General features: G+C 63.9%; 88 protein-coding genes and 3 pseudogenes. 56 read left to right on the top strand and 35 right to left on the bottom strand.

The annotated features are described in order from the left end of the window. Positions 1-72 precede the first annotated feature (72 nt). From ubiB to SMA01S_RS24935, 3 genes and pseudogenes are all read left to right on the top strand, one after another. On the top strand, positions 73-1,611 hold the full coding sequence (gene ubiB, locus SMA01S_RS15110; RefSeq protein WP_066824015.1) for a 2-polyprenylphenol 6-hydroxylase: 1,539 nt from the start codon (positions 73-75) through the stop codon (positions 1,609-1,611). After that, entirely contained in the window at positions 1,608-2,714 is a 1,107-nt protein-coding gene (locus SMA01S_RS15105) for a hypothetical protein (protein WP_066824013.1), read from the top strand. Before ubiB ends, SMA01S_RS15105 begins: the two co-directional genes overlap by 4 nt. After that, positions 2,711-4,048 (top strand): annotated as a pseudogene (locus SMA01S_RS24935) (bifunctional phosphopantothenoylcysteine decarboxylase/phosphopantothenate synthase). The gene SMA01S_RS15105 and the pseudogene SMA01S_RS24935 overlap by 4 nt, the downstream one beginning before the upstream one ends. Here the strand turns inward: SMA01S_RS24935 and SMA01S_RS15095 are convergent. Then, on the bottom strand, positions 4,045-4,521 hold the full coding sequence (locus SMA01S_RS15095; RefSeq protein ID WP_066824011.1) for a GNAT family N-acetyltransferase: 477 nt from the start codon (positions 4,519-4,521) through the stop codon (positions 4,045-4,047). The pseudogene SMA01S_RS24935 and the gene SMA01S_RS15095 overlap by 4 nt on opposite strands. Before the next feature lie 137 nt (positions 4,522-4,658). Here SMA01S_RS15095 and dut point away from each other — a divergent pair, with 137 nt between their 5' ends. The 3 genes from dut to SMA01S_RS15080 are packed head-to-tail and all read left to right on the top strand — an operon-like array spanning position 4,659 to position 6,278. After that, complete coding sequence (gene dut / locus SMA01S_RS15090; protein ID WP_066824009.1) at positions 4,659-5,105, top strand: dUTP diphosphatase; 447 nt, start codon at positions 4,659-4,661, stop codon at positions 5,103-5,105. 7 nt (positions 5,106-5,112) lie between these two features. After that, a complete protein-coding gene (locus tag SMA01S_RS15085; protein ID WP_066824005.1) occupies positions 5,113-5,514 on the top strand; it encodes a hypothetical protein in 402 nt (133 codons plus the stop codon). Next, a complete protein-coding gene (locus SMA01S_RS15080; protein ID WP_245649292.1) occupies positions 5,511-6,278 on the top strand; it encodes a HesA/MoeB/ThiF family protein in 768 nt (255 codons plus the stop codon). The genes SMA01S_RS15085 and SMA01S_RS15080 overlap by 4 nt, the downstream gene beginning before the upstream one ends. On the opposite strand, the gene galU is transcribed toward SMA01S_RS15080, so the two are convergent. From galU to SMA01S_RS15065, 3 genes are read right to left on the bottom strand one after another with little or no spacing between them, the layout of a single operon-like run. Next, entirely contained in the window at positions 6,275-7,138 is an 864-nt protein-coding gene (gene galU / locus SMA01S_RS15075) for a UTP--glucose-1-phosphate uridylyltransferase GalU (protein ID WP_066824000.1), read from the bottom strand. The two genes, SMA01S_RS15080 and galU, sit on opposite strands and share 4 nt — an antisense overlap. Beyond that, entirely contained in the window at positions 7,139-8,344 is a 1,206-nt protein-coding gene (locus SMA01S_RS15070; RefSeq protein WP_066823999.1) for a nucleotidyltransferase domain-containing protein, read from the bottom strand. Further along, positions 8,341-9,108, bottom strand: a complete 768-nt coding sequence (locus SMA01S_RS15065; RefSeq protein ID WP_245649291.1) for a metallophosphoesterase — start codon at positions 9,106-9,108, stop codon at positions 8,341-8,343. The genes SMA01S_RS15070 and SMA01S_RS15065 overlap by 4 nt, the downstream gene beginning before the upstream one ends. 256 nt (positions 9,109-9,364) lie before the next feature. Between SMA01S_RS15065 and SMA01S_RS15060 the strand changes: the two genes are divergently transcribed. The 18 genes and pseudogenes from SMA01S_RS15060 (at position 9,365) to SMA01S_RS14975 (ending at position 30,736) form a co-directional block, all read left to right on the top strand. Next, a complete protein-coding gene (locus SMA01S_RS15060) occupies positions 9,365-10,495 on the top strand; it encodes a CgeB family protein (protein ID WP_084250337.1) in 1,131 nt (376 codons plus the stop codon). A 57-nt stretch (positions 10,496-10,552) separates the two neighbouring features. Next, positions 10,553-11,093, top strand: a pseudogene (locus tag SMA01S_RS15055) (transposase family protein); the annotation flags it as partial. Positions 11,094-11,299: 206 nt separating this feature from the next. After that, a complete protein-coding gene (locus tag SMA01S_RS15050) occupies positions 11,300-11,686 on the top strand; it encodes a hypothetical protein (protein ID WP_157093967.1) in 387 nt (128 codons plus the stop codon). Further along, complete coding sequence (locus SMA01S_RS24610; protein ID WP_157093966.1) at positions 11,674-13,215, top strand: hypothetical protein; 1,542 nt, start codon at positions 11,674-11,676, stop codon at positions 13,213-13,215. Before SMA01S_RS15050 ends, SMA01S_RS24610 begins: the two co-directional genes overlap by 13 nt. A gap of 9 nt (positions 13,216-13,224) precedes the next feature. Then, positions 13,225-15,042 carry an asparagine synthase (glutamine-hydrolyzing) gene (gene asnB, locus SMA01S_RS15040; RefSeq protein ID WP_084250336.1) on the top strand — a complete coding sequence of 606 codons (1,818 nt, stop codon included), beginning with the start codon at positions 13,225-13,227 and terminating at the stop codon, positions 15,040-15,042. Positions 15,043-15,083: 41 nt separating this feature from the next. Beyond that, on the top strand, positions 15,084-16,301 hold the full coding sequence (locus SMA01S_RS15035) for a glycosyltransferase family 4 protein (protein ID WP_066823988.1): 1,218 nt from the start codon (positions 15,084-15,086) through the stop codon (positions 16,299-16,301). Then, the gene (locus SMA01S_RS15030; protein ID WP_066823985.1) at positions 16,298-17,953 is read left to right on the top strand and encodes a heparinase II/III family protein; all 1,656 of its coding nucleotides are present in this window, start codon (positions 16,298-16,300) and stop codon (positions 17,951-17,953) included. The genes SMA01S_RS15035 and SMA01S_RS15030 overlap by 4 nt, the downstream gene beginning before the upstream one ends. Next, entirely contained in the window at positions 17,950-20,049 is a 2,100-nt protein-coding gene (locus SMA01S_RS15025; protein ID WP_066823982.1) for a bi-domain-containing oxidoreductase, read from the top strand. Before SMA01S_RS15030 ends, SMA01S_RS15025 begins: the two co-directional genes overlap by 4 nt. Before the next feature lie 125 nt (positions 20,050-20,174). Next, the gene (locus tag SMA01S_RS15020; protein WP_169804246.1) at positions 20,175-20,810 is read left to right on the top strand and encodes an FkbM family methyltransferase; all 636 of its coding nucleotides are present in this window, start codon (positions 20,175-20,177) and stop codon (positions 20,808-20,810) included. Between the two features lie 21 nt (positions 20,811-20,831). After that, positions 20,832-21,755 carry a glycosyltransferase family 2 protein gene (locus tag SMA01S_RS15015; RefSeq protein WP_218016908.1) on the top strand — a complete coding sequence of 308 codons (924 nt, stop codon included), beginning with the start codon at positions 20,832-20,834 and terminating at the stop codon, positions 21,753-21,755. Further along, entirely contained in the window at positions 21,752-22,915 is a 1,164-nt protein-coding gene (locus tag SMA01S_RS15010; RefSeq protein ID WP_218016907.1) for a glycosyltransferase, read from the top strand. Before SMA01S_RS15015 ends, SMA01S_RS15010 begins: the two co-directional genes overlap by 4 nt. Continuing rightward, on the top strand, positions 22,912-24,396 hold the full coding sequence (locus SMA01S_RS15005; RefSeq protein ID WP_066823970.1) for an FkbM family methyltransferase: 1,485 nt from the start codon (positions 22,912-22,914) through the stop codon (positions 24,394-24,396). The genes SMA01S_RS15010 and SMA01S_RS15005 overlap by 4 nt, the downstream gene beginning before the upstream one ends. Then, on the top strand, positions 24,381-24,884 hold the full coding sequence (locus SMA01S_RS15000; RefSeq protein ID WP_066823967.1) for a glycosyltransferase: 504 nt from the start codon (positions 24,381-24,383) through the stop codon (positions 24,882-24,884). The genes SMA01S_RS15005 and SMA01S_RS15000 overlap by 16 nt, the downstream gene beginning before the upstream one ends. Continuing rightward, positions 24,881-26,221 (top strand): oligosaccharide flippase family protein, encoded by a 1,341-nt coding sequence (locus SMA01S_RS14995; RefSeq protein ID WP_066823964.1) that lies wholly within the window; start codon positions 24,881-24,883, stop codon positions 26,219-26,221. Before SMA01S_RS15000 ends, SMA01S_RS14995 begins: the two co-directional genes overlap by 4 nt. 2 nt (positions 26,222-26,223) lie before the next feature. Beyond that, positions 26,224-27,195, top strand: a complete 972-nt coding sequence (locus SMA01S_RS14990) for an FkbM family methyltransferase (protein WP_066823961.1) — start codon at positions 26,224-26,226, stop codon at positions 27,193-27,195. A 10-nt stretch (positions 27,196-27,205) separates the two neighbouring features. Further along, the gene (gene asnB / locus SMA01S_RS14985) at positions 27,206-29,122 is read left to right on the top strand and encodes an asparagine synthase (glutamine-hydrolyzing) (RefSeq protein WP_066823958.1); all 1,917 of its coding nucleotides are present in this window, start codon (positions 27,206-27,208) and stop codon (positions 29,120-29,122) included. Positions 29,123-29,135: 13 nt separating this feature from the next. Continuing rightward, positions 29,136-30,266, top strand: coding sequence for a glycosyltransferase (locus tag SMA01S_RS14980; protein WP_066823955.1), 1,131 nt, complete (start codon positions 29,136-29,138; stop codon positions 30,264-30,266). A gap of 32 nt (positions 30,267-30,298) precedes the next feature. Then, a complete protein-coding gene (locus tag SMA01S_RS14975; RefSeq protein ID WP_066823952.1) occupies positions 30,299-30,736 on the top strand; it encodes a class I SAM-dependent methyltransferase in 438 nt (145 codons plus the stop codon). Positions 30,737-30,981: 245 nt separating this feature from the next. On the opposite strand, the gene SMA01S_RS14970 is transcribed toward SMA01S_RS14975, so the two are convergent. From SMA01S_RS14970 to gmd, 3 genes are read right to left on the bottom strand one after another with little or no spacing between them, the layout of a single operon-like run. Beyond that, on the bottom strand, positions 30,982-31,944 hold the full coding sequence (locus SMA01S_RS14970; RefSeq protein ID WP_218016906.1) for a GDP-mannose 4,6-dehydratase: 963 nt from the start codon (positions 31,942-31,944) through the stop codon (positions 30,982-30,984). After that, positions 31,941-33,053, bottom strand: a complete 1,113-nt coding sequence (locus tag SMA01S_RS14965; protein ID WP_066823940.1) for a glycosyltransferase family 4 protein — start codon at positions 33,051-33,053, stop codon at positions 31,941-31,943. The genes SMA01S_RS14970 and SMA01S_RS14965 overlap by 4 nt, the downstream gene beginning before the upstream one ends. After that, complete coding sequence (gmd, locus tag SMA01S_RS14960; protein WP_066823937.1) at positions 33,053-34,117, bottom strand: GDP-mannose 4,6-dehydratase; 1,065 nt, start codon at positions 34,115-34,117, stop codon at positions 33,053-33,055. Before gmd ends, SMA01S_RS14965 begins: the two co-directional genes overlap by 1 nt. A 182-nt stretch (positions 34,118-34,299) precedes the next feature. Here gmd and SMA01S_RS14955 point away from each other — a divergent pair, with 182 nt between their 5' ends. The 4 genes from SMA01S_RS14955 to SMA01S_RS14940 are packed head-to-tail and all read left to right on the top strand — an operon-like array spanning position 34,300 to position 39,971. After that, positions 34,300-35,772: an O-antigen ligase family protein gene (locus tag SMA01S_RS14955; protein ID WP_066823934.1), complete on the top strand. Its 1,473-nt coding sequence runs from the start codon at positions 34,300-34,302 to the stop codon at positions 35,770-35,772. Positions 35,773-35,782: 10 nt separating this feature from the next. Continuing rightward, positions 35,783-36,466 (top strand): polysaccharide biosynthesis/export family protein, encoded by a 684-nt coding sequence (locus tag SMA01S_RS14950; RefSeq protein ID WP_066823931.1) that lies wholly within the window; start codon positions 35,783-35,785, stop codon positions 36,464-36,466. A gap of 9 nt (positions 36,467-36,475) precedes the next feature. After that, entirely contained in the window at positions 36,476-38,704 is a 2,229-nt protein-coding gene (locus SMA01S_RS14945; protein WP_066823922.1) for a GumC family protein, read from the top strand. A 19-nt stretch (positions 38,705-38,723) separates the two neighbouring features. Then, complete coding sequence (locus SMA01S_RS14940) at positions 38,724-39,971, top strand: hypothetical protein (RefSeq protein WP_157093964.1); 1,248 nt, start codon at positions 38,724-38,726, stop codon at positions 39,969-39,971. Between the two features lie 32 nt (positions 39,972-40,003). Here the strand turns inward: SMA01S_RS14940 and SMA01S_RS14935 are convergent, their stop codons facing one another. Next, positions 40,004-40,702 carry a class I SAM-dependent methyltransferase gene (locus SMA01S_RS14935; RefSeq protein ID WP_066823916.1) on the bottom strand — a complete coding sequence of 233 codons (699 nt, stop codon included), beginning with the start codon at positions 40,700-40,702 and terminating at the stop codon, positions 40,004-40,006. 204 nt (positions 40,703-40,906) lie between these two features. Next, entirely contained in the window at positions 40,907-41,158 is a 252-nt protein-coding gene (locus SMA01S_RS14930; RefSeq protein ID WP_066823913.1) for a hypothetical protein, read from the bottom strand. A 367-nt stretch (positions 41,159-41,525) separates the two neighbouring features. On the opposite strand from SMA01S_RS14930, the gene wecB reads away from it, so the two are divergent. Then, the gene (gene wecB, locus SMA01S_RS14925) at positions 41,526-42,659 is read left to right on the top strand and encodes a non-hydrolyzing UDP-N-acetylglucosamine 2-epimerase (RefSeq protein WP_066823910.1); all 1,134 of its coding nucleotides are present in this window, start codon (positions 41,526-41,528) and stop codon (positions 42,657-42,659) included. 1 nt (position 42,660) lies between these two features. Further along, complete coding sequence (gene wecC, locus SMA01S_RS14920; RefSeq protein WP_066823908.1) at positions 42,661-43,911, top strand: UDP-N-acetyl-D-mannosamine dehydrogenase; 1,251 nt, start codon at positions 42,661-42,663, stop codon at positions 43,909-43,911. Positions 43,912-43,920: 9 nt separating this feature from the next. On the opposite strand, the gene SMA01S_RS14915 is transcribed toward wecC, so the two are convergent. Beyond that, positions 43,921-45,219 (bottom strand): sugar transferase, encoded by a 1,299-nt coding sequence (locus SMA01S_RS14915; RefSeq protein WP_169804245.1) that lies wholly within the window; start codon positions 45,217-45,219, stop codon positions 43,921-43,923. Between the two features lie 91 nt (positions 45,220-45,310). Continuing rightward, positions 45,311-46,249 (bottom strand): M48 family metallopeptidase, encoded by a 939-nt coding sequence (locus tag SMA01S_RS14910; RefSeq protein ID WP_066823906.1) that lies wholly within the window; start codon positions 46,247-46,249, stop codon positions 45,311-45,313. A gap of 131 nt (positions 46,250-46,380) precedes the next feature. On the opposite strand from SMA01S_RS14910, the gene SMA01S_RS14905 reads away from it, so the two are divergent. Beyond that, entirely contained in the window at positions 46,381-47,628 is a 1,248-nt protein-coding gene (locus SMA01S_RS14905) for a nucleotide sugar dehydrogenase (protein WP_066823903.1), read from the top strand. 10 nt (positions 47,629-47,638) lie between these two features. Then, positions 47,639-48,637 (top strand): NAD-dependent epimerase/dehydratase family protein, encoded by a 999-nt coding sequence (locus SMA01S_RS14900; RefSeq protein WP_066823899.1) that lies wholly within the window; start codon positions 47,639-47,641, stop codon positions 48,635-48,637. Positions 48,638-48,643: 6 nt separating this feature from the next. On the opposite strand, the gene SMA01S_RS14895 is transcribed toward SMA01S_RS14900, so the two are convergent. Together SMA01S_RS14895 and SMA01S_RS14890 are read right to left on the bottom strand one after the other, a co-directional pair. Next, positions 48,644-49,441, bottom strand: a complete 798-nt coding sequence (locus SMA01S_RS14895; RefSeq protein WP_066823896.1) for an FkbM family methyltransferase — start codon at positions 49,439-49,441, stop codon at positions 48,644-48,646. After that, entirely contained in the window at positions 49,438-50,004 is a 567-nt protein-coding gene (locus tag SMA01S_RS14890) for an aspartyl/asparaginyl beta-hydroxylase domain-containing protein (RefSeq protein ID WP_066823893.1), read from the bottom strand. The genes SMA01S_RS14895 and SMA01S_RS14890 overlap by 4 nt, the downstream gene beginning before the upstream one ends. A gap of 347 nt (positions 50,005-50,351) precedes the next feature. Between SMA01S_RS14890 and SMA01S_RS24865 the strand changes: the two genes are divergently transcribed. From SMA01S_RS24865 to SMA01S_RS14870, 4 genes are read left to right on the top strand one after another with little or no spacing between them, the layout of a single operon-like run. Continuing rightward, complete coding sequence (locus SMA01S_RS24865; protein ID WP_066823890.1) at positions 50,352-51,275, top strand: hypothetical protein; 924 nt, start codon at positions 50,352-50,354, stop codon at positions 51,273-51,275. Beyond that, a complete protein-coding gene (locus SMA01S_RS14880; protein ID WP_066823879.1) occupies positions 51,272-52,168 on the top strand; it encodes a sulfotransferase domain-containing protein in 897 nt (298 codons plus the stop codon). Before SMA01S_RS24865 ends, SMA01S_RS14880 begins: the two co-directional genes overlap by 4 nt. Beyond that, positions 52,168-52,434: a PqqD family peptide modification chaperone gene (locus tag SMA01S_RS14875; RefSeq protein WP_218016905.1), complete on the top strand. Its 267-nt coding sequence runs from the start codon at positions 52,168-52,170 to the stop codon at positions 52,432-52,434. Before SMA01S_RS14880 ends, SMA01S_RS14875 begins: the two co-directional genes overlap by 1 nt. Positions 52,435-52,482: 48 nt before the next feature. Continuing rightward, the gene (locus SMA01S_RS14870; protein WP_066823872.1) at positions 52,483-54,390 is read left to right on the top strand and encodes an asparagine synthase-related protein; all 1,908 of its coding nucleotides are present in this window, start codon (positions 52,483-52,485) and stop codon (positions 54,388-54,390) included. Between the two features lie 15 nt (positions 54,391-54,405). Here SMA01S_RS14870 and SMA01S_RS24605 read toward each other — a convergent pair whose 3' ends face one another. Further along, the gene (locus SMA01S_RS24605) at positions 54,406-54,624 is read right to left on the bottom strand and encodes a hypothetical protein (protein WP_157093962.1); all 219 of its coding nucleotides are present in this window, start codon (positions 54,622-54,624) and stop codon (positions 54,406-54,408) included. Positions 54,625-54,852: 228 nt separating this feature from the next. Here SMA01S_RS24605 and SMA01S_RS14865 point away from each other — a divergent pair, with 228 nt between their 5' ends. From SMA01S_RS14865 to SMA01S_RS14850, 4 genes are read left to right on the top strand one after another with little or no spacing between them, the layout of a single operon-like run. Continuing rightward, entirely contained in the window at positions 54,853-55,392 is a 540-nt protein-coding gene (locus SMA01S_RS14865; RefSeq protein ID WP_066823864.1) for a phage tail protein, read from the top strand. Positions 55,393-55,428: 36 nt separating this feature from the next. Continuing rightward, entirely contained in the window at positions 55,429-55,986 is a 558-nt protein-coding gene (locus SMA01S_RS14860) for a phage tail protein (RefSeq protein ID WP_066823862.1), read from the top strand. A 16-nt stretch (positions 55,987-56,002) separates the two neighbouring features. After that, positions 56,003-56,536 (top strand): phage tail protein, encoded by a 534-nt coding sequence (locus SMA01S_RS14855; RefSeq protein ID WP_066823860.1) that lies wholly within the window; start codon positions 56,003-56,005, stop codon positions 56,534-56,536. A gap of 10 nt (positions 56,537-56,546) precedes the next feature. Continuing rightward, positions 56,547-57,077 carry a GNAT family N-acetyltransferase gene (locus SMA01S_RS14850; RefSeq protein WP_084250329.1) on the top strand — a complete coding sequence of 177 codons (531 nt, stop codon included), beginning with the start codon at positions 56,547-56,549 and terminating at the stop codon, positions 57,075-57,077. Here the strand turns inward: SMA01S_RS14850 and SMA01S_RS14845 are convergent. The 5 genes from SMA01S_RS14845 to SMA01S_RS14830 all read right to left on the bottom strand — a co-directional run bounded on the left by SMA01S_RS14845 (position 57,070) and on the right by SMA01S_RS14830 (position 61,252). Then, positions 57,070-57,390, bottom strand: coding sequence for a DUF6916 family protein (locus tag SMA01S_RS14845; protein WP_157093961.1), 321 nt, complete (start codon positions 57,388-57,390; stop codon positions 57,070-57,072). The two genes, SMA01S_RS14850 and SMA01S_RS14845, sit on opposite strands and share 8 nt — an antisense overlap. Positions 57,391-57,425: 35 nt before the next feature. Then, positions 57,426-57,545, bottom strand: coding sequence for a DUF2474 family protein (locus SMA01S_RS24230; protein ID WP_084250328.1), 120 nt, complete (start codon positions 57,543-57,545; stop codon positions 57,426-57,428). Further along, entirely contained in the window at positions 57,545-58,558 is a 1,014-nt protein-coding gene (cydB, locus tag SMA01S_RS14840; RefSeq protein ID WP_066823844.1) for a cytochrome d ubiquinol oxidase subunit II, read from the bottom strand. The genes SMA01S_RS24230 and cydB overlap by 1 nt, the downstream gene beginning before the upstream one ends. After that, on the bottom strand, positions 58,555-59,994 hold the full coding sequence (locus SMA01S_RS14835; RefSeq protein WP_066823841.1) for a cytochrome ubiquinol oxidase subunit I: 1,440 nt from the start codon (positions 59,992-59,994) through the stop codon (positions 58,555-58,557). Before SMA01S_RS14835 ends, cydB begins: the two co-directional genes overlap by 4 nt. Before the next feature lie 127 nt (positions 59,995-60,121). Then, complete coding sequence (locus SMA01S_RS14830) at positions 60,122-61,252, bottom strand: FAD-dependent oxidoreductase (protein ID WP_066823839.1); 1,131 nt, start codon at positions 61,250-61,252, stop codon at positions 60,122-60,124. A 79-nt stretch (positions 61,253-61,331) separates the two neighbouring features. On the opposite strand from SMA01S_RS14830, the gene SMA01S_RS14825 reads away from it, so the two are divergent. Next, complete coding sequence (locus SMA01S_RS14825; protein ID WP_218016904.1) at positions 61,332-61,754, top strand: MarR family winged helix-turn-helix transcriptional regulator; 423 nt, start codon at positions 61,332-61,334, stop codon at positions 61,752-61,754. Positions 61,755-61,838: 84 nt separating this feature from the next. On the opposite strand, the gene SMA01S_RS14820 is transcribed toward SMA01S_RS14825, so the two are convergent. The 8 genes from SMA01S_RS14820 to SMA01S_RS14785 all read right to left on the bottom strand — a co-directional run bounded on the left by SMA01S_RS14820 (position 61,839) and on the right by SMA01S_RS14785 (position 70,314). Next, positions 61,839-62,381, bottom strand: coding sequence for an FKBP-type peptidyl-prolyl cis-trans isomerase (locus tag SMA01S_RS14820; RefSeq protein ID WP_066823834.1), 543 nt, complete (start codon positions 62,379-62,381; stop codon positions 61,839-61,841). An 11-nt stretch (positions 62,382-62,392) separates the two neighbouring features. Beyond that, positions 62,393-63,076 carry an FKBP-type peptidyl-prolyl cis-trans isomerase gene (locus tag SMA01S_RS14815; protein ID WP_066823832.1) on the bottom strand — a complete coding sequence of 228 codons (684 nt, stop codon included), beginning with the start codon at positions 63,074-63,076 and terminating at the stop codon, positions 62,393-62,395. Positions 63,077-63,087: 11 nt separating this feature from the next. Continuing rightward, positions 63,088-63,732 carry an FKBP-type peptidyl-prolyl cis-trans isomerase gene (locus tag SMA01S_RS14810; RefSeq protein WP_066823829.1) on the bottom strand — a complete coding sequence of 215 codons (645 nt, stop codon included), beginning with the start codon at positions 63,730-63,732 and terminating at the stop codon, positions 63,088-63,090. Between the two features lie 110 nt (positions 63,733-63,842). Then, positions 63,843-64,049, bottom strand: a complete 207-nt coding sequence (gene rpsU / locus SMA01S_RS14805; protein ID WP_056428702.1) for a 30S ribosomal protein S21 — start codon at positions 64,047-64,049, stop codon at positions 63,843-63,845. A gap of 154 nt (positions 64,050-64,203) precedes the next feature. Next, positions 64,204-64,470, bottom strand: coding sequence for a hypothetical protein (locus tag SMA01S_RS14800; RefSeq protein WP_066807197.1), 267 nt, complete (start codon positions 64,468-64,470; stop codon positions 64,204-64,206). A 72-nt stretch (positions 64,471-64,542) separates the two neighbouring features. Further along, a complete protein-coding gene (locus SMA01S_RS14795) occupies positions 64,543-65,928 on the bottom strand; it encodes an efflux transporter outer membrane subunit (RefSeq protein WP_066823826.1) in 1,386 nt (461 codons plus the stop codon). A 45-nt stretch (positions 65,929-65,973) separates the two neighbouring features. Then, positions 65,974-69,138, bottom strand: a complete 3,165-nt coding sequence (locus tag SMA01S_RS14790) for an efflux RND transporter permease subunit (protein WP_066823823.1) — start codon at positions 69,136-69,138, stop codon at positions 65,974-65,976. Between the two features lie 6 nt (positions 69,139-69,144). Continuing rightward, entirely contained in the window at positions 69,145-70,314 is a 1,170-nt protein-coding gene (locus SMA01S_RS14785; RefSeq protein WP_066823819.1) for an efflux RND transporter periplasmic adaptor subunit, read from the bottom strand. A gap of 96 nt (positions 70,315-70,410) precedes the next feature. Here SMA01S_RS14785 and SMA01S_RS14780 point away from each other — a divergent pair, with 96 nt between their 5' ends. Together SMA01S_RS14780 and SMA01S_RS14775 are read left to right on the top strand one after the other, a co-directional pair. After that, positions 70,411-71,055: a TetR/AcrR family transcriptional regulator gene (locus SMA01S_RS14780; protein WP_066823816.1), complete on the top strand. Its 645-nt coding sequence runs from the start codon at positions 70,411-70,413 to the stop codon at positions 71,053-71,055. 158 nt (positions 71,056-71,213) lie between these two features. Continuing rightward, positions 71,214-72,032 (top strand): hypothetical protein, encoded by an 819-nt coding sequence (locus tag SMA01S_RS14775; RefSeq protein ID WP_066823813.1) that lies wholly within the window; start codon positions 71,214-71,216, stop codon positions 72,030-72,032. A 223-nt stretch (positions 72,033-72,255) separates the two neighbouring features. Here SMA01S_RS14775 and SMA01S_RS14770 read toward each other — a convergent pair whose 3' ends face one another. Next, a complete protein-coding gene (locus tag SMA01S_RS14770; RefSeq protein ID WP_066823811.1) occupies positions 72,256-72,714 on the bottom strand; it encodes a MarR family winged helix-turn-helix transcriptional regulator in 459 nt (152 codons plus the stop codon). A 90-nt stretch (positions 72,715-72,804) separates the two neighbouring features. On the opposite strand from SMA01S_RS14770, the gene SMA01S_RS14765 reads away from it, so the two are divergent. The 4 genes from SMA01S_RS14765 to SMA01S_RS14750 all read left to right on the top strand — a co-directional run bounded on the left by SMA01S_RS14765 (position 72,805) and on the right by SMA01S_RS14750 (position 77,218). Next, complete coding sequence (locus SMA01S_RS14765; protein WP_169804243.1) at positions 72,805-74,112, top strand: FAD-dependent monooxygenase; 1,308 nt, start codon at positions 72,805-72,807, stop codon at positions 74,110-74,112. A 210-nt stretch (positions 74,113-74,322) separates the two neighbouring features. Beyond that, positions 74,323-75,771 (top strand): cysteine--tRNA ligase, encoded by a 1,449-nt coding sequence (cysS, locus tag SMA01S_RS14760; protein WP_066823805.1) that lies wholly within the window; start codon positions 74,323-74,325, stop codon positions 75,769-75,771. 57 nt (positions 75,772-75,828) lie between these two features. Continuing rightward, a complete protein-coding gene (locus SMA01S_RS14755) occupies positions 75,829-76,278 on the top strand; it encodes a TM2 domain-containing protein (RefSeq protein WP_066823802.1) in 450 nt (149 codons plus the stop codon). A gap of 4 nt (positions 76,279-76,282) precedes the next feature. Next, positions 76,283-77,218 carry a D-2-hydroxyacid dehydrogenase gene (locus SMA01S_RS14750; protein ID WP_066823799.1) on the top strand — a complete coding sequence of 312 codons (936 nt, stop codon included), beginning with the start codon at positions 76,283-76,285 and terminating at the stop codon, positions 77,216-77,218. 50 nt (positions 77,219-77,268) lie between these two features. On the opposite strand, the gene SMA01S_RS25010 is transcribed toward SMA01S_RS14750, so the two are convergent. Together SMA01S_RS25010 and SMA01S_RS14740 are read right to left on the bottom strand one after the other, a co-directional pair. Continuing rightward, entirely contained in the window at positions 77,269-78,201 is a 933-nt protein-coding gene (locus SMA01S_RS25010; protein ID WP_218016903.1) for a hypothetical protein, read from the bottom strand. 617 nt (positions 78,202-78,818) lie between these two features. Beyond that, positions 78,819-79,778: a class I SAM-dependent methyltransferase gene (locus tag SMA01S_RS14740; RefSeq protein WP_066823794.1), complete on the bottom strand. Its 960-nt coding sequence runs from the start codon at positions 79,776-79,778 to the stop codon at positions 78,819-78,821. Between the two features lie 254 nt (positions 79,779-80,032). On the opposite strand from SMA01S_RS14740, the gene SMA01S_RS14735 reads away from it, so the two are divergent. From SMA01S_RS14735 to SMA01S_RS25190, 6 genes are all read left to right on the top strand, one after another. Then, entirely contained in the window at positions 80,033-80,275 is a 243-nt protein-coding gene (locus tag SMA01S_RS14735) for an acyl carrier protein (protein WP_218016902.1), read from the top strand. A gap of 36 nt (positions 80,276-80,311) precedes the next feature. Continuing rightward, positions 80,312-82,210 carry an HAD-IIIC family phosphatase gene (locus SMA01S_RS14730; protein WP_066823792.1) on the top strand — a complete coding sequence of 633 codons (1,899 nt, stop codon included), beginning with the start codon at positions 80,312-80,314 and terminating at the stop codon, positions 82,208-82,210. Then, positions 82,207-83,775: an MBOAT family O-acyltransferase gene (locus SMA01S_RS14725; RefSeq protein WP_066823790.1), complete on the top strand. Its 1,569-nt coding sequence runs from the start codon at positions 82,207-82,209 to the stop codon at positions 83,773-83,775. The genes SMA01S_RS14730 and SMA01S_RS14725 overlap by 4 nt, the downstream gene beginning before the upstream one ends. After that, positions 83,775-84,983 (top strand): hypothetical protein, encoded by a 1,209-nt coding sequence (locus tag SMA01S_RS14720; protein ID WP_066823788.1) that lies wholly within the window; start codon positions 83,775-83,777, stop codon positions 84,981-84,983. Before SMA01S_RS14725 ends, SMA01S_RS14720 begins: the two co-directional genes overlap by 1 nt. Before the next feature lie 167 nt (positions 84,984-85,150). Beyond that, the gene (locus tag SMA01S_RS14715) at positions 85,151-86,200 is read left to right on the top strand and encodes a hypothetical protein (RefSeq protein WP_157093960.1); all 1,050 of its coding nucleotides are present in this window, start codon (positions 85,151-85,153) and stop codon (positions 86,198-86,200) included. Positions 86,201-86,336: 136 nt separating this feature from the next. Beyond that, positions 86,337-86,672: a hypothetical protein gene (locus tag SMA01S_RS25190; protein ID WP_245649294.1), complete on the top strand. Its 336-nt coding sequence runs from the start codon at positions 86,337-86,339 to the stop codon at positions 86,670-86,672. Here SMA01S_RS25190 and SMA01S_RS25185 read toward each other — a convergent pair. Then, a pseudogene (locus SMA01S_RS25185) lies at positions 86,631-86,942 on the bottom strand (alpha/beta fold hydrolase); the annotation flags it as partial. The gene SMA01S_RS25190 and the pseudogene SMA01S_RS25185 sit on opposite strands and share 42 nt — an antisense overlap. A 74-nt stretch (positions 86,943-87,016) precedes the next feature. Then, on the bottom strand, positions 87,017-87,601 hold the full coding sequence (locus SMA01S_RS14710; RefSeq protein WP_066823783.1) for a TetR/AcrR family transcriptional regulator: 585 nt from the start codon (positions 87,599-87,601) through the stop codon (positions 87,017-87,019). Positions 87,602-87,693: 92 nt separating this feature from the next. Between SMA01S_RS14710 and SMA01S_RS14705 the strand changes: the two genes are divergently transcribed. Continuing rightward, positions 87,694-89,121, top strand: a complete 1,428-nt coding sequence (locus tag SMA01S_RS14705) for an 8'-apo-carotenoid 13,14-cleaving dioxygenase (RefSeq protein WP_066823780.1) — start codon at positions 87,694-87,696, stop codon at positions 89,119-89,121. 93 nt (positions 89,122-89,214) lie between these two features. Here SMA01S_RS14705 and SMA01S_RS14700 read toward each other — a convergent pair whose 3' ends face one another. Then, positions 89,215-89,727: a MarR family winged helix-turn-helix transcriptional regulator gene (locus tag SMA01S_RS14700; RefSeq protein ID WP_066823777.1), complete on the bottom strand. Its 513-nt coding sequence runs from the start codon at positions 89,725-89,727 to the stop codon at positions 89,215-89,217. Positions 89,728-89,827: 100 nt separating this feature from the next. Here SMA01S_RS14700 and SMA01S_RS14695 point away from each other — a divergent pair, with 100 nt between their 5' ends. Continuing rightward, on the top strand, positions 89,828-91,309 hold the full coding sequence (locus tag SMA01S_RS14695; RefSeq protein ID WP_084250327.1) for an alpha/beta hydrolase: 1,482 nt from the start codon (positions 89,828-89,830) through the stop codon (positions 91,307-91,309). Between the two features lie 40 nt (positions 91,310-91,349). On the opposite strand, the gene SMA01S_RS14690 is transcribed toward SMA01S_RS14695, so the two are convergent. Beyond that, positions 91,350-91,961 carry a DUF2490 domain-containing protein gene (locus tag SMA01S_RS14690; protein WP_245649293.1) on the bottom strand — a complete coding sequence of 204 codons (612 nt, stop codon included), beginning with the start codon at positions 91,959-91,961 and terminating at the stop codon, positions 91,350-91,352. A 99-nt stretch (positions 91,962-92,060) separates the two neighbouring features. Next, complete coding sequence (locus tag SMA01S_RS14685; RefSeq protein ID WP_245649290.1) at positions 92,061-92,645, bottom strand: alpha-ketoglutarate-dependent dioxygenase AlkB; 585 nt, start codon at positions 92,643-92,645, stop codon at positions 92,061-92,063. Positions 92,646-93,055: 410 nt separating this feature from the next. Here SMA01S_RS14685 and SMA01S_RS14680 point away from each other — a divergent pair. Further along, on the top strand, positions 93,056-93,307 hold a 252-nt coding region (locus SMA01S_RS14680; RefSeq protein WP_439654312.1), incomplete at its 3' end, for a 3-deoxy-7-phosphoheptulonate synthase.

Raw genomic sequence — 93,307 nt, 5'->3', positions numbered from 1 at the left:
TTACCCACAAGCAAATCGCCCGGGGCACCGCCCCACCCCAAACCCCTCCCCTGAAGGAGAGGGGCCTAAATAATGACCGCTCCAGCCATCCATCTCTGGCGCCTGCTCAAATGGGGCCGCATCCTCGCGCGCCACGGGGCGCTCAAGGGGATCGAGCGCGACCCCAACACGCCCGCCAGCGTCCGCCGGCTGGTCCGTGTCGCGCGGTTCGGCGCGCGGGTGCCTGCGGTGCCGCGCTATGCCGACGCGTTCCAGGCGATCGGCCCCGCCGCGATCAAGCTCGGCCAGACGCTGGCGACTCGTCCCGATCTGGTCGGCGAGGAAGCCGCGCACGACCTGATGCGCCTGCAGGACGCGCTGCCGCCGCTTCCCTATGCCACGATCAAGGCCGCGATCGAACGTGGGCTGGGCCGTCCGGTCGATGAGGTGTTCGCCTCGATCGACGAGACTCCGGTCGGCGCCGCCTCGATCGCGCAGGTCCATCGCGCGGTCACGCCAGATGGGCGCCACGTCGCGGTCAAGGTGCTTCGTCCCGGCGTCGAAGAAGAGTTCGCACGCGCGATCGACACCTATCAATGGGCCGCCGCGCAGGCCGAGGGCCTTGGCGGCGAACTCGCCCGGTTGCGCCCGCGCCTCGTCATCGAGACGTTCAAGCGCTGGACCTTGCGCGAACTCGACTTGCGGCGTGAGGCGGCGTCGGCGTCCGAACTCGCCGAGTCGATGCGCGCCGAGCCCGATTATCAGGTCCCGGCGATCGACTGGCAGCGCACCACGGGCACCGTGCTGACGCTCGAATGGATCGACGGGATCAAGCTGACCAACCGCGAGGCGCTGATCGCCGCCGGGCACGATCCGAGCAAGCTCGCCGGCATTCTGGTCAACGCCTTTCTGCGCCAGGCGATCTCGGAGGGGTTTTTCCACGCCGACATGCATCAGGGGAATCTGTTCGCGACTCCCCAAGGGCATATCGCCGCGATCGATTTCGGCATCATGGGACGGATCGATCGGCGGGCGCGGGTCTGGCTGGCGGAAATCCTCTACGGGCTGATCACCGGCAATTATCAGCGCGTCGCGGAAATCCATTTCGAAGCGGGATACGTGCCCCCGCATCACAACGTCGCCGAGTTCGCCACCGCCTTGCGCGCGGTCGGCGAGCCGATGCGCGGACTGCCGGTCAAGGACATGTCGGTCGGCATGATGCTCGATGGACTGTTCCGCATCACGCGTGATTTCGACATGCAGACCCAGCCGCATCTGCTGCTGCTGCAGAAGACGATGGTGATGGTCGAGGGCGTTGCCACCAGCCTCGATCCCGAGATCAATATGTGGGACACCGCCGCGCCGTTCATCCGCGAGTGGATCCGGACCGAATTGGGCCCCGAGGCAGCGATCGGCGACCGGCTGATCACCGATCTGCGCACGCTGATGCGGCTGCCCGAGCTGATCCGAAATATCGAGGCGCGCTTCCCCTCGCCCGGCGGCGCCCCTCCCGCCCCGCCGTTGCGCGAGATCGAGGTCGTGCGGCTCGGCGGCGGCTGGCGCTATGTTGCGGTCGCGGTGCTGAGCGCCGCAATCTCGGTCGCGGCGACGTGGTGGTTCCTCCACGGATGACGCTCTGGCTGGCCGAACCTTCGCGCTTCGCCGGCCTGTCGAAGGGCAAGGCACGGCTCGCGCTTGCCGGGCTCGTCCTGCTGCTGCTCGCGACGCTGACCGCGCTTACCGTGCCCAGCCCGGCGCCGGTTAGCGGCGATTCGGCCAAGCGCGGCGACGACCAGGCCGACATCGTCCTCTACGAAGCGATTGTCGACGGCGTGCGCCATGGCGGCAATTATTACGATGTCGCAGCGCAAGAGTTACGGCGCGGCGATTATCCGTTGCGCCCGTTCATCACCTTCCGCCTGCCGACGCTCGCGATGGTCCAGGCGCTGATGCCGCATTGGGCGGTGATCGGCCTGCTCTGGGCGCTCGCCGCGGGCGTCATGGTCGCCTGGTTCAACCGCCTGCGCCCCGCCTTCGCGCGCCCGCCGCCATTGTTCATCGCGATGGTGCTGCTGGCGGGCGGGATGGGCGCGTTCATCCAGGCCGACCTCGCCGCATTCCACGAAGTCTGGGCCGGGCTGCTGATCGCGCTCAGCCTGGCGGTGCGCCGTCCTGGCCATTGGGTCGCCGCCGCCGGCATCGGCGCGATCGCGCTGCTGATCCGCGAAACCAGCGCGCTCTATGTCGGAATCATGGTCGTCCTCGCCTGGCTCGAAGGCGATCGGCGTGAAGCGCTGGGATGGGCCGGCGGGCTGGGGCTGCTCGCTGTCGCGGTCGCCGCGCATGCTTATGCTGTCGCGCAAGTCGTGACGCCGGTCGATCCCGCCTCGCCCGGCTGGGCCGGCATGCTCGGTTTCGGTTTCTTCGTCGAGGCGCTGACCTTGTCGACCGCGCTACGCCTCGCACCGATGTGGCTGGCGGCATTACTGATGGGGTTCGCCTTGTTCGGCTGGGCGGCATGGCGCGACCTTACCGGGATCCGCGCTTTGGCGACCTTCACCGCTTATGCCGCGCTGATCGGCCTGTTCGGGCGCGTCGACACCTTCTATTGGGGACTGATGGTGGCGCCCGCGATCCTGATCGGCCTGGCCTTCGCGCCTGACGGGTTGAAGGACCTGATCGTCGCCGCCTTCCCCAAGCGCCGCAAGATCACCGTCACGAGGCTCACCCCATGAAGCGCATCCTGTTGATCGTCGGTGGTGGCATCGCTGCGTATAAAGCGTCCGAATTGATCCGGCTGGCGAAAAAGGCGGGGATCGGCGTCAAATGCGTCCTGACCGCGGGCGGCCAGCATTTCGTCACCCCGATGACGCTCGCCGCTCTGTCCGAGGAACAGGTCTATACCACCCTGTGGGACCTCAAGGACGAGACCGAGATGGGCCATATTCAGCTCAGCCGCGAGGCCGATCTGATCGTCGTCGCCCCCGCGACGGCGGACCTGATGGCCAAGATGGCGGCCGGCATCGCCGACGACCTCGCCACCACCTTGCTGCTCGCGACCGACAAGCCCGTGCTCGCGGCACCAGCGATGAATGTGCGGATGTGGCAGCATCCGGCGACCGTGCGCAACGTGGCCACCTTGCGTAGCGACGGCGTCACCGTGATGGAGCCCGACGAAGGCCCGATGGCCTGCGGCGAATTCGGTCCCGGCCGTCTGCCCGAACCGCCGGCGATATTGGCCGCGATTCAGCAGAAACTGGGCGCGTGAACAGACCCTCACCCTTCCCACCGCCTTCGGCGGCGGGCCCCTTCCCTCTCCCGCATGCGGGCGCATCAGGTCGGTCATGCCCCCGGCATGACCTAAACAGCGCGGGGCGCTGTTTACCTGATGCGGGAAGGAGGCGCGAAGCGCCGGAAGGGTGAGGGCATGTCGACGCTGACCGGCCGCCACATCGTCGTCACCGCCGGCCCGACGCACGAGCCGATCGACCCGGTGCGCTACATCGCCAATCGATCGTCAGGGAAGCAGGGGTTCGCGATCGCCGGCGCGCTGGCGGCGCTCGGCGCGCGGGTAACCCTGGTCGCCGGCCCGGTAACCTTGCCTACGCCGCCGGATGTCGACCGCGTCGATGTCGAAACCGCGCTCGAGATGAATGCCGCGGTCAACGCCGCCCTCCCGGCCGATGCCGCGGTGATGGTTGCCGCGGTGGCGGATTGGCGGGTCGACCCGTCGACGCAGAAGATCAAGAAAGGCGCGAACGGTCCGCCTACCCTCCACCTCGTCGAAAATCCCGACATCCTCGCGACGCTTGCCCGCAACCCGCGCCGCCCTCGCCTGGTCATCGGCTTCGCCGCGGAAACCGAGCATGTGATCGAGCACGCCCGCGCCAAGCTGGCCAGGAAAGGCGCCGACTGGATCGTCGCTAACGACGTGTCGGGTGACGTGATGGGCGGCGATGCCAACACCGTCCACATCGTCTCGGCCGACGGTGTCGAAAGCTGGGAAAGACTGCCCAAAGGCGACGTCGCCACGCGGCTCGCGGATCGGATCGCGGCGGCGCTGGGTTAGAGCTTCAGCGCCATGAACACCGTCCCATCTGGGGTCGGCGCGTAATAGGAATCGATACGCTCGAAGCCGAGGCCTTCATACAGCGCGATTGCGCTCGTCATCGACGGCAAGGTGTCGAGCCTGAGCTCGCGATACCCGCGATCGCGCGCCGCCACGATGATCGCCTCGGCCAGCGCACGGCCCAGCCCCAAGCCGCGCGCCTCCGGTTTCAGGAATAGCCGCTTCATCTCGCAAACATCCTCATCGAGCGGACGCAGCGCGATGCAGCCGAGCGGCGTGCCGGTATTGTCGCGCGCGAGCAGCAACGCGCCCTTCGGCTCGGCATATTTGCCCGGCAAACCCGCCAGCTCGGTAGCGAAATCCTGATAGCCGAGGTCAACCGGCAGCGAGGCGGCATAGCCTCGAAACAAGTCCGAAACGGCCCGCAATTCCTCCGCGGTGACGGCAATGTCTATCTCGAAGCGGTCGGTCATGGGCTCTTTGTGGCGTGACCCGGGCGGTGCTTGCAACTCCCCTTCCCCCATCGCGGTCGAGGCTCCTACAACGCGACCATGATCTTGATTCGGCCGTGCCGGATCGAGGCCGCTGTCGCAAAGGTGCCCAAGACCAGATGACCGCTCCCATTCGTATCGCCGTCAAGCGCTTGCCCCATGGCGGCGATCTGCCCCTTCCCGCTTATGCCACCGCCGGCGCCGCCGGGATGGACGTGGTCGCGGCCGAATCATTGACGCTCGCGCCCGGCGCCCGCCACGCGGTCGCGACCGGCTTCGCGATCGCCATTCCCGAAGGCTACGAGGTTCAAGTCCGCCCGCGGTCGGGCCTCGCGCTCAAGCACGGGGTCACCTGCCTCAACACCCCCGGCACGATCGACCATGACTATCGCGGCGAAGTGAAAGTGATCCTTGCCAATCTGGGCGATCAGCCATTCGATATCGCGCACGGCGACCGGATTGCCCAACTCGTTCCGGCCCCGGTTCAACGCGCGACGCTGGACGAAGTGGCCGATCTCGACGAGACTGATCGAGGTAGTGGCGGTTTCGGCTCCACTGGTCGATAATCGGCGAATGATGTTCGGACTCTTCCTGCTCTTCCAGGCGGCTGTTGCTACGGCCGTCCCGACGGCTGTCCCCAGCGACTGGTCGAAACTGCCCGACCTCCGGCTGACGACGACTCCCGATTATGCGGCGATCATGACCAAGTTCGTCCACGACGAGATTGCAGCGGGCCGGTGTGCCGCGCCGGCTCCGGTCGACGGCAAGACCAGCGTCAAGGTCGACATGGTGGTGCTCGTCTCGTCGGCCAATGGCGAGGCGGTGAAGATCGTGCCCAAGGCGATCAACTGCCCGACCGTCGAGCAATTCGCCGCGGGCGTCGTCCAGAAGGCAACGCGCGGCAACATCGCCGGCCCGCCGCCTGCGACCGACAGCTGGTACCATGTCGGCGTGACCCTTACATGGGGGCCGTGAGCCCCTCGACGACGACCCTTTCCGATACCGACCTTTCGCGATTCGCCCGGCATATCGTGTTGAAGGAAATCGGCGGGAGCGGGCAGCTGGCCTTGCGCCGCGCCCATGTCGTGGTGGTCGGCGCCGGCGGAATCGGATCGCCGGCGCTACAATATCTTGTCGGGGCCGGGATCGGGCGGATCACGATCGTCGATGACGATGCGGTCGATCTCTCCAATCTCCAGCGCCAGACATTGTTCGGCACGTCCGATATCGGCGCTGCCAAGACTGATGCTTCGGCCGCCGCGCTCGCCCGGCTCGATTCCGATGTAACGATCGATCGCCGCCGCGTGCGGATCGACCCGGGCAATGTCCGCGAAATCCTGGCCGATGCCGATGTCGTGCTCGACGGCACCGACAATTTCGCGACACGCCTGGCGGTCGCCGATGCCGCATTGGCGCTGCAGATCCCGCTCGTCTCGGCCGCGGTCAGCCAGTTCGAGGGCCAGCTCGGCGTCTATCGCGGCTGGGAAAGCGACAAGCCCTGTTATCGCTGCTTCGTCGGGCACGACCCCGACCGCGAGGGCGTCAGCTGCGCCGATGTCGGGGTGCTTGGTGCGATGGCCGGCGTGATGGGCAGCCTAGCCGCGCTCGAGGTCATCCGCGCGATCGTGCCATTCGGCGAGGACACCGCCGGCACCTTGCTGCTTGCCGACGGCTTGTCGCTGCGCTTCCGCACGATCCGCTTGCCAAAAGACCCGGGTTGCCGGGGCTGCGTAGCCTAAAGCGTATCGATGAACTTCCGTACCGCCGGACCAATTTCCGGACGATCGAGCGCCAGCGCGATGTTGGCCTGGATATAGCCGGCCTTGTCGCCGCAATCGAAGCGGCGCCCGCCGAACTTATAGGCATGGAAAGGCTGGCCGCCGATCATCTGCGCCATCGCATCGGTCAGCTGGATTTCGCCGCCCGCGCCCTTTCCTTGCGTCTCCAGCACCCGCATCACTTCGGGCTGCAGAATGTAGCGCCCCGGGATCATCAGGTTCGACGGCGCGGTGCCGAGCTTGGGCTTTTCCACCAATGCGGTCACTTCGACCAGATCGCCGTCTTGCCGCCCCGGTGAGATGATGCCGTAGCGATCGGTCTCTTCCGGTGGGACCTCGTATCCGCAAACCAGATTGCCGCCGACGCGATTATAAGCGTCGACCATCTGCTTCATGCAGCCAGGCCGGCCGACCATCAACTCGTCGGCCAGGAAGATCGCGAACGGTTCGTCGCCGACGATGTCGCGCGCGCACCACACCGCGTGCCCCAGCCCCATCGGCTCCTGCTGGCGCACATAGGCGACCGCGCCCGGTTTCAGGCGCGTCTGGTAGAGCAACTCCATCGACTTGCCGCGTTGAGCCATCGTCGATTCGAGCTCGTAAGCGATATCGAAATGATCCTCGATCGCCGACTTGCCGCGGCCGGTGACGAAGATCATCTGTTCGATCCCCGCCTCGAGCGCTTCGTCGACCGCATATTGGATCAACGGGCGATCGACGATCGGCAGCATCTCCTTGGGGAGCGCCTTGGTCGCGGGCAGGAATCGAGTACCGAGCCCCCCGACGGGGAACACGGCCTTGCGCAGCGGCTTGATCGACATTCAATTCTCCTGGCGGGCGCGCATAGGGCTCCGCGCCGTTCGCGAAAAGCCCCGATCGACGATCCGGCGCGTGGCGCGGGCAATCCGGGCGGCCGGACTGGTCAATAGATAGAGTGATCGCGCGGCAGGCGGCAGCGGTAGCGCCAAGGCGTCCGCTGTCGACACCCAGCTGCTCCAGGCAGCGTTCACGAGATAAGCGGGGCTCGATTTGAGCAATAACGCCGATACATGCCCTGCCGCCATGTAGCGCCGCGGCACCATGTGCTGTTCGGCTAGTTCGTCGGGGCCACGCATCAGCGCGTCGGATAAAGCGGCGAGCCAGCGGACGCGACGCGATCGGCCGACATCGTCGGGCACGGACGTCCCGAACAAGCGGTTCGCCTGCAATAGGGCAAGGTCCATTGCCCGCATCACGCCGTCGCGCTTCGCCCGGGCGCGCAATGCTGCCACCGCCGCTTCATCCCTTGCCGCCAGCAATGCGTTGAAATCGGCCAGCCATTTGAGCCGCGACCAGCCGTGCCGCGCGCCGTGGACCGCGAGATAGACCATCATCGCCTCGTCGCCGAGCGTTGGCAACCGATGGTTGCCGACCGTCACGATCCGCAGGTCACGCGTCAGATCGGGCTCAGCAAGCAGTCCTTTGACCGAGGCCGTGCGCCAATGGAGGTCGAGCATCGCCTTGTTGCCTGGCCGCACCAAGGTGCATTCCTTGACCATGTCGATCAGCACCGACAGCCGCTTGCGATCGAGCGGCACGGCCGGATCGGTAATGCGATAGCCGGAAGATTCGAGCAGTTCGATCGTCGCCGCGACGTGGCCGGGGTCGACCAGCAAATCGTTGTCGAGCGTCTGCTTCACCGCTTGATCGCCATAGGCCAGTTCGGCGAGCGTCGCGCCTTTGAGGAACGCTGTGGGAATATCGGCATCCGCCAGCATCGTGGCGATCCGCGCGGCCTCGTCGAGCAGCAACAGGTTGCGCGCGATCTGGCGGCGGTGCGCCGCGACAAGCCCGGGCGGAACGGCGATCGCCGCCGCCTCCAGTCCGATCCGCGCGAACCCCTGCACACGGTGGCGCCGCGCCAGCTTCACGAAACGGCGCCAGTCGATCGCGGTCTGGTCAGCCGCGCGGATAGCGGTCGCGTCTGTCGGCCAGCGGCAGCACGCCGCGAGCAGCAGGAATTCGACGGAGGCACCGCCGCCGCTCACGTCGCGAGGAACCAGCGATGCCCCGCCTCGATCCCGATCGCGGTCAGCGTCCCACTGGCATAGGCGCCGGTATCGATGCCGATGCGGTTATGCCTTTCCTCGACCGCCGGGCTGATCGAATGGCCATGGACGACGATCGTCCCATGGCTACCCTCGAAGTCGAGAAAGCGGTCGCGGATCCAGCGCAGATCCTCGGACTTCTGGCGATCGAGCGGCACACCCGGACGGAGGCCGGCATGGACGAAGCAATAGCCGCCGACCACCAGAGTATCTGTCATGCGGTTGAGGAACATAGCGTGCGCATCAGGCACGCGCCTGGCGAAGTCCTCGCACAGTGACAGCGTGTCGCCCGATTCGATGAGCGCCTGGTCAACGCCGTAGCTCGCCATCGTCTCGGCACCGCCGATCCGCGTCCAGAACCGCGCCGCCTCCAGATTGCCCCCGAGCGTCAGCAGGAACACTTCCTCGTGATTGCCCTTCAGAAACACCGGCCGCCGCGGTCCCCAATCGCGCGTCAACAATTGGTCGATCACTTGCTTCGATTGCGGTCCGCGGTCGACCAGGTCGCCGAGCAGGATGATCCGCGTCTCCGCGGGAGCGCGGGCCGCATCGTCGCGCTCGATCGCATCGAGCAAGTGCGTCAACAAATCGAGCCGGCCGTGAACGTCGCCGATCGCATAGAGCCGCTCGCCCGGTGGAACATGCGCGCCGTTGGACGGAGCCGCCTCGCCTCCAGCGCCGCCGCCGCCGAACAGATTCTTCAACCGCCGGGCGATCATGACGCGTAGCGCCCGGCAAAACAGATAACCCGGATGTCCATCCCTGCAGATAGGCACCGCGCTCGTCTGCGATCAAGCAAGCATTGCCCAGCGAGCGTCGCCGAGCAGCCATGTCGGCTGTTTACCGCGCGCTTATCCCCCTATAGCGGTGCGACCGAGTTAACCGTCGAATTCGCAAAGGAGCGGCAGTGCGGCAAGGCGATTCAAAGATGTGTGATTGCGAGCCGCGGCAGGCTCCCGAATGACCCCACTCCATCCGGCCCGTCCGATAAGGATGGTCATCGCCAGCGAGTTCCTTTACGGCTCGACAGCACGCGGGCTGGTCGGCGGGTTCCGCGCGCTTGGTTGGGACGTCGCCGAGGTCGACTTGCTCAATTTCGTCGTGCGCGGTCGTAGTATCCTGACGCGCGCAGCGGCACGCCTGCTGTGGCACAACTCGATCGCCGAATATAATGCTGAGATCTTGCGCGTCGCGGAGCTCAACAAGGTCGAGCTCATGCTGACTATCAAAGGCACCAACATTGCACACTCGACGGTAGCTCGCCTGCGCGCGAATGGTACGCGCGTGATCGTCTTCTATCCCGATGTGATGTTCGAGCATGTCGGCGTGGACGAGGCCGTGCTTGCCGCGACCGATCTCATCGTCACTACCAAGAGCTATCACGCACCTTATCTCGACAAACTGGTCGGGCCGGCACGGCATGCCTTCGTCCATCACGGCTATTGTCCCAGCGCACATTCGCGCCGCCACGCGCCGGGCGCCATTCCCTATCGCTGGGATATCGGCTTCATCGGCAACGCCTCGCCGCACAAGGCAGCGCATCTGGCCCCGGTTGCGCGCGCCTTTCCCGATCGGCGTTTCGTCGTAGTCGGCAATGGCTGGACCAAGCTAGCCCGAGGAACGCCCCTCGCGCCGTTCGTCCTCGGCGCACCGCTGGCCGGCGATTATTTCGCGCGCGCGATCGAGGAAACTCGGATCAATCTAGCGGTCCATCATGGCGAAGTCGGACGAGATAGATGGCAAGATCTGACTTCCACGAGAACTTTCGAGATTCCCGCAGCCGGCGGATTCATGCTCCACGTCGACAATGACGAAGTACGCGCGCTGTACGAACCCGGTCAAGAGATCGATGTCTTCACGGGCGAAGAGCAGTTAATCGAACGAATTGGCTATTACCTCGCGAACGAGGTTGAACGCGCGTGCATAGCGGAAGCGGGTCACGCACGATGTGTGCCAGCTTATTCACTGGAAACCAGAGCTGGGGAAATCGCGGCGGTACTACTCGACCGAGGATTGATTGGCTCCGCTGGTAGAGTGCGGCGGGAGACGCCGAGTGGTGAAGAACGCCGCGTCTGCGCACCTCGACACTAAGTGTTTAGTCCCAGCATTTGATGGTGCATTATTCAGTCGGCAGTGGAAGGATGCGCTATGGAACAGGTTCTTCACGGGAGCGCCACAGCGACAGAGGCGGTCCGTCGAGCGATACAACATAGTCAAGAGAGCCTGAGGGCGCTGGCCAAGCGCTACAGCATCAACCCCGAGACGGTCGCCAAGTGGAAGTCCGTACCGCAGTCGGCGATCTTCCGACCGGCCCAAAGGACGCGAAGTCGACCATCGTGACGATCGAGGAAGAAGCGATCATCGTCGCCGTCCGTCGGCATACGTTGCTGCCGCTCGACGATTGCCTCTCCGCGCTGCAGGCCACGATCCCGAACCTGACGCGATCATCGCTGAACGCTGCCTGCAACGCCATGGCATCAGCCGCCTGCCCGAGGTCACTGGCGACAGGGAACCGAAGCGGAAGTTCAAGATCTATCCGATCGGCTATTTCCAAATCGACATCGCCGAGGTTCAGACCGCTGAAGGCAAGCTCTCTTCGTGGCCATCGATCGGACAAGCAAATTCACCTATGTCGAGCTGCACGAGCGGGCCACGAAAATGATCGCAGCCGAGTTCCTGCGGCCGGCAGAGACAGCGTTGGCACGCCTTCAGTGGACGACGCGAGCTCATGGTCTACAGCTTAGCCGGAGGCTTTCTGTGCGCGCCCTTTTTGGCGCCTTCGTCCATCTTCATGCGAATACCGGCAATTCTTTCGCCAGGGCGCTTCCGGCAACCCCACCTTGCGATTGACCACCACGCCATCGCGCGGCATGACTATCACCTATTTCGGTGACCATGAGACCAACCGACGTCAGAATCGCGCAGTTGTGTCAATTTTTTTCCGAACTCTCCCGGGTGAAAAACGTCGTGATTTCGAAGGCGAACGCACATATGCCAATCGCGCCGATGATCGACGACGTTGAGTTTCAATTAGGCCACGTCGGTCGCGTCCATTTGCTCGGCAATATCGAAGGAACTGGATTCTGCATGATGGACGCTGCGAGCCGCCCGCTAAATCTAAACGAGCACGCGCCGCTCGAGTTTCACAATTTCGGCGGCGATCCGCAGCGCTTCCTAGATACGCTCGAAGCAGCGGGGCTGGTCGCTGCCCCGATCGACTGCTCTGCCCGCGAACCCATAGCGAGCATGGCGCGATCACCAGCGCCGCGATGGGCGGCGTGAACATGAGTGCGCTGCCTAGCCCGTATTGGGCAACCGACGCGCAGGCGTCGCGACCACTGCCGTCGGTGATAGCCGATTTGGAACCGACATATCGCGAAGTCCTCCTCTCTGGACTCCTCGCTTTATGGTTTGCGGCGGGCATGTACGGGCTTCCGTTTTCCGAAGATTGGATCAACACGATCGGCCTGACCGTTCTTTCGGTCGTCTTGGCTTGGGCTGCTTTACGGCAAATTAGACGTAACATCTCTTCATTATGGACGCCGTTAACTTGGTATCGCGTCACCATGCTGAGTTATTTCGGCATTGGGTCAATGGTGCCAATTTGGACGAATGGCGAGACCCTGGATCTCATTAAGAGCTTTTACAGCTTCTATGGCTACGAAACTATCAAGCTGAATTTCTTGATTACGTTATTCAATCTATGTTTTCTAACCACGGTTAAGATAATATTTTTTATTATCGAAAGAAAGGCAACGTGGATACGATTTGATGGCGGAATTTCAAAATCAAACTTCAGTTTGATTGCATTCGGATCAATTTGTCTCTTGGTTGGAGCGGCAGTTAACTACCTAATTATACTTCCTCAAACCATTGGCATCATAAACCTGACATACTTCAGTACCATATCAACACTTGCCATGTTATCGTGGTTCGGATATTTTATGGTTGTCTATTGGGGGCTTGAAAACAGAAAATGGGCTGCTCTCATTGTGCCAATATTATTATCCTTTGGTGAAAGCGGAATTGGGTTTCTCGCCACGAGTAAGGCGAGCATGCTCATGCCACTTGTTATGATTTCCATAGGATTCATCTATCACAAGCCAAAATTGTCACGAATCATAATGTTTGGAGGCGTCATAGTAGTAATCTTCATGCTACTCTCGCCAGCAGTTGCATATGTGAGAGATTTAGGTGGAAAGTATTATAGTGGTTCCCCACCAGCTAAAGACATACCTGGTCTGTACGCCTCCTATTTCAGAGGGGAAAAGGAAGACGATTCCTATACTGGAGTAGAAATGGGCTGGGCGCGACTTAGTTTTGTCAATGCCGGAACATTTGTCATGAATCAGTATGACCATGGTCTGCCAGGGAACTCTTATAGATATTGGTCGATTGTATGGATCCCACGAATCATTTATCCAGAAAAACCGATCATCACTGATGTTGCGCGGGAATTGACATATGCAGCTAACGGTAACTACAATTCTTCAGCCAGCGCAGGCCTCGCAGCGGAAGCTTATTGGAATGGCGGCTGGTTCGCGGCAGTTAGTGTGGCAGTATTTATTGCTTTTGTCTTTGGTTTTTGGTCAATTTATTCATATGAGGTCATCCGGCGCAGGGCCTGGCATCTGTTCTTCGTCGTTTTGCTTGGGATGAGAATGGCAGTGCGGGTCGATGGTGCCTTCGTGTCCGATATCCTGGGGCCCCTCCCGCTTGCCATCCTGGCGCACATCGCCTTGGAATTGATGAATCGATTCCTTCCGCAGGCGCTGGCCAGCGTGATGCGTCGAACGTCCGCGCAGCGTTAAGCCAGAACCATGTGCGGCTTGGCCGGCTTCTTTGCCCATGCCGCACACGGCGCGCCTATCGGCCGTGCCACGCTCATCGCGATGCGCGACCGGATGGCGCCCCGCGGGCCCGACGGCGTCGGCCTTTGGATCGCGCCCGATGGCCGCATCGGCTTCGGCCATCGTCGTCTGTCGATCATCGATCTCAGCGAAACCGGCTCGCAACCGATGCCGACGCCCGACGGCCGATACATGATCGCCTATAATGGCGAGATCTATAATTACCGCGCTCTCCGCGCCGAGTTGATCGAGCAGGGCACAGCCTTTGCCGGTGACTCCGACACCGAGGTCGTGCTGCATCTTTACGCCCGGTACGGTGCGGGCATGCTGAGGAAGCTGCGCGGGATGTTCGCGCTGGCGATCTGGGATGCCCATGCCCGGACGATGTTCCTGGCCCGTGACCCACTCGGCATTAAGCCGCTTTATTACGCCGATAGCGGTGGAACGTTGCGGTTCGCGTCGCAAGTCAAGGCGCTGCTGGTCGATCCCGCTATCTCTCGCGACCCTTCCCCGGCGGGCCTGGCGGGTTTCCACCTGACCGGGTCGGTGCCCGAACCGTTCAGCGCCTATCACGCGATCCGCGCACTGCCTGCCGGACATTGGCTGATCTGCACGGAGGACGGACCGGGTACGCCTGCGCGCTACACCAATGTTGCGGCGACGCTGGCCGACGCGCGCGGGCGGGTCGTCAGCGATAGCGATATCCGCGCGGCGCTGCGCGACAGCGTGCGCCATCATCTCGTCGCCGATGTGGAAGTCGGCGCCTTTCTGTCCGGTGGGGTCGATTCAGGCGCGCTGATCGGGCTGATGCGCGATTGCGGCCAGCAACGCATTCGCGCCTGCACACTTACCTATCGCGAGTTCGCCGGCACTGCCGACGACGAAATGCCCGGCGCGATCGATATGGCGCGACGTTACGGCGTCGACCACCACGTCCGATCCGTCGCCGCCGCCGAGTTCGCCGAGGACCTGGGTGCGATCTTCGATGCGATGGACCAGCCGAGCGTCGACGGCATCAACACCTGGTTCGTTAGCAAGGCCTGCCGCGAAATGGGACTGAAAGTAGCCTTGTCGGGCCTGGGTGGCGACGAGTTGCTGGCGGGTTATTCGACGTTCCGATCGGTCCCTCGAATGTTTCACCGCGCAGGCCCACTGACAAAGGTGCCCGGAGCGGCAAAGGCCGCCAGGATGCTGATCCGCGCCTTCGCGCCGCGGCTCGCTCGTCGCAACCCAAAGGCGCTGGGCGTGCTCGACCATGCGGGGACCTGGGCCGGTGCCTATCTGTTGCGCCGCGCGGTACTGCTTCCCTTCGAACTCGACGGCGTGATGGATCCGCCCATGGCGCGCGAGGGCCTGGCCGAACTCGACCTGCTCGGGCTGTTGGCCGACAGCCTGCGGCCCGATCCGGGCTCGGACAATGGCCGGGTCAGCGCGCTCGAAACGTGCAATTACATGCGCAACCAATTGCTGCGCGACACCGATTGGGCGAGCATGGCGCATTCGATCGAAATCCGCGTGCCGCTGGTCGATTTTGCACTGCTCGAGGCAATCGCCCCGCGCATTGCGTCGCTCAAGCCGGGCGAAGGCAAGGTTCTGCTCGCCAACGCGCCCGCCATTCCGGTCCCGGCCGAGGTCGTCGCCCGCCCCAAGACCGGCTTCGGCATCCCGGTGGGCGACTGGCTGCGCGGCGATGTCGAACATCACGAGGACCGCCGCACCTCGCGCCGCTGGGCCCATGTGGTCGAAACGCGCTACGCGCAGTCGGTCGACTCGCTGCCGCCCGCCTGAACGGTGGCGCTCGTGGCCGCGAACAGCTAGGCAATTGGCCTGTGAGGATCCTCGCGCTCTCCCATTATTACCCACCCGAGGTGAACGCGCCAGCGTCGCGCCTGTCGGAACATGCGCGTATCTGGCGTGAGGCGGGGCACGAGGTGACTGTCGTCACCTGCGCGCCCAACCATCCCGCCGGGCAACTTTATCCGGGCTACCGCAACCGGTTGTGGCAGGAAGAGACCATCGACGGCATCCGTGTGATCCGGCTGTGGACTTACCTCGCGGCGAACGAAGGCTTCCTGTCGCGTATCGCCAATTACCTCACCTATCTGTTCTCACTGCTGTTCTGGATGTGGCGCCTGCCCCGCGCCGACATGGTCATGTCGACCAGCCCGCAATTCTTCTGCGGGCTCGCCGGCTGGTTTCTCAAGCGCCGTAAGAGACCCTGGGTGCTGGAGATTCGCGACCTCTGGCCCGAAAGCATCGTCACCGTCGGCGCAATGAAGCGCGGCGCCGCGATCCGCGCGATCGAGAAGGTGGAGGCGTTCGCCTATCGCAAGGCCGATCTCGTCGTGTCGGTGACCGATGGCTTCGTCCGGCATATCCGCGCACGCCGGCCCCAGGGGCCGATCGCGGTGATCAAGAACGGCGTCGACCTGTCGCGCTTCGCTAGCGATCCCGCCGCTGCCGACGCGTTTCGCGCCGAGCACGGCCTGACCAGCAAGTTCGTCGCTTCCTATGTCGGCACCCACGGCATGGCGCATGGGCTGCAAGCGGTGATCGCCGCGGCCGAACATTTGCGTCATCGCGACGACATCGCCTTCCTGATGGTCGGCGGCGGCGCCGAACGCGAGGCAATCAAGGCGCTGCGCGACGCCAAGGGCCTGACCAACATCGTCATGCTCGACCAATTGCCCAAGGCGGCGATGCCAGCGGTGTGGGGTGCGAGCGACGCCGCGCTCGTGCTGCTGAAGCGCGTCGACACGTTCAAGACGGTCATCCCGTCCAAGATGTTCGAGGCAATGGCGCTCGGCGTGCCGATGATCCTGGGCGTCGAGGGCGAGGCCCAGGCGCTGATGGACGAAGCCGGCGCGGGCATCGCGATCACCCCCGAGGACGATGCCGAACTCGCCGCCGCGATCGAGCAGTTGGCGGGCGATCGTGCGCTCGGTCGCCGGATTGCTGCGTCAGCCCAGGCCTTCGTCCGCGCGCAGTTCGACCGCGAGAATCTCGCGCACGCCTATCTCGCCGAATTCGAAGCGCTTCTCCGATGAAGGTCGCCCGCAGCCTCGCCTTCGCGCGCCACATCCCGCCGCGCCAGATCGCCGCGCGCTTCTGGCTCGAGGCGAAGCGTCGCTGGTCGTTGCGGGCGCCCCCGCGGCTCGAAACACTCGCTTATCCCGCCGCCATGGCGCCACAGCCGATCTTCCCGCCACGCACCGGTATGATCGAGCGCCTCCCCACCGGCTGGCGCTTCACCTTTGTCGGCCGTTCGATCGACACGGGCGACGGGATCGACTGGCAGGCCGATCCCGATCAATTATGGTGCATGAACCTCCATTACATGGAGTATCTGGAGGAGCTCGACCGCGATGCGGGCATCGCGCTGATCCGCCAGTGGATCGCGGCCAACCCGCCCTGGCGACCCGGCTATTGGCGCGACAGCTGGAACAGTTACGCGCTGTCGTTGCGCGTCGTGGTGTGGATGCAGCGGCTGACCGCCTGGGAGGTCGATCTCGCCGATCCCGATATCCGTCGCATCGTCTCCAGCCTGGCCGCACAACTCGATTTCCTGCTGAAGAATCTTGAGCTCGATCTCGGCGGCAACCATCTGATGAAGAACATCAAGGCGCTCGCCTGGGGCGGCGCGTTCTTCACCGGTCCGTTCGGCCAGAAGCTGCGCGACAAGGCTATCCGGTTGCTGGCTCGCGAAATCCCGCGCCAGATCCTGCCGGACGGGATGCATTATGAGCGGTCGTCCTCCTATCATGCCCAAGTCTTCGCCGACCTGATCGAGACGCGCGCGGCGCTCGGCGATCAGGCGCTCGACCCGGTGCTGGTCCGCATGGCGCCGGTCGTCGCAATGCTGACCCATCCCGATAGCGGCCCGGCGCTGTTCAACGATGCCGGGCTGACCATGGCCTATCCTCCCGATGATTGTCTCGCCGCGTTCGCACTGGTCACCGGCCACGCCATTCCGCAGCGCGACGGCGCGTTCGGCTTTCGCGATGCCGGCTATTTCGGGCTCCACGCCCCCGGCTTCGCGTTGATCGCCGACATGGGACGGATCGGTCCCGACAGCCTGCCTGCGCACGCGCATGGCGATATCGGATCGATCGAGCTGTCGATCGGTGGCGAGCGCTTGGTGGTCGATCAAGGTGTCTACGAATATGTCGCCGGCGATCGCCGCCAGGCCTCGCGCAGCGCGCATCATCACAATTGCATGGCGATCCATGGCGCCGAGCCCGCAGACTTCTTCGGCGCATTTCGTTGCGGCCGCCGCCCGCGCGTCGGCGTCGCGCAGTTCGTCGGCGGCGATGGCGGCATGCTGCTTCGCGGACATCATGACGGCTATCGTCGGCTGAAGGGCAAGCCGATCGTCGCCCGCGGCATCGAGGCGAGCGCCGACGGCATCACCATCCATGACCGTATCGACGGCAAGACCTGGCACGCGGCAACGTCACGCCTGCTGCTTCATCCCGAGTGCCGCGCCGAACTGCATGGCGATCTCGCCATCCTGCATCGTGGTGAAGTGTCGATCACGATCCGTGGCTCGGCGCCGCTATATGTCGAGCCGGCGGTCTGGTGGCCCGATATGGGCGTCGAGGTAGCGACGCGGCGGCTCTGCTTGACACTCGCGCCCGGTTGCTTTGAAGCCACGCTGGAATTCGGTGCCGCGATGCCGGCTGAATCGGAGTTTGCGTGAAACAAGTCGAACAGAATTACCGCAGCGGCGTGCTCCGCCTGATCGACGCGCCCGTGCCGCGCGCGGGCGGCGGTCGCAACCTGGTCGCGACGCGCGTGTCGCTAATCAGCGCGGGCACCGAGAAGCAGATTATCGACCTCGCCCGATCCAGCCTGGCGGGCAAGGCCATGGCGCGTCCCGACCTCGTGCGGAAAACGCTGCAGAAGGTCCGCAACGAAGGCCTGCTGCCGACCGTGCAGAAAGTATTCGCCAAGCTCGATACGCCGATCCCGCTCGGCTATTCGCTCGCCGGTATTGTCGTCGAGGCGGGTAGCGATGCCGGCGGCTATACCGTCGGCGACCGTATCGCCTGTGCGGGCGCAGCGGTCGCCAACCACGCCGAATATAACGCCGTGCCCAAAAACCTGTCGGTGCGGATCCCGGCAGGCGTCGACGACGAGGCGGCGAGCTTCGTCACGATCGGCGCGATCGCGCTGCAGGGCGTGCGCGTCGCGAATCCGACGTTGGGCGAGCGTGTCGTCGTCATGGGCCTCGGCCTGATCGGCCAGCTCACCGTGCAATTGCTCAAGGCCAATGGCTGCCGAGTGCTGGGGTTCGATCCCAATCCGGCGCGTGCCAAGCTCGCGCTCGAGATGGGCGCCGATGTCGCGGTCAGCGACGCGCTCGACGATGCGGTGCGTGGCTTCACCGACGGCTATGGCGCCGATGCGGTGATCGTTACCGCGTCGAGCAAATCGTCCGCCCCGCCCAACCAGGCCGCCGAGATCAGCCGGATGAAGGGCCGCGTCGTAATGGTCGGGCTGACCGGCATGGAGATCGACCGCGAGCCTTATTACAAGCGCGAGCTCGATCTCAGGCTGTCGATGTCCTACGGCCCCGGCCGCCACGACCCGGCTTATGAGCTCGAGGGGCATGATTACCCGTTCGCTTATGTCCGCTGGACCGAGCAACGCAACATGCGGGCTTTCCTCGAACTGGTCGCCGAGGGCCGCGTCACGCCGCTCAAGCTGGTCACGCACCGCTTTCCGATCGAGCAAGCCGAGGCTGCCTACAAATTGATGGACGGCGACGAGCCATATCTCGCCATCCTGCTGACCTATGCCGACACCCCCACCCCGATCGAACGCTCGATCCCGGTCGCAGGCAAGAAGGTTTCGGCCGCCACCGGCCGCGGCACCGGCTTCATCGGCTTCGGCAATTACGCCAAATCGGTGCTGCTTCCCGCGCTCAAGAAAGCGCGCAACGAGCGGCTGACAACAGTCGTCACCTCGACCGGCCTGTCCGCGCACGACGCCGCCGAGCGCCAGGGTTTCGCCCACGCCGCTACCGACCCGCGGGCAGTGCTGGGCGACGCCGACACCGACTGCGTATTCGTCGCGACACGGCACGACAGCCATGCGCGACTGACGGTCGAGGCGCTCAAGGCGGGCAAGCACGTCTTCGTCGAAAAACCGCTGGCGCTGACGATCGAGCAGCTCGCCGAGGTGCAGGCGGCCGCTATCGCTGCTCCCTGCGTCCTGACGGTCGGCTTCAACCGTCGCTTCGCGCCGATGATGGTCGAGGCCAAGGCCGCGCTCGCCAATCGCGGCGGGCCGATCGCGATGCATTACCGGATCAATGCCGGGCATGTGCCGGGCGACAGCTGGCTGCACGGCAGCGAAGGCGGCGGCCGCATCGCGGGCGAGGCTTGCCATTTCGTCGACGCGCTCACTTTCCTTGCTGGCGGCCCGCCGGTTGCAATCGAGTCGTTCAGCCCTGACGGCGTCGGCGACACCGTCTCCGCGGCACTGCGCTTCGCCGATGGCTCGACCGGCACGATCCTCTATTCCTCGCTCGGCGACGCTGCGCTGCCCAAGGAGTATCTCGAGATATTCGCCAGCGGGCTGGTCATCCGCCTCGACGATTTCCGCAAGCTCCACATCACACGCGGCGGCAAGACCGTCACCAAGTCGGCATCGGCTCAGGACAAAGGCCAAACCGGGCTGGTCAAGGCATTCTACGCCGCGGCACGTGACGGCGCCCCGCCGCCGATCCCGCTCGAGGAATTGATCGCGGTCAGCGCCGCGACCCTGGACATGGCTGGAATTGTAATATGACCCTGCGCCGACTGATCGAATTGGCATCACGGAACCGTACTCTCACGCGGCATATGTCGGCGCGCTACGGCAACCGTCCTCTGGTCGTCTCACCCGATGCCGCATTGCGATGGCTCAAGCCGGGGATGGCGGCGTTCGAGCCGGGGCTGCTCGCGATCATCGAACACTTCATCACACCAGGCATGGTCGCTTGGGACATCGGCGCCAATGTCGGTGTGTTCGCCTATCCGACCGCCCATCTCTCGCGCACCAAGGTCGTCGGGGTCGAACCGGATCCCTTCCTCGCTCGTCTGCTTCGCCGCACTAATGCGCTGCCGGCCAATGCAGATCTCGATGTCGAAATCGTCGGCGCGGCAATCGGCGACCGGGACGGGATTGCCCGCCTCCGTATCGCAGGGCGCGGGCGATCGACCAGCGGGATTGAGGGTGCCATCGTCAGTTCGCAACATGGTAAGACGCGGGAGGTAATGACGGTGCCGATGCTAGCGCTCGACACCCTGCTGGTCGATTTTCCGCCCCCTGGATTCCTGAAAGTGGACATCGAGGGCGCGGAGCTGTTGCTCCTAGCCGGAGCTCGCCGCGTGCTGGCGGAAGCGAAGCCGATCATTCTCATCGAAGTGAACCGCACGACCTGGCCCGAGGCCAGCGCCACACTGCTGGCGGCGGGATACGAGCTGTTCAACGGCGACTGTCCTCCAGAGCATCGCGTGCCCGCTTCTGCGTGGACGTGCAACCTGCTCGCAATCCCGGCTGCTCGATGATGCTCGGCGCGGATTCGTGATTTGACCTGCGCCACCATCACCGCCTTGATCCTGTCGTTCAACGAAGAGGTCCATATCGGCCGCTGCCTCGGCCGCATCGCGCCGCTGGTCGAGCGGATGATCGTGATCGACAGCTTCTCGACCGATCGTACGGTGGAGATCGCGCGTGAAAAGGGCGGCGAAGTCTACCAGCATGCCTTCACCAACCAGGCGGCGCAGCTGCAATGGGCGCTCGACACGATCCCGATCGATAGCGCCTGGATCATTCGGGTCGATTGCGACGAATATCTCGAGCCCGCGCTGATCGACGAGATCAGGGCCAAGCTCCCCGCCTTGTCCGCCGACGTCACCGCGCTCGACGTCAAATTGAAGGTTCTGTTCAAGGGCAAGTTCATCCGCTGGGGCGGCTATTACCGCACCTGGCTTACCCGGCTGTGGCGTCCCGATGCCGGACGGATGGAACAGCGCTGGATGGACGAGCGGCTGCTGATCACGCGCGGTCATGCGGAGCGGCTGACCGGCGGCGACTTGGTCGATGCAAGCCTCAAGGACATCGGCTGGTGGACCGACAAGCATAACGGTTATGCTACGCGCCAGATGATAGACTTCATCGCGCGCGAGTACGGGCTTATCGCCGAGGAAGACGGCCGGCTCTCCTCCTCAGCTAGAAAGCGCCGTCGCTTGCGCAAACTCTATGGTGGTGCGCCGCTCTATCTCCGCGCGGTACTCTACTTCATCCGGCGCTATTTTCTGCTGCTCGGCTTTCTCGACGGGCGGCTCGGCTTCGTGTGGCATTTCCTCCACGGTTTCTGGTTCTTCGTGCTGATGGACGCCAAGATCGACGAGGCGAGGTCGTGGATCGCGGCCAACTCAATCGAGGAATTCCCGCACTATCTCGCCGAGCGCTACCGCATCACCGAAACGGGAATCGCATGGCGACGGTGAAACCCAAAGTCATCATCCTGATCGGCGCATTCTGGCCCGGACACGAATCCGCCGGCCCGAACCTCAGCGTCAAGGCAATGTGCGAAAGCCTGTCGAACCAGGTCGACTTCTTCCTCATCGCGCGCGACCGCCCGTTCGGCGCGACCGAGCCGATGGTAGCCAACAATGAATGGCGCGACCTTGGCTGGGCGAAGATCCAGTATCTGACCGTCGGACCGACGGGCGCGGAGGGCCTCGCCGATCTGCTCCACAACACGCCGCACGACCTGCTATACGTCAACGGCTTTTTCGACCGCGAATTCACCATCCCGGCGATGCTCGCCCGGCGCTTCGGCAGGGCACCGCACACGCCCGTCGTGATCTCCCCACGCGGCGAATTCTCGTCGGGCGCGCTTGGCCTCAAGAACGCGCGCAAGGGCCTTTATATGGCGCTGGTCCGGCTGCTAGGCTTTGCCAAACAGGTCACTTTTCACGTCACCAGCGAGGAGGAGGAGGCCGACACACGCAAACTCTTCCCGAGCAACCGCGTCGAGCGGATCACGAATGTCCGTCCGCTCTTCCCGCTGCCACCCTACAAGCCGGGCAATCTCTTCCGGCTCGCCTTTCTCGGCCGCATCTCGCCGGTAAAGGGGCTGGACGTCGCACTCGAAGCGCTCGCGCTGGTGACGGAGCGGGTCGACTTCTCCATCTACGGTCCGGTCAGCGATCCCGCGTATTGGGCACGCTGCGAGCAATTGATCGCCGCTCTCCCCGCCAACGTCACCGCGCATCGCGACGGCGAACTGACCAACGACGCCGTGCCCACAGCGATGGCTAGGAAGGAGCTGATGTTCATGCCGTCGCGCTCGGAGAATTTCGGGCACGCGATCTTCGAGGCATTATGCGCCGGCACGCCGGTGCTGATCGGCGACCGCACACCGTGGCAGGATTTGGAAGCGGCCAAGGCTGGGTTCGACATCCCGCTTCCCAATCCGGCCGCGCTCGCCGCGGCGATTGACCGCCTTGCCGCGATGAGCCGGGCCGATTATGCCCAATGGCGCGCTGGCGCGCGAGCGATGGCCGACCGTTTCGTCACCGGTTCGACCGCACGTGCCGACATAGCGCGGCTGTTCCTCGCCTTGACCGCTATGCACACTTCACCCAAGGGCGAGCGCGCGTGAGCGGCCTCGCCACTCACGCCAAGCGCTTCGTCGGGCCGCTCCTAGCCAATCGCTGGACCGGGGTCATCGCTGCGCGTGTGCTGGGCGACCGCATTCCGGATCGCAGGTTGACGGTCGACAAGCCGAGCCGGGTCGTCACTCCCAAGATCAAGGCAGCGTTGCTGCTCCAAGGCTATGAATCGGGCGAATATCCCATCGTCCGCCGCTATGTGCCAACCGATTGCGACATTATCGAACTCGGCAGCGGCCTGGGTGTGATTAGCTGCACGATCCGCCGCCGCGTCGATCCCGCCCGCCGCCAGTTCATCGTCGAAGCCGGCCCGCGCCTCGCTCAGGCGCTACGCCGCAACGTCGCGATCAATTATTGTCAGGCCAATGTCGAGGTGATCGAGATGGCGATTCGCTGCGATTCGGACAAGACGATGTCGTTCGCGATGGGCGAACGCTCTGTTAGCGGCCGCGTCACCCCAGATGCCGGATCGCCGCCGACGATCGGGGTGCCAGCCCGCACTTTGAGCCAGTTGATCGAGCGCCACAACCTCAGTAATTTCGCGTCGGTCAGTGACATCGAGAGAGTCGAGTGGCGCATCCTCAAGAACGGTCTAGAGGCGCTCGCAAGCGCGCGAATGATCGCGTTGGAGAAGTACGATAGCCCAGGCAACTGCAGCCACGAGGATCTGATCGCCGCACTCCAGGCGACCGGCCGCTTCGATTTGATCGACCGCCACGGCCTCGTCGTGATACTCAAGCGCAAAAATGGCCTGAGCCCGCATGCCCACGCGCCCCGCGCCCGAACGACTTGCAATCGTTGTCACGCACCCGACCCAGCATCTCGTCCCCCCTATCACGCATTAGCGACCGATCCGGGGATCGACCTCCAAGTCCTTTACGACATGCCGCTCGGGGCGAAGTCGTATTTCGAGAAGGAGATGCAATCCGAAATCAGCTGGAACATGGACATGCTCGGGGACTATCGCCACGAATTCCTGGGTGAGGTGCCGGTTAACGGGCAGTCGAGTGTCTGGGAGTCAAGCTCGCCCCAAATCGCCGCGCGACTGAAGGCGTTCGGTTTCGATGTCGTTCTCGTCTATGGTCATGCCCAGGCCAATGTCCATCGCGCGATCTGCTGGTGTCGGCGTAACAAGGTGCCGCTGATGTCGATCGGGGACAGTGAGTTGCCGCGCGAGCGCGCCGCCGCCACGAGGATGACCAAGGAGATCGTCGTCTGCCAGATTTTCCGCTGCTATTCGGCCTTTCTGTCGGCCGGCGGCTGCAACACCGATTTCTATGTCTATTACGGCGCACCGCGCGACCATATCTTCCGTTGGCCGTCCACCGTCGATGAGACCACTTATCGCGCGGCCAAGGCCAACCGCGCCGCGTTGTGGGCCGAGGCGCGCCGCACTTTCGACATCTCCGACGATGCAATCGTCGCCTTGTTCGTCGGCAAGCTCTCGACTCGCAAATGCCGGTCGATCTGATCAAGGTGCTGGCGCAAACCATGGGCCGCAAGGTCATCGCGCTGCTCGCAGGTAATGGCGAGCAGATGGAGCCGACCAAGCCGTGCGCTGCCCAAACCGGGATCAACACGTGCTTCGCCGGGTTCGTCAATGCCGACAAGCTCCCCGTGCTCTACGCCGCCGCCGATATGCTGGTGCACCCGTCGCAAGCCGACCCGCATCCGTTGATCTGCTCGGAGAGCGCGTGCATCGGGTTGCCGATGCTGCTCAGCGATCGCGTCGGCGCTGCCGGCCCGACCGACATCGCGCGGCCGGGCGAGAATGCGCTGATTTTTCCCTGTGCGGACACCTCCGCCTTGGCCGGCCTGATCGACGAGTTGGCCGGCGACGACGCTCGCCGTTCAGCGATGGGCGCGCGCGCGCTCGAGATTCTCGACGAACTCGACATCAAGGCGAGCGTGGCCGGCGTCCATCGCGGGATCGATACCGTGCTGGCACGACCGCGATGAACGCCGTCCGCAAACTCCTCAGTACGACGTACTGGCTGAGCGACAGCCCGATCGCGGCATGGCTGCGCGGCGCCGGCTGGCTATTTGCCTCGTCGTTGATCGAGCGCGCCGCCGCGCTGGTCCAAACGGTGATGATCGCGCGCGCGATCGGGATCGAGAATTATGGGCGATATGCGTTGCTGTTCTCGACGATCAGTTTGCTGACCCCGCTGGTCGGCCTGCAATTGCCCTATGCGATCATCTATTTCGTCTCCCGCTACCAGGCTCGCGAGCCCGAACGAGCGGGCGCCGTTGTCTTGTTGGGCCGCCGTCTGACCGCGGCGACAACCGGTCTGATGCTGGCGATCGCCTTGCTGTTTGCCAACCCGCTTTCTGCCTGGCTGTTTGCCGCCCCCGGCTACGCTTGGCCGCTGATCCTTGGCGCGATCCTGTTGATGGCCTCGATCCAGGCCGGGCTCAACGACACCTTGCTCCAGGCGAACGAGCGCTTCCGTACCTTGGCGATCGCGCGGCTCTCGACCGCCATCATCAGTGTCGTGGTGCTGATCGTCGTCGCACGGCTGAGCCCTGGGCTGACGCCGGTGATGATCGTGCTCGCTGGAAGCGCCGCGCTGCGCTGGCTGGCCGTCGCGATTCCTGCGCGATCCGTTAGCGACCGGCTCGTCGCGCATAGCAATTTCCGCGAAGCGATTCGCCAAGGGTCAGTCATCCTGCAATTCTCGTTGCCAAGCGGGACGCTCGCTTTCGCGCAGGGCATCGCCATGTGGATCGGCAATTACTATCTCACCCGCAGCCCCTATGGCCTGCGCGATTTGGCGGTGATCAACACCGGGCTGCAATGGCGCTCGCCGATCCTGGTGGTGATGGCGTCGCTGGCCAGCGCGCTGCTGCCGATGCTAGGCCGTTATATCGGCCAGGACGACCATAGCCAGACTCAGCGGCTGCAACGCTACAACATGATTCTCAATGTCGGTATCGCTTTGGTCTTCTCGGTCCTGGTGATCCTGTTTTCGAGCTTCATCCTCAAACTCTACGGCCGCGACTTTCACGGCCAGGCGTTCCTCTTCGGGCTGTTCCTGATCGTCCTGGTGCCAACCGTCTATTGCAATGTCCACCAGCAATATCTGGTCGCCACCGGACGGATGTGGACACAGTGCCTGCTGTTCGTGCCTTACACGTTGATCATCGTCGGAGGGACGATGTGGTTTGCTCCCGGGCTGCGAGGGATTGCTCTGGGCTATATCCAGCTACTCGCTTGGGTGATAACGGCCGTCCTCATTACCGTGGCCGTCTCGATCCAAGCGGCGGCCGATCGCAAGAACCAGGAATCGACCTAGTCATGAGTGCCCAAGACCAGTTCCGATCGTTGAGCGCGGCGCGTTTCTGTGAGAGCACGGGGTTCGCTGCGGTCGATATCGGAGCGCGCGGCGGGCTCGATGCGGCGATGCTGCCGCTTGCCTGGGCGACCGAGATGATCGGGTTCGAGCCGGAGCCGGCCGAGGCCGCGGCGCTACAAGGCGGCGATCCCAAGCCGTGGAAAGTCCGGCGCGTGATCGCTGCCGCAGTGGGCGGAATCGATGGCACCGCGACCCTCCACATCCCGCCGTCGCCGGCGAGTGCCTCGTTGCTCCCGCACAATGAAGAGATGATCGAGTGGTTCGGTGTGTCCGAACAGCACAGCATCGACCGCTCGATCGCGGTCGATACGCGCACGCTCGACGGCCTGCTCGCCGAGGGCACGCTGCCGACCGCCGATTATGTCAAGATCGACGTCGAGGGCGCCGAAGGCGCGATCCTCGAACACGCGACGCGCTATCTCGAAACCACCTTGGCGCTGCGGGTCGAGGTATCGTTCCTCGAACAGCGCACCGGCCAGCCGCTCGGCTGGGACGTCGCCAAGCTGTTGACCGATAGCGGCTTCCTGATCCTCGACCTGATCGCGGTGCAACGCTGGCGCGCCAAGCGCCTCGCGGGCCACCCCTATCGGACCAAGGCCGGCCTGCCTTATTCCAAGCCGGTGCTGGCGCAGGGCGACCTCATCGCGATCCGCGACTTCCGCCAGGTGACCGACGCGACCCAGGCGGCCAAGCTGGTCATCCTCACCGCCGCTCTCGGCTATGTCGATTTCGCCGCGACGATCCTGCGCCGTCACCAAGCGGCGATCGCCGGCCTGGGGTTGGATCTCGCCTCCGACCTCAAGTCATTATCCGGATCGCTGGGCGGCGCCGCGCCGGCCGAGGCGATCCGCGCCAATCTGCGCGACCTGGTGCCGCTCGGCCGCTCGCTACTCGGCGGGCTACCGGCGCGATAGGAGACGAAGCATGTGCGGTATCCTGGGGCTGGTGTCGAAGGATCCGATCGACCGCGGGCGCGCGCACGCCGCGCTCGACCTAATCGCGCATCGCGGTCCCGACGGCGACAATAGCTGGCACGATTCGGACGCCAATATCTGGTTCGGCCATCGCCGCTTGTCGATCATCGACCTCAGCCATGCCGGCGACCAGCCGATGCACTCGGCCGATGGCCGGTTCGTGCTGATCTTCAACGGCGAAATCTACAATTATGTCGAACTCAGGAACGAGTTGATCGCCGCCGGCGTGACCTTCCAGTCGGCAAGCGACAGCGAAGTCATCATCGAGGGTTATCGCGCCTGGGGCGTGGGCGTGCTGACGAAGCTCAACGGCATGTTCGCGCTGGCACTGTACGATCGCGGCCAGCGGATGATGCTATGCGCGCGCGATCGCCATGCCGAAAAACCGTTCCTCTACACGATGGGCGACCGCTTCTTCGCCTTCGGGTCGGAATATAAAGCGCTGCTCGCCTTGCCGGGCGTCCCGCACGACCACGACGAATTGCGCGTCGTCACCGAAACCTGCCAGCCCGGATCGAGCGCCGACCGCCAGCGCCAGACCGTCTTCACCGCGATCGAGCAATTGCTTCCCGGTGAGGCGATGGTGGTCAATTGTGCCACGCTCGAGCGCAAGACTTGGCGCTATTTCGACATCGACCTGACGCGTCAGCGCAGCTTCGCCGATCCGAAGGACGCGATGGCGGAATTCCGTGACCTGTTCGTCGATTCGGTGCGCATCCGCATGCGCTCGGACGTCGAGGTCGGGTCGTGCCTGTCGGGCGGACTCGATTCCTCGGCGATCGTCGGTGCAGTCCGGCATCTGCTCGGTCCCGACGCGGTCTATCACACCTTCACCGGCCGGTTTCCGGGCACGCCAGCCGACGAATGGCATTTCGCCGAGATGGTGGTGAACGCCTCGGGCGTCGTCAGCCATATCGTCGAGCCGACGGTCGACCGCTTCATCGCCGATCTGCCCAGCTTCATGTGGCACAACGAATTGCCGGTCGGATCGTCGAGCCAGTTCGCGCAATGGTGCGTGTTCCGCCTCGCCAAGGAGCACAACGTCACCGTGCTGCTCGACGGCCAGGGCGCCGACGAACTGATGGGCGGCTACGAGCAATATTTCGCCTTCTACATTCGCTCGCTCAAGGCGCGCGGCGAGACCGCGCGGCTGGCGCGCGAGCTGCCCGAGATCGAGCGGCGCTACCCGGCCGCGCAAATGGACCGCGCGATGCGAATGAAGTCCGCGGTGCCGCAGCGGCTGCGCCACGCGCTCGCGCACATGCTCAACCGCGGCTCCGACATTCGCTTCGGGCTCAAGCCCGGCTATAGCGAGGCGGTGTCCGAACATACCGCGCGCCAGGATCTGGGCAGCGGCGATCCGCTGCGCGACGCGCTCTACGAGGACAGTTTCGAGCGTTTTCTGACCACTCTGCTGCGCTATGGCGACCGCAATTCGATGGCGCATTCGCGCGAGGTGCGCCTGCCCTTCTGCGATCATCGCCTGTCCGAATTCGTCCTGTCGCTGCCGCCCGAGCTGATCATGGGCAACGTCCAGACCAAGCGCCCGATCCGGGAGGGCCTGCGCGAATTCCTGCCCGAGGCGATCGCGACACGCTGGAACAAGCAGGGTTTCCGCCCGCCGCAAGATCTGTGGTTCACCTCGCCCGGCTTCCTCGAGCTGATGCAGGATACGCTGACCTCGAGCTCGTTCCGCCAGTCCGAGATCTGGGACCAGAAATGGTGGCTCAAGGTGCTCGACCGCATCCGCGCCGGCGATCTCGGGCTCGGCTGGAATTTGTGGCAGCCGTTCATCCACGAAATGTGGAAACAGCATTTCCTCAAGCCTGCAACGCAGGGCATCGAGCCCAAGCGCCTCGCCGCCTGACGACGCGGCCGAGATGGACATTCTGCTGATCAACGGGACGCATCCCGCGGCGCCGCACATTTCGGGCGTTCGGGCGGGGCGCTTCGCTGCCGAACTCGCCCGGATGGGGCATCGGTGTGTTCTGATCTGCCCGCCGGTACCCGGCGCGAACGCTGCCTTGCTCCCGTCCGTCCCCGCACACGACTGGTCCGAGCCATTGATTATCGAGGCCGACCACCCCGGCATGACCAGAGGCGGTAACAAAATCGCAACCTTCGTCAATCTGTTGCGCTACGGCGGCCGCTGCACAGCCTTCCAGCGCAGCGTCGTGGCGCGCGGTCGCGCGTTAGCCGCTGACTTTAGGCCCAACGTCGGATGGGCCACGTTCGGATCGCTTGAGGCAGTAACCGCACTCCGTACACTCGCCAGAGAGCAGCGCTTTCAATGGATTTTCGATAATAAAGACAATCCCGAGATCTTTATTCCACGCGCAGCACGGCTACCGCTCGCTTGGCGGCTACGCGGCTATGCTGCATTACAAGCTAATTCGGTGCTCCACGCCGACGCCGCTCAGCGCTGGCTCGGCGATACCGCCGAAGTGATCTATAGCGGCGTCGATGCCTGTTTCTTCGAACCACACGCTGCACCGAAGCACCCGCAACGCTATGTAACCTTGGTTGGCAGCCTATATCGGGGCGACATGGTAGACGCGATATTGCGTGCGATTGCCGAATTCAATGCGACCAGCGCCCTATCACCGGTCAGCGTCGTGCATGTCGGTAAACAAGGCGACTGGATCAGAAGTAATCACGGCGTGGATGTGGAGCTTCCTGGCTATGTCTCGACAGACGAGATGGCGCGACTTTGCCAGCACGCGTTGGCCAATGTATATGTGTTCACGGGTCTTACTTTCCACCATAAGTTGTTTGAACTCCTCGCCTGCCGCCGACCGGTGATCGCGTATGGCGGCGAGTTGCCGGAAAGCATTGCGGAAGCCAAACGGCTTCACGCCCCGCTTACTGCGCCGACCGACCGTCGCGCACTAGTCAGGGCGCTGGCAGCGACCGAACACTTCGACCCCGACCCGCGAATGCCCAAACGCTTCTTCACCTGGTCCGAACAGGCTGCCCTGGTGGAGGCCGCGATGAGGAGAATAATTGGATAACCGACGGCGCCGGGCCGGCCACGCAGGAATGCGTGATCGACCAATATTCCGAGACGACCTCATCGTGCACCGCCTTGATCGAGAAAATGAAGGCCAATGCGACCGCGACGCTCAGCCGCCTGCTCGGCGATTGGCGCGCGCAGCCAGGCGAGGTAATGGTCGATCTCTGCTCCGGCACGGATGAAGGCTGTCTGTTCGCGCTGTCGCGCGGGGCGGTGAGTGCTATCGGCATCAATCTGTCGGGCGGCGAGAATGGGTTGGCGCGCGCACACCTGCCGGGCGCGGCCTTCCTCGGCACCGATCTCGCGACAGATCTCCAGGGCGTGGCCGACAATAGCGTCGATCGCATCATGGCGCTCAATATCCTCGAACATATCGACAAGCAGCTGCTGGCGCCCATGCTCGAACGAGCGGCGCGGGTGCTCAAGCCGAGCGACTACCTCGTCGCAATGACGCCCAATGCCGGGTGACCATTCGGATCGAAGACGCGCTATTGGGACATCACTCACGAGATCGCCTGCACCCACTCAGCCTTTCGCCAGATCGCCTTATACGAGTTCGAGTGCTTCGATTTCCGCGAACGCAGACCCCCGCCCACACGGCGTCGTCAGCACGGTCCGCTACGTCCGGTGGCAGATGATCCGGCTGAGCATCAAATTCCGGCTGATGGTCGAGATGGCCTCGACCAAGGGCGGCATCTACACCGCCGACATGCTCACGTGGATGGCGAAGCAATGGCCTCGGCGACCAGCCGCTTCACCAGATCCTCCCCCGCAACGCTCGCGCGCCAGCCGATCAACTCGGCGGCGCGCGACGGATCGGCGTGCTGCTCGGCAATGTCGGCGGGCCGGCGCAGGCCGGGCACGCTCGTCACGTGATTGCGCCAGTCGAGACCGATGGCCGCAAAAGCGGCGGCGACGAAATCCTCCAATCGCATGCTGGTGCCGGTGGCCAGGATCAGATCCTCGGGCGTCTCGCGCTGGAGCATTGCCCACATCGCGGCAACATAGTCGGGTGCCCAGCCCCAGTCGCGCACCACGCTGAGATCGCCGAGCTCGAGCGGCGTGCGGTCGCCCGCGGCGAAGCGGCGGATCGCCGCCATCAACTTGCCGATGACGAAGCTGTCGGGCCTGAGCGGCGATTCGTGCGAAAACAGGAATGCCGAACATCCACGCTGCCGGTACGCGACGCGATTGGCCTCGATCAGCAAATGCGCGCTGCACTTGGCGACGGCATAGGGGCTGCGCGGACGAAACGGCGACCGCTCGGTCGCGGGCACGACAGTTTCGCCGAAGCAATCGCCCGACGCGGCATTCAGCAGCACGGCATCGGGTACCGCCCGCCGCGCTGCTTCCAGCACATTGAGCAAGCCCAGCGCCGCGCCCGCGAAGGTCGCTGCGGGCTCGGCGAACGACCGCCCGACCGAGCTTTGTCCGGCGAGAAAATAGATCTCGTCCGGCGCCGCAGCGGCAACGACCTCGATCACTCGGGTGCTATCGGACGGATCGGCCGTGTGTAGCTCGATCCTGTCCGCAATATCCAGCCGACGAAGATTGTCGGGAATCGTACCGCCGCGGCTGGTCCCGTGCACGCGATACTTCTTGTCGAGCAGCAGTTGCGCCAGATAGGCGCCATCCTGGCCCCCAACGCCCCAGATCAGCGCCGACCGCACGGTCATGCCGACGCCATCAGCGCGCCCGTCATCGACGCGAGCCGCTGGGCGAAGGCCGGGAAAGCGAAATAATCGAGGCCGTCGGGAATGGCGCGCGGCCTGTCCAGGCTGGCGATCACCGCATCGACTATTGCCTGCCGATCGAGCGGATCGACGATCAGCCCGAGCAGTCCCTCGCGCATCGCCTCGCGCGTGCCGTCGCGCGTGCTGCCGATCGACGGGATGCCGCAGGCCATCGCCTCGAGCAGGACGAAGCCGAACCCTTCGCCGCGACTTGGCATGACATAGACGTCGGCAAGCCGGTAATGATCGGCTTTCTCTTCCTCGCGGACCATTCCGGTGAAGACGACGTGATCCGCCATCCCCAGGTCACGCGCCTTATCCTCCAGCCGCGCGCGGTCGCTGCCGTCGCCGGCGATGACGTAGCTGACGTCCGGGCGCTGTTCGACGATCGCGGGAAGCGCGTCGAGCACCGCGTCGAATCCCTTGTAGCGCTCACTTCCTGCCAACCGGCCGAAGGTCATCAACACCTTGCGTCCCTGGAGCCCGTAGCGGGCCTCGAGATCGGGATTCTTCGGTCCCAGCGCGAACTCGTCGAGATGAATCGCGTTGGGCATCAACGTCGTCGCCGTATCGGAGTACGGTGCCCAGGAGCGGAAGCGATCGAGCGTCACCTGGCTGATCGACATGACGTGATCGGCCGAGCGTGCCAGTCGCCGCGACAAGGCCCGCGTGCTCGGCTCCCAAGCGTCGATGCCAAAGATCGCGAGAACGAGCGGCTTTCCGAGCAACGTCGCGACCACACGCGCCAGCGGCAACAGATTGAGGTGTGCGCAATAGACCAGATCATAGCGCCCGCGCCGCATCGCCCGCATCACCGCGCGGACATAGGCGCCGAACCCGCCCAGCGCGGACAGGTCGAAATCGAGCTTGGCTGGCAAATCGCCGGTCAGCGGCAATTTCGCGACGCGCGGCAGCGCCACCACCTGATCGATCGTCGGATCGAGGCACATCGCCTCGATCACGTCGCGATTGTAGAGCGCAATGCCGCCATGCCCGCCCCACGCGTCGGTCAACAGCATCAGCATCCGCCGACCGCGCGGCGCGGCCGTCATCAGCCGCTGCCTCGATTGCTCTGCCCCGCGGCCTGACGCAGGTCCGCCTCGACCATTTCGGTGATCAGCGCATCAAGCGAGGTGGTCGGGCCCCAACCGAGCACGCGCTTGGCCTTCGATGCGTCGCCAATCAACAGGTCCACCTCCGTCGGGCGGAAATAGCGCGGGTCGATCCGCACCAATATACGGCCACTGTCGGTACAACGGCCGATCTCGTCGATCCCTTCGCCTTCCCAGGCGATGGTGATGCCCGCCACCGCGAAGGAGCGTTCGACGAAGCTGCGCACGCTGTGGGTTTCGCCGGTGGCGAGCACGTAATCATCGCCTTCCGGCTGCTGCAGGATCCGCCACATGCCCTCGACATAGTCGCGGGCGTGACCCCAGTCGCGTTGCGCGTCGAGATTGCCCAGATAGAGCGTGTCCTGGTGCCCGTGACGGATCGCCGCCACCGCGCGCGTGATCTTGCGCGTGACGAAGGTCTCGCCGCGCAACGGACTCTCATGGTTGAACAGAATACCGTTCGAGGCGTGCATGCCGTACGCCTCGCGGTAATTGACCGTGATCCAATAGCCGTAGAGCTTGGCCACCGCATACGGGCTGCGCGGGTAGAAAGGCGTGCTCTCGGTCTGCGGCACCTCGCGCACTTTGCCGAATAGTTCCGAGGTCGATGCCTGGTAGAAGCGCGTCTTGTCGGTCAGCCCGGCCACTCTGATCGCTTCGAGCACGCGCGCGACGCCGACGCCATCGGCATTGGCGGTATATTCGGGTGTCTCGAAGCTCACCGCGACATGGCTCTGCGCAGCAAGGTTGTAGACTTCGTCGGGCTGAATTTCGGCGATGACGCGGCCGATATTGGTCGCGTCGGTCATGTCCGAATAGTGCAGGAACAGCCGCACGCCCTCGACATGCGGGTCGTCGTAGAGATGATCGATCCGCGACGTGTTGAACGACGAAGCGCGGCGACGCAGGCCGTGCACCTCATATCCCTTGGCGAGCAGGAGCTCCGCCAGATACGCGCCATCCTGACCGGTGATCCCGGTGATGATCGCTTTCTTGCCGCTCAACTCGTGGCCCCTCTTCTACGCCGCCGACGGACGGGTCGCAGCCCGGGTAACCCGCGCACGGTCAAAAGCAACCCCTTCGCGGATGCCGCGCGCCAAGCTTGGCAGCGAGCGCGGCAGTCGCTAGGGCCTCGACTTCGCGGGCACGACCGCGGCAACGACAGACCGACTGTACCGGAGGAAGTTTGCCCAACCCGTTCAGCACCAACCGGCCGCAGACGCTTTATGCGGCGCTCGCGCTGATGGGCGTCGCTGTTCTGTTCGGTGGAGCGACGCGCTACGAGGTCGGGACGACGATGCTGCCTCGGCTCGCGGCGCTGGTGGCGATCGTCTATCTGTTCTGGCCGCGCAACCGGTCGCCGCTCCGCGTGGAGCGCGGCGCGCTGTTCTTCTGGGCGGTGCTGTTCGCGCTGCCGCTGATCCAGCTCATTCCGCTCCCCTGGTCGGTCTGGACCGCGCTGCCCGGTCGCGGGCTCGCGCAACAGGTCTATACCGCCTTGGGCGATAGACCGTGGCTGCCGATCAGCCTGTCGCCCAGCCGGACACTCGACTTCCTGCTCGCGCTGGTCGTGCCGCTTGCCGCCTGGCTGCTCGGCAAGCATCTCGATTATGCGGGTCGCGTCGTGGTGTTGCGGGCGATGCTGTTGCTGGCGCTCGCCAGCGCGACCCTCGGGCTCCTCCAGCTGACAATGGGGGCCGGCAGCCCGTTCTATTTCTATCAAGTGACCAACGACGATTCGAGCGTCGGCTTCTTTTCCAACGCCAACCATCTGGCGCTGTTTCTGGCGGGCGCGATCGTCATCGCGCTTGCCTGGCTGGCCGACGCGATGACGGTCAGCGGTCGCATCCCCGCGCCAGCAGCGGTCGCGTGCGGACTGGCGATCTGCGTGCTGTTGTTCGGCATCGCCGGAACGAGTTCACGCGCCGGCGCAATTTTTTCCGTAGTCGGGCTGCTCAGCGGGCTGGCGATGCTTCCGCTAGAGCGGATTGGTTTGAAGCGCAGCTATGTGCTGGGCGGCTCCGCCGTCGTGACGCTGGCGCTCGCCGGCGGCTTGGGACTGGTGCTCAGCGGCCGCGTCTTGTCGGATCGCTTTCAGATCGACGCCGGCACGCAGGAACGGATCGGTATATTGCCGCAGTTTGCCCATGTCGCGCGCGACTTCTTTCCATTCGGTTCGGGCCTCGGCAGCTTCGAGCCGGTGTACAAGAGCTACGAACGGGCCAGCGAACTGAGCTTCGGTTATTGGAATCAGGCGCACCAGGATTATTTGCAGGTCGCAATCGAAGGCGGCCTGGTCGGCATGTTGCTGATCCTGGCGTTCCTCGCCTGGTTCGTTTTCCGTGTCGTCCGCATCTGGTATCGCGGCGACGATTCCTCGCGCCAGCGGCGGCAACAAGCCACGGCGGCGCTGTTCATGACGATGATCATGGCGCACGGCATGGGCGATTATCCGATGCGGACGGGAACGATTGCCTGCATATTCGGTTTTCTCGCCGCGTTCCTGACCGTCCCGGAGGAAGCCGAGGCGAGCCGTTCGAGATCGCGCCGCGATTTGGGCGAGGACGCTTTTGGGGTATATGGGCAAAATCAGGATGTGGTACCCGTCAGGGCAATCGACCGCGGACTCGCGGCGCAGGGAGGCGAACATTACTCGTAAGCTTATCGTGGTGTGCGCGCTCGCGGTTGGCCTGAGCGCATGCGCAGGTCCCAATTACAAGCCGGAGAGCGCGGCCGCGGCAAAACCGGAAACCTCGCTTCCGGTCCCGTCGGTCGAGGACATGACACGCGACCAGGCGGATTATCGCATCGGGCCGCTCGACAAGCTGAACATCACCGTGTTCGGTGTACCCGACCTGACGACCGCCACGCAGGTCGATGGCGCAGGCAATTTGACCATGCCGCTGATCGGCCAGGTCAAGGCGATCGGTGAGACGCCCAATTCGCTCGCAAGCAAGATCGCAGCCGCGCTCAATCAGCGCTACGTCCGCAACCCCCAGGTGGCGGTTTCCGTCACCGAAGCGGTGAGCGCGTTGGTCACCGTCGAAGGCAGCGTAATCCGGCCCGGACAATATCCTGTCGTCGGCCGCACCACCCTGCTCCGCATGGTCGCCGCCTCGGGCGGCCCATCGGATTATGCGCGGCTGAGCGAGGCGGTGGTGTTCCGCACGGTCAACGGTCAAAAGATGGTTGCGCGGTTCAACATCAAGGACATCCGCGGCGCGCGCGCGACCGATCCGCAAATCTACGGCAACGACATCATCGTGATCGGCAACAACTCCGGCCGACAACTTTTCAAGGATCTCATCTCCGTCGCGCCGGCCCTCGGCATCTTCTATCAGATCACAAGATAAGGCTCTCCCTTGGTAACCAATACCCTTCCGCTCGATCTCGGCGGCCCCGCGGCGGATCGCGGCCCCGACGCGCGGCTCGCGCTCGAGCATTTCCTGCAGCAGCAGGACGCGGAAAGCCCGCTGACTCAGTATCTCCAGATACTGGTTCGGCAGCGCTGGATTGTGTTGGCGATCATTGTCGCGGGCGTGCTGGCGGCGGTGTTCGTCAATGCGACGACGGTAAAACTGTATCGCTCGACCGGATCGATGGAGATTGCGCGCGAGGCGGCACGGGTGGTCAACACCGACGATGCCCAACCCCGCCAGGCGGCGGTCGCCCAAGAATTCTACCAAACGCAATATGGGCTGCTGCGTAGCCGCGCGCTGGCCGAACAAACTGTCGCGTCGCTGCGTCTCGCCGACAATCCGACCTTTCTTTACGGTTATACCGGCAAGAAGCCGCCGGCCGGCGCGCTCGGCGGCGATCGCAAGCGTCGCGAACTGACCGCCGCGCGGCTGTTGATGGGACATTTGACGGTCGAACCACTCCGCGGGTCGAGCCTGGTCCAGCTCAGCGTCGACAGTCCGGATCCGGCACTGTCGGCGACGATCGTCAATTCGATCGCCAAGAACTTCATCGCCTCCAATCTCAATCGCCGATTCCAGGCGACCGCTTATGCGCGCCAGTTCCTGCAGCAGCAGATCGAAAACACGCGCCAGAAGCTCGAGGCGTCCGAACGCGCGCTGGTCGCCTATGCCGGCCAGCAGCGAATCATCAATTACGAGAACGGTACGTCGAGCAAGGACCAGGATGCATCCAACGGTGCGTCGGTCGAATCGACCGACCTGCGCGCGCTCAACGACGCCCTCAACGCCGCCAAGATCGATCGCGCACAAGCCGAATCGCACTACCAGCAGGCAGCGCGCAGCCAGGGCTTGAACGCGCCCGAGAGTTTGCAGGACAGCACTGTCGTCTCGCTGCGCAGCCAGCGTTCGCAGTTACAGGCCGAATACCAACGTCTGTCGGCGCAATTCCGGTCGGACTATCCGCAGATGGTCGCGCTTCGCCAGCAGATCACCGAACTCGACCGGCAGCTCGGCAAGCAGGGTGGCGTGGTGCTCGATTCGCTTCGCGCCGCCTATCAGGCGGCGGCGCAGCGCCAGTCCGAACTTCAAGGACAAGTCGACAAGCTCAAGAACAATGTGATCGATCTGCGCGGTCGCACCGTCCAATACAACACGCTGCAGCGCGACGCCGACACCAACCGCGCGCTCTATGACGCGCTGCTCCAGCGCTACAAGGAAATCGGCATCGCCGGTGGCGTCGGGACCAATAATGTCTCGGTAGTGGATACGGCGCTCCCGTCGGGCAGCCCGGTAACGCCGCGCACCTCGATGAACCTTCTGCTTGGGCTCTTGCTCGGCACACTGGTCGGTGGCGCGGTCGCGTTCATCCTCGAACAGCTCGACGAGTCGATCATCGCGCCGCACGACCTCGAGCGGAAGCTGGGCGTTCCTCTGTTGGGCAGCGTACCGCGCGTGCCCGATTCGGACGTCTCGATCGATCTGCTCGAGGACAGCAAGACGCCACTGGCCGAAGCCTATCTATCACTCCAGACCGCGCTCCGGCTCACCACCAGCAAGGGTGCGCCGCGCGTCCTGTTCGTGACGAGCTCGCGGCCGTCCGAAGGCAAGTCGACCACGGCAATGGCGGTGGCGCGCAATTTCGCGTCACTTGGCAAGAAGACGATCCTGATCGACGCCGATTTGCGCAACCCGTCGGTGCACAAGATGATGGGTTTCGCCAATACCGGTGGGCTCACCAACATCCTTGCCGGCGCGACCGACATCGACACCTATATCCGCAAGGGCCCGGTCGATCGTCTGTGGATCATAAGTTCGGGGCCGATCCCGCCCAACCCTGCCGAGTTGCTGGCCGGCTCCAACCTGTCGCAGACTTTCGAGCGGCTGCTCAAAGAGGGCTATGACCATGTCGTCGTCGACGGCCCGCCGGTGCTCGGCCTTGCCGACGCGCCGTTGATAGCGAGCTATGCGGAAGCGACGATGTTCGTGATCGCCGCGCGCAACACCCATACGCGTACCGCGCGCGTGTCGCTGCGCCGCCTTGCCGACGTCCATGCCAATATCCTCGGCGCGGTGCTGACCAAGTTCGACGCCAAGAAGATCGGCTACGATTATGGCTATAATTACGATTATGGCGACAAGCGGATCGGCTTCATGAAACGCGTGACGGGCTGAGCCCCGAGGCGGGCGCATAATGGCAATGATATCCCTGCGCCGCGGCACAATGACCGTTCGCGTCGTCGCGCTGACGCTTGCGCTCGTCGCCGGAGCCTTCACGCTGCGATCGGGGCTGGCGTTCCTGCTCGCCACGCCGGAAACCGCCAATCTCGCGATTCGCATCGATCCTACCAACACCAATGCGCTCAGCGTGGATGCCAATGAACGGCTGAAAACGGTCGAGCTCGGTGCGCCGGCGGCGAAGCTCGCCGCCGACAGCAAGCGGATCCTCGAACATTCGCCCTATGAGGTTGTGGCGCTCCGCAACATTGGCATCATCGCCGCGTCGAACGACGACGAGAAAGGCGCGGCCAAGCTGCTCGATATCGCCGCGCGGCTGTCGCTGCGCGATTACCTGACCCATGCCTGGCTGCTCGATTATCAGTTCCGCACCAACGAAGTCGCGCCGGCCGTGACCGAAGCGGACATCCTGCTCCGCCAGGACGACCAGAATTGGCCGGTCATTCTTCCCGCGCTGATCGCGCTGACCCGCGACCCCAGGATCATCGATCCGTTGGCGCGTGTGCTCGCCACGCGGCCATATTGGCGCAGCACGTTTCTCACGCGGCTCGGCAGCGACAGTCCCCATCCAGATGCAACCCTGGCGCTGTTGACTCGGCTGAAGGCGATCGGCTCGCCGGCAAGCAAGGAAGAGCTCGACCCCTATTTCATCAAGGTAGCCGATCGGCTGTCGCCGACCCAGCTTTTCGCGCAATGGGTCGCGCTGCTGCCGCCCGGCGCACGATCGGCGGGTAAAGGTCCGCTGCGCGAAGGAGATTTTGCCGGGCTCGATGTGTCGCCGCCGTTCGGGTGGCGCCTCTACCCTGCCGACGGCGTCTACGCCGATCGAACCACGGGTCCGGAGGGCATGGGTAGCGCGCTCTATGTCTCCTATTCAGGCGAGCGCGACACCGTCTTCGCCAACCAGGAACTGGTTCTGCCCGCCGGCCATTATCGATTCGCGGGACGGGTCTTTGCGGAGGATGCGATCGACGCGGGCGTCTTCCGCTGGTCGATCCTCTGCATGACCAAGGGCGCCACCGGCGTGCTTGGTACCGCGCCGCTCAACCCGCTGCCCGGCCAACTCGGTCATTACGCAATCGAATTCGACGTGCCAGCCAAATGCGATCAGCAACAGCTGGCGCTGATGGGAGCCGCACGCGACGCGACGTTCGACACCCTAGCGCTTTATGTCGACGGCCTTGCCATCGCACGGTTGCGCTGACTGCCCGTTCGCTCTTGACGCGAATCAGACCGTCAATCGCGCGCCGCAACCATCGCGAACATGGTCTTGCGGTAACGCGGACCGCCGACTAGATGGTTGACGAACCGCGGCAACGGCGGGTCGGCATAATAGACCGTCTCCAGCACATTAAGGCCGAGCCTCCGCAGGATCTCGCGCACCTCGGTCGAGGCCGGCACATGGCGGACATGGCGATAGTAGCGCGGCCGCCGGGTCAGTCGCCAGGCAAGCGCTTCGAATCGGCGATAGTGCGACCGTCCGTTGGGCAGCGATAAGATCAGCCGGCCACCCGGGCGGAGCAAGGCCGCCAGTCGAGTGATCTCGGTCGCGAGATCGGGGAGATATTCGAGCACGCTTGAACACAGCGCTAGATCGTATCGCCCCGCGCGATCCGACAATGTTTCGAACAACGCCACCTCGAACGAGACATTCGTTATCCCCCGCTCGTCGGCGTCGGCGCGCGCCAGGTCGATCATCCGTTCAGCGCCGTCGATGCCGTCGACATGCGCCGCGATCCTCGCCGCCTCAAACGACAAGGTGCCCGCCCCGCACCCCGCATCGATCACCTGGTCGCCCGGTCGGGCATACCGCTCGATCAGCGTACCCCAGGCGCGCAAGCGATCGCGGAATCCGCGTGACCGGACATATCCGTCGCGAAACGCCGGCGCGATCGAATCGTGCCAGCTGATGGCGGTTTTGGATCCGTCGGCCACTGTCGCTCCCTTGGCAATCGCCCTCGCTCCGGGCGTGTGTCAGTATCGGCCTACCGTGGCCGGGCCCCGGATGCACCAAGCGATGCGTCCGCCTGGCGCAATAAAAAACCCGGCTCGGCGCACCGCCGTCCGGGAGTTCAGCACAAATAAGAAGGGCGCGAAGTCCTGAAACCCCGCGCCCCGCAATATCCGGTTAGAAACCGATCACGGGCTCTTCGGCTTCGAGCTACCCGAGGTGGCGGCAACGATGCCGCCGATGATGGCAATGACCGCGAGAACCGCAACGATGGTCCCGCTGCCATTCAGATGATTGCCATCCTTGGCATCGGCGCCAGCGCGCACGGTGCTGACCTTGGCCATGACCGTGCCCTTGGCGGGCGCAGCCTGAGCCAACGCCGGGGTCGCCGCGAGCGCCACCGACGCGAGCGCCGCAACAGCGGACTTAAACAGCACCATTAGCAAACTCCCTTGGTTATCTGTTCCAATTTCTCACCGCGCTTGCCACACAAACGCGCCAACTGTCAACCATAGTGCCGATCGTTCCGGGATCGTTCCCCGCCCCAATTTCGGCATCAACGCCAACAGTCCGCAAACGCCGATCAGCTGGATTTGTTGCGTTGCCAGAGCGTTTTTATCCGACTGTGGCTTCCATGCATCGCCTATCGCCGACAACGGTTAAATTCTGATGACGATAGGTCAGGGTTTCCCACCTATGCGGAACGGATCGCCACATCCTCGTGATGACCCGCCGGGTCTCCGCGACACGAGCGCAGCATGACGAATGGGGCTTGTCTGGCGTCACCCAATCCAGGAAAGGACGTTCATGCCTTCCGCCGCCCGTTCCCGCATCCTCGTGGTCTTCGGGACGCGCCCTGAAGCGATCAAGCTCTTTCCATTGGTCCATGCGCTTCGCCGCACCAATGCCGATGTGCGGGTATGCGTCACCGGCCAGCACCGAGAGATGCTCGATCAGGTCCTTGAGATTGCCCGGATTACACCCGAGCACGATCTAGGCTTGATGCTGCCTAACCAGTCGCTCGACACGCTCAGCGCGCGGCTGCTGACCGAGCTGGGCAAGGTGATGGACGCCGACCGCCCCGACCGCGTCATCGTCCAGGGCGACACCGCGACCGCGATGATTGGCGCGCTCACCGCTTATTATCGCAAGATTCCGGTCGGCCATGTCGAGGCCGGGCTGCGCAGTGGCAACATCTATCATCCCTGGCCCGAAGAGGTGAACCGCAAGGTCGTGGGCGCGATCGCCGACCTGCACTTCGCCCCGACCGAAACCTCACGCGACGCCCTGCTTGCCGAAAATGTTCCGGCCGAGCGCGTCCACGTCACCGGCAACACCGTGATCGACGCGTTGATCGAGACGCGCGCGCGAGTAGACTCGGACGCCACACTCGCCTCGACGATCACGCCGATCGCCGCCCGTTTTGCCGGCAAACGCATAGTTGCCGTAACGACACACCGGCGGGAAAATTTCGGCGACGGACTAAAATCGGTCGCCCAGGCGGTCCGCCGAATCGCCGATCGCCCCGACGTCGCGGTGATCTTCCCGGTCCATCCCAATCCCAATGTCCGTGCGCCGATGACCGAGGTGCTGGGAGGCATTGACAATATCGCGATGATCGACCCGCTCGATTATCCCAATTTCGTGCGCCTGCTGTCGCTGTGCCATTTCGTGATGACCGATAGTGGCGGCGTCCAGGAGGAAGCCCCCGCCCTCGCCAAGCCGGTGCTGGTCATGCGCGAGACAACCGAGCGGCCGGAAGGTGTCGCCGCCGGCACCGCCAAGTTGGTCGGCAATGACGAGGAGGTCATCGTTACCGAAGCTTCACGTCTTTTGGACGATAAGGCCGCCTATGAAGCAATGGCCCGTGCCCATAACCCGTTCGGGGATGGCAAAAGTAGCGAGCGGATCGCCCGCATCATCCTCGATTCGGCTCGCTGATATGAGCCCGAGCAGTCTTCGCGTCTGCGTCGTGGGTCTCGGTTATATCGGCTTGCCCACGGCGGCGGTAATCGCCCGCAGCGGCGCATCGGTGCTGGGCATCGACATCAGCCCGCACGTCGTCGAGACGATCAATGCCGGCCGTATCCATATCGAGGAAGCCAATCTCGAATCTCTGGTGCACGATATGGTTGCGACCGGCTCGTTGCGGGCGGCGCCCGCGCCAGAGCCCAGCGACGTGTTCGTGATCGCGGTGCCGACACCGTTCACCGACGGGCACGCGCCCGACATCAAATATGTCCTGACCGCGACTCGTTCGATCGCCCCGGCGGTGCGCAAGGGAAGTCTGGTGATCGTCGAATCGACCTGCCCGGTCGGCACTACCGAGGCGGTCCGCGACGTGCTCAAGGAAGCGCGCCCCGATCTCACTTTCCCCGATGGCGGCGATACGCCAACCGACGTCTGCGTCGCTTATTGCCCCGAACGCGTGCTGCCCGGAAAGATCCTCGAGGAACTGGTCAGCAACGATCGCTCGATCGGCGGTCTCAGCCCCGTCTGTGCCGATCGCGCGGTGGCCTTCTATAAGGGCTTCGTCGCCGGCGACTGCATCGCGACCACCGCACGCACCGCGGAAATGTGCAAGCTGGTCGAAAACTCGTTCCGCGACGTCAACATCGCTTTCGCCAACGAGCTGTCGATCGTCTGCGACACGCTTGATCTCGACGTCTGGGAAGTCATCCGGCTGGCCAACCGCCACCCCCGTGTCAACATCCTCCAGCCAGGCCCCGGCGTCGGCGGCCATTGCATCGCGGTCGACCCCTGGTTCATCGTCGACAGCGACCCAGAGAATGCCCGGCTGATCCGCACCGCGCGCGAGGTGAACGACGGCAAGGCGCATTACGTCTTCGCGCGTATCGCCGCGCTGGCCGACGCGCATCCCGATGCAGCGGTCGCCTGCCTGGGCCTGTCGTTCAAGGCGAACATCGACGATTTGCGCGAAAGCCCCGCGCTCGAAATCGCGCTGGAACTCGCGAAGAAATATGGCGACCGCGTCCGCGTGGTGGAGCCGCATGTCGACGCGCTGCCGCTGGCGTTCGACGGCACGGGCGCGACCAAGGCGACGCTCGATCAGGCGCTCGACGAATGCGGCGTGCTTGTCGTACTGGTCGACCATCACGAATTCCGTGGCGTCCCGGCCGACCGGCGCGCCGGCAAGGCAATCTACGACACGCGGGGCCTCTGGCCGGCCTGAGCGCCTTGGCTATTTCGCGCCGAACCCGCTGATCACCGTCCCGACCGTCTTCAGCAGGATCAGTAGGTCGAGCCAGCCCGAAAAGTGCTTGATGTAGAAGAAGTCGTAATTGAGCTTGTAATGGACCGAGGCAAGGTCCGCGACATGCCCCTGGTTGACTTGTGCCCAGCCGCTGATCCCCGGCCGCACGATATGGCGATACGAATAGAAGGGGATTTCCTGCTCGTACCAGGTCGACAGCGCGACGGCTTCGGGCCGCGGGCCGATCCAGCTCATCTCACCTTTGATGATGTTCCACATCTGCGGCAGCTCGTCGATCCGCGTCCGGCGCAGGAAGCGACCCAGGCGCGTCACGCGCTGATCGTCATCGGTGGTGATGAAGCCGTCGCGCGCCGCTTCCTCGGGCGTGCATTCGCGCATCGTGCGGAACTTCCACACCATGAACGGCCGGCCGCGATAACCCATTCGTTCCTGCTTGAAGAGCGCGGGCCCTTGCGAATCGATCTTCACCAGCAACGCGACCAATAGCATCGGCACGATCAGGAGCGGCAAGACGACCAGCGTGAGCAGCAGATCGAAACCGCGTTTCATCTTGCGATAAGCGAGATTGGGGAGCAGCGACCCAAAGCTGTTTTCCGACAGATGCTCGATCGATACGCGTCCGGTCAGCGATTCGCGGATCTGCTTGACGTGATAGACAGGGTGGCCGCTGACCGCGGCCTCGGCGAGCATGCGTTCCCAATCATCGTCATGGTCGTACCGCAGGTCAGCGACGATCACCGCCTCGCGCCCCGGCGGCATGACCGGCTCGGTCAGCGGAATCCATTCGACATTGGGAAGGTCGGTCAGTGCCGCGGTCTTGCCGAAGGGGACGATGTAAAAGGGTTTGGTCGTCGCGCGCAGCAGGTAGAAATGGATGGCGTATGACGTCATCGCCGAGAGCGCGAACGAGGTGCCCAGATAAGCGCGGCTATAGTCGAGACGCAGGAAAAAGAACGTCGCGAACACCAGCCCATAGGATGTCGCATAGGTCGGGATGATGTAGCTGAACACGCGCGATCCGGGGAACGCAGTCACCCGTCGCAGCAGGAAAAGCCCAAGCACGGCTCCGGTCGCGGCGCCAAGAACGACATTGTCGACTCCTCCGACGAGGGTCGCCGCGTTGGGATTCTCCAGAAGGATCGGGCGGCTGATCAGCATGCTCGGCACGAGCACGGCCAGCGCCAGCACCGCGAAGGCCTCGACGCGAAAGGACTCGAAGATGCTCGATCGCGGGCGCGTCGCTGCCTTGGCCCGGCTCATCAGCATGTGACCAATTCCCCTTAAAGTCGCTGCGGCACGGTTGTTACGGTGCGTTACACCCGGACAGTGGCCCGAGTCCATTGATCTGGCGCAACACTCATTGCGAGTTCAGATCATCTGGTGGCGCGATCGCACCGCCTCGGGATACTAGATCCGCGATCCGCGCGCGTTCGATTTCGACCGCACGCACGCGGTCCGACCATGGCGGATGCGTCGCGCTCGGAAACAAGCCGCCCAGCCGCTGCGCCTGGAACCGCCGCCACAGCATGACCGCCGCACCGGGATCGAATCCCGCCCGCGCCATCAAATAAGGCATCAGCCGGTCGGCTTGAAGCTCATGCAAACGTTGCACTTTCGCCTCCGCCTTGCGATGCCCCAGGGCGTTATGCGCGAGTTCGTGGGCGAGGATCGCGGCCAGTTCGTCGGGTGTCTTTGCGAACCCCGCCATCCGCGTCGACAATTGCACCCATGTGCCGTTCGCGACCGCGTCGGCATAGTCGCCCGGCACCAATTGGAACCGCGCCTTGCAGGCGGCGATGCCGATCAGGTCGACCGTCAGCCGCTGGCCATCGCGCTCGATCGTCAGCCGCGCTTTACCGTCGGCCAGCGCCGTATCGAGCGCGGTCATCGCCGCCTCGACGCCAGCGAATCGTCCATCGACCGAGGCCGGCGGCGCCACCGCGAACGGCGCACCATCGGCATCGACCAGCACGTCTCCCGGCTTGAGCCCGGCGCGCTCGGCGGGCGATCCCGCCACGACCAGCGCGACGGTCGGGCCATCGCGCAGCCCCAGCACCTCTCGCGCGGCGGGCCGGAACGCCGCGCCATATTGACCCAATGTCTCGATCAGCATGCCGCTGTCGACCATATGCTCGACGCATAGATCGACATTGGCGGTCGCCATCCGATAGCCGATCGTCGCCACCGCAATGTCCTGCTGGAGCAGGGCACGGACGACCGAGGTCGCCTGGTCGTCGGCGGACGGCCCGGCGGCGATCAGGACAAAAGCAAGCAATGGCCTTAACGGCTTGATCATCCTCGGTCGCTAGCCGAGACGCGGGATTCAAGCCAGCTTGGCCGTTGCCGGCTTCGCCGCTAAGGGCCGGTGGTCCGGGGGAAGCGGGTGCCGAGCGCGCCCATCCGCTCCGGCGTTGCGAAGGAGCGCGTGTGAAGCTTGTCGTCGTCGGCCTGGGTTATGTCGGCCTGCCTTTAGCCATCGCGCTCGCTCGCCATTTCGAGGTCTGGGGTGTCGACATCGACGCCGGCCGCATCGCCGAACTGACGCAGGGCCATGACCGGACCGGCGAAATCGACCAAGCCACGCTCGACGCTTCGACCCTCAATTACACGTCCGACCCATCGGCCTGCCCTGCGGCGAGCGCCTATATCGTCACCGTTCCCACCCCGATCGACGCCGACAAGCGCCCCGACCTTGGCGCGGTAATGGGCGCGACGCGGATGGTCGCCAGGATGATCGACCCCGCGGAGCGTCCCACGATCATCTACGAAAGCACCGTCTATCCCGGCGTCACCGAGGATATCTGTGGGCCCGAGATCGAGCAGGTATCGGGCCTGGTGCGCGGCCGCGACTTCACGCTCGGCTATTCGCCCGAGCGCATCAATCCCGGTGATCGCGAACATACCGTCGACCGCATCGTCAAGGTCATCGCTGGCGAGGACGACGCCACCACCGACCGGCTTGAGGCAATCTACGGCAAGGTCACCTCGGCCGGCGTGTTCCGCGCCGCGTCGATCAAGGCCGCCGAAGCCGCCAAGGCGATCGAGAATGCTCAGCGCGACATCAACATCGCCTTCATGAACGAGATCGCACGGATTTTCGGAGCGATCGATCTGTCGGTGTGGGACGTGCTGGCGGCGGCGAAGACCAAGTGGAATTTCCTGCCCTTCCAACCCGGGCTGGTCGGCGGCCACTGTATCGGCGTCGACCCCTATTATCTCAGCCACCTTGCGGAAGAGGTCGGCCATGACCCCCGCGTCATCCTGGCGGGGCGCGGCACCAACGACGGCATGGCGGACTGGATCGCAAAGCAAATCCACGCACGCACCGGCAAGGCGGGTTCGGCCCTGGTGCTTGGGCTTACCTTCAAGGAAAATGTCCCCGATTTGCGCAATTCCAAGGTTGCCGAACTGGTGACCGCGCTCGGCGCACACGGGCACGACGTCACCGTCCACGACCCGATGGCCGACCCCGCCGAGGCGACGCACGAATATGGCATCACGCTCGACGGCGACGCGCTGAGTCGCAGCTACGACCTCGTCGTGCTCGCCGTTCCGCACAAGACTTACCTCGAAATGGACGGTGGATTGGCTCGATTGGTCGCCCCAGGCGGTCTGTTTGCCGATATCAAGAACGGCGTCCCCGAAATGACCGGCACAGCGCGCTGGACGCTTTAGGAGTAATTTGATGCGCGTACTCGTCACCGGCGCGGCCGGATTCATCGGCAGTTGGGTGATCCGGCGATTGCTCGACCGCGGCGACATCGTGATCGGCATCGACAACCTCAACGATTATTATTCGGTCGACCTCAAGCGCGACCGCGTTGCGCTGATCCACGGACTCAACACCAACCGGTTCGAATTCATCCAGGTCGATTTCGCCGATCACGAAGCGCTCGAGGCGGCGCTTGCGGGCAAGGAGTTCGACCGCATCGTCCATCTGGGCGCGCAGGCGGGCGTCCGTTATTCGATCGACAACCCCCGCGCCTATGTACAGTCGAACCTGGTCGGGCATCTCAATGTGATGGAGGTCGCTCGACACCGTAAGGTCGAGCACCTCGTCTACGCCTCGTCCTCATCCGTCTATGGCGGCAACGACCAACTCCCCTTCCGCGTCGAGGATCGCGTCGATCACCCGCTATCGCTCTATGCCGCGACCAAGAAGGCCGACGAGCTGATGAGCGAGACCTATGCCAGCCTCTATCGGCTGCCGCAGACAGGCCTGCGCTTCTTCACCGTCTATGGCCCCTGGGGCCGCCCCGACATGGCGATGTGGATCTTCACCAAGGCGATCCTCGAAGGCCGTCCGATCCCGGTGTTCAACAATGGCGATATGCGCCGCGACTTCACCTATATCGACGATATCGTGACGGGCGTGGTGTCGTGCCTCGATTCGGCGCCCAAGGACGATGGCGAAGAAAAAGCCGGCGGCAGCCGCACGCCCCATGCCATCTACAATATCGGCAACCACCGCTCCGAAGAGCTCGGCAAGATGATCGACCTGATCGAAAATGCCTGCGGTGTGAAGGCGATCCGCGACTATCAGCCGATGCAGCCCGGCGACGTGCCCGCGACCTATGCCGATATCAGCGCGATCGAACGCGATCTGGGGTTCAGTCCGACGACGCCGATCGAGGTCGGGGTGCCGAACTTCGTGTCATGGTACCGGGAATATCACGGGGTCTGATCGGCGTCAGCGGCGGACGGCGAGCAGCGCGCGGCGGCCGGGGGCGAATGGATTGAGGCGCGCGGGCGCCATCAGCTCGAATCCATATCCGGAGAGGAAATCGAGCACCGCCTCCTTGTCGTCGAACTCGTCGAGATAGACGGCCGCGACCCGCTCCGCCTCGAACATGCCGCGTGCACCTTCGAGCACGTCCAGTTCCATTTGCTCGACGTCGATCTTGATCACCAGTCTGCCCGGCAGATCGAAACTGTCCAGCCGTCGCGCGGTGACAGTGAAGCCGCGCCCGGCGATATGCGCGCGGCCCGCATGGTCGCGGCGCGTCGCGATCCCCGACACCGCGCCGGTCGCGAAGTCGAGTTCGCCAGCCTCGGCCGCCAGCGCGACATTGATGGCGTCGAACCCGAAGCGTTCGGCGTTGACCGCGAGCCGTGCGAACGTCGCCGGATCGGCCTCGAACGCGATCACGCGAAAATCGCGGAACAGCCGCTGCGCGTCGGCGATGACCGAGGAGAAAATGCCGATATTGGCGCCGATATCGACAAAGGTGACGCCATCGCCGAGCATCATGCTGACCCGCTGCATCACCAGCGTTTCGTCGCGCAACAGGCTGTTGGCGCGCGCCAACCTCGATGCACGATAGTAACCGTTCTCCCGCAACGCGTTGATCCTGACCTTCCGCTTGAACAGCACGACATCCAGGTCGCGCGCGCCATGGCGCAGCCGCGTCAGCCATTCGCGCAGCCGCGGCCGCTCGTTGATCTGCTTCTGGATCAGCCGCAGCCGGTCGAACCGATGCCGCGTCACGCCGCGATCTGCTCGATCAGCCAATCGTTCGCGACGCAATCGATCACCAGATGGACACGGTCGGCGTCGCCGTCATTGGTCACCGCATGCGGATCGGACAGACGCAGATACCAGGCCTCGCCGGGCGCCATCGCGACCGGCACACGGTTCAGCAGGAAAGTCACGCCGGGATTGGTGGTGATCGGGATGTGCAGCCGTGCCTGCCCCCAATCGGCCGCCAGATCGTAATCCTCATGCTCCTTGATCCGCGATCCCGGTGTCAGCCGCATCAGCCGCACGACCTTCAACGGGCAAGCGAAAGCCGCCATGACCTCGCGGAAGTAAGGCGTACGGTCGAGGATCGCGGCATCGACGAATTCGGTCGCATCGGGCGGCGACGCGGCTTGCATGATCGGATGCGTCGCGCCAGCCTGATGGCGCAGCGGCAGGACAGCCCATTGCCCTTCGTAATTCTGCCGGACGAAGTGGTCGGTCCACGCCATCGCCTCGACCGCCGCCAGATCGGCCTGCAACCGCGCCGGGTCGAACGCCAGCGCCAACCGGGCGCGGTCGGGCAGCGTCAAGGCCGGTTGTTGCGTCCAGTCGGTCAGGATAGGCTCCCCTCGGCCGCGTGCCCCTGGGCGGCCGGTATCAACTTTATGCCCCCTCACCTCCGATTGCCAAGCGCCCGATGTCCGATAGTCATCCCGACGCCACTCGAACAGCGCGTCGCACTGTTGCGCGGCAGCGACGTGGGACGCCAAGTCGCCGAGGACAAACGTCGCAGTGACGGCACGGCTGTCGGCGCCGTCAACGAAGCGTATCTCGACGGCATGCGTCGGGAGCTGACGGCATTGGCCGCCCCACGGCTAGTGTCTTGAACGGCTTCGCGGTCCTTCGTATGCCCGGTCCGCAATCGCGGGGGGATGCGATGTACTCGTATCGCGTATCGGGGCTAGAAGTCGCCAGTGAAGTCGAGCTTCCCGGCTTGATTCCGGGCGACCCGGACAGCGCGCCCGACGTGACGATCCGCCGCGCGGCCGTACCCAAGTCCCTCGATGGCGCGAACGCGATCGGTCCGACCTGGCAGCGCACCGACGGACGTTTCCTGATGCATGTCCCGCATGTCGCGCGTTTTCTGCTGGAGGGAGGACATTCGATCGCCTTCGAGGCGGAGGATGATGCCGAATTGCAGGATGTGGCGGTGTTCCTGTCAGGCAGCGTGTTCGGCGTGCTCCTCCACCAGCGCAATCATATCGTCCTCCATGCCAGCGCAGTGCTGGTCGGCGGCAAGGCGGTGCTGTTTTGCGGACAGTCCGGCGCAGGCAAGTCCACACTGGCCGCTGCGCTTGGTGAGCATGACTATTCGCTCATTGCCGATGACCAATGTGCGATCGAGATCGGCAATGACGGCATTCCCCGCATCCAGCCCGACGGTCGCCAGCTACGGCTGTGGGAAAAGAGCATCAACCAACTCGGCCTCGACGAGCGGCGCGGAGATCCGATGCGCAATCGGCTGCGTAAATTCTATGTCGAGCCTGTCGCCGCCAGCGATGCGGCAGTGCCGATCGGCGCGGTCTATGCGCTGCTCGAAATACGCGGGCAGCAGCAGTCCGATATCGAGCAGCCCAACGTCGTCGATGCGACCAGATTGCTCGTCGCCAACGCCTATCGTCCGTTGCTAGTCCATCGGCTGGATCAGCGGGAAATCTATTTCCGTGCCGCCGCCGCCCTCGCTGCGACCTCAGGCATTTTCCGGTTGAAGCGGCAATTCGAGTTCGACGAGATGCCGGCGACGATCGCGATGCTGCGGACGCACTGGGCGGATATCGGGCTGGGGGACGCGGCACCGTGATTCCCACGATCTGGCTGGCTTCCTATCCAAAGTCGGGCAACACCTGGTTCCGCATCCTGGTCGCGAATTTGTGGTCGAACAGCGATAGTCCGGTCGACATCAATCTGATTGAAAGCACCGATCCGATCGCCAGCGCCCGCAATCCGTTCGATCAGCAAACGCTGATCGATTCGTCGCTGATGACGAATGACGAGATCGACCGGCTGCGTCCCGCAATCTACGCCTATGCCGCTTCGGGTGAAACCTTGGCCGACCCCGACGATCCATGTTTTCCGGTGCGCTTCGTCAAGGCGCACGATGCCTATACGCTAACCGATAGTGGCGAGCCGATCATGGCGGGCGCGCGGGGCGCTGCCGGCGCGATCCTGTTCGTCCGCGATCCGCGCGATGTCGCTTCGTCCTTCGCGCACCACATGCACTGTTCGATCGACACCGCGATCAGCCGCATGGCAGACCCCGATTTCTGCTTCGCGTCGTCGTCGGACCGGCTCGACCGCCAATTCCGTCAGCGCCTGCTCGGCTGGAGCGGCTTTGCCAGTAGTTGGCTCGATCAGCATGACATCCCCGTCCATCTGATCCGCTATGAAGACATGCTCGCCGATACCGCCGCGATCTTGCTCGCCGCGCTTCGCTTTGCCGGAACCGAAGCCGACCAAACGCGGCTCGACCGCGCGATCGCCTTCGCCTCAATCGATGAATTGCGGCGCCAGGAAGCAGAAAGCGGCTTTCGCGAAGCGCCGCGCAAGGTCGATAGCTTTTTCCGCCGCGGAACCGCCGGTGGGTGGCGCGACGACCTTTCGCACGATCAAATCGCCCGAATCGAACGCGATCATGGCATCATGATGGACCGACTGGGCTATAGCCGGTCGGCTACTCAGACGGAGAGGGAATGATGATCCATCGCGACGGCGACTGGCTCGCCGCCAAGGTCGGCGACGAACTTGTGATGATGAGTGCCGCCAAGGGCAATTATATCGGCCTGTCGGCGGTCGGCGCGCGTATCTGGGAATTGATCGAAACCCCACAGACGGTCGAATCGCTCTGCGCCGCCCTGATCGAGGAATATGATGTCGACCCCGCGACCTGTCGTGCGGAGGTCGACTCCTTTCTCGCCACGCTCGGCCAGCACAATGCGATCCGCATCGAGGAAGGCGCATGAATCAACCGCCATCGACGACACCGGGCGCGCAATGATGGCGGCGATCGGGTGAGCGCGATCTGCGGAATCGTGCGATTCGACGGCGCCGACGTTTCGCCGCGCTGCGTCGACCGCATGACCCAAGCCATGAAGCATCGCGGTGCCGACGGCATCGAGACCGTCGAGCTCGGCCGTCTCGCGCTCGGTCATTGCCTGATGCAGGTCAATCGCGAGGATATCAGCGAAGCGCAGCCGATCATTGCCCGCGACGCCGTGCTCGTCGCAGACCTACGGCTGGACAATCGCGACGAGCTCGCCGTCACACTCGGCATTGCCGACACCGATCTTGCGATGCTGCCCGACAGCGAAGTACTGCTCGCTGCCTGGCGCCGCTGGGGTGACGATTGTGCCCGTCATCTGCTCGGCGATTTCGCTTTCGCGATCTGGGACCGCGCGAAGGGCACTTTGCTGCTCGGCCGCGATCACATGGGTCAGCGCGTGATCCATTATCATTTGGGCAACGGCTTTCTCGCCTTCGCCACCGAACTCGCCGGTCTGTTCACAGCCGATGACGTGCCGCGACGGGTGAACGAGGACGAACTGGCTCGCCGCCTACTGATGTCGACCGAGCGCGTAGAAGGCGAACTGATCTACGCCGATATCAACGTATTGCCCGGCGGTACCACGCTGTCCCTGACGTCCGAAGGTCGCGCGACCGTCGAGCGTTATTGGGAGCCGCATGCCAATCCCGCACATTCCGGCCGCGACGACGCCTATTATCTCGCCACTTATCGCTCGACGGTCGAGGAAGCCGTGGCGTGTCGGCTGCGCCGGTTGATCGACCCGCCTTCGCTGTTGTTCAGCGGCGGATTCGACAGCGGCATCATTGCGGCGGCGGCCGGACCGATCGTCGCCGACCGGGGATGGACGCTTACCTGCATCGCGTCGGTCCTCCCGGAGGATGACCCGCGCCGCAATGCTCGCCCTGCCGTCGAGGCATTCAGGGGCCTGCCCGGCCTTGACCTGCGATTTTACGTGCGCGGTGAGGAAACCAGCTATGATGATCTCGAGGCGAGCTTCGACCGGACTTTCCGTCACCAGCCGCCCAGCATCGTCCGTTCCCGTATCGGTGAGATGGCGCGGGTCGCGGGATCCCGGCTGATCCTGGATGGTCATGGTGGTGATTACACCGTCAACCAATATGACCAGGCGATGCTCGGCGCCATTTTGCGCCGTGGCGAGATCCGCCGTTTCATGCGCGAATTTCGCGCGCGAATGCGGTTCACGGGTTGGTCTGCGACGCGCGTGATCGGCCGCGATGTGATCAGTGCGCTGGTGCCGCAACGGATCCGCAGGCCGTGGCGTGTTGCAGTCAACCGCTTTCTACCGGCTTGGCAACGACGCGGCGTGCGGCGAGATTTCGCGGCGTGGGCCTTTGCCAGCGGCGCGGTCAGCGGGCGCGCCCTACGGGACGGCTTCCGCCCCGGCCCACGCTGGCGTGCGCGGTGGCTGGAGTCGTGCCGTCGAGTGTCGGCCGATGGCGCCGGCAGCAATTACATCGCCATGACCCCAGACCTGGATCTAACTCGTCCGTTTCACGACAAGCGCATCGTAGAATTGGGCTGCGCCTTGCCCGATCGTCTGCTGTTCCGGGATGGACGCGAGCGATGGCTCGCCCGCACCGCCTTTGCCGATCTTCTGCCAGCCGCCTTGATTCGCCGGATGCCGGGCAATGATCGAGAGCAGCCGGATTTGCTCGCCATGGACATTCAGGCCGCGCCGGCGATGCTTTCAGCACTCGACAATGTGCGGGAAGACGATGCAATCGCGCGCTACATCGATGTCGAAGCGCTCGCTGCGATGGTGCGCAATGGAGCGTCGGAAGAACGACTGAGCGAGCGCATCCGCCTGACCTTTGCGATGAGGGCGCTCGCAACGGCGCGCTTCCTCGCATGGCTCGACCGGAGCAATCGTTGACACGCCCCTAGACGATCATGATCCGATGCTCGACGCTGTATAGACCACGTCGATGCCGCCGGAATTGAAGTTCGACAAGGTCTCACGCTGCGCGGATCCAACGATCACTATCGGCGTTTCCCAGCGCTTGCGCTCGTTCGAGGGCGCCAGCTCGAAAGAAGGTGAGTCGACAGACGACATCGCAAAAGCCCCCCGAATAATGCGCATGACGGTAACGCCATGTTCAGCTGGCATTCTTGCGCCGAGTCGGGCCGGGTGGTCAAGTCGGATGACATTCCGGCAAAGAAATTACATGCCATTTTGGACCGACTTCAAGGACACATTGCCCGTCGGATGCTTTTTTTGCTTGGTCAGCTAGGAATGCCCTAGAAAACCCTCTATCGATCTTAATCGATGCCGCCCGGGGGGGGGAGCATCGACTCGCCCCCTCCGCGTACTGAATAAAAAGCGAGAGGCTGGAACATGACAGAACCATTCCTTGGCGAAATCAGGATCTTCTCGTTCAATTTCGCGCCCAAAGGCTGGGCGATGTGCAACGGTCAGTTGTTGTCAATCAATCAGAACCAGGCCCTGTTCTCAATCCTAGGCACGACCTATGGCGGCAACGGCGTCAACATTTTCGCGCTGCCTAATCTGCAGGGGCGGGCGCCGATCCATTGGGGTCAAGGCTCTGGCCTATCCACCGTTGTACTCGGGCAGGTAGCGGGTGAAGAAAGTCACACCCTGATCAGCACGGAAATGCCGTCGCATACTCATAGCTTCGCTGCGACCACGCTGCCCGCGACTAAGAGGGCGGTCAATGGCGGCATCTTCGCGGACGATATCGATGCGCAGGCGGTCGATTATTTCGCGACGTTCAACGCGCCGAATTCTTCCTACGTCCCCCTCAACCCGCTCAGCATGCCCAACCAGGGCGGGGGCCAGCCGCACAACAATATGCAACCTTATCTGGTGCTCAACATCTGTATCGCGCTTCAAGGTATCTTCCCCTCGCGCAATTGATCGGAACCGCGCAAGATCGCGAATGAGAGGCTCACAATGGCGTTTCCTTATATTGGTGAAATCAGGATGTTTGGCGGCAATTTCGCGCCACTCGGTTTTGCGTTCTGCAGCGGGCAGAGCACGCCGATCTCGCAGAACGACACATTGTTCCAGCTCATCGGCACCACCTATGGCGGCGATGGCCAGTCCACCTTCAATCTTCCTGATCTTCAGGGCCGGATTCCGCTTCATATGGGTACCGGCGTCGGACTTTCGACGCGCGTCATCGGAGAGGCAGCCGGCACCGAACAGGTGACGTTGACTATCGGCCAATTGCCAAATCACGGTCACCGGCCGGTCGCGAACAACGTCGATCCGACCAACGACGCGCCCGCCTCCAACACCATGCCATGCCGACCCAAACAGGCGATCGGCGGAAATTCGGCCCAACTTTATACTGATCCGAGCAAGACTCCGGTCGCCGGCGACTTGAAGCCGATGTTGGCCGGCATCATCGGCGCCACGGGGAACAGCCAGCCGCATGATAACATGATGCCCTACCTGTGCATCAATTTCATCATCTCGCTGCAAGGCATTTACCCATCCCAGAATTGACGCGGAAGGACTAATAATGGCCGATCCTTACGTTGCCGAAATCCGCATGTTCGCTGGCAATTTCGCGCCCATTGGCTGGGCTCTGTGCAATGGCCAGCTACTCCCTATCTCGCAGAATACGGCATTGTTCTCGTTGCTCGGCACGACCTACGGCGGCAACGGAACGACGAATTTCCAATTGCCGGATCTGCAGGGTCGTGCGCCGATGCATCCGGGCAACGGCCCCGGCCTGACTCCGCGCGACCTTGGCGAAACGGGCGGTGAGAATAACGTCACGCTGCTGACAACGGAAATGCCGGCGCACACTCACCCGATTTCGGGCGCGGTGATCGCGAATTCCAACCCGGGCGAAACGCCGAGTACGAACTCGCTGTTCACCAATTCGTCGCCCAATCAGCTCTATGCCGCCGCCGCGCCCACCAGTCAGATTCCGCTGGCCCCCCAGTCGATCTCGCTGGCCGGCGGGTCGCAGCCGCACAACAATAGTCAGCCGTATCTGGCGGTCACCTTCATCATCGCGCTGCAAGGCGTCTTTCCGGCGCGTAACTGATCGACCCATCATGACCGAAACCGTTGGGCCTCCGGCATTTTCGCTGCCGGAGGCTTTGCTGTCCAAGGGCTTTTCGCTTCGGCCGGAAACCGATGATGATTTGCCTTTCCTGATGCAGCTCTTCGCGTCCACGCGCGCCGATGAGCTTGCTCTCGTGCCGTGGTCCGAGGAGCAGAAGCGCGCCTTTCTGATCCAACAGTTCAGTGCGCAGCGGAAGCATTATCGCTCTTTCCTGGCCGATACGAGGTACGATGTGCTCGAACGCGATGGCGTTCCCGTCGGCCGGCTTTATCTCAACGAGCGGCGCACCCGCGCCCATATCGTCGACATCGCGCTGATGCCCGGCAGCCGCGCCAATGGCATCGGCACCGCGATCATCACCGCTCTTCAGGACTATGCCCGGGCGCGAGGCAAGGGGGTCGACATCTTCGTCGAACGCACCAATCCGGCGAGATCGCTCTACAATCGAATGGGATTCAACGTGATCCGCGAAGAGGATATCTATCTGGAAATGGACTGGGCGCCCGACGGCCTCAGTTGAATGTCGCGCAATAATCGACTCCAGCGTCGCTCTTCGCTGCTGGCACCAGGAAGATATCCTGCTCGCCCAACACCGGATGCGTCAGCTGATAGAGCCCCTGCGGAAAGACGTCCTGCGTCGCGACACTGAACGTCAGCTGGAACGGATCGCGGAAGTCGCCGAAACCGGGTTTATGGCTCAGTACCTTGACCTCGGTCAGCGTGAAGTGAATCAATACCGAATCGTCCTCCGCCGGCACCGTGAAGTCGGTGCCCACATGCGGCGCGAAATCCTCGTGCGTCAGCCGTTCCTGCGACATCTCTTCCCCCGTCATCGTGTCGCTTTCACTGGCCCAAGCGCGATCGGCGATCAAGCGTGGAGAACGCTGCGGATCGCCGTCGCCACGACAGCCAGCGCCACCACGCTAGCCGCCCAGATCGCCGCCATCCAGCCGAGACGTTTCCATAATGGACCGGCTTCGTCCGCCATCAATGATAGCCCGCCGATTCGCCAACCTTGCCGCGGAACACCCAATAGGACCAAGCGGTGTAGCTCAGGATCAGCGGCACCATGATCGCGGTGCCGATCAGCATGAAGGTCTGGCTGTTCGCGGGGGACGCAGCGTCGACCACCTTGACAGCGCCGGGCACGATGTACGGAAACATGCTGATCCCGAGCCCAGCGAAGCACAGCAGATAAAGACCGAGCGTCAGCAGGAAGGGCAACAATTCCTTCTTCCTGAGCAGCGCCCACCAGAACGCGGCCGACAGGATACCGACGAGCAGCGGTACCTGAGCCGCGAATAGCACGTTGGGAAAAGTCAGCCAGCGATGCTGATAATCGCCGCCGGCGATGAACAATGTCGCGACGCTGACCGCCACCACCGCCAATGCCGCGGCCACGCCCGCGATTCGCGCCAGGCGATAGGCATGCGCCTGCGTCCCGCCCTCGGTCTTGAAGATCAGCCAGCAACTGCCCAGCAACGCATAGGCCGCGACCGTCCCGACGCCCGTCAGCAGCGAGAAGGGCGACAGCCAGTCGAGCCAGCCGCCGCCATAAGCGCGGCCCGTGACGTGCACGCCCTGAAGCAGCGCGCCGAGCACGATCCCTTGCGCCAGCGCCGCGGTCACCGATCCTGCGGTAAATGCCAAATCCCAGAACGCACGGTGCCGCGGATCGCGCCAGCGGAACTCGAACGCGACGCCGCGAAACACCAGGCCGAGCAGCATCGCGATGATTGGCGGGTACATTGCCGGCATCAGGATCGCGAACGCGAGCGGGAACGCCGCCATCAGCCCGCCGCCGCCCAGCACCAGCCAGGTCTCGTTGCCATCCCATACCGGCGCGATCGCGTTCATCGCCTGATCGCGCTCCTCGCCGACGCCGAACGCAGGGAACAGGATGCCGATGCCCAAGTCGAAGCCGTCCATCACCACGTACATGAATACCGCGAAGGCAATGACGAACGCCCAGATGTAAGCGAGCGTGGGATCGACGGTCATGATTCGCCTCCCGTCTGCGCCGCGGGGGTGATTCCGGCGGTCCGGATCGGCGCGTCGGACAATTCGGGCTCGTGCGCTTGGGGCCCCTTCTGCATCAGCTTCAGGATGTACCAGACGCCGATCCCGAACACCGCGAAATAGACGATGACGAACGCCGCCAGCGACGTGGCGACGGCGGGCGTGGCCAGCGGCGAGGCCGATTGGCTGGTCCTGAGCAGGCCATAGATCGTCCAGGGCTGGCGCCCGACCTCGGTCGTGATCCACCCCGCGATCACCGCGACGAAACCCGAGGGTCCCATCACCAGCGCCGCGCGGTGCAGCCATGTCCAGTCGTACAGCTTGCGCCGGAGGCGCGCGACCAAACTCCACAATCCCAGCCCGAGCATGGCGAGACCCAGTCCGACCATCACCCGGAACGACCAGAACACGACCGCCACCGGCGCCCATTGATCGCGCGGGAAGTCCTTCAGGCCTTGAAGCGGCGCATGGGGATCGTGCTTCAGGATCAGCGACCCCGCATAAGGAATCTCGACCTTGTAATGGACCTTGCCGTCGACATTGGACGGCAAGCCGAACAGCACCAGCGGCGCCCCGTTCGGGCTCGGATCGAAATCGCCTTCCATCGCCAACACCTTGGCCGGCTGGTGTTCGAGCGTGTTGAGGCCCTGCTGGTCCCCCGCCAGGATCTGCACCGGCGCGACGAGCGCGGCCATCCACATGGCCATACTAAACATCTTGCGAGCCGCTTGATGCGACGCTTGCGTGCCATCAGACGTCGCATCGACCTGCACTCGCTTGGCTCGCAGCAAATGCCAGGCCCCGCACGCGCCCACCACCAGCGAGGTCGTCAGATACGCCGCGATCACCGTATGCACCAAGCGATACGGAAAGCTGGGATTGAAGATCACCGCTGCCCAGGATCCGGCGACGACGAACTGCCCCTGGGCGTTCATCGCGAACCCGGTCGGCGTCTGCATCCAGCTGTTGACGCTCAGGATCCAGAAGGCGGAGATGAAGGTGCCGAGCGCGACCATGCAGGTCGCCGCGAAATGGAGCTTCCTCCCCACGCGCTTCATCCCGAACAGCATCACGCCCAGGAACCCGGCTTCGAGGAAGAAGGCAGTCAGCACCTCATAGGCCATCAACGGCCCGATCACCGGCCCGGCCTTATCCGAGAAGACCGACCAGTTGGTGCCGAACTGATAGGACATGACGATCCCCGACACGACGCCCATGGCGAACGCGACGGCGAAGATCTTCACCCAGAAGCGAAACAGGTCGAGATAGACCGGCTTTCCCGTGCGCAGCCACAGTCCTTCGAGCACCATCAGGTAGCTCGCCAGGCCGATCGAAAAGCTGGGAAAAATGAAGTGAAAGCTGACGGTGAACCCGAACTGGAGCCGGGCTAGCAGCAAGGCAGTCTCAGCGGCAGTCATCGCCACCTCCTTGCCCGCCGCCGATGCGCCCGGATCGTTCGTAATGCAAGTGCGCGATATGCAGGTGTGACTACGCGGGACGGCCGAAGGGTAGCAGCGGCGTTAGCCCGGCGGGTCGAGGCTGGGGCTATCGGATAACCTCGTCGCTCGCCCGTTCGCGATAATGGTCGAGCGTATTCGCCAGTCCGTCCCGAGACATCGTCCCCTGCAGCCCCCGCGCCGCACCCGCGGCGGCAGGGATCGCACGCTCGATCATCGCTGCCTCATGACGCGCGATCGCCGCCCAGCCCTCCCCCGAGGCCAATGCCTCGGCCAGGTCGACCGCATCGGCCAGGGCCAGGTTGACGCCCTCGCCACTGAATGGCGACATCAGGTGGGCGGCGTCACCGAGCAGGGTCAGGCCAGGCCGGCTGTCCCAGTGATGCCCGACCGGCAGCGCGTATAGCGGCCGTGCGGCGAGCAGGTCGCCGCGCTCGATCACCTCCAGCAGCGTGTCGGCCCAACCCGCAAAGGCCGCAAGCGTATCGGCCCGGATTCGGTCGGCCGGCGCCTCTTGCAGCGTGCGCGCGGTCGTTTCATCGATGCGCAGCCCGGCATAGCCGCGAATATGCCCCATGCCGTTACGCTGGCCGATCAGGATGCGATCGTCGCCCACCGCGAACATCTTGCCGTTCCCGACCAGCGCGTCGAGTTGCGGGTGCTGCGCGGTTTCGAAACCCAATTCGATCAGGGTGACGCCCTCGTAGATCGGCACCACATCCGACAGTAACGGCCGCACGCGCGACCATGCCCCATCCGCGCCGACCACAAGGTCGAAACGCTCGGCCCGCCCGTTGAAGACAACCTCATATCCGCCGTCCGCCGACGGCCGCACCATCTCCACCTTCGCGCCCCAGCGCACCGTCTGAGGCGCGAGCGCGGTGAGCAAAATAGCCCGGAGCGCGCTGCGATCAATCTCGGGTCGATCGTCGCCTTGCCCGTCGCGGTCGAACAGCAAGCGCCCCGCAGAATCGTATAGCCGGTCGCCCTGATCCTCGGGCCGAGCCTCGGCAAGGAACTCGCGCTCGAATCCGGCTAGCCGCATCGCACGCTGCCCAGTCTCCGCGTGCAGGTCGAGTGACCCGCCCTGCGGCCGGTCGTCGGCATGGTGATCGCGCTCGAACACGATCGGCGCGAAGCCGCGCACCTGAAGCAGGCGCGCGAGCATCAGTCCGCCCGGTCCGCCACCGATAATCGCGATCCGCGATATTGTTGTCATAATTGGCTCCTTCATTTACATAGGAGCCTATATTATAAACATAGGATGCTATGCAATGCTCGATTCCGGGTGGGAACCAATGAAGACGCCAGGCCACTATTTTAGCCGGATCGCGCGCGGCCTTTCCCGGATCGGCGACGCTCGGTTGAAGGAATTGGGGTTCGCCACCGCGCAACTGCCGGTACTCACAGCGCTCAGGGACGGAGGGGCATTGTCGCAGACCGAGCTGGCGCGTTTGGCGAAAGTCGAGCAGCCGACCATGGCCCAATTGCTCACGCGCATGGAACGCGACGGCGTCATCCGCCGCCGCCCCGACCCGCGCGACCGCCGGTCAAGTCTGGTCTCGCTCACCGACGAAGCGCGCGCGCGACTCCCGGCAGGGCGCGCCATACTCGAACAGGGCAATCGCGAGGCGACTGCGGGGCTGTCACCCGGTGAGCATGATATTCTGATCGACCTGCTGCAGCGCGTACTGGCCAATATCGAACGAATGGAGGGCTAGAGCGAGGACCGGCGTTCAATCAGCCCGGAAACCAAATATCGATGCGCCCGGGACTGGTACCGCGCGCTACCGGCCATCCGCACATCAGGATTGCGGCTGGAAGTCCACCAGTTCGATGTCGAACACCAAAGTCGACTTGCCCGGGATGACGACCTTGCCCTGCCCGTCGCGCTGATCCTCCGCGCCATAAGCCAGCCGCGACGGGATCCACACCCGCAGCGTCTCGCCCTTGGCCATCAGCTTCAGCGCTTCGCTGAAGCCCGGCACCACCGCCGAAACCGGCATCGGCGTCGGCTGGGCCGATTTGTCGAAGCTCGTGCCATCGACCAGCTTGCCCTCGTAATTGACCAGCGCGATATCCGTATCGGTCGGATGCGCGCCGGTCGCAGGCTTGATCACGCGATATTGCACGCCCGACGCCGTCTGGATCACACCGCGCAGCTTGCGGTTCCTGGCGAGGAAAGCGTCTTCGGGCGAGAGCGGGACCGCCGGCGCCTTGGCTGCGGCAGCCCGCTTGGCAACAGTCGACCGCTTGGCGACCGGTACCTTCTTCGCGAGCGCCGGCACGACGCCGATAGCGACCGACGCCGCGCCGATCAGGCAAGCCTCCGCGATCTTCAGGCGCATGACGTTGTCGCCTACTTGCCGGTCGGCGCGGCAGGTGCCGGGGCGCTGCTCGTCGGGGCAGGCTCGCCGCCCGGAACCGTGCCACCAGCGCCCGGAGGACCACCGGCTCCCGGAGGTCCACCCGCGCCGCCAGCGCCGCCCATGCTCTGCATCATCTGCTTCTGATATTGCTCGATCACCGCCTGCGGCAGGAAGTCGATCAGCTCGATATCGAACACCAGGGTCGCGTTGGCCGGAATCGGGCCCGCGCCCTTGTCGCCATAGCCGAGCTTGGCGGGGATCCAGACGCGGAACTTCGCGCCCTTGCTCATCAGCTTGAGCGCTTCGCTGAAGCCCGGGACCACGCCCTTGATCGGCATCGGAGTCGGCTGCTGCGACTTGTCGAAGGTCGTGCCGTCGAGCAACTTTCCTTCGTAATTGATCAGCGCGACATCCGTGTCCGTCGGGTTCTTGCCCTTGCCCGGGGTCAGCACCTTGTACTGCAGCCCCGACGCGGTGGTCTTCACGCCCGGCGCCCAGGAATTGAACGTCATCGACAGCGAGTCGCGCGCGCTGCCGCCCCACCACATGAACATGCTGAACAGCAGGGCGCCGGCGCCCAGCACGGCGAGCACGATGCCCAGCCACAGGACGCGTTTCGCACGCGGATCGAGCGGCGCCTTTGCGGGCGCCTTGGAAGCAATCGTGTCAGCCATGTTTTGTCGGTTCACTGTCCTGGAGGAGGGACGAGGCTCTCGCCGCCGCCCGGGGGCGGACCACCGGCACCGCCAGGCGCACCGCCGGGCCCACCGGGACCGCCCATGCCGCCGGCACCGCCGCCGTTCATCATCTGCATCTGCCGCTGATATTGTTCGACCACCGCTTGCGGCAGGAAATCCTTGAGTTCGATGTCGAACATCAGCGGCGAATTCGCCGGCAGGACGACATTGCCCTGCTGATCCTTCTGGTCCTGCGCGCCATAAGCGAGGCTCGCGGGAATCCACACCCGGATCTTTTCATTCTTGTGCATCAGCTTCAGCGCTTCGCTGAAACCCGGGACGACGCCTTTGACCGGCATCGGCATCGGCTGTTGCGACTTGTCGAAGACCTTACCGTTGCGCAGCCGGCCTTCATACTGGACCAGCGCTACGTCGGTGTCCGTCGGAGAGGCTCCGGTGCCCGCCTTGAGCACTTCGTATTTGAGGCCGGACGATGTCGTCTTGACGCCCCAACCGCGCTGCGACCTGGTGAACAGGTCATCGCCCTGTCGCGCGAGCAGGAACGCGGCGATCACCGCGACGGCGATGCCGATCCACAACAGCCAGATATAGCTGCGCTTGACGGGCTGAAGGGGAACGGCGGTCACGGACATGGGAGCAAGCCTCGACGGGAAGGCCGCGTACGACCGCGGCCGGGACACGCTGTTCTCGGTAGGTCGGAGGGCCGCGGCTCGCAAGCCCTCACGAAAGCGACGTGAAGGCCTTACTTGGCCCCGTCGCGTTCCATCCGCTTGCGCTCGAGCTTACGCGCGCGGCGGACGGCAGCGGCACGCTCGCGCGCACGCTTCTCGCTGGGCTTCTCGTAATGGCGGCGCAGCTTCATCTCGCGATACACGCCTTCGCGCTGGAGCTTCTTCTTGAGAGCCCGAAGCGCCTGATCGACATTGTTATCGCGCACGATGATTTGCATAAAATCCGTCAACTCCAGATCAAATGGATATGGCCGCCCCAGACAAAGTCCGGGCGTGAAGTGGGCGGCTCCTAACAGCGGGTCGGGCAAAAGGCAAGCGAGTCGGCTGTTGCGCGTTCGCCACAGCCGCAAGTTGGACGGTCAATGCGCCGATTCAGTTCCGGCGGTGCTTCCCGCCGTAGCGCCGGCCGATATAATCGCCGATCTTGCCCATCTCGTTCGCCGCTGCCAGCGCACTCGCGTCGCAGCATGGCAGCGGATTTTGCGCGTGATCGGCAGCACTTGCCTGCACCTTGTCGCACAAATTCTCGATATCCGCGCGCGTCAGCAGGTTCTTTTCACGCAATACGCACAGCAGACTCTGCAGAATCAGCATGGTCTTGTCGCTGCTGTCGCCAGCAACAAACTCGACGTCTTTCATCGTCACTCTCTCCTTATCTTTGGAGGGAGGTTATGCTTATTGCGTCAAAAGGCAAGCGAGCGATCTAATCGATCACTGGAGGCCGCCGCCGAGTGCCCGATATAACTCGATCAGGTTGCTCGATCGGGTCGTGCGGGTAGTGACCAATTGCTGTTCCGCCGCGTAAGCGGTGCGCTGCGCGTCGAGCGCGACCAGGAAGCTGTCGACGCCCGCGCGATAGCGCGCATCGGACAATTTGGCCGCCACTTGCGCGGCATTGGCCCGCGCGGTCTGGGCGGAAACCTGCTCGTCGATCGTGCCGCGCTGCGCCAGCGCGTCGGCGACTTCGCGAAAGGCAGTCTGGATGGTCTTTTCGTACGTTGCCACCGCCGCCTGTTGCGACGCCTTGGCGTAATCGAGATTGCCCTTGTTGCGGCCGGCGTCGAACAGCGGCAGCGCGACCGACGGGGCGACATTGTAAGTGCCGGTTCCCGCCCCGAATAGGCCGGTCAGCCCGCTGCTGATCGTCCCGAGGGCCGCGGTCAGCGAAATGCGCGGGAAGAAGGCAGCCCGCGCCGCGCCGATATTGGCATTCTGGGCGATCAGTTGATGCTCGGCCTGGAGCACGTCGGGGCGGCGCAGCAGCACCTCCGACGACAAGTTCGCGGGCAAGGCGTCGCGAGTCACGCGACCATCGCCGAGCGCAGCCGGCAACAGATCGGCCGAGACGGTCGTCCCGGCGAGCAGGTTGAGCGCGTTCTGGTCCTGCGCGATCCTGGTCTGGAGCGTGGCGATGTCGTTGCGCGCCGCCTGGTAATTGGTCTCCGCCTGCCGCGATTCGAGTTCGGAGGCGACACCGATACGGAATTGCGCGCGCGTGAGTTCGAGCGTCTGTTCGAAGGTCTTGAGCGTGCTCTGCGACAGCCGCAATTGATCCTGGTCGGAGGCGAGCGTCAGCCAGGCCGTGGCGATCTCCGCGATCAGGCTGATGCGCGTCGTGCGCTGCGCTTCCTCGGTCGCGAAATATTGTTCGAGCGCGGCCTTGGACAGGTTGCGCAACCGCCCGAACAGGTCGAGCTCGAACGCCGAGAAGCCGACATTGGCCTGGAAATACTGGATGTCCGTCGACGAACCGCCGCCGGTGGCACCGCCGGTGTTCGCGGCCGCGCCGGCGCTGTTGGTATAGGTGGCCGATCCGTTGGCGTTGATGCTCGGCAAGATGTCGGCGCGCTGGACGCGATATTGGGCACGCGCCTGGAGCACGTTCGCCGCCGCCACCCGCAAGTCGCGATTATTGTCGAGGCCGAGCTGGATCACCTGGCGCAGGCGATCGTCGGTAAAGAAGTCGCGCCAGCCGATCGCGGTCACATCGGGCGCGTCGGTGGCGGCACGCGGATAGACGCCCCCTTCCGGCAACGCAGCCGGCACCGCACCCGAAGGCCGGACATATTTGGGGGCGAGGTTGCAAGCCGACAGCATGCTGCCGGCAAGCAAGAGGGCAAGGATAGGACGAACGGTCACGGATCAGGCTCCCTGCGGCGCGGCCGCATCGGTACGATCGGTCGACGTGTCGCGCTCGCCGTGCCGGCCGAACAGGCGCAGCACCACGACGAAGAACATCGGCACGAAGAAGATGGCGAGGATGGTGGCCGACAACATGCCGCCCACGACTGCGCGGCCGATGGCGTGCTGGCCGCCCGCCCCCGCGCCGGCCGCGATCGCCAGCGGGAACACGCCGAAGATGAAGGCGAAACTGGTCATCAGGATCGGTCGCAGGCGCAGCTTGGCCGCCTCGATCGCTGCCTCGAACGCGTTCAACCCATCGCGCATCTTCTCCTCGGCGAATTCGACGATCAGGATCGCGTTCTTCGCCGACACGCCGATCGTCGTGATCAGCCCGACTTGAAGATAGATGTCGTTGTTGAGTCCGGTCATCGTCGCCGCCAGCAAGGCGCCGAGTACGCCGAGCGGCACGACCAGCAGGACCGATATCGGTACCGACCAGCTTTCGTAGAGCGCGGCGAGGCACAGGAACACGATCAGCAGCGACAGCGCGTAGAGCGCGGGCGCCTGGCCGCCGGACAGCCGTTCCTCATAGGACAGGCCGGTCCATTCGAGCGCGGTGCCGGGGGGTAGCTTGGCGTGGATATCCTCCATCGCCTTCATCGCGGCCCCGGACGCCACGCCTGGCGCGGGCGCACCCTGGATTTCGATCGCCGGCTGACCGTTATAGCGGGTCAGCTGCACCGGCGCCTGCGCCCAGCTCAGCGTCGAAAAGGCGGTATAAGGCGCCATCTGGCCATTGCTCGAGCGCACGTAGAAACTGCCGATATCATCGGGTTTGAGCCGGTACGGTTCGTCGGCCTGGACGTAGACGCGCTTGACGCGGCCACGGTCGATGAAGTCGTTGACATACGAGCCGCCCCACGCCGCGGAGATGGTGGAATTCACATCGCCGAGATCGAGCCCGAGCGCGCGCGCCTTGTCCTGATCGATATCGACCTTGAGTTGCGGTGCGTCCTCCAGCGAGTTTGGCCGCACGCCGACCAGGCGCTTGTCCTGAGACGCCATGCCCAGCATCATGTTGCGGGCCTGGATCAGCCGATCGTGTCCGATCGCGCCGGTATCGACCAACTGCAGATCGAAGCCGGTTGCGTTACCGAGTTCGGAGACCGCGGGCGGTACGACCGCGAAGATCATCCCGTCCTTATACTGCGAAAAGGTGCCCATCGCCCGGCCGGAGATAGCCGCCGCGCTGTTCTGCCCGCCCTTGCGTTCCGACCAGGGCTTGAGCGGAATCCAGGCGATGCCGCTATTCTGCCCGGCGCCCGCAAAGCTGAATCCATTGACGGTGAAGACGCCTTCGACGTTCGCCTTCTCGTTCTGCAGGAAATGGTCTCGGACCAGATCGAGCCCCTTGGCGGTGCGGCTGGTGGTCGCACCCGACGGCCCCTGGACGATCGCAATCACATAGCCCTGGTCTTCATCGGGCAGGAAGCCGGTCGGCAAGCGCCAGAACAGCAATCCCATCCCGACCAGCACGAAGGCGTAGATCAGCATCGAGCGCTTCCAGCTGCGCGCGGTCGACCGCACGCCTTTTTCATACCGGACCTGGCCGCGTTCGAACTTGTCGTTGAACCAGCGGAAGAAGCGCGCCAGCGGGCCATTGCCCTTGTTCTTGTTCGGGTCGTGCGGTTTCAGGATGGTGGCGCATAAAGCGGGCGTCAGAATCAAGGCGACCATCACCGACAGTGCCATCGCCGACACGATAGTCAGCGAGAACTGGCGATAGATCACGCCGGTCGACCCGCCGAAGAACGCCATCGGCAGGAACACCGCCGACAGGACCAAGCCGATCCCGACCAGCGCGCTGCTGATCTCATCCATCGATTTGCGCGCGGCGTCCTTGGGACTTAGCCCCTCGGTCGTGATCAGGCGCTCGACATTCTCGACCACGACGATCGCGTCGTCGACCAGCAGGCCGATCGCCAGCACCATGCCGAACAGGGTCAGCGTATTGATGCTGAACCCGGCCAGCGCCAACACCCCGAACGTCCCCAGCAGCACGACCGGCACGGCGATCGTCGGGATCAGCGTGGCACGGAAGTTCTGGAGGAACAGGAACATCACCAGGAAGACGAGGACCACCGCCTCGATCAGCGTCTCGACGACATGCTCCACCGACAGCCGAACGAACGGCGTGGTGTCGTAGGGATAGATGACCTTCACGTCGGACGGGAATTGCTTGGCGACCTCGTCGACCTTCGCCTTAACCGCCTCGACCGTGCTGAGCGCATTGGCGCCCGGCGCCAGCTTGATGCCGATCCCGGTCGCCGGCTTGCCGTTATATTCCGCGTCGAACCCGTAATTCTCCGCGCCCAGCTCGACCCGCGCGACGTCGCCCAGCCGCACCACCGAGCCGTCGGCGCCGCTCTTCAGCCGGATCTGCGCGAATTGCTGGGGCGTGTTCAGGCGCGACTGAACCGACACGGTCGCGTTGAGCATCTGCTCCTTGGGCGCCGGCAGCCCGCCGACCTGACCGGCCGAGATCTGCGCATTCTGCGCGCGGACCGCGGTCATCACATCGGTCATCGTCAGTGCGTAATTGTTGAGCTTGAGCGGATCGACCCAGATACGCATCGCATATTGCGACCCGAACAACTGCGTATCGCCGACGCCGTTAACCCGGCTGAGCGGATCCTGTACTTTCGAGGCGACGATATCGGCAAGGTCCTTGCCGTCATGCGCGCCATTTTCCGAATAGAGGCCGATGAACATCAGGAAGTTCTGGGTCGCCTTGGCGACCTGAAGGCCTTGCTGCTGGACTTCCTGCGGAAGGAGCGGCGTCGCCGCCTGCAGCTTGTTCTGGACCTGGACCTGCGCGATGTCGGGATTGGTACCCTGTTCGAAGGTCAGCGTGATGGTGACGGTGCCGGCCGACGAGGAGGAGGACGAGAAGTAGCGAAGGTGGTCCAGCCCCTTCATCTGCTGCTCGATGATCTGGGTGGTCGTATTCTCCAGCGTCTGCGCGTCCGCGCCCGGATAGGTCGCGGTGATCGAGATGGAAGGCGGCGCGATGCTGGGAAATTGCGCGATCGGCAATGAGCGAATCGCGATGACGCCGGCCAGCATCAGGACGATCGCGATCACCCAGGCGAAGATCGGCCGGTCGATGAAGAAACGTGACATGGACGACTACTTCGCCTGAGCCTGGCCCGGCTGCTGGGGCGCAGCGGGCTTGGCGTTGGGATTCCAGGGCTGCGGCGTGACCGGCATGCCGGGGCGCAGCATCATCGCACCTTCGACGATCACCTTGTCGCCGGGCTTGAGCCCGCCGGTGACCAGCCAGGCATCGCCGATGACACGCTCGGTCTGGATCACGCGCGGCTCGACCTTATTGCCCTGACCGACGACCAGCACGGTTGCATTGCCACGCTCGTCGCGGCTGACCCCGCGTTGCGGCACCAGCATGCCCTGGCGCTGCGTTCCCTGCGCCAGCTGCGCGCGGGCATACATGCCCGGCTGCAATAGCCCGTTGGGATTGGCGAATTGCGCGCGGATCGTCTGCGATCCGGTATTGGGATCGACCGTCACGTCGGCAAAGCGCAGCGTACCTTCGGGGCCATAGGTCGACCCGTCCTCCAGCTTCAATTTGACGCGCGCCTGCCCTTCGCTCGCGACCTGGCCCGACAGGATCTGCTGCCTGAGCTTGAGCAGGTCGGCGCTCGATTGCTGGATGTCGACATAGATGGGATCGAGCCGCTGGATCGTGGCCAGCGCGTTCGCCTGCGACGCGGTGACCAGCGCGCCGGTGGTATAGACCGACCGGCCGATCCGCCCGCTGATCGGCGCGCGAACGGTGGTGCGGCCGAGATCGATCGTGGCGCTATGTAGCGCCGCCTGTTGCGCGGCGACGTCGGCGCGCGCCTGTTCGGCGCTGGTCACCGCATTTTCGTAGTCCTGGCGCGAAATCGCGTTGATCTTGACGAGTTCGCCATAACGGCGCGCGAGCGCCGCGCTCGACGCGATCGCCGCCTGCGCCCGGGCCAGCGCCGCCCGCGCATTCGCCACTTGCGCCTGATATGGCGCGGGATCGATCCGGTAGAGCGCCTGGCCCTTGGCGACCACGTCGCCTTCCTGGAACAACCGGGCGAGAATGATTCCGTTGACCTGCGGCCGCACGTCCGAGGTTTCGTAGGCCGTGGTGCGGCCGGGGAGCTCGGTGGTCAGCGTCACCGGCTCCTCCTTCACGATCACATATCCGACCGGCGGCGCGCCCTGGCCGGGCGGCTGCTGCTGCCCCTGCCCGCAGGCGGCAAGCGACACGAGAGCAATCGCGGGGAGCGCGTTACGGATAAGTGACATACGAATTCCGTTGGGTTATGATATGTGAGTGAACGTTCACTCACAAAAATGCTGCTACTGCGAACAACTGATGCAAGTCAAGCTGAGGATTGAAGAATGTCGACGATGTTAGACTGCTGGGGGCTGTTGCCCACCGTCCCCGCCGGACGGGCGGCGGAGCGCCGGCAGCTCATTCTCGACACGTCGCGCCGGCTGTTCATCCAGAATGGATTCCACGGAACGGGCGTGGCCCAGATCGCCGTCGCCTCCGGCATCAAGGTCGGCCAGATCTATCGCGATTTCTCCTCCAAGGAGGATATCATCGCGGCCATCGCCTTTCGCGACCTTTCGCAATTCCTCGACGAAGCCACGCTGCAACGCGCGATCGATGCCGGCGACATGGCGGCAATCCGCCAGTGGATCCTGGCTTTCGTAACCTATGACGAGGATGTCGAAGGCTATCGGCTGATGCCCGAGATCATGGCCGAATCCTCACGCAATCCCCGCGTCGCGCGCCTGCAGGAAGACATCAGCGCGAGCGTGAAGAGCGCGCTGGAGGCGGCGCTGGCGGCATGGGCGCCGGGTGCGGACCGAGAGGCCGCCCGCGCGGGACTGGCCGATCTTATCGTGACGCTCGGCGGCGGCCTGTGCCAATCGATCGTGATGGAGGCGCTGCGCGGGCGCGACTATCTTCCGCTGTGCGAACGGCTGCAATCGATTGTCAGCCGCGAACTCGATCTGATCCGCGACTCGGAAAGCTGACCACGCCTGTCGATCTAGCAACATCCCGTAGTATGAGAATTCCTGCGCACGCTTCGGCAGCCGACAAAAAATTTCGACGCTGATGTCGATTTTCGACTCCTTCGCTCGTCGTTCGAATGCCGCTCCCCAGGAGACGGCTTCAACGAGGAGGCAGGACGATGCGTGTGATGAGGTTCCCGAAAACCGCCGGCGACAAGGAAAGCGGCTCCTTCAATGCGGCATGGAAAAGGACGGCGAGATCGCTGGGCAAGCTCGCGCTCAGGCTGATGGTCACCGCGCCGGCCTTGTTCGCGGTATCCGCCGGCAGCGCAGCGGATCAGGCCGCACCCTATCCCCGCATGGCCCCGGTCGGCGCCTATCTCATGGACCGCGACCAGGAAATCGCGCTGGCGAGAAGCGCCGCGCCCGAGTCCATTTCCAGGGATGCCACCATCCTGGTCCTGACCCGCACCGGCTATGAAACCGCCATCGCGGGTAGCAACGGTTTTGTCTGTATGGTGTCCCGCAGTTTCAGTGGCGCGCCGGATTGGCCCGAACGTTGGAACCCGAAGATCCGCGCCGCCGAATGCCAGAATCCGCAGGCGGCCAGATCGATAGCGCCACTCGCCAAACTCCGCACCGCCATGACGCTCGCCGGACGGACGGATGCGGAGATCATGGAACGCATCAAGACCGCACTGCGCACCAAGGAGATCCCGCCGCTGGCGCCGGGCGCGATGTCGTACATGATGTCGAAATCCTCTTATCTCTCCGATGATGGCGACCATGACATGGCGCACGTCATGTTCTTCATCCCGTTCAAGGATGGCGCCAATTGGGGCGCCAACGCGCCGGGATCGCCGGTTTTCGGAGGGAGTTACTGGTTCGCGACCCCCGATCATGCAGCCGAAACCGCTACTCTCCCGCCTTTGTCGGTGCTCCTGCTGGGAGTCTGCAGCTGGTCCGACGGCACGCCCGCGCCGACGCATCAGATGTAGGAGCGCCTCGACGAACGCCGCTGCCACGCCAGGCAGCCAGCGGCGTCGGTTCGTCATGGCGGACGGTTTGAGCATCTCATGGCCGCTCGGTTTCTGAGAGGTGTTTCGTCGCCCAATTGGTTTCGCTCAGGCACGCAAGCGGCAGCCCGGCACTCCAAAAGGCTGGAGCGACGGGTGATCGAGAAGATCCACGTTCGGCCTTAGATGTCGACGGGCAATGCCGTCATGTTCGTGCTGGAGGAATCCCCGTCTGCCAATCCTTTCCGATCATCTCCTGCAGAAGATCGACCAGATCATCGCGGTCTTTCTCGCTCCAATCCTGGAAATGGCCCTCCATCCATTGCCGTCGGATTGCTTTGACTTTGGCCATTATGGCGGACCCTTGGTCGCTGAGATGGAGGCGGCGTGCCCGGCTATCGACCGGGTCGGGCGTTCGAACAATCAATCCCAGTTTTTCCAGCTTCACGACTTGCCGACTGACGGTCGAATGATCCCGGCCAACCAAATTGCTCATTTCGGCAACGTTGATACCGGGGCTCATCGCAACCCGCGCCAGCAGCGGGAACAGCGCGCGGTCAAGCTTCACGCCGGCTGCGGACAGCAGCCGTGAATCGATATCGAGACGATTAACCAGATCGGCGACAGCTATCAAAGAGCGATAAAGGCGATCGGACCAGTGCATATATATGCACTATGCATATTTCTCTTGTGAGGCAAGACGGAGTCCGGTAGCAGCGTGATATATGCAAAATGCATATATATGGAGCTTCACATGACGCAGGTTCTCATCGTCGGTGCGGGCGCTACAGGCCTGACGCTAGCCATCGAATTGCTTCGCCGCGGCATCGCGGTCCGAATCGTCGATATTGCCGAAGAGCATTTTTCGGGGTCTCGGGGAAAAGGAATCCAGCCGCGTTCGATAGAGCTTCTCGATCTTGCCGATCTGGCTGACGAAGTCATGGCGAACGCCACGCCGTATCCTTTCATAAAGCTTCATTTTGGCCCGATAGCGATCAAGGCGTGGTCGCTGGGTACGCGTGATCCTGCCACCGAAGACCGGCCCTATCCGAACCTGATGATGCTCGCTCAGTGGCGTACGGAGGAAATCCTTCGTTCAAAGGTTCAAACGCTTGGAGGAAGGGTTGAACTGGGTGCCGGGATAGTAGCGCTTGCGCAGACCGCCAACGATGTGAAGGCGACTCTGACGACCGGTGAAACGATACGCGCCGATTATGTGGTCGGCTGCGATGGCGGACGTAGCGCGACCCGAAAACTGCTCGGCCTGAAACTGGTCGGCTCGAATGTCGATGCAAAGACGAGCATCGTCGCGGATTTGGAGATTGACGATCTCGATCCTGAATTCTGGCACGCATATCCTCTGTGGCGCGGGGGCCTCCACACGCTGGCGCCGCTTCCGGGAGGCGAACTCTTTCAATTGCAGGCCCCCGAATCGATCGCACGAGATGGGCTTCAGGCCGGCGTATCGCGCATGTCAGGCAGGAATGTGCGCAACGTGGTCTGGCAATCCCGCTACAGCCACCAGACGCGCATCGCGGAGCGTTATCGGGTGGGGCGCGTCTTCATCGCCGGCGACGCCGCGCACCTTCATCCGCCATCAGGGGCGCAAGGCCTCAATACCGGGATGCAGGACGCGTACAATCTTGGGTGGAAGTTGGTCTCGGCTATCCGGACCGGAGACCCGGCGATTCTCGATACCTACGAAGCCGAGCGTTTGCCGGTAGCTGCAGCCATGTTGAAGCTAACCAGAGAGCTGCATTCGACCGTTTCGAAATCGCGAGGCGATCTTACGAACCAACTGGGATTAAGCTATCATGGCGGGCAGCTCGCTCAGGGCGCGCCGTCGGGCACACTAAGGCCGGGCGATCGCATTCCCGATCAAAGACTGGCGGATGGCCGACGCCTGTACGAAGCCATGCGTCATGGTGGCGCCACGCAAATCATGCGCCCCGCTGCCGATCATATTCATGTCCGCCCCGACGCCTACATCGCAGGTTTCGGCAAAGTCGAGGAAACCCGGTATCACGGCCATTTGGTCACCCAGGTAGAGGCAATGGGCTAGCCAGTCTTATGTCTCTTTCTAGCTCATTGAAATATCTGCAGCAATTCGTCCGGGAATGAGTACGCACCTGGGATGGTATGGGTAGTAATTGGTTGACCCCAAGACGTGCCGTTGTGGCCTTTCTCGTGCGGCAAAGAGCGCCCCAAATCGGACACGTCCCGACCAGCAGCCCCCGTTGCGGCCCCCAGCCCACGCCGCTAAGCCGCGCGCATGTCGCATGGCGCCCCACTCACGCTCTACAACAGCCTGTCGCGCTCGCTCGAGCGTTTCGAGCCGATCGATCCCGCGAACGTGCGCGTCTATTCGTGCGGCCCGACGGTCTACAATTACGCGCATATCGGCAATCTGCGCGCTTATGTGTTCACCGATACGCTCAGCCGCGTGCTGACGTGGAAAGGCTACCCGCTCACTCACGTCATCAACATCACCGATGTCGGCCATCTGACCAGCGACGCCGATGCCGGCGACGACAAGATGGAAGCCGCGGCGCGCAAGAACGCGACCAGCATCTGGGATATCGCCGCGCATTACACCGCGGCGTTCAAGCAGAACCTCAAGGACCTCAACATCCGCGAGCCGTCGCGTTGGTCGGTCGCCACCGATCACATCCAGGAGATGATCGCGTTCGGCGAGAAGATCGCCCCCAAACATTGCTATCAGCTCGATAGCGGCCTCTATTTCGACGTCTCGACCGTGCCCGATTACGGCCGGCTGGCGGGCGCGCAGGACGACGTCCGCGAAGGCCGGATCGACACGGTCGAGGGCAAGCGCCACCCGCAGGACTTCGCCATCTGGCGCGCGTCGGCGCCCGGCGAGAACCGTCAGATGGAATGGGATTCGCCCTGGGGCCGCGGCGCGCCGGGCTGGCACCTCGAATGTTCGGTGATGAGCGAGAAGTATCTCGGCTCGCCGTTCGACATCCATACCGGCGGGATCGACCATCGCGAGATCCACCATCCCAACGAGATCGCGCAGAACCAGGCATTCTGCGACTGCCCGGAGCAGCCAGACTTCACCGGCGCGCGCTGGTGGATGCACAACAACTTCCTGGTCGAGCGTGCCGGCAAGATGTCCAAGTCGTCAGGCGATTTCCGCACCTTGCAAAAGCTGATCGACGCCGGCGTCCACCCGCTCGCCTATCGCCTGATGTGCCTGTCGGCGCATTACCGGTCGGAACTAGAATTCAGCGAGGAGAATCTCTCGGCCGCGCTCACCAGGCTCAAGCGCCTGGCGATCACCGTCGCCCAGCTTCGCGACCGCCCGCCCGCGCCCTCGGCCGGGTCGGCGCTGGCCTATCGCGAGCGGCTCGACGAGGCGGTGTCGGACGACCTCAACACGCCCAAGGCTTTGGTCGTGCTCGACGAATTGCTCGCCGACAAGAAAATCGCGCCGGCCGATCGCCTCGCCGCGCTCGCCGATTTCGATGCGGTGCTGGGGCTCGACCTTGCCGGGCTCAGGCGCGAGGACCTGCGCGTGCGCCCAGCGAGCGCGACCTTGACCGACGCCGATATCGCCGCGCGGCTCGCCGAGCGGCGCGAGGCGCGCGCGGCCAAGGACTTCGCGCGCTCCGACGCGATCCGCGACGAGCTCGCCGCACAAGGGGTAGAGGTGATGGACGGCGATCCGCTGGGCTGGGACTGGCGACCCACGCTCGCTTGAAAGCCCGCGTCAGGCGGCTAAGCTCGCTCTCCGGACAATCAGAATCGGGGATGGACGATGCGGGGACGCGTGCTGGGGTGGGACAATAATGTCAGCCAGGGGCAGATTTCGGGCGAGGACGGGCAACGTTACACCTTCGCGCGGCCCGACTGGCGCGAAAGCTATTGGCCCGCGCGCGGGCAAGTCGTCGATTTCGAGGCCAATACCGACCGTGCCGGCAATATCTATGTGCTGCAAGGCTCGGGTGTCGCCGGGATAGGCTCCAAGGACAAGGTCGCGGCGGCGCTACTTGCCTTTTTCCTCGGCTGTTTCGGCGCGCACAAATTCTACCTCAACAAGACCGGCGCGGCGGTGACCATGCTGTTGTGCGGGACGATCGGCTGGCTGCTCGTCCTGCCCGGCCTGATCACCGCGATCATCGCGTTCGTCGAATTCATCATCTATCTCGTGATCGACGATGCCGAGTTCCAGCGGCGCTATGTCCAGGGCAATCAATCATGGTTCTGAAGGCGTGAAAGCTCTCCTGCCTGCACTGGCGCGCCCCCTGCTCGAACCGCACCTGCCGCCGGGGCTGGAGACAGCGTGGTTCGCCTCGCCGGCCGAAGCCAATGCGATGATCGTCGATGCCGACATTGCCTGGGTCGACATGCAGCCGACCAGCCTGACCGCCGAAGCGATCCACCATGGCAAGCGGCTGAAATGGGTATCGACCATCTATGCCGGACTCGACGCCTTTCCGCTCGATTTGATGCGCGAGCGCGGCACGATGCTGACCAACGGCGTCGGCATCAATGCGCTCGCGGTCGCCGAATATGCCGTGATGGGCGTGCTGGTCGCCGCCAAGCGTTTTGACGAGGTGGTCCGCGCGCATGACCGGCACGAATGGCCGAAGGACGCTCCCGGCAAGGTCGAATTGTTCGAAACCACCGCGTTGATCGTCGGCATGGGCGCGATCGGCAAATTGATCGCGACGCGGCTGGAGGCGTTCGGCGTCGAGGTCACCGGCGTTACGCGATCGGGCCGCGACGGCACGCTCACGTCCGACCAATGGCAGGAACGGCTCGGCAATTTCGACTGGGTGATCCTCGCCGCGCCCTCGACCGACGAGACCAAGGCGATGGTCGGCGCCGCCGAACTCGCGCGGATGAAGCCCTCGGCCTGGCTGATCAATATCGCGCGCGGCGACATGATCGATGAAGTGGCCCTGCTAGCCGCGCTCCACGGGCGGAAGATCGCCGGGGCGTTCCTCGATCCAACGCACCCCGAGCCGCTGCCCGCCGATCACCCTTTATGGTCGGCGCCCAATTGCGTGGTCACGATGCATTTGTCGGGCCGCAGCCAGACCAAGATGTTCCCGCGCGCCGCGGCCTTGTTCCTGCGCAACCTCGACGCGTTCGTGAACGATCGGCCGATGGAGAATGTGGTGGATCTGGTACTGGGCTATTGAGCTGCCAATATGCCTTCTTCGGTCGCGCCACCCGATCCCGACGGGCGCCCCTATGCCCGGTCTCGGATGATTTCGACGACCCGGACATAACCGTACAGCGCGATCGCGATCACGCAGGGCCAGACCGGCAGGAGGTAGCGCGTCTCCATCGAAGACCCGCCCACGAAAAGGTTCAGCACCACAAGCTCCAACGTCCGCCCGATGACCGCCAGCCCGCAAAGAACCAGCAACAGTCGAAAATCCGTCAGCACTAGGCGGCGATGCGCGAACAGCGATCGTCGAAGTGAGCGGAGTCCAAGAACGCCGCCGATGCCCGCGATCAGTAGGATCACGAGCTTGCACCCGAGCACGACGATCGCAACGCCGGGCATGCGGTCGCGCGTGTGCAGCACGGACTTGATCGCCGCTCCGCCGTCACGGTTGGGCCAAAGGGTGAGGACACGGATCGCTGGAGCCAAAACCCATTTCTGCATTGGCCGGGCGTGCGCCAGATCGTTGCTGACCTGCGCGAATGCGGCATCGACGTTTGCGTCGTAACCGAGGGCCTTCCAACGTTTCAGCGCGATATCCGCGATTTGACGATCGACATCGCTTGCAAATGCTCGCGCGGGAAAGGCCTTTACGTCGTAGCCGGACCAGCTGGCATCGTGCCCCTCGCCAAGAACGAATGTCGCGAATTCGTCTTGCGTGTAAATCCAGCTCCGCGTCCATTGATGATAGTGTGGCATGCTAAGGCTAGGGTTGTCGGACGAGTTGACGATTATATAGCGTGGATCGCCATGCGCGTGCATTTCGGCTGCCATGACTGCGGCGACCGGCGACGCCAGCCCGAGACACGTGACCAGGGCCAGTCGACCCAGTCGCGGAAAGCGCCCGATCCATAGCAGGACGAACGCGATCACCATCAACACAGCGATCAGCGCCAGCATGTCGATGCGCAACATCCCCGACACGCCCATCAGCAAGCCGCCCAGACCCGCCAACGCTAGCGGCCATCGACGGCCCGCTCGCGTCGCCGCCGTGAAGAAGCACAGACCGATGACGAACGTTGCCATCGTCAACGTGTCGGGAAATACCCAATTGACCCAACCGGCGGTAACAGGCTGAAGGAACAACAAGGCGATCATCCCAGCGCTGACCAACGATGACGTCCGTGCGGACCGTCGGAAGACATGAAACAAAACCAACAGCATTGCCGCGTCGGCGCAGAGTTGTATCAACTGGAACAATCCAGCGGCACGCGCCGTGTTTCCTCCGGCCTCAGCCGAGATGATGCCGTAGGAATCCGGTGGCCCGAACAACGCCATAACCGGGGCGACCAGGATAGATAGCGTCTTCGCCTGAAAGGTCGGATGCGCCAACTCTCCCGTACGAAGCATCGACTGAGCTGCCTGCAGATACAGCAAGGCGTCGGCGCGAACGATCGGCTGACCGGACATGAAGAATATTATTCGGCCGAATAAGAGGATTATGACGAACAACCACAACGCGTTTTTTTTGGTCATTCCATCCTCGATGGTTCGGGCGAACTGCGGTCAACACCTCGAAACGGCCAATGTCGCAGCGCCTCGTCAGGCAGCAACCGCGCTCACTCTTTGCGTCAGATTTTGCGGCCGATCACCACACACGAGATCGACAAATCGCGGCGCTGCGCCTTTTCCAACGTCGCGCCGGTTAGCGGTAGGAACACCGCCTGTTCGATCTCGAATCCCTGCGCCTCGACGAACGCGACAAACTCGCCGGTCGAACGCCACAGATAGATGTGATCGGGCGCGGGGCTGTTAATCGGAGCGTTGATGAAAATCCGTCCGCCCGGCTTGAGCGCCGCGTGCAACGACTGCAACGCACTATCTGGGCGTTCAAGATGCTCCAGCACTTCGCTGATCACCGCCATGTCGAATTCTTCGCTGCGCGACAGCACCCGCAGCACGTCCTGTTCGATGATCTCGATCTCGCGCGATACACCCAGCTTGGCGAGCGCGTGCCGCGTCTCCGCGATGCTCGAATCGGACACGTCCCAGGCTTCGAGCCGCGCGATGTTCGCCGATTGCGAGGCGAAATAGAGGAACAGGCCGTGGCCGGGGCCGACCTCGAGATAGCTCGCGCCCGCCGGCGCCCTGGCGAGGAATTCCTGGCGGAAATAGTCGAACGCCTTGGCGTGCGGTTCCCAGATGATCTGCGAAATGAGGATGCCGCGCACATAGCGGCGCATGATGTCCGGGTTCGAATAGACCTCGCGATAGACTTCATCGAAATCCGACAGGCGATATTCCTTGTGCCGCGCGAAATGGATTTCCTCGTCGACAAAGGCTTCGCACATCCAGCGATAGCATTCGCAATATTCGGTCAACTGGTCGCCGATATCCTTGAGCGCGAGCGCCGACAATTGGTCGATCCGCTCTTCCAGGCCGGGGTCGATCGTGCGGAAGCGGGCTCGGACATATTTTTCATGCTCGGGCCAGGTGTCGAGCAGCACCGAGACGATCTGCGTCGTAGCCGGATAAGGCTGCAGCGAGGCTAGTAAGGCATCTCGCGTCGGCAAGTCGATTTGCGCATTCAAAAGCCGTTCCTTTCCATCGCTCAGGCAGCGGCCGGTCTCATCGCCTGCTGCTGCGTTGGACGCAAGGCCTATAGGGTGCGCAACCACCCTCTGGGCATTTTGTGCGGCATTGCATCGACTGCCTTTGCCAGATACGGAGCGACCCGGCTCAGTAACCAGTGGCCAGACAGTTTTTTGACGAGGTTTCTATTGGTTCGGCGCTCGGTCACTGACGTGTCGGGCAAGCGGGCAGAAACAGCTAAACGGGGGTGCGCGTGTTGACCGACGAAGAGATTCTGTCTCGGATTACTAACGTGGTGCGCGATCAACTCGACGACGATGAGCTCACGCTAACCCCGACGACCGAAGCGAACAGCGTCGACGGCTGGGACAGTCTGGCGCACGTCCGCATCATGATCGCGGTCGAGGAGGAATTCGGCGTGCGCTTCCAGACATCGGAGATCACCTCGCTGAAGAATGTCGGCGGGCTGGTCGCGCTGGTCCGTTCCAAACTCTGACGCACAGAACAAAAACCGGAAGCTAGAGTCTCGCGGATGTTCGTCCCCTGGCACATGCCATGGTTGCCCAATGCTCCCGAGGATTTCCGGGCGCGGCTGAAAGCTGTGCCGTCCCTTGCCGAAGGGCACGGCGCCGCGCTGGCGCAACTCGCGCTGCACCGCCTCAATTCGACCCAGGCTCGCGCCTTCGCCAAGACGATGCGCGGCCTGACAGCGGGGGACATCTCGCTTGCCCCGCTTGCGCCATTCCGGCTGGCGGTGCTGTCATCGGCGACGTTCGACACGATCGAGGACGCGCTCGCCGCCGCGGGTGCCCGGCACGGCGTCGCGCTCGACCTGGCGGTGGCCGAATACGACCAGATCATCCAGACAGCGTTCAATCCCGGCGCAGAGGTCTTTGCGATCAGGCCCGACGCCGTCTTCGTGCATTTCGATCATCGCTGGCTTGCCCTGGACCGGTTCAGCGCTGATCCTGCCGGCACCGTCGACGCGGCCCTCGATCACATCGCGATGGTGCTGCGCGCGCTCGCCGAGGCGCCGGGTGCGCAGATCATCGTGAGCAACATCGCCACCCCTCCAGGCGGCCTGTTCGGTAGCATCGACTGCGCGGTGGCCGGGACCCAGCGCGCACAGATCGCGGCGTTTAACCGCGGATTGCGCGATCTGGCGTTGGAGATGGGTGCGCTGATCGCCGATGTCGCGGGACTGGCCGAACAGGTCGGTACGGCGACCTGGTTCGATCCGGTGATGTGGAACCTCTACAAGCTGCCGATAGCGCCAGATTGCGCCCCGCTGTTCGCGGACATGGTGGCACGAATGGTCGGCGCATTGCGCGGCAAGGCGCGCAAATGCCTGGTGCTCGATTGCGACAATACCTTGTGGGGCGGCGTGATCGGCGACGATGGGATAGAGAACATCCTGATCGGCGCAGGCAACCCGGAGGGCGAGAGCTTCCTGACGGTGCAGCAACTCGCGCTCGACCTGAAAGAGCGCGGCATCATCCTGGCGGTGTGCTCCAAGAATTTCGACGAGACCGCGCGCCAGCCGTTTCGCGAGCATGCCGACATGCTCCTGCGTGAAAGCGATATCGCGGTGTTCCAAGCCAATTGGACGGACAAGCCGAGTAACCTCGAGGCGATCGCCGCGACGCTCGAGATCGGGCTCGATGCGCTGGTGTTCCTCGACGACAACAGCGCCGAACGAGCCCAGGTGCGCGCGGCATTGCCAATGGTGGCAGTGCCCGAGCTGCCCGCCGATCCCGCCTATTATCCGCTGTATCTCACCAGCGCCGGTTATTTCGAGGCGCTTGCCTATTCGATCGAGGACGGCGCGCGGGTCGACAGCTACATCGCCAATGCGCAACGCGCCGAGGTCAAGCAACAGTCGCGTGACCTGGGCGATTACCTCCGCGCGCTCGACATGACGCTGACCGCGCAGCCGTTCGACGCTCAGGGCCGCGCGCGCATTTCGCAGCTGATCAACAAGTCGAACCAGTTCAACCTGACGACGCGGCGTTATTCCGAAGCCGGGGTGCGCGCGGTCGAGGCCGAGGCCGACACGCTGACGCTGCAAGTCCGGCTGAAGGACAAGTTCAGCGATTTCGGGATGATCGGCGTGGTGATCGCCCGCCCCCATGCCGACGATCCGGACGCGCTCGACGTCGATACCTGGCTGATGAGTTGCCGCGTGCTCGGCCGCCGGGTCGAGGAGGCCATGCTCGAGGCCGTAGTCGAGCGGGCACGCGAGGCCGGCAAATCAAGGCTCTACGCGCGCTATCTGCCGACGGCCAAGAACGGTATGGTGCGCACCTTGTTCGACACGCTGGGTCTCGAGCTGACCAGTGAGGAGGCAGACGGCGAACGCCGCTACCGGCTCGACTTGACCGGCTATACCGCGCCCGACCTTCCCTTTTCGCGCGAGCAAACCGCCCTGTGAGTCTGGTCCACCCAGCCTTGCTGTTCATGTGCCTGCCGATCTTCCTGATCGTGTTCGCGGCAGCAGGACGGCTATGGGGCAGTCGCGGCGCGCTTACCGTGCTCACCGCGGCGTCGCTGCTGTTCGGCGCTACTCAGGGCATTGCCTTCCTGGTGGTGATCGTCGCGAGTGCGCTGGTCAATTACGCGCTGCTAATGGTGATCGTGCGGTCGGATCGACCTGCTTCGGTCAGGCTCGCGCTGTACACCGGTATCGCCGCCAACATCGGACTGCTCGCGCTGGCCAAATATTCGGTCTGGCTGGGGTGGATTCCGGTCATCGGCACCGCGTCGCTGTCGCTCGCCGCGCTGATCCCGACGACCTTGTCGTTCCTCACCTTCCAGCGATCGGTCGCCTTGCTCGACGGGTTCAGCGCGCGCGGCGCGGTGGCGACCGACCTGCAGAAGCCGCGCGCCGGCGAGGCGCTGTCGCCGGCCAACCCCCCGCTCCGCTTCTTCGCCTTCGCGTCGATGTTCCCCAATCTGCTGATCGGCCCGATCGCTTATCTGGTCGAGGTCGTTCCGCAATTCGCCCGCTCGTCGTTCGGGCGGATCCGCCCGATCGATCTGTCGATCGGGCTGACGTTGCTCGCGATCGGCCTGGTCAAGAAGTTCTATTTTGCCGACATCATCGGTCGCGACTGGGTCGACCCGGTGTTCGCCGACGTCGCTGCCCATGGCGCCACCGGGGGACTGCGCGCGATCGAGGCGATGGTCGCCTATTACGTCCAGCTCTATTTCGATTTTTCGGGCTATTCGGACATGGCGCTGGGCGTCGCGCGGATGATGGGCATCACCCTGCCGATCAATTTCGATTCGCCGTCGCGCGCGACCGGGATCGTCGATTTCTACCGTCGCTGGCATATCACGCTGACCCGCGTGATCGCGCGTTTCCTGTTTTCCCCACTGTCGATCGCCGGCACGCGTTATGCCGCGCGCAAACGCTGGCGCGGCGCCCGCGCCCAGGCGGTCTCGCTATGGTTGCCGCTGATCGTGAACTTCATCGTCATCGGGCTGTGGCACGGCCCCCGCCTGACCTACGTGCTGTTCGGGACGATCCACGGCCTCTGGTACATTCTGGAGACCGAAGTTCGCGGCACCAAATGGTGGAAGAAGCGGCGCAAGACGATCGCCGAGCCGATCCGGATGCTGGGCGGCATGGCGCTGACGATTCCGCTGCTGATCCTGACGTTCGCATTGTTCCGGTCGGCGACCCTGGCGGACTTCGGCCACCTTCTCGGCAGCCTGGGCAATCCCGCCCAGCCCGGCGTCGACCTGCCCTCGACCTGGAAATTCGCTCAGCTGGGCCTGGCCTATGCGATCGTGATGTTCGGCCCCAATGCCTATGAAATGCTCGGCCGCTACCGCCCCGGAATCCGCTCGTACATTAACGTATCGATCACGCCGCGCCTCTTCGCGTTCCGCTGGCGCCCGACCTTGTTCTGGGGATTGTTGGTCTGCGCGGCGATCGCGGCGGTCATCGGCAAGATGTCGGCAGTGACACCCTTCGCCTATCAGGTGTTCTGATGCGGGCGATCATCGACCGGCTGGTGTCGGCGATCCGGCGGACGATCTACGGAGCACCGCGACGGCAGGGCGCCCACAGGTTCATCATCGCCCAAGCGAATAACCGATTATTCCTGCCGGTCGTCGTGTTGCCGGTGCTGTACGGTATCGGCCTTTGCGCCATCCTGATGCTGGTCGATCCCTATGACCTACGACCGTGGGGATTGTCCCCGCGACTGACTCGTCAAAGCTATCCGACGATCGAGAAGGTCAATCTGGTTCGCGTGTACGTGAACACGCCGCACGACTTGATCCTGCTCGGCAGTTCGACGGCCATGCCATTCACCGAGGAGCAACTCGACGCCGCATTCGGCTACAAGTCATCGGTCAATCTGTCGTACGAGGCCCTGATGCCGCCAGATGCGAGCAGGGTCCTGACCGCTGCGGTGGATACGCCCGGCCTGAAGCGGTTGATGATCGGCATCGACTATGTCCAGATGCGCGCCGACGACAAGATGGAATACCTTGGCCGCGGAGCGATCGCGTCGCTCACCAATCAATGGTTCGACATGCCGGACTTCACGCTTCCCGTGGTCCGCGCCAGCCTGCATCGCTTGAAAGGGGACAATTTCGACGTGCCTGAGTGGCGCCCGGAGGTCGATAAACTATACGACGCTCCCGCGGTGACCACCCGCCCGGACATCATGGCGATGCTCGACGATTCGGTCGCCCATCCCGATCCCGCCATCTTCGAACCGGCGCCCGTCAGAACGTGCTCGTCTTATCCCTTCATCGACCGAGTATTGCTGCCGGTCGGGCGAGCGGCGATGATCCGCAAGATCCATGTCGACCTGCTGTTCCCGCCGGTACCGTTCCAATCCTATTACAACTGGCAAAAACACCCCTATTCACAATATTATCCGAGTTGGGGGACCGGGTCGCATTACCGTCAGTTGGTCGATTTCTATCAATGTGTCGTGGAGGCGGTCGCGGCCAACGGCCTGCCCAATGTCACTGCCCACGCGCTGGATGCCGACCCGCGACTGACGCAGATCACCGACTTTCGGGACACAATCCACCTGACCCGCCCCGACGCATTGCGGCGAGCGCTATCGGCCATTCGCAATGGCGATGACGTCGTCACACCGACGACCTTCGCGACCTACCGCAAGGCAATGGACCAGGGCGTTGCGAATGCTCGCTCCTGGCGTTGGTCACCCGTCAAATGACGCCGGGCACGTTTGGATGGCTCCGCGATAGCGTGCGACGATCGCTATACGGCGGTCCGCACGGCTGCTCGCAAATCGCGTCTCGTCGTCGAATACGCGGTCGCTGGCTGTTTCTGTCGCTCGCAATGTTGCCGGTCCTTTATGGTATGGCGCTATGCGCATTGTTGATGATCGTCGACCCCTACGATCTCAGGCCATGGGGTCTCTCGCCAATCCTAGTCGATGCGGAATATCCACCCGACAAGACCGTGAATCTGATCCGCGTCGTCGCCCGACAACCGCATGACCTGGTCATGTTCGGCGGATCGACCACGATGCCGTTCACCGCACCACGGCTGAACGCGGTGTTCGGTTCGAAGTCGGCGGTCAACCTGTCGTACATGGCGCCGATGCCCACCGACACGGCACCCGTCCTGCTTCGGCTGGTCGAGACGCCTGGTCTCAAACGACTGATCGTCGCAGTCGATTTCAGCGAGATGCGGCGCGATGGCGATACTTTCTATCTGGGCGGAAGCGCGGTGACGTCGTTGCGCGCCCATTGGTACGACATGCCGGACTTCACCCGCCCGGTGGCGCGTGCCAGTCTCAACCGGCTATGGGGCCGCGCGTTCGACATTCCTGGCTGGCGCGGTGAAGTGACCGCCTTGGTCGATGCGCCCTCGGTGACCACGCATACCGACTATATGGCACTGCTGAACGACGCTGTATCACATCCGGACCCCGCTATGGACGCGCAAGCGTCCGCGATTGCCTGTGCGGCCTACCCCTATCTTACGCAGGTCTTGCTGCCGGTTGGCCGTGCCGCGCTCCAGCGCGGCGTCCACATCGACATCGTGTTCCCACCGATCCCCTTCCAGACCTATTACAACTGGCAAAAAAATCATCTCGAGTTCAGCAGCTGGGAAAAGGGCGCGCATCACCGACAATTGGTCGGTTTCTACGGCTGCATTGTAAAAACCATCGCCGCGGCACACTTGGCTAACGTCACCGTCCACGCGACTGATACCGACCGCCGCCTAACCGATCTCGCCGACTATCGCGATACGGTGCACCTGACGAAGAGCGCCACGCTGACGGCGATGCTCCAGGATATCCGGGACCGTACCACGGTCGTAACCCCGGAAAGCCTCGACGCCTTCGGCCGGTTGATCGACGAAGGCATCGCGGACGTACGGACTTGGCGTTGGTCCGATCGACGCTCCTCCCCACCTCGCTAATCGCCCTCGGCGGCGCTGCTGTCGAACCGGATCTCAGCCAGCGGGCGCGTCCGCACGCCTCGCCACCTTCCCGAATGCGTCTAGAATGGTGGGTATCAGCGCCTCGGGCAAATTGTGACCCGTTCCCGGCACCTCGGTGATCTGGGCGGTCGCCGTTCGACACTACCGCGGCGAGCTGGCGACCGACCCCGGCGGGATAGAACATGCGATCGAAATCGCGTTCGACCCGTTGGCGAAGGGCGTCTTCCGCAACCGGGTAGCCCGGGCTGCCGATCACCTGTTCGCCCCTGATCCCATGCGCGACCATCGCCTCGCGATCGCCGCCGGTCGGCCGCGTCGTCAGTACCGCCATCGCCTCGGGCTTCGATGGCGGCAGATTGGGATTTCCGGTCGACGACATGATCGAGGTCAGCGACATTACCCGGTCGGGATATTGCGCCGCGACCAATTGTGCGATCATCCCGCCCATTGACGCGCCCATGATGTGCGCGCGGCTTATGTCGAGTGCGTCGAGCAGCCCGACCGCGTCGGCCGCCATGTCGTTGAGCGTATAGGGCACGTCAGGCTTCTGTCCGGCCATCAGCGCTCCGACCAGCGCGGGGATTTCGGGCACCGGCGCGCCGTCGAACTTGCTCGACAGGCCGATGTCGCGTTTGTCGTAACGAATCACAAAATAGCCACGGGCGGCAAGTTGCTCGACGAACGGCAGCGGCCAACGAGTCAGCTGCGCCGCCAGCCCCATGATCAGCAGCACCACTGGGTCAGTCGGCTGGCCAAAGGTCTCATATTCGATCTCGATGCCGTTCGCCTGGGCCTTCATCCGGATTTCCTCTCGTCGCTCAACGCCACCATATGCGCATCGATCACCGCGTCGATCGTCTTGTCGTCGACATGCAACTGGCCGTCGATGATCAACATGGCGAGACCGTGCGCCACCGACCAGGATTGCAGCGCGAAGATGCGCGGCTCCATTCCCGGCGGGGCGAGCTTCGCGGCATTCTCCATCAGGAAGCGCATCGCATTGTCGGGCGAATCGGCGAGCTCGACCACCTTGCCGGTCGGCGGGTTGGCGAAGATCAAGCGGAACAACGCCGTGTGGAGCAGCGCGAAACGGACATAGGCCGCCCCGGTCGCATTGAACCCCGCAACCCCGCCGCCCGCGGCGTCATAGGCGGTGTGCTGCACCTGGCTCAGCATATCCAGCCCTTGGGCGGCGAGCGCGGCCATCAACGCCGCCTTGTCGGGGAAATGGCGGTAGACCGCGGTCGCACTGACTCCGACGCCGCGCGCGACTTCGCGCAGCGACAGATTCTCGGCATCGCGCGCGGCGAGCAGGCGCAGCCCCTGGTCGATCAGCGCCGCACGCAGATCGCCGTGATGATAGGAGGCTTTGACCTTCACCCCCCGCCTCGCCAATTCAGGTCCCAAAACATGTTGACACTGTTACCATAGCTTTTATGTTTACACCATAAACATCGAGTCGGAGACCAGTCATGGCGAGCGTGATCGAAAATGCAATCCGCGGAACCGTCACCAAGGGCATCGAGGTAATGGCCGAGTTCAACCGCAAGCGCATGCCCGATCAGGATCACCCCTTCCTGACCGGCATCCATCGACCGATGGACGGCGAGATCACGCTGGAGGATCTGACCGTCACCGGGACGATCCCGGCAGAACTCGACGGCCGCTATCTGCGCATCGGGCCGAACCCGGCGAAGCCCGAGGCAAAGGGCTATCACTGGTTCACTGGCGACGGGATGGTGCACGGCATCGCGCTCCGGGAGGGCAAGGCGCTGTGGTATCGCAACCGCTGGATCCGATCGAAGACGGTCGAGGCGGAGACCGGCATGAAGCACGCACCGGGGCCGCGCCATGGCGGGTTCGACACGGTCAATACCAACGTGCTCGGCATCGCCGGCCGCACCTGGGCCCTGGTCGAGGCGGGAAGCTATCCGGTCGAACTCGCCGACACGCTGGACGAACAGACCTATAATCCGTTCGACGACACGTTGACGGGCAGCTTCACCGCGCACCCGCATCTCGACCCCAAGACGGGCGAACATCATGCCGTCTGTTACGAAGCGATGGATCCGGAGACGGTGCGTCACGTAGTATTGTCCCCCAACGGCAAGGTGACGCGTGAGCTGGCCATCAAGGTCAAGCACGGCCCGTCGATCCACGATTGCGCGATCACCGATCGCTATGCGCTGATCCTCGACCTGCCGGTCACCTTTTCGATGAAGTCGCTGATCGGCGGCCACAGCTTTCCCTATCGCTGGAACCCCGAACACCAGGCGCGGGTCGGCTTGCTGCCGCGTGCCGGGCAGGCGGAGGACATCGTCTGGGTCGATTGCCCGCAAACCTACATCTTCCACGTCGCCAATGCGTACGACACGCCCGACGGCAAGGTGGTGATGGACGCGTGCGTCTACGACACGATGTTCGCCGAGGCGACGGGCGGACCGTCGGGCAAGTCGCTGGGGCTGGAGCGCTGGACGATCGATCCGGTGGCGAAGACGGTCGAGCGCCGCACGATCGACGCTGCGCCGCAGGAATTTCCCCGTCCCGACGAGCGCTTTTTCGGTCAGCCCTATCGCTATGCCTACACGATGGCGCTGCCCGAGGGTGAATTCGCGATCAGCGCCACTAGGCTCTACAAGCACGATCTGGAAAGCGCGACGCGTGAAGTCCACGAGTTCGGCGATGGCCGCTATCCCGGCGAGTTCGTGTTCGTGCCGTGCGGCGACGATGCGCCCGAAGGCGACGGCTGGATGGTCGGGCTGGTCATCGACCTGCCGCAGGAGACGACCGATCTGGTGATCCTCGACGCGACGCGCTTCGCGGAGCCGCCGGTTGCCAGCATCCGCATCCCGCACCGCGTGCCGCCGGGTTTCCACGGCAATTGGGTGGCGAACGGGTAAGATACGCGGGCGCTGTTCCCGAACGGATTGGAAGCGGGGGCGGGTCTACGGATCCGCTCCATCTTCAAGGAACGAGAAAGGTCTCGCCGACAATCATTCGAGCTGAAGCCTGAATTTCCGCAGCAACCGCGCGAGCTCCGCGCGTTCGTTGCGATCGAGTCCGTCCACCGCCTGCTCAGCCGCGCTGAAATGGGAGGCGATCGCCTGGTCGATCAACCGCACGCCCCGGTCGGTGAGCATCGCCACGAGCGAGCGGCGGTCGGTCTCGTCCGGGGTCCGGGAGATCAATCCACGCTGTTCCAATCTGTTGAGACACGCCGTCATCGCGCCGGACGTCAGCAACACGGATTTCCGCAGCGCCGTGGGGCTCAAGCGATAAGGCGCACCCGACCGCCGCAGCGTGGCCAGCACGTCGAGTTCGGTATAGCCAATGCCGTGCTCCCGCAGCCGCTCGCCGGCCCGCGCCTGAAGCAGCCCGCCCAGATGCAGCAGGCGCCCGACCACCGCCATGGCCGATACGTCCAGATCCGGCCGCTCGCGCGCCCAATCACGAAGCAACTGGTCGACGATATCTTCGTCCGCGAGAGCGGGTACCTGCTCAGCCATAGGGAATAATCTTCATATCAAGTATCTTGACATAAAGATATATATTGGAGTGCAATCGACCGCAAGCCAGCTCCGGGGAACTGTCATGCGATCGATTCGAATGCTCGCCTTGTTAGCGTTGGCGCCGTTCCTTCAGGCGATGCCCGCTTCGGCGCAGCAGGCGACAAACGGTCGAATCGTGATCGAGCAGGGAAACGTGAAGCTCCCGAGCGGCGAGACGGTCCGCTATGAGATCGGCACGCTCTATGTGCCCGAGAATCGGAGCAAGCCGACGAGCCGCCGCATCGGCATCGGTTTCGCGCGGATCAAGGCACCGCATCCAACCGGCGCGCCGCCGATTTTCTGGCTTCCCGGCGGCCCTGGTCTGAGCGTGCTCGGCACTTTCACCGACAAGACCAAAGGCGCGCAGGGCCGCTTGCGGTCGTGGCTGACTTTCGGCGCGGCCGGCGACCTCGTCGTGCTCGAGCAGCGCGGCTATACCAGCCGCGGCGAGATGCTCGTCGAAACGGCCAACGCCTCCCCGCTCGACAAGCCGGCCTCGGTCCAGGCCGATACGCGCGCGATGAAGGCACTCGCCCGGCGGGCGGTCGCGCATAACCCCGACAAGGACCTGTCCGGCTACACGATCGACGCGTTCGCGGCGGATGTCGACGATCTGCGGCGGGCGCTCGGTTATGACAAGATCAGCCTGTTCGGCGGCAGTTTCGGCTCGCAATGGTCGCTCGCCGTCATGCGTTTCCATCCCGAAATCGTCGCCCGTGCCGTGCTCTCGTCGGTCGAACCGCTGAACAACGGGTTCGACATGCCGTCACACGTCTTCGCCGCGCTCCAACGCATCGCCTATGACGCCGACCGCGACCCCGGCCTGGCGCCTTATCTCCCCAATGGCGGGATGATGGCGGCGGTGCGCGCCCTGCACCAGCGCTTCGCCGCAGGGCCGCTCCGGGTGACTATCCGCGACGGTGCCGGCAAGGCGCGGACGGTCGTGCTCGGCGCGGAGGATCTGCAGCTCGCCCTGCTGGCGCATACCGATGAGGCGGAGCATTGGCCGGCTTTCATCCTGTCGCTTTATTATGGCCATTACGACGCATGGGCGCGCCAAACGATGGAAGACCGGCGCGCGGGACCGGTCAAACTGATCGGCCCGCTCGCGGACAGCAGCTTGGGCGTCACGGCGGATCGCGAGCACCAGATGCGCACCGACCCCGCGCTGGACCTGCTGGGCACCTGGAATTTCGAGGCGAACCTGGTGTCGGCGCCCGACTGGCCGACGCCCGACATGGGCGACGCGGTGCGGCGCCCGCTCGTGACTTCGATCCCCACCGTCTTCGTGCACGGCGACTGGGACACGTCGACACCGGTCGAGAACACGCTCGGCCTGCTGCCCTTTTTTCCCAATGGCCATGCCATCCTCGTGCACCGCGCCGGGCATGACGGCACCTTTTACCAGTTGCGCGAGAACCCCGCCGCCAAGCAGGCGATCTACGATTTCCTGCGCACCGGAGAAACGCAGGGGTTGCCGACCGAAGTGTCGCTGGCGGCGCCAAGGTTCGAAATCCCCGGCTTTGCGCCGCCGAAATAGGCGGCGACCTCCCTCCCCAGCCCGTTGGGATGAAATTGCCTTACCAGCGCCACGCCAGAGTGAACGCCGCCGCGCCGACGGTTCCCGCGCCGCGGGTCCATTGGTTGAGATAGCCGATCTCGAGGCCGACGCGTTTGGCCAGCGGCACGCCAAGCCCGAGAAAGTTGCGCGCGCGGTCGTACCCGCCGCGCTGCCCGGCGCCGCCTGCCAGATTGACGAAGCTCTCGTGAGTGGCGAGCAGCTTCAGCTTGCCGGTGACCGGCAGCGTCAGCCGCACGAACGGCCTGAGCCGCACGCCCGTCCCGCTCGATCCGTCGCGCCAGCGCTCTTCGACCCGCAGCCGCGCGCCGACACCGACGGGACCGATCGTCGCGAGACGATCTACGCTGAGATCCTGGCGCACGCGCTGCTCGATCGTCACGCGACCGCCACGATAAACGATGTCGCGGACATAGCCCGCCGCCAAAGTCGCACGGTCGAAGCGAAACCCGAGCATCGCGATATTCTCGCTCTCGTAAAGGCCACCCTCCCCGTCGCGGCCGAAGCGTTCGGTAGTCTCGACACCCAGTTCCACCCGTCCGGCGACCGGACCTCGAGCATTGGCGTCGAGCCACAGCTGGGCGTCATCGGCCTCGGCGGCCGACGGCAGCACCAGCAAGAAGCCTCCGATCGCTACATGACATTTCCATGACATTTTTGTGTCATGGCAGAAGTGGCCGTCCTATGCATCCTTCTTGTTGGGCCCACGCAATCAGGCCGCGGCCGCGATCCTCAAGCCCTGAGCCGAGAATGATCGGAAGGTGATCGACCAGCGGGTCTGATCGATCGGCGCGATGCTGTGCTCCCAATCGTGCCGAACCTCTCCCGACAAATGGTAGAGCCCGCGTGGCTCGAGCGGCACGTTGACCCGGCGCCAGCGCTCGCCTTGCTTGCGGCGAAAACGCATCGTAGCCGGCGCGCCGAGTGAAATGCCGACGACCTGATCGTAGATCGGGCGGTCGCGATGCCAGCCGATCCCGGCGCCAGGATCGTAGCGCAACAGCAGCGCCTGGACGAGCGCGTCGGGCGCCGTTCCTGCCGCGACCGCGGCGCGATCGCGGATCGGCAGCAGCCAGTCGGGCATAGGGTCGCCGCGCCCGAGCTCGCCCGACTGGAAGTCATATTGCCAGCCGAAACTGTGGGTGAGGCGCTTGCCGATCCATTGCTGGAAGCGGAACGGGGTGAGCTCAATGGAATCGATCGCCGCGATCAGCACGCGCTCCCCGGCGGGCGTCAGAACGTCGGGTCGGGTGCCCAGACCGGACACCGCCGGTGTATCGAACAGATCGGCGATCACGCATCCGATATGTGAACAATCGGGGAACATGCAAGACGTCAGGGGATACGTGCGCTGGCGACACGCTTACGAAACCGGGTGAGCTGGTCCGGGAACGTAAGGCACGTCCTTGAGGTAATCGAGCATTTCGCGAATGCGGTCGATATCTTGGCTCTGTTCATCGGGCCGGACCTCGAACAAAGATCCCAGAACCTCTCTAAGCCACGCCATAATGTCTACTCCATTAGGTACCGTCCGGCCCTAACTGGGAGAACGTGGTTAACATGCGGTGACCGGCGAACCTCTGTCCTCCTCATATTGGAAGAAGGCCGCAAAGCCGCGCGATCAGCGTGATCGACTTTTCCTTTGTTGCGGCATTGGGCGTTTCGGCGCATGGGACTTGCCTGTTTTACCCGTAAAGTGAAGTGACGATGATGGCCGCCAAATGGGCCCCCGATAGCTGGACCTCTCACGAAGCGCGCCAGTTGCCCAATTATCCCGACGCCGCGGCACTCGCCGCCGCAACGAAGCAGCTGACCAGCTATCCGCCGCTGGTCTTTGCCGGAGAGGCGCGCAATCTGACGACCGATCTCGCGCGCGTCGTCGAGGGCAAGGCGTTCCTGCTCCAGGGCGGCGATTGCGCCGAGAGCTTCGCCGAATTCCACCCCAACAACATCCGCGAT

Source organism: Sphingomonas mali NBRC 15500 (assembly GCF_001598415.1).
GTDB classification, from domain to species: domain Bacteria; phylum Pseudomonadota; class Alphaproteobacteria; order Sphingomonadales; family Sphingomonadaceae; genus Sphingomonas; species Sphingomonas mali.
The sequence above is the reverse complement of the archived record's forward strand: the minus strand, read 5'-3'. Positions and strand labels throughout refer to the sequence as shown.

What these genes read in the sequence shown, in the direction of transcription:
- ubiB (WP_066824015.1), top strand. Translation starts at nt 73, where the DNA reads ATGACCGCTCCAGCCATCCATCTCTGGCGCCTGCTCAAATGGGGCCGC.
- SMA01S_RS15105 (WP_066824013.1), top strand. Translation starts at nt 1,608, where the DNA reads ATGACGCTCTGGCTGGCCGAACCTTCGCGCTTCGCCGGCCTGTCGAAG.
- SMA01S_RS15095 (WP_066824011.1), bottom strand. Translation starts at nt 4,521, where the DNA reads ATGACCGACCGCTTCGAGATAGACATTGCCGTCACCGCGGAGGAATTG.
- dut (WP_066824009.1), top strand. Translation starts at nt 4,659, where the DNA reads ATGACCGCTCCCATTCGTATCGCCGTCAAGCGCTTGCCCCATGGCGGC.
- SMA01S_RS15085 (WP_066824005.1), top strand. Translation starts at nt 5,113, where the DNA reads ATGATGTTCGGACTCTTCCTGCTCTTCCAGGCGGCTGTTGCTACGGCC.
- galU (WP_066824000.1), bottom strand. Translation starts at nt 7,138, where the DNA reads ATGTCGATCAAGCCGCTGCGCAAGGCCGTGTTCCCCGTCGGGGGGCTC.
- SMA01S_RS15060 (WP_084250337.1), top strand. Translation starts at nt 9,365, where the DNA reads ATGACCCCACTCCATCCGGCCCGTCCGATAAGGATGGTCATCGCCAGC.
- SMA01S_RS15050 (WP_157093967.1), top strand. Translation starts at nt 11,300, where the DNA reads ATGAGACCAACCGACGTCAGAATCGCGCAGTTGTGTCAATTTTTTTCC.
- SMA01S_RS24610 (WP_157093966.1), top strand. Translation starts at nt 11,674, where the DNA reads ATGGGCGGCGTGAACATGAGTGCGCTGCCTAGCCCGTATTGGGCAACC.
- asnB (WP_084250336.1), top strand. Translation starts at nt 13,225, where the DNA reads ATGTGCGGCTTGGCCGGCTTCTTTGCCCATGCCGCACACGGCGCGCCT.
- SMA01S_RS15030 (WP_066823985.1), top strand. Translation starts at nt 16,298, where the DNA reads ATGAAGGTCGCCCGCAGCCTCGCCTTCGCGCGCCACATCCCGCCGCGC.
- SMA01S_RS15020 (WP_169804246.1), top strand. Translation starts at nt 20,175, where the DNA reads ATGGCGGCGTTCGAGCCGGGGCTGCTCGCGATCATCGAACACTTCATC.
- SMA01S_RS15000 (WP_066823967.1), top strand. Translation starts at nt 24,381, where the DNA reads ATGCCGGTCGATCTGATCAAGGTGCTGGCGCAAACCATGGGCCGCAAG.
- SMA01S_RS14995 (WP_066823964.1), top strand. Translation starts at nt 24,881, where the DNA reads ATGAACGCCGTCCGCAAACTCCTCAGTACGACGTACTGGCTGAGCGAC.
- SMA01S_RS14990 (WP_066823961.1), top strand. Translation starts at nt 26,224, where the DNA reads ATGAGTGCCCAAGACCAGTTCCGATCGTTGAGCGCGGCGCGTTTCTGT.
- asnB (WP_066823958.1), top strand. Translation starts at nt 27,206, where the DNA reads ATGTGCGGTATCCTGGGGCTGGTGTCGAAGGATCCGATCGACCGCGGG.
- SMA01S_RS14980 (WP_066823955.1), top strand. Translation starts at nt 29,136, where the DNA reads ATGGACATTCTGCTGATCAACGGGACGCATCCCGCGGCGCCGCACATT.
- SMA01S_RS14970 (WP_218016906.1), bottom strand. Translation starts at nt 31,944, where the DNA reads ATGACCGTGCGGTCGGCGCTGATCTGGGGCGTTGGGGGCCAGGATGGC.
- SMA01S_RS14965 (WP_066823940.1), bottom strand. Translation starts at nt 33,053, where the DNA reads ATGACGGCCGCGCCGCGCGGTCGGCGGATGCTGATGCTGTTGACCGAC.
- SMA01S_RS14940 (WP_157093964.1), top strand. Translation starts at nt 38,724, where the DNA reads ATGGCAATGATATCCCTGCGCCGCGGCACAATGACCGTTCGCGTCGTC.
- SMA01S_RS14930 (WP_066823913.1), bottom strand. Translation starts at nt 41,158, where the DNA reads ATGGTGCTGTTTAAGTCCGCTGTTGCGGCGCTCGCGTCGGTGGCGCTC.
- wecB (WP_066823910.1), top strand. Translation starts at nt 41,526, where the DNA reads ATGCCTTCCGCCGCCCGTTCCCGCATCCTCGTGGTCTTCGGGACGCGC.
- wecC (WP_066823908.1), top strand. Translation starts at nt 42,661, where the DNA reads ATGAGCCCGAGCAGTCTTCGCGTCTGCGTCGTGGGTCTCGGTTATATC.
- SMA01S_RS14915 (WP_169804245.1), bottom strand. Translation starts at nt 45,219, where the DNA reads ATGCTGATGAGCCGGGCCAAGGCAGCGACGCGCCCGCGATCGAGCATC.
- SMA01S_RS14910 (WP_066823906.1), bottom strand. Translation starts at nt 46,249, where the DNA reads ATGATCAAGCCGTTAAGGCCATTGCTTGCTTTTGTCCTGATCGCCGCC.
- SMA01S_RS14900 (WP_066823899.1), top strand. Translation starts at nt 47,639, where the DNA reads ATGCGCGTACTCGTCACCGGCGCGGCCGGATTCATCGGCAGTTGGGTG.
- SMA01S_RS24865 (WP_066823890.1), top strand. Translation starts at nt 50,352, where the DNA reads ATGTACTCGTATCGCGTATCGGGGCTAGAAGTCGCCAGTGAAGTCGAG.
- SMA01S_RS14875 (WP_218016905.1), top strand. Translation starts at nt 52,168, where the DNA reads ATGATCCATCGCGACGGCGACTGGCTCGCCGCCAAGGTCGGCGACGAA.
- SMA01S_RS24605 (WP_157093962.1), bottom strand. Translation starts at nt 54,624, where the DNA reads ATGCCAGCTGAACATGGCGTTACCGTCATGCGCATTATTCGGGGGGCT.
- SMA01S_RS14865 (WP_066823864.1), top strand. Translation starts at nt 54,853, where the DNA reads ATGACAGAACCATTCCTTGGCGAAATCAGGATCTTCTCGTTCAATTTC.
- SMA01S_RS14860 (WP_066823862.1), top strand. Translation starts at nt 55,429, where the DNA reads ATGGCGTTTCCTTATATTGGTGAAATCAGGATGTTTGGCGGCAATTTC.
- SMA01S_RS14855 (WP_066823860.1), top strand. Translation starts at nt 56,003, where the DNA reads ATGGCCGATCCTTACGTTGCCGAAATCCGCATGTTCGCTGGCAATTTC.
- SMA01S_RS14850 (WP_084250329.1), top strand. Translation starts at nt 56,547, where the DNA reads ATGACCGAAACCGTTGGGCCTCCGGCATTTTCGCTGCCGGAGGCTTTG.
- SMA01S_RS14845 (WP_157093961.1), bottom strand. Translation starts at nt 57,390, where the DNA reads ATGACGGGGGAAGAGATGTCGCAGGAACGGCTGACGCACGAGGATTTC.
- SMA01S_RS24230 (WP_084250328.1), bottom strand. Translation starts at nt 57,545, where the DNA reads ATGGCGGACGAAGCCGGTCCATTATGGAAACGTCTCGGCTGGATGGCG.
- cydB (WP_066823844.1), bottom strand. Translation starts at nt 58,558, where the DNA reads ATGACCGTCGATCCCACGCTCGCTTACATCTGGGCGTTCGTCATTGCC.
- SMA01S_RS14835 (WP_066823841.1), bottom strand. Translation starts at nt 59,994, where the DNA reads ATGACTGCCGCTGAGACTGCCTTGCTGCTAGCCCGGCTCCAGTTCGGG.
- SMA01S_RS14830 (WP_066823839.1), bottom strand. Translation starts at nt 61,252, where the DNA reads ATGACAACAATATCGCGGATCGCGATTATCGGTGGCGGACCGGGCGGA.
- SMA01S_RS14825 (WP_218016904.1), top strand. Translation starts at nt 61,332, where the DNA reads ATGAAGACGCCAGGCCACTATTTTAGCCGGATCGCGCGCGGCCTTTCC.
- SMA01S_RS14820 (WP_066823834.1), bottom strand. Translation starts at nt 62,381, where the DNA reads ATGCGCCTGAAGATCGCGGAGGCTTGCCTGATCGGCGCGGCGTCGGTC.
- SMA01S_RS14815 (WP_066823832.1), bottom strand. Translation starts at nt 63,076, where the DNA reads ATGGCTGACACGATTGCTTCCAAGGCGCCCGCAAAGGCGCCGCTCGAT.
- SMA01S_RS14810 (WP_066823829.1), bottom strand. Translation starts at nt 63,732, where the DNA reads ATGTCCGTGACCGCCGTTCCCCTTCAGCCCGTCAAGCGCAGCTATATC.
- rpsU (WP_056428702.1), bottom strand. Translation starts at nt 64,049, where the DNA reads ATGCAAATCATCGTGCGCGATAACAATGTCGATCAGGCGCTTCGGGCT.
- SMA01S_RS14800 (WP_066807197.1), bottom strand. Translation starts at nt 64,470, where the DNA reads ATGAAAGACGTCGAGTTTGTTGCTGGCGACAGCAGCGACAAGACCATG.
- SMA01S_RS14795 (WP_066823826.1), bottom strand. Translation starts at nt 65,928, where the DNA reads ATGCTGTCGGCTTGCAACCTCGCCCCCAAATATGTCCGGCCTTCGGGT.
- SMA01S_RS14790 (WP_066823823.1), bottom strand. Translation starts at nt 69,138, where the DNA reads ATGTCACGTTTCTTCATCGACCGGCCGATCTTCGCCTGGGTGATCGCG.
- SMA01S_RS14785 (WP_066823819.1), bottom strand. Translation starts at nt 70,314, where the DNA reads ATGTCACTTATCCGTAACGCGCTCCCCGCGATTGCTCTCGTGTCGCTT.
- SMA01S_RS14780 (WP_066823816.1), top strand. Translation starts at nt 70,411, where the DNA reads ATGTCGACGATGTTAGACTGCTGGGGGCTGTTGCCCACCGTCCCCGCC.
- SMA01S_RS14775 (WP_066823813.1), top strand. Translation starts at nt 71,214, where the DNA reads ATGCGTGTGATGAGGTTCCCGAAAACCGCCGGCGACAAGGAAAGCGGC.
- SMA01S_RS14770 (WP_066823811.1), bottom strand. Translation starts at nt 72,714, where the DNA reads ATGCACTGGTCCGATCGCCTTTATCGCTCTTTGATAGCTGTCGCCGAT.
- SMA01S_RS14765 (WP_169804243.1), top strand. Translation starts at nt 72,805, where the DNA reads ATGACGCAGGTTCTCATCGTCGGTGCGGGCGCTACAGGCCTGACGCTA.
- cysS (WP_066823805.1), top strand. Translation starts at nt 74,323, where the DNA reads ATGTCGCATGGCGCCCCACTCACGCTCTACAACAGCCTGTCGCGCTCG.
- SMA01S_RS14755 (WP_066823802.1), top strand. Translation starts at nt 75,829, where the DNA reads ATGCGGGGACGCGTGCTGGGGTGGGACAATAATGTCAGCCAGGGGCAG.
- SMA01S_RS14730 (WP_066823792.1), top strand. Translation starts at nt 80,312, where the DNA reads ATGTTCGTCCCCTGGCACATGCCATGGTTGCCCAATGCTCCCGAGGAT.
- SMA01S_RS14720 (WP_066823788.1), top strand. Translation starts at nt 83,775, where the DNA reads ATGCGGGCGATCATCGACCGGCTGGTGTCGGCGATCCGGCGGACGATC.
- SMA01S_RS14715 (WP_157093960.1), top strand. Translation starts at nt 85,151, where the DNA reads ATGATCGTCGACCCCTACGATCTCAGGCCATGGGGTCTCTCGCCAATC.
- SMA01S_RS14705 (WP_066823780.1), top strand. Translation starts at nt 87,694, where the DNA reads ATGGCGAGCGTGATCGAAAATGCAATCCGCGGAACCGTCACCAAGGGC.
- SMA01S_RS14700 (WP_066823777.1), bottom strand. Translation starts at nt 89,727, where the DNA reads ATGGCTGAGCAGGTACCCGCTCTCGCGGACGAAGATATCGTCGACCAG.
- SMA01S_RS14695 (WP_084250327.1), top strand. Translation starts at nt 89,828, where the DNA reads ATGCTCGCCTTGTTAGCGTTGGCGCCGTTCCTTCAGGCGATGCCCGCT.